The 115,343-nt window shown below is 43.9% G+C and carries 88 protein-coding genes, 1 rRNA gene and 2 pseudogenes (2 of these 91 only partly in view); 11 read left to right on the top strand and 80 right to left on the bottom strand.

Annotated elements, in window-relative coordinates; translation table 11 throughout:
• From MKY35_RS23240 to MKY35_RS23410, 35 genes and pseudogenes are all read right to left on the bottom strand, one after another.
• Nucleotides 1-56 (bottom strand): 16S ribosomal RNA (locus MKY35_RS23240); it reaches 1,500 nt to the left of the window's first position.
• Between the two features lie 378 nt (nt 57-434).
• Nucleotides 435-2,450 (bottom strand): NAD-dependent DNA ligase LigA, encoded by a 2,016-nt coding sequence (gene ligA / locus MKY35_RS23245; RefSeq protein ID WP_039271371.1) that lies wholly within the window; start codon nt 2,448-2,450, stop codon nt 435-437.
• 89 nt (nt 2,451-2,539) lie between these two features.
• Nucleotides 2,540-4,864 (bottom strand): DNA helicase PcrA, encoded by a 2,325-nt coding sequence (gene pcrA, locus MKY35_RS23250; protein WP_029514509.1) that lies wholly within the window; start codon nt 4,862-4,864, stop codon nt 2,540-2,542.
• Nucleotides 4,865-4,905: 41 nt separating this feature from the next.
• Nucleotides 4,906-5,616 (bottom strand): heptaprenylglyceryl phosphate synthase, encoded by a 711-nt coding sequence (locus MKY35_RS23255; protein WP_342444907.1) that lies wholly within the window; start codon nt 5,614-5,616, stop codon nt 4,906-4,908.
• A 126-nt stretch (nt 5,617-5,742) separates the two neighbouring features.
• Complete coding sequence (locus MKY35_RS23260; protein WP_340956987.1) at nt 5,743-6,615, bottom strand: phosphatidylinositol-specific phospholipase C/glycerophosphodiester phosphodiesterase family protein; 873 nt, start codon at nt 6,613-6,615, stop codon at nt 5,743-5,745.
• 106 nt (nt 6,616-6,721) lie between these two features.
• Nucleotides 6,722-8,122 carry an undecaprenyl-phosphate glucose phosphotransferase gene (locus MKY35_RS23265; RefSeq protein ID WP_342444908.1) on the bottom strand — a complete coding sequence of 467 codons (1,401 nt, stop codon included), beginning with the start codon at nt 8,120-8,122 and terminating at the stop codon, nt 6,722-6,724.
• On the bottom strand, nt 8,119-9,027 hold the full coding sequence (locus tag MKY35_RS23270; RefSeq protein ID WP_342444909.1) for a glycosyltransferase family 2 protein: 909 nt from the start codon (nt 9,025-9,027) through the stop codon (nt 8,119-8,121). The genes MKY35_RS23265 and MKY35_RS23270 overlap by 4 nt, the downstream gene beginning before the upstream one ends.
• Nucleotides 9,028-9,676: 649 nt before the next feature.
• The gene (locus MKY35_RS23275; RefSeq protein WP_342444910.1) at nt 9,677-10,588 is read right to left on the bottom strand and encodes a glycosyltransferase family 2 protein; all 912 of its coding nucleotides are present in this window, start codon (nt 10,586-10,588) and stop codon (nt 9,677-9,679) included.
• 191 nt (nt 10,589-10,779) lie between these two features.
• Nucleotides 10,780-11,652, bottom strand: coding sequence for a dTDP-4-dehydrorhamnose reductase (rfbD, locus tag MKY35_RS23280; protein WP_342444911.1), 873 nt, complete (start codon nt 11,650-11,652; stop codon nt 10,780-10,782).
• 1 nt (nt 11,653) lies between these two features.
• Complete coding sequence (rfbB, locus tag MKY35_RS23285; RefSeq protein ID WP_342444912.1) at nt 11,654-12,673, bottom strand: dTDP-glucose 4,6-dehydratase; 1,020 nt, start codon at nt 12,671-12,673, stop codon at nt 11,654-11,656.
• A gap of 100 nt (nt 12,674-12,773) precedes the next feature.
• The gene (gene rfbC, locus MKY35_RS23290) at nt 12,774-13,322 is read right to left on the bottom strand and encodes a dTDP-4-dehydrorhamnose 3,5-epimerase (protein WP_342444913.1); all 549 of its coding nucleotides are present in this window, start codon (nt 13,320-13,322) and stop codon (nt 12,774-12,776) included.
• A 17-nt stretch (nt 13,323-13,339) separates the two neighbouring features.
• Complete coding sequence (locus MKY35_RS23295; RefSeq protein WP_342444914.1) at nt 13,340-14,083, bottom strand: sugar phosphate nucleotidyltransferase; 744 nt, start codon at nt 14,081-14,083, stop codon at nt 13,340-13,342.
• A gap of 13 nt (nt 14,084-14,096) precedes the next feature.
• Complete coding sequence (locus MKY35_RS23300; RefSeq protein ID WP_342444915.1) at nt 14,097-14,501, bottom strand: GtrA family protein; 405 nt, start codon at nt 14,499-14,501, stop codon at nt 14,097-14,099.
• Entirely contained in the window at nt 14,452-15,387 is a 936-nt protein-coding gene (locus tag MKY35_RS23305; RefSeq protein ID WP_342444916.1) for a glycosyltransferase family 2 protein, read from the bottom strand. The genes MKY35_RS23300 and MKY35_RS23305 overlap by 50 nt, the downstream gene beginning before the upstream one ends.
• Complete coding sequence (locus MKY35_RS23310) at nt 15,368-16,465, bottom strand: DegT/DnrJ/EryC1/StrS family aminotransferase (RefSeq protein ID WP_342446695.1); 1,098 nt, start codon at nt 16,463-16,465, stop codon at nt 15,368-15,370. Before MKY35_RS23310 ends, MKY35_RS23305 begins: the two co-directional genes overlap by 20 nt.
• A gap of 5 nt (nt 16,466-16,470) precedes the next feature.
• A complete protein-coding gene (locus tag MKY35_RS23315) occupies nt 16,471-17,037 on the bottom strand; it encodes an acyltransferase (RefSeq protein WP_342444917.1) in 567 nt (188 codons plus the stop codon).
• Nucleotides 17,034-17,453, bottom strand: a complete 420-nt coding sequence (locus tag MKY35_RS23320) for an FdtA/QdtA family cupin domain-containing protein (RefSeq protein ID WP_342444918.1) — start codon at nt 17,451-17,453, stop codon at nt 17,034-17,036. Before MKY35_RS23320 ends, MKY35_RS23315 begins: the two co-directional genes overlap by 4 nt.
• 20 nt (nt 17,454-17,473) lie before the next feature.
• Nucleotides 17,474-18,295: a hypothetical protein gene (locus MKY35_RS23325; RefSeq protein ID WP_342444919.1), complete on the bottom strand. Its 822-nt coding sequence runs from the start codon at nt 18,293-18,295 to the stop codon at nt 17,474-17,476.
• A gap of 554 nt (nt 18,296-18,849) precedes the next feature.
• A pseudogene (locus MKY35_RS23330) lies at nt 18,850-20,208 on the bottom strand (transposase).
• Between the two features lie 415 nt (nt 20,209-20,623).
• Nucleotides 20,624-22,645, bottom strand: coding sequence for a glucosyltransferase domain-containing protein (locus tag MKY35_RS23335; protein ID WP_342444920.1), 2,022 nt, complete (start codon nt 22,643-22,645; stop codon nt 20,624-20,626).
• A 78-nt stretch (nt 22,646-22,723) separates the two neighbouring features.
• Nucleotides 22,724-23,073 (bottom strand): annotated as a pseudogene (locus MKY35_RS23340) (sugar nucleotide-binding protein); the annotation flags it as partial.
• A gap of 1 nt (nt 23,074) precedes the next feature.
• Nucleotides 23,075-24,094, bottom strand: coding sequence for a dTDP-glucose 4,6-dehydratase (gene rfbB / locus MKY35_RS23345; protein ID WP_342444921.1), 1,020 nt, complete (start codon nt 24,092-24,094; stop codon nt 23,075-23,077).
• Between the two features lie 237 nt (nt 24,095-24,331).
• On the bottom strand, nt 24,332-24,709 hold the full coding sequence (locus tag MKY35_RS23350; RefSeq protein WP_342444922.1) for a GtrA family protein: 378 nt from the start codon (nt 24,707-24,709) through the stop codon (nt 24,332-24,334).
• Nucleotides 24,693-25,679 (bottom strand): glycosyltransferase family 2 protein, encoded by a 987-nt coding sequence (locus tag MKY35_RS23355; protein WP_342444923.1) that lies wholly within the window; start codon nt 25,677-25,679, stop codon nt 24,693-24,695. Before MKY35_RS23355 ends, MKY35_RS23350 begins: the two co-directional genes overlap by 17 nt.
• 92 nt (nt 25,680-25,771) lie before the next feature.
• Nucleotides 25,772-26,317, bottom strand: a complete 546-nt coding sequence (gene rfbC / locus MKY35_RS23360) for a dTDP-4-dehydrorhamnose 3,5-epimerase (RefSeq protein ID WP_342444924.1) — start codon at nt 26,315-26,317, stop codon at nt 25,772-25,774.
• Nucleotides 26,318-26,326: 9 nt separating this feature from the next.
• On the bottom strand, nt 26,327-27,070 hold the full coding sequence (locus tag MKY35_RS23365; protein ID WP_342444925.1) for a sugar phosphate nucleotidyltransferase: 744 nt from the start codon (nt 27,068-27,070) through the stop codon (nt 26,327-26,329).
• Between the two features lie 35 nt (nt 27,071-27,105).
• The gene (locus MKY35_RS23370) at nt 27,106-28,029 is read right to left on the bottom strand and encodes an NAD-dependent epimerase/dehydratase family protein (RefSeq protein ID WP_342444926.1); all 924 of its coding nucleotides are present in this window, start codon (nt 28,027-28,029) and stop codon (nt 27,106-27,108) included.
• Complete coding sequence (locus MKY35_RS23375) at nt 28,026-31,259, bottom strand: glycosyltransferase (protein WP_342444927.1); 3,234 nt, start codon at nt 31,257-31,259, stop codon at nt 28,026-28,028. Before MKY35_RS23375 ends, MKY35_RS23370 begins: the two co-directional genes overlap by 4 nt.
• Before the next feature lie 36 nt (nt 31,260-31,295).
• Entirely contained in the window at nt 31,296-33,017 is a 1,722-nt protein-coding gene (locus MKY35_RS23380; RefSeq protein WP_342444928.1) for a glycosyltransferase, read from the bottom strand.
• A gap of 9 nt (nt 33,018-33,026) precedes the next feature.
• Complete coding sequence (locus MKY35_RS23385; RefSeq protein ID WP_342444929.1) at nt 33,027-33,668, bottom strand: hypothetical protein; 642 nt, start codon at nt 33,666-33,668, stop codon at nt 33,027-33,029.
• 37 nt (nt 33,669-33,705) lie between these two features.
• Nucleotides 33,706-34,920 (bottom strand): ABC transporter ATP-binding protein, encoded by a 1,215-nt coding sequence (locus MKY35_RS23390; protein ID WP_342444930.1) that lies wholly within the window; start codon nt 34,918-34,920, stop codon nt 33,706-33,708.
• Nucleotides 34,921-34,935: 15 nt separating this feature from the next.
• The gene (locus tag MKY35_RS23395) at nt 34,936-35,736 is read right to left on the bottom strand and encodes an ABC transporter permease (RefSeq protein ID WP_342444931.1); all 801 of its coding nucleotides are present in this window, start codon (nt 35,734-35,736) and stop codon (nt 34,936-34,938) included.
• A 27-nt stretch (nt 35,737-35,763) separates the two neighbouring features.
• Entirely contained in the window at nt 35,764-37,935 is a 2,172-nt protein-coding gene (locus tag MKY35_RS23400) for a DUF6056 family protein (RefSeq protein WP_342444932.1), read from the bottom strand.
• A 766-nt stretch (nt 37,936-38,701) separates the two neighbouring features.
• On the bottom strand, nt 38,702-39,211 hold the full coding sequence (locus tag MKY35_RS23405) for a glycosyltransferase family 2 protein (protein WP_342444933.1): 510 nt from the start codon (nt 39,209-39,211) through the stop codon (nt 38,702-38,704).
• A gap of 360 nt (nt 39,212-39,571) precedes the next feature.
• Nucleotides 39,572-39,706: a transposase gene (locus MKY35_RS23410; RefSeq protein ID WP_342446696.1), complete on the bottom strand. Its 135-nt coding sequence runs from the start codon at nt 39,704-39,706 to the stop codon at nt 39,572-39,574.
• Between the two features lie 404 nt (nt 39,707-40,110).
• Here MKY35_RS23410 and MKY35_RS23415 point away from each other — a divergent pair, with 404 nt between their 5' ends.
• A complete protein-coding gene (locus tag MKY35_RS23415) occupies nt 40,111-42,564 on the top strand; it encodes an O-antigen ligase family protein (protein ID WP_342444934.1) in 2,454 nt (817 codons plus the stop codon).
• Nucleotides 42,565-42,648: 84 nt separating this feature from the next.
• Here the strand turns inward: MKY35_RS23415 and galU are convergent, their stop codons facing one another.
• The 4 genes from galU to MKY35_RS23435 all read right to left on the bottom strand — a co-directional run bounded on the left by galU (nt 42,649) and on the right by MKY35_RS23435 (nt 50,209).
• Nucleotides 42,649-43,530: a UTP--glucose-1-phosphate uridylyltransferase GalU gene (gene galU, locus MKY35_RS23420; RefSeq protein ID WP_342444935.1), complete on the bottom strand. Its 882-nt coding sequence runs from the start codon at nt 43,528-43,530 to the stop codon at nt 42,649-42,651.
• Nucleotides 43,531-43,725: 195 nt separating this feature from the next.
• Complete coding sequence (locus MKY35_RS23425) at nt 43,726-46,236, bottom strand: U32 family peptidase (RefSeq protein WP_029514530.1); 2,511 nt, start codon at nt 46,234-46,236, stop codon at nt 43,726-43,728.
• A gap of 765 nt (nt 46,237-47,001) precedes the next feature.
• Nucleotides 47,002-48,915, bottom strand: a complete 1,914-nt coding sequence (locus tag MKY35_RS23430) for a stalk domain-containing protein (protein WP_342444936.1) — start codon at nt 48,913-48,915, stop codon at nt 47,002-47,004.
• 49 nt (nt 48,916-48,964) lie between these two features.
• Nucleotides 48,965-50,209, bottom strand: coding sequence for a trypsin-like peptidase domain-containing protein (locus MKY35_RS23435; RefSeq protein WP_342444937.1), 1,245 nt, complete (start codon nt 50,207-50,209; stop codon nt 48,965-48,967).
• A gap of 359 nt (nt 50,210-50,568) precedes the next feature.
• On the opposite strand from MKY35_RS23435, the gene MKY35_RS23440 reads away from it, so the two are divergent.
• Nucleotides 50,569-52,194, top strand: a complete 1,626-nt coding sequence (locus MKY35_RS23440; protein ID WP_342425313.1) for a nitrite/sulfite reductase — start codon at nt 50,569-50,571, stop codon at nt 52,192-52,194.
• Between the two features lie 113 nt (nt 52,195-52,307).
• On the opposite strand, the gene MKY35_RS23445 is transcribed toward MKY35_RS23440, so the two are convergent.
• From MKY35_RS23445 to uvrB, 3 genes are all read right to left on the bottom strand, one after another.
• Entirely contained in the window at nt 52,308-53,519 is a 1,212-nt protein-coding gene (locus tag MKY35_RS23445) for a hypothetical protein (protein WP_342444938.1), read from the bottom strand.
• Between the two features lie 405 nt (nt 53,520-53,924).
• On the bottom strand, nt 53,925-56,786 hold the full coding sequence (gene uvrA, locus MKY35_RS23450) for an excinuclease ABC subunit UvrA (RefSeq protein WP_342444939.1): 2,862 nt from the start codon (nt 56,784-56,786) through the stop codon (nt 53,925-53,927).
• 172 nt (nt 56,787-56,958) lie between these two features.
• A complete protein-coding gene (uvrB, locus tag MKY35_RS23455; protein ID WP_029514536.1) occupies nt 56,959-58,950 on the bottom strand; it encodes an excinuclease ABC subunit UvrB in 1,992 nt (663 codons plus the stop codon).
• Nucleotides 58,951-59,158: 208 nt separating this feature from the next.
• Here uvrB and MKY35_RS23460 point away from each other — a divergent pair, with 208 nt between their 5' ends.
• A complete protein-coding gene (locus tag MKY35_RS23460; RefSeq protein ID WP_029514537.1) occupies nt 59,159-59,986 on the top strand; it encodes a flagellar motor protein in 828 nt (275 codons plus the stop codon).
• Nucleotides 59,970-60,785, top strand: coding sequence for a flagellar motor protein MotB (locus MKY35_RS23465; protein WP_342444940.1), 816 nt, complete (start codon nt 59,970-59,972; stop codon nt 60,783-60,785). The genes MKY35_RS23460 and MKY35_RS23465 overlap by 17 nt, the downstream gene beginning before the upstream one ends.
• A gap of 235 nt (nt 60,786-61,020) precedes the next feature.
• On the opposite strand, the gene MKY35_RS23470 is transcribed toward MKY35_RS23465, so the two are convergent.
• The gene (locus MKY35_RS23470; protein WP_023990607.1) at nt 61,021-61,248 is read right to left on the bottom strand and encodes an aspartyl-phosphate phosphatase Spo0E family protein; all 228 of its coding nucleotides are present in this window, start codon (nt 61,246-61,248) and stop codon (nt 61,021-61,023) included.
• A 258-nt stretch (nt 61,249-61,506) separates the two neighbouring features.
• Nucleotides 61,507-62,928: a DNA-binding protein gene (locus MKY35_RS23475; RefSeq protein ID WP_342444941.1), complete on the bottom strand. Its 1,422-nt coding sequence runs from the start codon at nt 62,926-62,928 to the stop codon at nt 61,507-61,509.
• Nucleotides 62,929-63,183: 255 nt separating this feature from the next.
• On the opposite strand from MKY35_RS23475, the gene MKY35_RS23480 reads away from it, so the two are divergent.
• The gene (locus tag MKY35_RS23480) at nt 63,184-63,561 is read left to right on the top strand and encodes a helix-turn-helix transcriptional regulator (RefSeq protein ID WP_342446697.1); all 378 of its coding nucleotides are present in this window, start codon (nt 63,184-63,186) and stop codon (nt 63,559-63,561) included.
• Between the two features lie 88 nt (nt 63,562-63,649).
• Here MKY35_RS23480 and MKY35_RS23485 read toward each other — a convergent pair whose 3' ends face one another.
• From MKY35_RS23485 to ftsE, 9 genes are all read right to left on the bottom strand, one after another.
• Nucleotides 63,650-65,047: a DNA-binding protein gene (locus tag MKY35_RS23485; RefSeq protein ID WP_342444942.1), complete on the bottom strand. Its 1,398-nt coding sequence runs from the start codon at nt 65,045-65,047 to the stop codon at nt 63,650-63,652.
• A 188-nt stretch (nt 65,048-65,235) separates the two neighbouring features.
• A complete protein-coding gene (locus tag MKY35_RS23490) occupies nt 65,236-69,291 on the bottom strand; it encodes a glycosyl hydrolase (protein WP_342444943.1) in 4,056 nt (1,351 codons plus the stop codon).
• Nucleotides 69,292-69,588: 297 nt separating this feature from the next.
• Nucleotides 69,589-69,972: a hypothetical protein gene (locus MKY35_RS23495; protein ID WP_029514546.1), complete on the bottom strand. Its 384-nt coding sequence runs from the start codon at nt 69,970-69,972 to the stop codon at nt 69,589-69,591.
• 273 nt (nt 69,973-70,245) lie between these two features.
• The gene (locus MKY35_RS23500) at nt 70,246-70,803 is read right to left on the bottom strand and encodes an rRNA adenine N-6-methyltransferase family protein (protein WP_029514547.1); all 558 of its coding nucleotides are present in this window, start codon (nt 70,801-70,803) and stop codon (nt 70,246-70,248) included.
• Between the two features lie 177 nt (nt 70,804-70,980).
• Complete coding sequence (locus MKY35_RS23505) at nt 70,981-72,297, bottom strand: PDZ domain-containing protein (protein WP_342444944.1); 1,317 nt, start codon at nt 72,295-72,297, stop codon at nt 70,981-70,983.
• Nucleotides 72,298-72,462: 165 nt separating this feature from the next.
• Nucleotides 72,463-73,929: a S41 family peptidase gene (locus MKY35_RS23510; protein ID WP_342444945.1), complete on the bottom strand. Its 1,467-nt coding sequence runs from the start codon at nt 73,927-73,929 to the stop codon at nt 72,463-72,465.
• Between the two features lie 206 nt (nt 73,930-74,135).
• Nucleotides 74,136-75,419, bottom strand: coding sequence for a peptidoglycan DD-metalloendopeptidase family protein (locus tag MKY35_RS23515; RefSeq protein ID WP_342444946.1), 1,284 nt, complete (start codon nt 75,417-75,419; stop codon nt 74,136-74,138).
• A gap of 83 nt (nt 75,420-75,502) precedes the next feature.
• On the bottom strand, nt 75,503-76,420 hold the full coding sequence (ftsX, locus tag MKY35_RS23520; RefSeq protein WP_013312238.1) for a permease-like cell division protein FtsX: 918 nt from the start codon (nt 76,418-76,420) through the stop codon (nt 75,503-75,505).
• Nucleotides 76,410-77,096, bottom strand: coding sequence for a cell division ATP-binding protein FtsE (gene ftsE, locus MKY35_RS23525; RefSeq protein WP_023990620.1), 687 nt, complete (start codon nt 77,094-77,096; stop codon nt 76,410-76,412). The genes ftsX and ftsE overlap by 11 nt, the downstream gene beginning before the upstream one ends.
• A 223-nt stretch (nt 77,097-77,319) precedes the next feature.
• Here ftsE and MKY35_RS23530 point away from each other — a divergent pair, with 223 nt between their 5' ends.
• Nucleotides 77,320-78,738 (top strand): VanW family protein, encoded by a 1,419-nt coding sequence (locus tag MKY35_RS23530; protein WP_342444947.1) that lies wholly within the window; start codon nt 77,320-77,322, stop codon nt 78,736-78,738.
• Nucleotides 78,739-78,809: 71 nt separating this feature from the next.
• On the opposite strand, the gene MKY35_RS23535 is transcribed toward MKY35_RS23530, so the two are convergent.
• The gene (locus MKY35_RS23535) at nt 78,810-79,970 is read right to left on the bottom strand and encodes an S-layer homology domain-containing protein (RefSeq protein ID WP_342444948.1); all 1,161 of its coding nucleotides are present in this window, start codon (nt 79,968-79,970) and stop codon (nt 78,810-78,812) included.
• A 265-nt stretch (nt 79,971-80,235) separates the two neighbouring features.
• Between MKY35_RS23535 and MKY35_RS23540 the strand changes: the two genes are divergently transcribed.
• Nucleotides 80,236-81,024, top strand: coding sequence for an alpha/beta hydrolase family protein (locus MKY35_RS23540; protein ID WP_342444949.1), 789 nt, complete (start codon nt 80,236-80,238; stop codon nt 81,022-81,024).
• Between the two features lie 77 nt (nt 81,025-81,101).
• Here the strand turns inward: MKY35_RS23540 and MKY35_RS23545 are convergent, their stop codons facing one another.
• The 13 genes from MKY35_RS23545 to argC form a co-directional block, all read right to left on the bottom strand.
• Nucleotides 81,102-82,736 carry a glycosyltransferase family 39 protein gene (locus MKY35_RS23545; protein ID WP_342444950.1) on the bottom strand — a complete coding sequence of 545 codons (1,635 nt, stop codon included), beginning with the start codon at nt 82,734-82,736 and terminating at the stop codon, nt 81,102-81,104.
• Nucleotides 82,737-82,839: 103 nt separating this feature from the next.
• Entirely contained in the window at nt 82,840-84,441 is a 1,602-nt protein-coding gene (locus MKY35_RS23550; RefSeq protein ID WP_342444951.1) for a glycosyltransferase family 39 protein, read from the bottom strand.
• Entirely contained in the window at nt 84,438-84,857 is a 420-nt protein-coding gene (locus MKY35_RS23555; protein WP_342444952.1) for a GtrA family protein, read from the bottom strand. The genes MKY35_RS23550 and MKY35_RS23555 overlap by 4 nt, the downstream gene beginning before the upstream one ends.
• Nucleotides 84,820-85,827 (bottom strand): glycosyltransferase family 2 protein, encoded by a 1,008-nt coding sequence (locus tag MKY35_RS23560; protein WP_029514557.1) that lies wholly within the window; start codon nt 85,825-85,827, stop codon nt 84,820-84,822. The genes MKY35_RS23555 and MKY35_RS23560 overlap by 38 nt, the downstream gene beginning before the upstream one ends.
• Before the next feature lie 23 nt (nt 85,828-85,850).
• The gene (locus MKY35_RS23565) at nt 85,851-88,310 is read right to left on the bottom strand and encodes a glycosyltransferase family 2 protein (protein WP_318627920.1); all 2,460 of its coding nucleotides are present in this window, start codon (nt 88,308-88,310) and stop codon (nt 85,851-85,853) included.
• Entirely contained in the window at nt 88,303-88,554 is a 252-nt protein-coding gene (locus MKY35_RS23570) for a hypothetical protein (RefSeq protein ID WP_342444953.1), read from the bottom strand. The genes MKY35_RS23565 and MKY35_RS23570 overlap by 8 nt, the downstream gene beginning before the upstream one ends.
• A 447-nt stretch (nt 88,555-89,001) precedes the next feature.
• The gene (argH, locus tag MKY35_RS23575) at nt 89,002-90,414 is read right to left on the bottom strand and encodes an argininosuccinate lyase (protein WP_342444954.1); all 1,413 of its coding nucleotides are present in this window, start codon (nt 90,412-90,414) and stop codon (nt 89,002-89,004) included.
• Nucleotides 90,415-90,500: 86 nt separating this feature from the next.
• Nucleotides 90,501-91,736, bottom strand: coding sequence for an argininosuccinate synthase (locus MKY35_RS23580; RefSeq protein ID WP_039271450.1), 1,236 nt, complete (start codon nt 91,734-91,736; stop codon nt 90,501-90,503).
• 60 nt (nt 91,737-91,796) lie between these two features.
• A complete protein-coding gene (argF, locus tag MKY35_RS23585; protein WP_342444955.1) occupies nt 91,797-92,753 on the bottom strand; it encodes an ornithine carbamoyltransferase in 957 nt (318 codons plus the stop codon).
• A gap of 48 nt (nt 92,754-92,801) precedes the next feature.
• Nucleotides 92,802-94,064, bottom strand: a complete 1,263-nt coding sequence (locus MKY35_RS23590; protein WP_342444956.1) for an acetylornithine transaminase — start codon at nt 94,062-94,064, stop codon at nt 92,802-92,804.
• A 55-nt stretch (nt 94,065-94,119) separates the two neighbouring features.
• Nucleotides 94,120-94,959 carry an acetylglutamate kinase gene (gene argB / locus MKY35_RS23595; protein WP_342444957.1) on the bottom strand — a complete coding sequence of 280 codons (840 nt, stop codon included), beginning with the start codon at nt 94,957-94,959 and terminating at the stop codon, nt 94,120-94,122.
• Between the two features lie 119 nt (nt 94,960-95,078).
• A complete protein-coding gene (gene argJ, locus MKY35_RS23600; protein WP_342444958.1) occupies nt 95,079-96,305 on the bottom strand; it encodes a bifunctional glutamate N-acetyltransferase/amino-acid acetyltransferase ArgJ in 1,227 nt (408 codons plus the stop codon).
• Nucleotides 96,306-96,410: 105 nt separating this feature from the next.
• Nucleotides 96,411-97,460 (bottom strand): N-acetyl-gamma-glutamyl-phosphate reductase, encoded by a 1,050-nt coding sequence (gene argC, locus MKY35_RS23605; protein WP_342444959.1) that lies wholly within the window; start codon nt 97,458-97,460, stop codon nt 96,411-96,413.
• A 417-nt stretch (nt 97,461-97,877) separates the two neighbouring features.
• Here argC and MKY35_RS23610 point away from each other — a divergent pair, with 417 nt between their 5' ends.
• Nucleotides 97,878-98,792 carry an SMP-30/gluconolactonase/LRE family protein gene (locus MKY35_RS23610; protein ID WP_342444960.1) on the top strand — a complete coding sequence of 305 codons (915 nt, stop codon included), beginning with the start codon at nt 97,878-97,880 and terminating at the stop codon, nt 98,790-98,792.
• Nucleotides 98,793-98,891: 99 nt separating this feature from the next.
• Here the strand turns inward: MKY35_RS23610 and MKY35_RS23615 are convergent, their stop codons facing one another.
• The 5 genes from MKY35_RS23615 to raiA form a co-directional block, all read right to left on the bottom strand.
• A complete protein-coding gene (locus tag MKY35_RS23615) occupies nt 98,892-99,791 on the bottom strand; it encodes a YitT family protein (protein ID WP_069010671.1) in 900 nt (299 codons plus the stop codon).
• 97 nt (nt 99,792-99,888) lie between these two features.
• Nucleotides 99,889-101,002 (bottom strand): peptide chain release factor 2 gene (prfB, locus tag MKY35_RS23620; RefSeq protein ID WP_342444961.1). Its coding sequence is split into 2 segments (ribosomal slippage): nt 99,889-100,929 and nt 100,931-101,002, totalling 1,113 coding nucleotides; the frame shifts between segments, so codons are not numbered across the junction.
• Between the two features lie 151 nt (nt 101,003-101,153).
• Nucleotides 101,154-101,288 (bottom strand): hypothetical protein, encoded by a 135-nt coding sequence (locus MKY35_RS23625; RefSeq protein WP_258012365.1) that lies wholly within the window; start codon nt 101,286-101,288, stop codon nt 101,154-101,156.
• A gap of 229 nt (nt 101,289-101,517) precedes the next feature.
• Nucleotides 101,518-103,968, bottom strand: coding sequence for a preprotein translocase subunit SecA (gene secA, locus MKY35_RS23630; RefSeq protein ID WP_039271459.1), 2,451 nt, complete (start codon nt 103,966-103,968; stop codon nt 101,518-101,520).
• Between the two features lie 413 nt (nt 103,969-104,381).
• On the bottom strand, nt 104,382-104,936 hold the full coding sequence (gene raiA / locus MKY35_RS23635; RefSeq protein ID WP_029514571.1) for a ribosome-associated translation inhibitor RaiA: 555 nt from the start codon (nt 104,934-104,936) through the stop codon (nt 104,382-104,384).
• A gap of 432 nt (nt 104,937-105,368) precedes the next feature.
• On the opposite strand from raiA, the gene MKY35_RS23640 reads away from it, so the two are divergent.
• Genes MKY35_RS23640 through MKY35_RS23650 form a run of 3 tightly spaced genes read left to right on the top strand, consistent with a single transcriptional unit; the run spans nt 105,369 to nt 109,530 of the window.
• Nucleotides 105,369-108,116, top strand: a complete 2,748-nt coding sequence (locus tag MKY35_RS23640) for a hypothetical protein (protein ID WP_342444962.1) — start codon at nt 105,369-105,371, stop codon at nt 108,114-108,116.
• On the top strand, nt 108,091-108,510 hold the full coding sequence (locus MKY35_RS23645; protein WP_342444963.1) for a DUF11 domain-containing protein: 420 nt from the start codon (nt 108,091-108,093) through the stop codon (nt 108,508-108,510). The genes MKY35_RS23640 and MKY35_RS23645 overlap by 26 nt, the downstream gene beginning before the upstream one ends.
• A 45-nt stretch (nt 108,511-108,555) precedes the next feature.
• A complete protein-coding gene (locus MKY35_RS23650) occupies nt 108,556-109,530 on the top strand; it encodes a DUF11 domain-containing protein (protein ID WP_342444964.1) in 975 nt (324 codons plus the stop codon).
• 160 nt (nt 109,531-109,690) lie between these two features.
• Here MKY35_RS23650 and MKY35_RS23655 read toward each other — a convergent pair whose 3' ends face one another.
• The 8 genes from MKY35_RS23655 to rfbC (MKY35_RS23690) form a co-directional block, all read right to left on the bottom strand.
• Nucleotides 109,691-109,888, bottom strand: a complete 198-nt coding sequence (locus MKY35_RS23655; protein WP_013373372.1) for a cold shock domain-containing protein — start codon at nt 109,886-109,888, stop codon at nt 109,691-109,693.
• Nucleotides 109,889-110,139: 251 nt separating this feature from the next.
• Complete coding sequence (locus tag MKY35_RS23660; protein WP_342444965.1) at nt 110,140-110,475, bottom strand: hypothetical protein; 336 nt, start codon at nt 110,473-110,475, stop codon at nt 110,140-110,142.
• On the bottom strand, nt 110,468-110,872 hold the full coding sequence (gene fliS / locus MKY35_RS23665; protein WP_342446698.1) for a flagellar export chaperone FliS: 405 nt from the start codon (nt 110,870-110,872) through the stop codon (nt 110,468-110,470). The genes MKY35_RS23660 and fliS overlap by 8 nt, the downstream gene beginning before the upstream one ends.
• Before the next feature lie 19 nt (nt 110,873-110,891).
• Entirely contained in the window at nt 110,892-112,352 is a 1,461-nt protein-coding gene (gene fliD / locus MKY35_RS23670) for a flagellar filament capping protein FliD (RefSeq protein WP_342444966.1), read from the bottom strand.
• Between the two features lie 15 nt (nt 112,353-112,367).
• On the bottom strand, nt 112,368-112,757 hold the full coding sequence (locus MKY35_RS23675) for a flagellar protein FlaG (RefSeq protein WP_340957059.1): 390 nt from the start codon (nt 112,755-112,757) through the stop codon (nt 112,368-112,370).
• 168 nt (nt 112,758-112,925) lie between these two features.
• Complete coding sequence (locus MKY35_RS23680) at nt 112,926-114,164, bottom strand: class I SAM-dependent methyltransferase (RefSeq protein WP_340957061.1); 1,239 nt, start codon at nt 114,162-114,164, stop codon at nt 112,926-112,928.
• Nucleotides 114,118-115,038, bottom strand: coding sequence for an NAD(P)-dependent oxidoreductase (locus tag MKY35_RS23685; RefSeq protein ID WP_342444967.1), 921 nt, complete (start codon nt 115,036-115,038; stop codon nt 114,118-114,120). The genes MKY35_RS23680 and MKY35_RS23685 overlap by 47 nt, the downstream gene beginning before the upstream one ends.
• A protein-coding gene (gene rfbC / locus MKY35_RS23690) for a dTDP-4-dehydrorhamnose 3,5-epimerase (protein ID WP_190298101.1) crosses the window boundary here: on the bottom strand, nt 115,035-115,343 show its 3' portion. Its footprint extends 225 nt past the window's final position; the window shows 309 of its 534 coding nt (coding positions 226-534); its start codon lies beyond the right edge, outside the window; it ends in the stop codon at nt 115,035-115,037. The genes MKY35_RS23685 and rfbC (MKY35_RS23690) overlap by 4 nt, the downstream gene beginning before the upstream one ends.

Raw genomic sequence — 115,343 nt, forward strand, 5'->3', positions numbered from 1 at the left:
ATGTATTAGGCACGCCGCCAGCGTTCGTCCTGAGCCAGGATCAAACTCTCCATTAAAGACCAACCGAAGTTGGTTTATAGAAAGAGCGATAAGCTCATTTTTAATGCTAGCGATTCTTCTTTATAAAAGAAGAAATCTTTATTTCATCATCCATTTGTTCAGTTTTCAAAGAACTTGTCTGTTCTCGTTCGTTCAACGAGCCAGGAATTAGATCATATCATGTTAGTTACTTTCTTGTCAAATCTTTTTTTCGATTATCTTTTCAGCAACCTCGCTTCAAGAAATGATACTCTCAAAGCAACGTCTAATAATATATCATGCCTAAAGTTATTTAGCAAGCATTTATTTATATCTATTTTATTTCCTACTATACAACAGATAATAAGGCAGCCACCCCGCCCCAGAGCGGAATGACTGCACTCATTGCAAAACTATTATTCTTGTTCCAGCAGTCTGATAAATTCATCCTCATCTTCTATGGTGTCAATTCCGAGCTGTTGGGCCTTTGCCAGCTTACTCCCAGCCTTTTCACCAGCTATGACTAGATCCGTCTTTTTCGATACAGACCCCGCAACTTTGGCTCCCAGTGCCTCCAGCTTGGATGCAGCTTCGTCACGCGTAAGCTGATGCAAGGTACCTGTAAGCACGACCGTTTTGCCGCTGAAAAAGCTGTCTGTCTTCTTCTCCTGCGGAGCTTCAGGGGCCTGAGCTTTCACCCCTAGAGACAGCATCTTTTCAATTCCCGCCTGAGTAAATGGATCTGCAAAGAAAGCAACAATGCTTTCGGCTACAATCCCGCCCACATCCGGTAGTTCTATCAGTTCTTCCACCGTAGCGGACATCGTCTTGTGCAAATCACGGTAGTGTTCAGCCAACATGCGTGTTGTTGCTTTACCGGTATTCGGTATACCCAGAGCATAAAGGAAAGAAGCCAAATCTCTCTCTTTACTCTTTTCAAGTGCCGCCAAGAGGTTACTGGCCTTTTTCTCACCAAACCGCTCCAGCTTCACAAGATCATCATATTGGAGTGTATACAAATCCGCAGGCTCGCGCACTTCCAGTTCGTCATGCAGCTGTATGGCCGTTTTGTCACTGAATGTCTCAATATCCATAGCATCACGTGAAGCAAAATGGGAAATACGAGCTACAATTTGTGGTTTACACCCCAGCTTATTGTCGCAAAACAAATGGGCACCTCGCTGCTGTAACGGAAACCCGCAGGCTGGACAATGATCTGGTACGACAATTTCCTCCCCGTCGTTCTCAGACGTTACCTTTCCTAATATCTCCGGAATGACATCGTTTGAGCGACGGATAAACACACGTGCACCCAAAGCAAACTTCAGGTTTTTGCGCTCGATGTCACCAGCATTGTTCAGTGTACAATTTTGTACAGTGACTCCCGCCAGCTCTACCGGCTCTACCCTTGCGAGTGGGGTGATTTTACCGGTTCGTCCTACATTCCACTCAACCGAGTTAAGCACCGTTGTCGTTTCCTCGGCTTCGAACTTATATGCCACCGCCCAGCGCGGGAATTTATCGGTATACCCGAGAGCCTCACGTGTGCGCATATCTGTAATTTTCAATACTGCCCCATCAATGAGGTAATCCAATCCGGCACGAGATTTTTCAATCTCAATCAGTTGCTCCATTACATCTTCAAAATTATCAAAGTAAGTCAGGTAAGGGTTTACCTTAAAATGATTTTCACGCAGGAAAGTCATCATTTCCTGGTGGCTGTTAAACTGGATACGGTCTGCATATCCCACATTGTAGAAAAATGCATTCAAGCGCCGCTCTGCTGTCACTTTGGGATTCAAGTTGCGCAAAGCACCAGCTGCGGCGTTGCGTGCATTTTTAAGAGGGTCCACGGCAGTCTCATTATATTTGGACAATACAGAGAGATTCATGATCCCTTCTCCCTGTACTTCAATGGTTCCATTTCGAAAAGGAATTGTAAGTGGCACAGATTTAATGGTCTTCACCTGTGCCAGTATTCCCTCACCCACCACGCCATTACCGCGGGTAGAAGCCTGTACAAGCTGTCCATCTGTATACGTCAGGTTCAGCGTCAGTCCATCGAATTTAAGTTCTATCGCATAGCCTGGAGATGGCAAAGGTTTCTCCGGGTTCTTGGTATTGTAATCATTAACCAGTTTCACAACACGCGCGTTCCATGCACGCAGCTGTTCCATATTCTGAGCTTTATCAAGGCTCCATAATGGGGCAAGGTGGCGATGCGGTGTGAAACCTTTGAGTAACTCCCCACCCACACGCTGTGTCGGCGAATCCGGTAGCACAAGACCGCTCGTCTGTTCGAGCGCTACCAGCTCGTCATAAAGCACATCATATTCTTTGTCGCTGATCTTGGGTTCATCCAGTGTGTAGTAATGATAGTTATATGTGTTCAGTTCAGCAACAAGCTGCTCCATTCTGTGCATTGGGTTCATGCAGGCGTATCCCTCCGGGAACTTCATCAGGGCAGAGGCCTAAGCCAAACTGCCACTCATGAGGTTCGAGATTTAATGATGTTTGAGATTTATTCTACTTTTGTAATAGGTGCAAAGCCAGCCAGCAGTCGTTTAACCCCTACCGGAGCCGGGAAAGCAATTTGAAGTTCCATATCATTGCCAGTCCCTTTTACAGCTACAATGGTTCCAATTCCCCATTTGCCATGCTGCACCTTGTCTCCAGCAGCAAAAATGGAGGGGCCTCCTGCCGAAGCAGCCGGAGTCGGTTTCGCGGATGAAGATGTCGTTACGGTTACGCGGGGTGACGCGGAAGCGGACGAACCACTGCGGCTCATCGTATCAAACGAGCGTTCTCCACCAAAGTTGCTGCCACTACCTTTATTCAGTCCGCGCCCACCATAAGATCCGCCTACATTGCCTGAACGGCGGTAGCGGTCACGTTTGATGATCGTATCCTCTTTTAACTCGTCTGGAATCTCTTCGAGAAAGCGGGAAGGCGGGTTAGCCGTGGTGCGTCCAAACAAAGTGCGCATCTGTGCACATGTAAGGAACAGTTGCTCCTCTGCACGGGTTATGCCGACATACGCCAATCTGCGCTCTTCTTCCAGTTCTTCGTTATCCAGAAAGGCACGACTATGAGGGAACACTCCCTCCTCCATACCGACAATAAATACAATGGGAAACTCCAGACCTTTGGCGCTATGCATGGTCATCAATACAACCGCATCGCTTTGCTCTTCTTCGTCGTCATTCATGGAATCAATATCAGCAATCAGCGCAAGGTCGGTCAGGAAGGAGACGAGTGACTTGTCTTCCGCACCTTTTTCAAATTCCATGGTTACCGACAGGAACTCATCAATATTCTCCAAACGCGAGCGTGACTCGAGTGTATTCTCGTTCTGCAGTTCCAATCGATATTGGGTGGTTTCCAGCATTTTTTCTGTTAACTCGGTAACCGACAGGTAGTCTACCATACGACTTAAACCTTCGATCATATCGTAAAACTCTACCAACGCATTGCGCGTACGTCCTGCAAAGCCCAAATCATCTACCACTTGAAGGACACGGAAAATCGAAACTCCACGTTCCGCTGCAGCTGCCTGCAATTTGCCGACAGTTGTGTCTCCGATGCTTCGTTTTGGCACATTAATGATTCGGATCAAACTGATGTCGTCGTCAGGATTGGAGAGCAGGCGAAGATACGCCAGCAAATCCTTAATTTCCTTCCGATCATAGAACTTGATACCGCCCACGATCTGATAAGGAATATCTGATTTAATCAGAATTTCCTCGACAACCCGAGACTGAGCATTCGTACGGTACAAAATGGCATGATGGCTATAGGTTTTGCCCGCTTTAATATTCTTATGAATTTCTGAAGCGATAAAGTAGCCCTCATCATGTTCAGAATCAGCACGGTAAACCTTAATCTTGGCGCCGCCTTCTTTGTCAGTCCATAGTTTTTTCGGCTTGCGGCCTGTATTTTGACCAATGACTTCATTGGCAGCATTGAGAATATTCGAGGTGGACCGGTAGTTCTGCTCCAGCAAAATGGTACGCGCTTCCGGGTAGTCCTCTTCAAAATTCAAAATGTTGCTAATATCGGCACCTCGCCACCGATAGATGGATTGGTCACTGTCACCTACTACGCAAATCCGGTGATGCTTGTCGGCCAGCATTTTGCACAGCATGTACTGCGCACGGTTTGTATCCTGATATTCATCAACATGAATGTATTGAAATTTCTTCTGGTAGAAGTCCAGTACCTCAGGTACTTCTTTAAACAGCTGAATCGTTGCCATGATCAAATCATCAAAATCAAGAGAGTTGTTGTTTTTGAGCCGCTGTTGGTACTTGGTATATACCTTCGCCACAATCCCTTCAAAATAGTCGCCAATCTTGCGCTCATACATTTCGGGAGTGACCAGTTCATTTTTTGCCGTACTCATCATAGACTGAACCGCTTTGGGTTCAAATTTTTTGGTGTCTATATTCAGATCCTTCATGCAGCTCCGAATGACAGACAATTGATCCGTAGAATCCAAAATGCTGAAATTCGAGGTAAATCCAATCCGCTCGATATCCCGACGTAAAATACGCACACACATCGAGTGGAAGGTGGATACCCACACATCTCTTCCCTGTGGGCCAATCAGCTTGGATACGCGATCCTGCATCTCACGCGCGGCCTTGTTCGTAAAGGTAATCGCCAAAATGCCCCATGGAGCCGTCTTGCGGGTTGCGATGAGGTAGGCTATTCGGTGCGTGAGCACCCGTGTTTTACCACTGCCTGCGCCAGCCATAATCAGCAGCGGACCATCTACCGCCTCCACAGCCTGACGCTGAGGCGGATTAAGGCGAGCTACCGCCTCGTGTATATCTATTGATTGCATGCGTGCATGCTCCTTTCCCTGAGCTTCCATAAAATCACGTTCTATACTTCCAATTTCACAGCTACCGTCTCCAGCGCTTTCGCCAAGTCACGATAAATGATGTTTCCTACTACAATGGTGTCACAAACGGCAGCCGCTTGTAACGCGGTAGATTTATCCACGATTCCTCCCCCGTATAGGACACGAGAGTGCTCTGTACTGCGATGTATTTTTTGCACCAGCTCCATATCCCCAAAAGCACCGCTATATTCCACATATACAATCGGCAGATGCATGAGCTTGTCAGCAATCTGTGCATATGAGGTGGCAGATGAAGTATCCAGCGAAGTATCTGCTCCGGTAAGCTTAGCGACTGTAGAATCACCGTTCAAAACAATATATCCTTCCGTCACAAGCAAATCCCAAGGGATCATATAACCAAACTGTTCAATCGCACGTTGGTGCTGTCCTAGAATCCAATTACTGTCAGCGGTATTCAGTACCATAGGAATCATATATAGATCAAACCCTGGTACTACAGCTTCCAGATCGGACACCTCAAGCACACACGGCACCTCATAACGTCGAACCCTCGACAGCAAATCCACCGTATTTTCGTAGGTAATACCTGATGAACCTCCTACCATAATCGCATCCGTACCAGACATACACACGGCGTCAAGTGCCTCATCATCCAGTTCCTTTTCAGGATCAAGCTTAAACACATGCCTCCATGATTGAATTGAATCTGCCAACACACATTCCTCCAGCATCCATTGCTTTTGTCATGATCCAGTCGAACCGAATTCCAATATCCAAAAGCGTTCTATGCTAAGTCTATGACAGTGCTTAAAAGGTGTCAATGTTCGTATCAAATGGGAACACCCCGTTCAGACAGCTTAGGGGCGTAGCGCATACAACCAACTGCGTTTACTAAGTTCTTTTTCCGTTAAAATATCTGTATAGAAACCTTGCACACCCATCTGTTCATACTCAGCCGCATCCTTCAACTCATTAATGGTATTTACGTAGCATACCGCTCCGGCCTGACGCAAACTTTCCACTAGAGCACCACTCACCCGATTCTCTGGTAAAGTTACTGCCGTTATATCATTTTGTTGTACAAATCGAATGATTTGGTCATCTTTATCCTCTGTGGCGTAGAGCGTATAAATAACGGATGGATAGGGATAAATACTCCGCAACATTTGCAGCATTTCTTCATTATAAATTTGGGGAACAATACGAGACAAAAGCTCGGGGTTTTTCTCCTGTGCCTGACGGGTCAGTTGTGCAAACAACTGTTTGATCTGGGCAGGGTCCTGTTCTTTCGTATCGGTCACAATATAAGCATCCGGGTATGTTTCCAATAAATCCAATACATCCTTCCAATCTACTGGGGTATAAGAACCGTGTATGGGGGTGTTCTTGAATTGATGATAGCTCCAAGGTTTTCCTCCCTGTTCTGTAGCAACTGCGTGTTCCTGTTGCATTTGCTCTGTAAAAGATTCTGTCCATTCATGGCGCGCCACCAATTGTCCATCCGAAGTAAACATCAGGTCGACCTCGAATACGCGGCTGCCTTTTTTATAATTTTCCACAAACGCTTCACGCGCATTAGTATAGGCCAAACCATTAACGGCTCCCATGGCATGCGAAATTACGCGGTGCGTGGTAAAGTCAGTCTGTTCTTCTGTAGATTGCCCTTTGTAAGCCAGTAAAAATGTGCCGGTTAACATTAAAAGAATGACCGCAGCAATCAGTCGTTTCATAGGGTGTCACATCCTTTTCGTACAGGTCAATACCCCACATACGCATGCTCAAAACAACTGCCAGACGCAAAAGCACCCTCCGGCTAAACCGAAGGGTGCTTCTGTATTAATACGCGTTCTTGAAACCGTTGCGAATCGTGCGGAAAATAATTTTAATATCAAATAAGAGCGACCAGTTCTCAATATAGAAGATGTCATGCTTAATCCGTTCCTCAATAGATGTATCTCCACGCAACCCGTTGCTCTGTGCCCAGCCTGTGATTCCGGGACGAACATGATGCTTCACCATGTATTTTGGAATTTCCTCACGGAACTGATCCACATAATAGGGCCGCTCTGGGCGTGGACCAACGACACTCATATCACCCAGCAGAACGTTGAAAAACTGCGGCAGCTCGTCGAGACTCGTTTTACGAATAAAAGTACCAAAACGTGTGCGTCTTGGGTCATTAGCAGTCGTCCAGCCCGTATCTTCAGTTCCAGGTGGTAACACCTTCATCGAACGAAATTTGTACATTCGGAAGGTGCGACGATTCAAGCCTACCCGCTCCTGCTTAAAAATGATTGGCCCTCTGGATGTAATCATCACACCAATCGCTACTGCTAGCATGATCGGAGAGGTCAGGAGAATCGCGAATAAAGAGAATAAAATATCGAATAGGCGCTTAAACAATCGATTCCCCGCTACATCCAGTGGAATATCCCGCACATTGATCATCGGCATACCTGCAAAGTTATCAAAGTACGGGCGAGCCGGCAAATAATCGAAAAAGTCGGGGATTATAAGCGTGCGCACTCCAGCCTTTTCACACATGTTGATAATCTTGGGGTACTTATCATGAGCATCCAGCGGCAGCGCCAGAATGACCTCGTCAATCATCAGACGCGACAGCGTAGCCTCCAATTGATCTAAGCCTCCAAGAATCGGGCGGAAATGCGCCTCTTCCTCTTCACTCCAATGCCGCTTATCATCCAGAAAACCCACTACCTCGTATCCCAGATCAGGATATTGTCCAAGATTATGATAAAATCGTTGACCTAGAGTACCCGCCCCGAGAATAAGCATGAATTGCTTGTTGTACCCTTTTTGACGGAGAGCTTTAAGAATTTGCTTCAAAAAGAACCGGTAAAACAAAATAAGCAGCACGTTTCCAACCATATAGATTGCCAGATAGGACCGCGAAATGTCGATTTGTTTCACGAAGAACATCACACTCAACAGCACGAACAGGCCAACGATATGAATCTGGGTGACTCGGAATACGTCGTCTGCAAATCGTTTTTTGCGTTTGGGCGAATAGAGCGAGAATAACATCCCCAGCACTACGGCAATCAGGCCGTAGATTAAGCTCCAGCCTCCATATACTTGAATAGGAAGCGGTTCTGTATAGGTAATCCATTCACTTTCAAATTTGAAAAACCAAGCGATCAGAAAGGACAACTGAATGACCGCGAAATCCGCCACAATATATAATTGGGTTAAAAAACGCTGATTTCTGCGTATCATGCTTTCACCTCAGTATGAGATTGTTCCCCGCCGTCCGGCTTGACCGGTACGGACAACTTATTTTTTAGGAAAGCCATTCCAAATTTCACGGCAATCCCCGCATATACAGCCATATTGGTGATCCAACTGTATTGCTGTTTATAATGCTTACGATGAAATACCCACATAGCTCTATGAAACTCATAAATAATTTTCAAAGGACGACGGCGAGCGCTGCCCCCTTTGATATGAATAATATATGTGCGCGGGTAGTAGTAAATGCCCCACCCGGCTTGCTTAATCCGATAACACCAGTCAATGTCCTCACCATACATAAAAAAGGTTTCGTCCAAGCCGCCGACCTGGTCAATCGTCTCCCGGCGTACTAGCATAAAAGCACCTACCAGTACATCTACTGGATACTCATCATCCGGGCTTAGATGCCCAAGCTGATATTGATTGTACTTCGGGTTATCCGGGTAACGCTTCGACCAGCCGAAAGCGTAGTAAAAAGAAGCTGACGGCGTTGGAAATCCACGCTTGCATGCCTTATCCAGCGAACCATCCGGCAGGATGACCTTACAGCCCGATGCTCCCATTTCAGGATGCGTATCCATAAACGGAATCATCGTATCCAGTGTGTCCGGCTGCACCAGCGTATCGGAATTCAACAGCAATATATAACGTCCGCCGGCTACTTCCATCCCCTGATTGTTTGCCTTGGCAAAACCTGTATTATCCTCATTGGCTATCAACATAATCTCCGGGTATGCAGCACGAATAGCCTCAACAGATCCGTCACTGGAGTGATTATCAATAACAATCACTTCATATCGGTATTGCGTCTTGGACGCATACACCGACTGCAAACAATCCAGCGTCAATTGACACGTATTATAGTTGACGACCAGTATGCTTACATCCATATTTAAAACGCTCCTGACAAATTCAGTAATCTATTCTACTATCGCCTATTATAGCATACCGCGCAGACCACGGGGCGCAAAAAAGCACATAACTTGTAACCTTACATAGTTTAGAAGGATTATGCAAAATTCGATTCCTGTCACTCCAAAGCGCAAATATAGACAAACGAAATCATTTCGATCTATATATTGTTCATTGGAAGTCGTTTATTAGATTTTTGTAAAATCCTCGGTTGAGGTCTAAAATTCATCGTGGTAAGATATACATGGAAAAAGGGCTGGTGCCAGCCAGCCCCTGCGCAACCAACGCTCCAAGAGCGGACGGTTTTGGAACAATCAGGCCGAAAATAGACCCTTCCTTGCGGGGGCGGTCTATTTTCGTTTGTTAAACTCTAACAGTGTGACGATTAACGCCCCGAACGTCAGCATTAAACTGAGCGCCTCAAACACTGTCACAGGCTTCACCCCCCTTCTCGGGAGAGTTAGCCGACCGCCCTTGCCAGCTCTATCGGTTGCACGTTTCAATTATACTATATTTTTCCATAAAGGAACACGCATTCGATGGTATTTTATCTAGTATTCATTTGCACCTTTGACTATTTGACGCTTATATATGGAAAAAAGTTTCAATATTTTTCTTTCCATCCCCCTATAACTTCCTCATTATGAAAACCAACTTATAAATCCAGTTGTCCAACCGTGACTGCCTGTAAAATGGAGACTGCCAAATATATTTCATACGAGAAAATACGCCCTTTTGGTAGCTGTCCAAGAATTGATCCATATCTTTATACATTTGAGGAGATATGTCTTGTCCATAAAGCTGAATAAATTGCTGGGCTTGTTTGCTTAAAATATAGCGATTTTTTCCTTTTGCAAATCTACTTAGTCTTTTCCTCCACTTGCTAACCCAGCCATCGGTAGAACCTCCCAGCACATTGTTTTGATGCTGCCGATACCAAATGGACGGCTTGGGGTCAAAAACAACCTCACCAAAAGAGGAAGTGCATAAGTAAATCCACCAGTCATGCATAATAATATTATCCAAAGAATCTGGGATTCTCTTTTTCACGAGCTGAAGTGTTTCTTTATTGATCACCATGGTACAACCTACACATACATTCTCAATCAGAGCATTATAGAAGGATACAGGTCGGGGGATGTCAGCTGGCCATACTTTGAGTGGTTCCAATGTTTGAGAGACCATTCGTGTAGCAGAACAGTACATCAGTGGCCGGCTCCCATCCTGATTCCTGAGATGAGCCACAGCCTGAGCAAGTTTGTTCGGCATCCACACATCATCCTGATCACAAAAAGCGTAATAGTCGAATGTCTCAGACGATCTTTGAATCAGATCAAAAAAGCTTTTAATAACCCCTACATTGCTCTCAAGGCATAAAATAATCTGTTGAGGATAACGTTGCTTCAACGCTCTCAACTTGGCAACCGTATCATCTGTCGAGCCATCATCACGAATTAGAATCTGAATTTCTACGTCTTTTTGATTGATGAGACTTTCTATTTGCTCATCTAAATAAGCTGCTCCATTATATGTAGACAATAAAATTTGTATGTTAGGTCTGTTCAGAGTAATGACCTCCTTCTTTTAAAATGTGTAATAGAGGGACAATATGTTCCATCTGCTTATACATTATAATGCTCATTGTCCTTAATCAACATAGGCCTTAATATAATAAAATCTCCCAATCATGAACTGATGGGAGATTGTTGATATTTATTATAAGGTTTTATTTACTTGGGTTTACTAAGATACTCCCGCAAAAAATCACGCAATCCCTCACGCCAGTCGCGCAAATCATTCAATCCATTGGTTCGAATCGCTATATGCTCCATAACAGAGTTACGTGGCCGCGCTGCCGGTCTGGGGAATTGTTCTGTGCTGCACGGCTCCAATTTCGCTGTGATCTTGGCATCTAATATTTCCGCCGCATCCTGTAAAATAGCTTGCGTAAATTCATACCAGGTACAGGAGCCACTATTGGATGCATGGTATACGCCATACTTCTCCGTTTGAATCAATTCCGCCAAAAAACGTGCCAGATCCACCGTATAGGTAGGTGAACCCTTCTGATCATTCACCACCTGGAGGAGTGGCTTCTCCTGTCCAAGCTTCAGCATCGTTTTAACAAAATTGTTTCCGTGCAATCCATATACCCAAGATGTACGAACAATAAAATACCTAGAGGAAAGTGTTTGGGTCAATACCTCCCCCGCCCGTTTGGACTTTCCGTAGATACTCTGCGGATTGGTATTATCGTACTCATGATATGGCTGCTTTGCCGTTCCATCGAACACATAATCTGTGCTGATATAAACCAGCCTGGCTCCAACCTTTTCCGCAGCCAGCGCCATATTACGTGTACCTACCGCGTTGACTTGATAAGCCCCCTCTACATCGGTCTCCGCTTCATCCACAGCCGTATAAGCTGCACAGTGGATTACGGCATCAGGTTGATATTGCCCTACAATTTTCACAGCCTGCTGCAAATCCGTGATATCCAATTGTTCCCGATCGTAACCAAGGACATCATGTCCTTGCTCTTGAAAAACCTTTACTACGTCTTTACCAAGTTGCCCGGATGCTCCAGTGACCAATACTTTCATTCTACGCATCCCCCAAGCGGGAACCGTACTGCTTTGCATAGTATTGTTGATATTCGCCAGATTGGATGCGAGTCCACCATTCTTCGTTGTCCAAATACCAGCGAATCGTCTCTTTAATGCCGGTTTCAAAAGAATGCTTTGGCTTCCAGCCCAGCTCATTCATGGTCTTTGTAGGATCAATGCCATAGCGGCGGTCATGACCTGGACGATCCTGCACATACGAAATCAGAGATTCTGGCTTGCCCAGCTCCTCCAATACCGTTTTGACGATATGCACATTTGTCCGCTCGTTATTTCCCCCGATATTGTATACTTCACCCAGTTTACCCTGATGAATGACCAGATCAATGGCGCTGCAATGATCCTCTACATACAACCAGTCGCGAATGTTCAAGCCATCCCCGTATACAGGTAGCTGTTGGTCGCTCAATGCACGTGAGATCATTAGCGGGATTAGTTTTTCAGGAAACTGGTATGGACCGTAGTTGTTAGAACACCGCGTGATATTCACTGGTAAACCGAAGGTTTCATGATATGCACGAACTAGCAGATCGCCGCCTGCCTTGGATGCAGAATAAGGACTATTGGGTTGCAACGGAGTTTCCTCCGTAAACAATCCTGTTTCTCCCAAAGATCCATACACCTCATCTGTTGATACCTGTACAAACTTGGTCACGTTATATTTCTTGGCTGCATCCAGTAGCACTTGCGTACCCAATACGTTTGTTTTCACAAACACTTCCGGTTCCAGAATACTCCGATCCACATGTGACTCCGCTGCAAAATTAACCACCACATCAATTCCCTGCTGCATCAGCTGGTCAATCGCATGTGCGTCGGTAATATCTGCTTTGATGAAGCTATGCTTGGGGTTATTTTCAATGGATTTCAAATTTTCTAGGTTACCTGCATAGGTAAGAGCATCTATATTTACAATTTCATAATCTGGATGCTGTTTTAACATATACAATACAAAGTTACTGCCTATAAATCCGGCCCCGCCGGTGACAAGAAGTTTCATACAAGCCTCCTAAAATACATTCCGATATATACATAACATGCACTTAAACTAAGAAGGAACCGTCAGCAATGGATAATACTCTTACTTTGTCGTTCCGTATCTATTCGAAATTAATCTCCGCGTTTGCTAATACAGGGTGCTTCTGATCCTTTTCCGAAAGAATTGCATGGGAAGTGGGCCAATCAATCCCAAGTGCCGGATCATTCCAGAGTATACCACGATCATTCTCAGGTGAATAATACTCATCTACCTTATAAAACACCTGGGTATTAGACATAAGCGTACAGAATCCGTGAGCAAAACCTTTAGGGACCAGTAATTGACGTTTATTGTGTTCACTCAAAATCACCCCAACCCATTGACCGAATGTCGGGGAACTTTTACGAATATCCAGAATCACATCATAGATGGCTCCTGAGATCACACGAATGAGTTTTGTTTGTGCTTTTGGCTCTAGCTGATAATGCAAGCCACGAATAACTCCAGTCTCTACAGATAATGACTCATTATCCTGAATGAAAGCATGATTAATACCGTTTTCTTTCATAATCTGCTCATTGTAGCTCTCCATAAAATAACCACGATGATCACCATGGACCATGGGTTCAATAACCTTCGCACCTTCTAGTTTCAAAGGGATTACCTTCATAAGTCCGTATCCTCCCTTTAAATCTTTAATTTTCCAAATTCTTCACCAAACACTATATCCTTGGCCAATTCATTAGCACGCGCAAGAGATGGGTGAGTCCCCGCATCCGTCCACCATCCTTGAAGAATATCATATGTCAATGTTCCATAAGTAATATATGCATTGTTAACGTCAGTTATCTCAAGTTCTCCACGAGCTGAAGGTTCAAGCGTTTTTACAATTTCAAAGACACTATGATCGAACATATAAATACCTGTTACAGCGTAATTACTTTTGGGATCTTTGGGTTTTTCTTCTATAGACATAATCCGTTCCCCTTGAAGTTCAGCCACTCCAAAACGGTGTGGGTCTTGTACCTGTTGAAGGAGAATTTTGGCCCCTGTAATTTGATTGCGGAAATTGTTCACAAATGGGGCAATGTCGTCTTCAAATACATTATCGCCTAAAATAACAACCATTTGATCATTACCTACAAATTGTTCAGCCAAATCAAGAGCTTGTGCGATCCCACCTGCCTCATCCTGAACTTTATAAGTGAATGTTACGCCCATTTCACGCCCACTGCCAAGGAGGTTTACAACATCTCCCATATGTTCCTTACCTGTTACGATAAGAATATCATGGATGTCAGCTTTCTTGAGCTTGGATACAGAATGGAAAATCATTGGATACTTACCAACCGGTAATAAATGCTTATTGGTTACTTTGGTTAAGGGGTATAGACGTGAGCCAGTACCTCCCGCAAGAATTATCCCTTTCATAATAAAACCTCCATTAATTGGCTCTAATAATTAATCTCGATAAAACAAAAGTAATTGGAATGGTAACAATCGTAACTATTAACGGAACAAAAATTTCTGGAATGTGAAAAATTCTAACCAAGGCAAATAGCATTAACAAGTTAATCAAATACTGTACAATATATACAATTGGATATTTGATAAAGCTCCTTAAAGAAATCTTTTGCTTAAAAACAAACAAAGCATTTAACAAAAAAGATATAACAATTCCGCACACATATGAAATGCTATAAGAAATCTTATAATCTACGAAATCAATAAGAGCTAAATAAATACCATAGGTTGCCAGTGTATTTAATCCCCCGCTAATTAGAAATTTAAGAAACTCTTTATTCGTAAGTTTCATCCACAATAAATGCAGGGCGCTCTCTACTCTCATCAAGAATCCTCCATAGGTACTCTCCAATTATGCCGAGCATAATCATAATGATACCTAATAAAAATGTAATCAGTGTAATAATTGTAGTCCAACCTTGAAGTTCGATCAATCCTACAAGCGCGTTGATAATTATAAAAACACCATATAAAAAACTTAAAACAGCCGTAACAAAACCTATTGCTGACATAAAACGAATAGGTGCATATGAGAAGCTAACAAATGAATCAACAAATAATTTAACCTTTTTAGATAACGTCCATTTAGACGTTCCCAATTTTCTTTCCCGCCTCACATAAGAAACCATTTCCCTCTCATGACCAAGCCAGTAGATCAGACTCATAACATTAGTGTTTTTTTCTCTTATGTGTAAAACTTCACGCACCACTTGTTTATCGATCAGTAAAAAATCAAAGCCACCTTTAGGATAGTCTTTTAAAGCCAATTTTTCCAACAGGTAATAGTACGTATTGGAGAAGAACTTTTGCGATAAAGATTCCTCCCTATCTTCCCTAGTTGCCAAAACTACTTTTTTACCTAATTTCCAATGCTTAATCATTTCTTTGAACAACTCTGGCGGATCCTGCAAGTCTGCTGCAATAACACCTACGCAGTCCCCCGTAGCATAGTTCAAACCAGCTTGTATGGCAGACATGGAGCCGAAATTCCTGCTCAGTTTAATAACTTTTATTCTGGGATCTTGCTTCCTAGCCTCCAACAACAACTTTAAAGAATCATCTTTGGAACCATCATCAACAAAAACAAATTCTAAATCGCATCCTACCAAATGTTCTTGTAGTCCAATAAGTCTATGAATTGTATGAGGTATATTTAACTCATTAAAGTACACAGGAACTACAATAGAAAATTTAATTTGGTTGGTAGTCATTAATAGCCTCCACAACACACTTAGCATCATCCATAGTCATAACCGGACTTAACGGAATACTTATAATTTCAGAGTGTATTTGCTCTGAGATAGGAAAACTTAAATTTGACCATTCACTATAAGCTTGTTGTCGATGCGGAGGAATGGGGTAATGAATCATGGTTTGAATTTCTTTACCGCGTAGAAATTCAGCAAAGCTTTCTCTATTCTTAACTCTAACAACAAAAACATGCCAAACATGAGACAACTCTTTCTCTTCGATTTGAGGCAGAGTAATATATGGATTATCAATATTACTCAAATAGTACAATGCTGTCTCTCTTCTCAACTGATTGTCACGATCTAGGTACTTCAATTTTTCTCGAAGTATAGGAGCCTGAAATTCATCCAAGCGACTATTATAACCTTTTACGATATTTTCATATTTTTTCTCAGAGCCATAATTACGAAGTGCATATAATTTTTTATAAACTGCTTTATCATTTGTTGTTATTGCTCCCGCATCGCCTAAAGCACCTAAATTTTTCCCTGGGTAAAAACTGAATGCAGCTGCATCACCTAAATTCCCAGCACGAATGCCGTCATAAATTGCACCGTGTGATTGAGCGCAATCTTCAATAATTCTTAAATTGTACTTTTCTGCTAAGGCACGAATAGGTTTCATATTACATATCTGCCCATACAAATGAACTACTAATATTGCTTTCGTTCTATTAGTAATTGATTCCTCGATTTTATCGGGGTCGATATTATATGTCTTAAGATTAGGTTCAACCAGAACTGGAATAGCCCCATTAGCAGAAATTGAAAGAATCGATGCAATGTAGGTATTTGAAGGTACAATAACTTCATCTTCTGGACCAATATCATAAGCACGCATAATTAATTCTAATGCATCAAGTCCATTAGCTACCCCAACGCAATATTCAGTCCCACAATAGTCCCCGAAATCACGTTCAAATGCTTTAACTTCTTCTCCAAGAATATACCATCCGGAATGCAGAACCTTCTTCATGCTTTCCAGAATAGCTTCCTCGTGTTGCAAATTTATTTTTTTCAGATCAAGGAAAGGTATCATGATATTCACTCACTTTGTATGTTTATTGAAATTTCTCCATTAAATAAGTGATACTGAGAATCACATTTAGAACAATAATAAACTTCATTCAAATTTTCTCCACAATTACAAATATACCCACGAAATTTTGCTGGGTTTCCATACCACAAGGTATTATTTGGGATATTGGAAGTTACGACCGAACCTGCCCCTACCATGGCATATTTTCCAATTTTATTACCAGCAATAATTGTAGCGTTGGCTCCGATAGAGCAGCCATCTTCCAGATATGTGTTTAGAAATTTATCTGGGTACTGCTTGGAGCGGGGCTTCATATCATTCGTAAATGTTACATTAGGGCCAACAAACACATTATCTTTTATTCGAACACCGTCCCATATGTACACCCCAGATTTAATTGTAACACTGTTACCTATAGTCACATCATTCTCAATAAATGTATGATCATTTATATTACAATTATTCCCTACTACAGCACCAGGTAAAACATGAGCAAAAGCCCAAATTCGTGTATTGTCACCTATTTTATCGGTCTCTACTATTGCCATTTCATGGACATAATAATTTTTCATGAACCATACACCTCTAAAAATATAGAATAGTCTCTAATATAGTCCGCTACATCATATAAATGGGATGCAAGCACCAAAAGTACACAGTCAGAAGAAAAATCATACATTTCATGCCAGTCATTAGGTTCTAATATTAGTAACTTAGCAGGATTATCTAATACTACATCTATTTTTCTTTTAGTATTATCAAGGTATACTTTACAACTGCCCGCTACAGCTACTAAAGCCTGTCGTGTTTTATAATGAGCATGAAAACCACGTCTAATATCTGGTCTTGTTCCATAAATATAAAAGACTCTTTTAATCTCAAAAGGCACATCCTTATGTTCTTCAATAACAGCAAGCATACCTCTTTCATCGCCTAATTCGCTAATTTCTATTAATTGACTTGTGTACTCATAAGATGAACTACTCATTTCCCCCTCCATTAACACATTTATAAACTTAACCAGTTAATCCTACCTGTTTGATAGTCCAGCAAGAATGACAACACAAAAAATACAAAAATGATTATTAAAAATGAAACACCGTACAAACCAATAATTATACTCCTCCTTTTTAATTCAATGCCCTTATTGTTAACTAACTTCACCATCTTATAAGCACCAGTACCACAAAAAGGGAGCAATATTAAAAACACTGGATATCCAAATCTTGATTCAACTACGGTTGTTCCAATAAAAAGTAGATACACAAGACAGGAAACAAGTAAAGAAACGGCAATAAACTTAGTTTTCTTTGTCTTTTTTCTGTATTTAAGAAAGCTAACTATGCCATATGCTGCTAGAATCCAAAAAATATAAAGAAATATAGAACCAAGAATCCTACTCATGGGGTAAAAATCCCTGATATAGGTATCTACATATCCCCAATCTAATACTCCAAATATATGTGAACTATATGCAACTAAAAATGCCGGAAAATTGTAAACCACTAAATCAAATATGTTCGCCTCAGAGCCTACTGAAAATGGCGTTTTAAAAATCAACTGAGGGTTTTCATTAGGAATAATTAAAGTCCCATATTTCAAGTATGTTGCTGCAAGTTTACTTTGAAATTCATAAAGATTCTGATGCACCAGAACAGTCCAATGGTTATATTGATTCACATTATTGTAAAGTTGCGGTATAAAAATTATACTGGATATAACGGCTGCTAGTATAAGCTTCGATAAATTTAAATCATTAAGCATTTTTTTTCTGTAAAGGAATAAAATAAAAATAATTGGAATTAGAATTGCCGAGGCTGGTCTAACCATGACCGCCGCATAACTTAACAAAAAAACTATAAAATAAGAACTAATTTTCCGGTAATCATTAAAAATCATATGTAGTACCGAGAGAACAATAAAACATGATGCGAGTGAATCCGTTAAAAATAACGTTGTCGACTGAATTAAATAAGGATTGAGAAATCCAAAAGTCAGTATAACATAATAGATCAAATTATTTTTAGTTGTTCTATAGAAATAAGAGCTCACAGTAAAAATGGTGTAAATATATAGCAAAAATTGAAGTATACTGATTGTTATCTTTGCATTATCAATGTTCCCATTCGTGAATATTCTAGCAAAAGTTATGAATAGAGGATATAAATAAGTCCTTAAAGGTTCATCTATACTAAAGAGTCCTTTATCTAAAATCATTTGACTAATAGTAATGTATCCCGTTTCATCATAATAATTAACATTATAATTTTGAAGTAAGTAATAAATGAAAATCGATGTAGATATTAATATTAGAACAACTAACGGTACAATCTTATGTTTATTCAAAGAGAACAAAAATTCCAACTCCTATAATACTTAATAACTCAACTTTCGCAGCATGAAATCGGCAAACAAGCCTTGATATAACTGGGTAAAGCGGAGATCCATTGCTGGAGTTGACACTGAATCAGAGCCGACAGCTTTTAGCCTGCTTTCTTAGCGATTTCGTTGACCAGGTCGAGCAGTTTTTGTAAGGCGATCATCCAGTCTAACGCACCTACTTCGTCGCATAGCAAATAAAACAAGCCGCCCAATGAACGGGCGTCCGTACTTTTCCGATGTTGCCAGACCAGTAAAATATATCGTGAGAACACAATCGTCGTGTGACTGATTAGTAAGTCATAGGAACGACCCTGGAATTCTTTCTGTAAGCGAAGCAGTGATTGGGTGCACTTGAAGAAGACCTCGATATCCCAGCGGATCCCGTAAATCCGAATGATGTCTTCTACGGTAAGCGAAAGATCCGTTGTCAGAATCGCGAGCCATTCTTTCTTTTGGCTGCGATGGCGGACGAACACCACATGAACCGGAATGCCACAAGCCAGTTCGGTGCGAATCAACCGGAGAACTTGGCGCTTGTTGCTCTCCACAGGAGGCGCAACGCTATACAATGCTTTGAGCGACAGGCTCCGGCCCTGAATCCGGAAACGTTTCTTGTCGTTCTTGAGCATGCCGATCACATCGAGTCCGCGGGCGACGACTTCGCCAATGAGCGGAGCGTGCGTGAACCAGCTGTCCATCAAGACATAGGAAGCGGTCACTCAAGCTTCGAGGACTCGATCCAGCATGGATGCGGTGACCTGTGGAGCTGGCAGAAGCGCTTTCTGACGGCGTTTATAGCCGAAGATACGTTTGTCGATGTTCTCGTGGATGCCGTTAATGGAAGACTCGTTTGAGCTTAGCAGCGCAAAATTCAGCGGCAGAAAGGTATGCCCATCCGACCAGCCCATCGTCAGCATACGAAATCCTTTAAAATAAGTACCGGTGGTATGATCTCGAAATCGGGCGAGCAACTCCACCGATTTGCTGCGGTTGCGTTCGAACATGGAGTCATCGACGATGAAAACCGAATCCCGATCAGCCGACGTCAGGGCGCTGACCTTCTACACGGTGGCGACGCTGAACATCGTCAGAAAGCGACGCCACGCAAAACCAGCATGGTTGAGAAAACGATACACCGCATCCTTGCCGGGAAGCGATTCGTCCTGACGACTCTCCAGCAAACGAAACCAGTTCTTCTGATAAAACAGAAGGACGAAAACAAGCTGGAACAGCCGAGCACAGCTAAAGCCAAATCGTTTACGAAATCCCGCTTGGTGCAGATACTTCAAGACATTCAGTTCTTGAAATGCAGCCTTCAATTCTTTGGGTAGTTGATTTAGGTCGGGTTGATGATCTATCATGATAGAAGACACCTCTTTTGTCTGGTAGTGATTGCTCGTCACTCTCACTTTACCAAACCAAGCGGTGTTTTTCTATTTTGCAAGAAGGGTATTCGAATCCCTCAGAGCCCAGTTGCTACAAAGGTTCGAGTTGATTTTTGCTCTGCGAAAGTTGAGTTAATAATACCTAATCAATTCTTAAACTGTATTTTACTTTTTTAAGCTAATAATAAAACTCAAGTTTGTTCCTAACATTGGATCATTTTGTAGTGTGAAATAGAAATTAAGTATAATATTCGATATAAGAGATCTGTCGATAATAATTTCATTACCGACAGGCTCTCTCGTCCAAGGCAACATTAAAATGCACAAATAATATAATCCATATTTACCAGTTAATAAATAATTAAGGTATAATTCTCATCTCTATTAACAATCATTTTATAAAATCAATGCTTTTTAACACTACAGATGAATTAATAGGAGGATCAAATCTTATAGCTCCAACATTCTGCATTGCAATAGGTTTTTTACACAAAATAATATTCGATCCTTTTTTGAGCGAAATATAACTACTATACTTTTCTTCGCTATAATCTTCATTTTTCTGGGACAAAAAAACTTGCATTTCCCCAGTCGTATCAGACTCAATATTTATTCTGATATAATCAAATGAACTATAATCTATTTCTTTAGATAAAGGAAAAGATATATGTGGGTCAATATGCCCCGCTTTTAACATCGTTGTATCATTTTCATCTTTAGAAATCGATAAATCAAAATAACTTGGGATGTCCTTATCAGCATTAATTTTATAAATTGATTTTCCAGTAATCTCGACATCCTTTTCATTATTAGTTAAATCCAATTTCCACTTCTCTTTATCATCAGAAAATTTTACAATTATTAGGTTGTCAGACAATGCTACGGAACCTGTATAAGGCCAAACAGGCATATTGGTTGAAAGTTTAAGAGCTTTTTGTATTTGACTATTGTTGGGTCTAACAAAATCATACCCTAATGATTTCATAAAGGTCCATTTTCTCTTTTCCCTTCCCCCATCCCATTCAAAAAATGAGTACCCTAATACCTCTTGCTTTATGACATTTTGTCTCAATTGCTGAATATGACTTCCCACGAATACAACTGGCTGGGATGGTGCCTCTCCCAAATTCAAATTTAAAATTGCATGCCCAATTTCATTAGCCAACCTCACATCATCTTGATATCTATTATAATCACTGTAAAATAATTGTGATAGCGAAAGAGACTGGTTTATAGAGACCAACACAACTAATATCAAGAGAATATTCTTTAAAAATATTTTATTAATAATCAGGTATACTAACAGCCATACTGAAGAAATAAATAACCCGAGTACCAAATTCGATCTTATTGGGATTGGAGATCCTAGCATAATTGACATTAAAAATGGCATGCTGAACAAACATAATAATGTTAAAAACAAATATAATGCCATACAGTTAGCTTTTTTAAAAATGAAATTTACCAGAAACCATAGCGAAACGGATATACAAGCAATTAATGTAGGTAGTATAATCTGGCTACCATAAATGACCTTCCCCAAAGCAAGGTTTTTGAAATAAACCAAAAGAGTTGCTACTATGTAATTCGGATCCTGTTTTCCCCAAACAAAAAAATTATCGATATAGCCTGAGGATGGGACAAATAGCCCTACCAGTTTATCTATCAGATAATATAAAATATATCCCGTTACTAAAGTTAGGATATACTTAAGTAGTATCACAATAAACTCTCTAAAACTTAAGCTTGTATCTGATTTTTGAATAGATAAAATATATAAACATGTGATTACCAAGACACCACAAACAAAAACTGGCAAGAAGGACTGATATATAGAGATAGAGAACATAATTAATAATATTCCCAATAACAAGTATAATCTATTTTTTTTTAAAAGAACCCATTTTACGACTAATAATGTCGCTAAAGATATCGCTATCCACCCTATTCCTAGTTCGAAGCTCATCATAGAGAATCCTATATTCTCCGAGTACGCAGGAAATGTTAGAAAAAGTATTGCAAAAATAAAACCTGCTACATCAATTCGCTGATTTTGTGTTTTAAAAACAAAACCATTGAAGGTATATGCCCAAACTAAACTGCTGAGAGCAAGAGAAGTTACTGCAAGAAAAGTACTGGTTACTGAATTGACCTGCCAATATTGGAATAGTTCTTTGATCAAAACAATCCCAAAACGTCCTTGAGATCCCCAAGCCCCAACTATAGATTCAGGTTGTGAAAAGAGTGCAACTTCTTCATCTATAGAAAGTGTAAAATTCGTTAGGGGGAAGCCATATGCCAAAAAAATCGTCAAAGCAATTATAATACAAAACAACTTATTCTTCTTTATATATTCCTTGAATTCTTGGAACTCCTCACTTAGATCAGCAAGACCTTTTCTTAGTTCATACATTATATTGCTCCCATCATGGTATTATTCTACCGATCATTAATTCAAATATATAAAGTTACGCTTGTTCAAAGTTTATTACTTTTTTATGATATTGAAAAACAAATTAGCTTCTTCCCCATTTTCAAAGAACCTTTATTACACCAGCTTAGCTCCAACCTTTTCCGCAGCCAGTGCCATATTACGTGTGCCTGCTGCGTTGACTTGATAAGTCCCGTCTACATCAGTTTCCGCTGCATCCCCAGCCGTATACGCTACACAATGATTACGGCATCAGGTTGATATTGTCCTACAATCTTCATGGTCTGCTGCAAATCCGTGATATCCAATTGTTCCCGATCGTAACCTAGGACATCATGTCCTTGCTCTTGAAAAACCTTTACTACGTCTTTACCAAGTTGACCGGATGCTCCAGTAACCAATACCTTCATTCTACGCATCCCCCAAGCGGGAACCGTACTGCTTTGCATAGTATTGTTGATATTCGCCAGATTGAATGCGACTCCACCATTCTTCGTTGTCTAAATACCAGCGAATCGTTTCTTTAATGCCGGTTTCAAAAGAGTGCTTTGGCTTCCAGCCCAACTCATTCATCGTCTTCGTTGGATCAATACCATAACGGCGGTCATGACCTGGACGATCCTGCACATACGAAATCAGAGATTCTGGCTTGCCCAGCTCCTCCAATACCGTTTTGACGATATGCACATTTGTCCGCTCGTTATTTCCCCCGATATTGTATACTTCACCCAGTTTACCCTGATGAATGACCAGATCAATGGCGCTGCAATGATCCTCTACATACAACCAGTCGCGAATGTTCAAGCCATCCCCGTATACTGGTAGCTGTTGATCACTCAGTGCACGAGAGATCATTAGCGGGATCAATTTTTCAGGAAACTGGTATGGACCATAGTTGTTAGAACAACGCGTGATATTCACTGGTAAACCGAAGGTTTCATGATATGCACGAACTAGCAGATCGCCACCTGCCTTGGAAACAGAATAAGGACTATTAGGCTGCAACGGAGTTTCCTCCGTAAACAATCCTGTTTCCCCCAGAGAACCGTACACCTCATCTGTTGATACCTGTACAAACTTGGCCACGTTATATTTCTTGGCTGCATCCAGTAGCACTTGCGTACCTAATACGTTTGTTTTCACAAACACTTCCGGTTCCAAAATACTCCGATCCACATGTGACTCCGCTGCAAAATTCACCACCACATCAATCCCCTGCTGCATCAGCTGGTCAATCGCTTGTGCGTCGGTAATATCTGCTTTGATGAAGCTATGTTTGGGGTTATTTTCAATGGATTTCAAATTTTCCAGGTTACCTGCATAGGTAAGAGCATCTATATTTACAATTTCATAATCTGGATGGTGTTTTAACATATACAATACAAAGTTACTACCTATAAATCCGGCCCCGCCGGTGACAAGAAGTTTCATGAGCTACCTCCCACTTTAAAGTAATGTTACCCCTGTTTTTTCAATCTCATTCGCAAGATTTCAACCTCAACGAATTGAAGAAGAACCTGAAGATGGGGTCGTTAAAGTCCTAACAACCTCTACTTCATTATAAGCGCCTCTTTCATATTTGGAATCTGTTCATGGCTGAACGCTTACCAGTATAATGAATGGCGCTTTTTTGCTCGAAGCTCAAATCACTTCAATACAGGTATGGTTTCATTTAAAAATTAAGAACTTACTCAAAAAATAATTAAGCACAATGACCAGAATATTGACCCATATTTTAGCCACTCCATCATCAATATGAAATAAATAGACAAGCAGTATCATACCGCCCAAATCGATAGCGTACGATGCAATACGAGCCGTAAAAAAAAGCAAAAGCTCTCTAAAGACGTGATTGTTACTCTTAAAAACATATTTTTTGTTTGTAATGAAAGCAAACAACACGGAAACTATCCATGCTATGGATGTCGCTATTCGAAAATCTATAATAAATAAATGGGTTAATAAGAAGTATACAAAGATATTTACCAGCGTGGTCAGCACACCAAAAAAAATATAATTAACGGTTTCTTTAATGTTTCTCATCATTCACCTTAATACCAAAATAAGGTTCTCTGCCAGGAATCACTTTATGATTGTTGTATTCATTAACGAAATATAGAGGTCTCCTTTTGGTTTCATTAAATACGCGTCCCAAATATTCTCCTATTATTCCAAGAGATATAAGTTGAATGCCTCCGATAAACAAAATGACGGTCATTAAAGAAGGGTAACCCTCAATAGGATTACCAAAAATAAGTGTCTTCACAATAACCCACACCATATATACAAAAGCAAATATCGAAATTAAAGAGCCGATTGCGGCAGACATTCGCAACGGCGTGATCGTGAATGAAGTGATGCCTTCGATTGCCAAATCAAACAATTTAAAATAGTTCCATTTGGTTTCACCGGCAAATCTGGCGTCACGATCAAATCGTATCTCCTTTTTATTAAAACCAATCCAGCTGAACATACCTTTCGTATATCTTTGCGTTTCCCGCAACAGCTTTAAGGCTTCAATACAGCAACGATCCAGCAATCTAAAATCTCCCGTATCCTGCTGCAACGGAACTTTCGTTACTTTTTGTAAAATTTTATAAAAAACAGAGGAGGTGCGTTTTTTTAACCAGGTTTCACCTTCTCGGCTGTTTCTTCTGGCAAATACATCATCATATCCCTGTTCCCAAAATTCAATCATTTGAGGAATAAGTTCTGGTGGATCTTGAAGATCAGCATCAATAATGATGATTGCATCTCCTTTTGCGTAATCGAATCCAGCCATCATTGCAATTTCTTTACCAAAGTTTCTTGAGAGATCAATTAATGATACTCGTCGATCCTGTTTTCTTAACTCCTTAATAATGTTTACGGTGTTATCTCTACTACCATCATTAACAAAAAGAATTTCAAAATTATAATTCGAGAGATTGGCAATTACTGCAGTCAGCCTTTTATGCAATTGGTGAAGAACCTCTTCCTCATTGAAGGCTGGTACTAAAATTGTAATTAACTTCACTTGCATCAAACCCCTAATCAACCGTTTTCATACTTCTCTTGATTGCATAAAATAAAATACTGTAAAACAGTTGAAAATTAATTACCATCTGTTTATTCAAATATTGATGCGTCTTTAAGCAACGGATTATGAGTATCTTTTTCGGATAGAACTGGAGATTCAATAGGCCAGTCAATCCCTAAGTCCGGATCATTCCAAGCAATCCCGCGATCATGTTCAGGAGAATAGTATTCGTCCACCTTATAAAGGACCTGCGTATTGGGCACCAGCGTACAAAAGCCATGTGCGAATCCTTTTGGGGCCAACAGCTGGCGCTTATTGTATTCACTTAAAATAAATCCCTGCCACTGACCAAAGGTTGGGGAATTTTTACGAATATCAACAATAACATCGTAAATGGCCCCGGATATTACCCGAACCAATTTAGTCTGTGCCTTGGGGTTGAGTTGATAATGTAACCCCCTCAACACGCCGGGCTCAGCAGACAACGATTGGTTATCCTGAATGAAATGATGTGTAATACCAAGATCATGCATGATTTTTTCATTATAACTTTCCATGAAAAAACCTCGATGATCTCCGTGCACTACAGGATCGAGCAGCTTGGCTCCTTGTAAATGCAAAGATATAGCTTTCATATGATCCTCCTATAGCTTCAGCTTCCCAAATTCTTCACCGAATGCAATGTCTTTTGCCAGTTCATTTGCTTTGGCAAGAGAAGCATGCGTACCAGCGTCTGTCCACCAGCCTTGCAAAATATCAAAGGAAAGCTCGCCGCGTTGAATATAAGCATTATTAACGTCGGTAATCTCCAGTTCGCCACGTTTCGAAGGCTTCAACGTTTTTACGATATCAAATACATTACTGTCAAACATGTAAATACCGGTTACCGCATACTCGCTCTTCGGAATCTGAGGTTTCTCCTCGATGGAAACGATACGTGCCCCGTCCAGTTCGGCCACACCATAACGCTGCGGATCATGAACCTGTTGTAGCAATAACTTTGCACCCTTTTGCTGTACACAGAAATTTTCCACAAATGGTGTAATATCATCAGCAAAAACATTATCGCCCAAGATAACAACCATTTGGTCCTCGCCTACAAAATGCTCAGCCAGATCAAGCGCCTGCGCGATTCCGCCGGCTTCATCCTGCACCTTGTATGTAAAGCTGACACCCATTTCACGTCCACTACCCAGAAGGTTAACTACGTCGCCCATATGATCTTTACCCGTAACAATAAGAATATCGTTAATTCCGGCCTGTTTCAGCTTGTGAACAGAGTAAAAAATCATTGGATATTTACCCACAGGCAGCAGATGTTTATTTGTTACTTTGGTTAAGGGGTAGAGGCGAGAGCCCGTACCTCCTGCAAGAATTATACCTTTCATCAAAAATCCTCCCGATTTTCTGTTAGTTATATCATTTATTTAATAGAAATATTCTGATAGTAGTTGATTGTTTCTTTCAAGCCTTGATATAAAGTGAACTGACTTGTCCAGCCAAGAATGGATTGCGCCTGTTGATTGCTTAATGAGCTGTATTTAATATCGCCTATACGCTCCTGCATATATTTAGCAGAAGCATCGATCTCCAGTATGTTACACATCATTTCAAACAATTCTTTCACCGAAATTTCTGTTTGTGTGCTGATATTTGTAATGCAATTTTCCCCTTTGGTAAGAGCCGCAATATTGGCGCTCACGATATCTTTGACATAAATGAAATCACGAGTTTGAGCACCATCACCGTGAATTCGAACCTCCTTGCCAGCAAGAAGGTTATCCAGGAAAATTGAAATCACACCGCCTTCTCCTTTAGGATCCTGCCGTTCGCCGTAAGCATTGCTGTAACGCAAAATCGTATATTTAAGACCATGAAGATTGGAGTACAACTGAATATAATATTCAGGTGTTAACTTGGACAGGCCATAAGGTGACAGCGGAGAAAGCTTGGCAATCTCCTTTACAGGAAGTTCTTCTGGATAGCCATACACTGCTGCTGAAGAAGCATAGATAATTTTTTGTACTCCAGTCTTATAGCAACAATCCAAGATATTAATCGTCCCGCTAATATTGATTGATGCGTCCTGTGAAGGATCAGCAACCGAATGCGACACACTAATCTGGGCAGCATGATGTATTAGAATCTGCGGCTTGAATTTCTCAAACACTTCCAATAACTCTTCACTGCGAATATCCACATTATAAAAAATAGCCGCAGGATTAATATTTTCTTGCTTTCCAGTGGACAAATTATCAACAATGCATACTACATGTTGTTCAGCAATCAATCTGTCAACAATATGAGAAGCGATAAATCCAGCTCCTCCGGTCACTAATATTCTCATACCTCTACCTTTCCAGTACTATGATTTTTGTAATACAGTTCTTCCAATGTATCAATGCTCGGCTCCCATCTCCATTCTTCTGCTGTCTTTCTACCATTGGCAGTCAGACGCTGTCTAAGCTCAGTATCTTCGATAAGCTTTTTAACAGCTTGCTTTGCGCCTTCAACATCCCCGATCTCCACGACCAGTGCGTTATAATTATCGACAATATACTCATCATAACCGGTCACATCTGCAACTACGCAAGTTCCTCCACAAGCCATCATTTCCAGAGGTGGACCAAAAAATCCTTCGACCCTACTCAGTTTAACGAGGATATCACAGCTGGAATAGATTTGATTCATCTGGCCCATCGGCACCTTTTCAAAGAATACGTCGCATTTCCATTCTTTTTTCGGTTTCCCCGCTGAACTTACACACCACACTTCACAATCCAGATCATTAATAGCATTAAAGGCATCTTCCATCCCTTTAAATGGAATATCGATCGGTCCTTCAAGCAGTACCCTTACTTTATCGCCTTTTTTGGTAATTGGATCCGTTTGGAAAATAATATTCTCATCCAATCCATTAGGAACATAGGTAGCGTCGTGACCAAACTTTTCTTTCAACCATTTTTGAATCCATTTTGCTTCCGTCATATATTCATAATCGAATTTATATGAATCCCATGCCTTTTGACTTTCAAAAGACCCGGCAGGATAAAAGCGGCTCTCATCGGATTGAACAAAATATACTTTTCTCTTTGCAGGAATATCAGCAATGGTATAAGCAGTGCTCCAACCTGTTGCAACAAGAATATCCAAATTAGTCGGTGCTTCATCAATACCGATTATCTCAACTTTTTGGTTCGGAAACCAGTTGATCTCTCGATGAATATCCTCAGTAATAAGCAGCACATCATATCCACGATTTAACAAACGGTTTGCGTGCTGACACACTACTGCGATACCACCTGATATGCCGCATCCTGGAATAAGATAGGCAATCTTAGGCTTCATTACTACAATGTTTTTGTGCTCTTCCAGCATCAGATCAAACCAGTGATTATCGTCGTCTTTAAACGAAAGTTCCAGGTTATTGCCATGTAATCTAAGATTAGTTAACATCAAAGGAATTGATTTGAACTTATATCCTTTATACGCCATTCTGAGCCATAATTCGTGGTCCTCGCGATAGCGCATATTTGTTTTTAGTCCACCTACGGCTCTGACAGCATCCAACCGCAACATTACGGTACTTTGGCAAGGGACACACATTTTGAGCAATTCATCATATCCGCAATCTGGACTTAATACTTCCTGCCCATTCTTAATATCAATCATGCGTGATCCGTCCACAAGAGCACGCCAGCCTCCATAAACGACATCCGCTTTAAAGTCATTAATATAATTCAAAGAAATTTCCAGGCGATTCGATTCTGCAATATCATCGCTATCCTGAAAAGCCAGAAATTCTCCGCGCGCCTCACGAATGGCTTTGTTTCGTCCACGTACCGCGTTTCCGCTGTTGTTATAATATTTAAAAATGCGAACTTTCTCGTGATCTTTATACTCATCTACAATTTTCAGCGTTTCATCTGGAGAACCATCACAAACGATGATCAGTTCAAAGTTTTGATACGTTTGATTCAAAATCGAATCTATACTTTGTCGTAACACATCTGTTCGGTCATATACAGGAATGACTACACTGATGCGAGGAATATCTCCAACTTCTTGTTCCACATAATTATTTACGGGGATAGGAGCGGGAAGTAGCTGATTCCGATTGGTCAATTTTTTGATCGCCCATTTTGGATTAGCTATGCCTTTTTTGACCCAGCCTCTATATTTTTTGACTTTGGTAATCAATTTCCAGGAACGAGAACTATAAATGCTTACCAGTTCCTTATCTTTTTCCCTTGTGAGTTCAAGCAAGTATTTTGTATTGTTTTCTTTTTGATCCAGCTGATTAAGGAATCCTTCTCTTTCAAATTCCAGATCTTGAATTTGAATGTCTTTGCTGGTCGCCATCTGTGTCAAAGAAACAATTTCACGATTTAAATTCGCTTCAGATATTTCCAATTCAGATTTTAATTGGTCCTGCTGCTTCACTGCCTCGTCTCGTTCTTGCATAAGTTTTGCTTGCTCAGCTTGCATCTCTGTCAGGCTTTCACTCAATCTGACTTCATTGGCCTCATTGACTTTTTTAACTTCCAGCAAATACTTTAAGTTTTTCTCTTTTTGTACAATCTCTTTTCCAGCAAAAGAATATCCTTCTATGAGATACTCCATAATTTGCGGATCGATCGTAACGATACTATCTCTTTTTTGCTCGCCAAGCTTATACAGCTCAAAATACTGTTCCGCAATCGTTCTAATGTCATGGAATTGAACAGCAAGTTCTAGATTGGCTTCAATAATCTCAGGCGTGTAGAATTTTTGAATTAATTCAATAATTTGATCAGCAGTGTACTTTTCACTGTTTACTCTTCCAGAAAAATTCTTCTGACGGAAATCATAATAAGTATCCGGAGTTACAATACCGTCGCCTCCATTATAATCAAACACAAGAGGAAGTCTACCACAACTCATGGCTTCCAGTATGCCGCGTCCCAATGAAACAACCACATCGGAATTCAGAATTTCCTCTTCCACATCCCACACATTGTTGTGTGATTGACCAATAATGTTAAGCTTCATGCTTGCTTTGTTGGCTGCTTCTTCCAAAACCTCTTTAACATCAGGAGTATAGCGGTTAGACAACAACAAGATGGTTTCGGGTTTTTCGTAAACCGGGGTACTAGGACGGAACCGGGTTTGATCGATTCCATTACGGATAATGGATATTTGATCTTCTTGAATGTCCCAGTTTTGAATCAGATGTTGTTGTACCTCTTCACTAACAGCTACATACTTGACAATTGAGGGAATAAAGACCGGCTTCTCTTGCCATGGAATAATGCCATGCGAAGTGAATACCATAGGTACAGAGGGATATTTATAATAAACGGAGATGGCTTCTGCACGATGCTGGGCATGGATAATGTCAACATCATCAGGTAAAGAAGCAATTTCGTCTGTGACAAACACACCGATCTCGGTATATTTGTCTGCTACCTGACCAATTCGAGTGGAATAAAGAAAGATTTCATGGTTTTGTCGTAAAAATTCTTTGACAAGGCTGTAAGTGAAGGTTTCCGTCCCTCCACTGTATTGTAAATCATGAAGAGTAAATAAAATTCTCATTTGACCAGGCGCTCCTATCAAAATAAAAGATTATATTCAAAGTTCTACAGGTTTATATAAAAAATCAAGTGGATAATAATGGTCCCTATCTTGCAGATAATCTTTATATTTCTCTAGCATAACTTCCCATTCATTTTCAGGCCATGAATAGGAATGGGATTGTCGAGTATATAAAAGCTCATGATTCACCAGCTTTACGTGACCAGAATGAATATTGACACGCAGGCAATAATCCACAATGGTCAAATCGGTAGTATAGGCTTCATCAAAATCTCCATAATATTTGTAGGCATCTTTTTTCAACAGGAACAATTCAGGACTGATTGCCGTAATATTTTGCGCGATTTTGAGTCGACCGAAATAACCAAAAAAGCTAGAGTTAATATTATGATACAGATTTATGATCCCTTTTTGGTTAACTGCAAGTCCATAACTGCTGATTTTATTTTTCTTGTTCAAAATTTTAGGAGCTATAACAGCTGACTCGGTTGCGATGGCTTCCGAAATTAGAATCTTGTACCAATCATCAGCCAGTGAGCGAATATCCGCATTTAAAATGATAGCATGATCAGCATTGCTTGTTTTTAATAAACCATTTAATGCTTCAGCAACATTTTTATCACCACAGTCATACACTTTATAGTATGAGGACTGCTCGGCAATGCTGTCTGCATCTTTATGAAATGGAGTGAAATTCATCATCACTACATCAAACATTCGGTATTCGGAAGAGATATTCAGACTGGCATAGTACTCTTTTACAGACTGTGTATTTTCCCAATTGCCCAGACAAAACAAAGCCGCTGTCTGCATCTCATTTAAAACTGGAGTTATATTAAAAGCGCCATGAAATGCGCCTTCATTCACTATCAATGATTCGTTTCGGTTTGACACATAGTTCTGCAGAGCGTCTTTCCCGGCCTGCAGGGCGTAAGACTTGGCTGAATAGCTGGCAGCTGTGGAATTTTCGCTGATTCGCCAATGATACAAAACTTTTGGGATATGATGGATACACACTGCTCGTTCAGTCAATCTTAAAATAAAATCGTAATCCTGGCTTCCATCGAATTGACTATTAAATAGTCCCGTGCTTTGAAGTAATGAGGCTTTAAAAACCAAAAAATGACAAATATAATTATAGCTTAGCAATGTATCTGGAGACCAGTCCGGTTTTTTGTGGACACTGATATGTTGCAAGGTATTACCGACAATTTTGTCTTCATCGGAATAAATAACGTCTGCACCGTATCTGTTAATAGCATCTACACATTCATATAATGCGTCTGGCGTCAACAAGTCGTCATGATCAAGCAACCCTATATATTCTCCCGTTGCCATTGCCAGTGCGCGATTTGTATTTTCAGAGATTCCATAATTAGTTTCCGAGCAAGCATGGACTATTTTATCACTTTTGGACATAAAATGGTTTATTACTTTCTCGACATCGCCCTCTGTACTCCCGCCATTATATAGACACAACTCAAAATTGGAATAGGTCTGGTTCAGTACAGAGTCAACCATCTGCTCCAAAAACAGGGGGTTTGTATTGTAAACAGGGACGACTATACTGATTTTGGGTTGGATGTTGAATATTTTGTTTTTCTGCTCTTCAAGCTGCTGTTCAGTCAACGGCACAAAAGGAGGCTCTGAAAAAGATAGATGAAACCATTTTTCATGAGCCTTGTTGATAAAGCTTTTTATGCCTTTATCGCGAACCAGGTGAATTGCACGCATGATTACTCGGAACTTATTAATCATAATTGTCCCCTACTTATTTTTTATGAATCGTAATAATTCAAACAGAATAATATTCAGAAAACTAAAGAAAAGACCGTTAATTATAATATCCTTAATAGTAAATTGGTTCTGGTAAATAAGTTTACCTACCAGACTGCCTTCCTGGTGCTGTCCCGCAAATGACAGGTTTCCGTCCGCCAGGCTGGTGTTGTCCTTCCAAAAGGTTACTGCTTGGGAAGTTTCACTTGCATTGGAGCTTATCCTCAAAATATACATCTTGTCTTTTGAATTCTCAACAGGATCGAAGGACAACTCGCTATAGGCATTATCTTTGGCCTGAACGTTATTGAATTTTGCCTGTCTTATTAGTTGTTTTGTATCTGCTTCATATAGAGATAACAGCGTTTCACTGTCATTTTGTCTGTTAAATGTAGAAAAAAACAGTTCGACTTTAGCAAGACCATCCTGTTTGGCAGAAAAGGACTGTTCAATTACTTTGCCATGTGTAATCCCGCCAAAGTTTGCATTCAGATTTGTGCCCAAATTGATCGTCTTGAGCTTAAACACCTCCGGAGCAAATAGATTGCTATTTTTGATAGCAGATACTGAAGATACAAAAGCAAACGTGACAATTATTACAATAACAAAACGCAACATCTTTCTAATCATCATACACCACCCAAAATAACCAAATTATACCAATAAAATATCATTTCAGTATCTCCCATTCGTGCTTACATCTAAAATATCCTTCCCCTATAGGCATTCCGCGTAGATTTTTCTTGGATAATACTCTAAATTCGGATACATAGTCATTACGATCATAAGGATACATAACCATTTCATCAGAGATATGAACGGAAATGAAATATCGCCCATCTAAAAAGTCATTATTCTCCACTTTGATTTTAAATACAGAATATGGATGCTCTAATTTTATATCATCACGAACAGTATTAAACAGAGTGACAATGTCGCCTTTCTCATTATAAACAATCAATCCCACACCGTATTTCAAGCCGGATTCTCTGAAACCAAGTTCTATTGTGAATAAAATATCCTCTCCGGTAACCACTACGTTTTTATTAATTTGAAAGTTTTTCACAAAAATCTTATTTTTAGCTTTACGGGCAAGCACATCAGTAAGTTCTTCTGCATCAGTAGTCATTACAATTTCTTTTGCTTCTTTTTGTTCGATAAAATATTTGTATTTTTCGCAAATTTCATCTGCCGGTCCCTCTTCTCTCAGTATGCCTTTTTCAATCCAGACTGCATGACTGCAAAAGTTACGGATTGCGCTTAGGCTGTGACTCACAAACAGAATGGTAGCTCCGCTTTGTACCATTCCCTTCATTTTCTCATAACATTTCTCCTGAAAAAACATATCCCCAACAGCCAGCGCCTCGTCCACAATTAATATATCCGGCTCAACATTGATGGCTACCGCAAAAGCCAACCTGGCAAACATACCGCTTGAATAAGTTTTTACAGGCTGGTTAACAAAATCCCCAATATCAGCAAAATCGAGAATTTCCTGCAACTTCTCATCAATTTCATCCTTGCTCAAATTCATCATGGTTCCATTCAAATAAATATTTTCAATGCCAGTGAGCTCCTGGTTAAACCCTGCACCCAGTTCCAAAAGTGCGGATATTTTACCATGAACGGTTACTGTACCATTCGTTGGATTCAATAGACCAGTAATTATTTTCAGAATGGTGGATTTACCGGAACCATTTGTACCAAGTATCCCAACAATCTCCTTTTTTCTAACTTTAAATGAGACATTGTCAAGAGCAGCGTAATCGTTATGATATTTTTTTTTCATCGGATGCAATGCTTCTTTAAGCCGGTCAGCTGGCTTGGCATATAATTTGTATATTTTGCTAACATTTTTTACATCAATTACAACTTCAGCACTCATCTTAACACTCCATCCTTATAAAACGTCAGCAAAATGAGGTTTTAATTTTTTGTACAACAATACTCCAACCAGAAAAATAATAAAGGAAACACACCAGAAGTACAGCGTCATCTCGGGCTTTTGCCAGAACCAGACTTCAGTTACCAGCGAGTCCCTGTATCCTTCAATAATGTAATACAAAGGGTTCAGTTTCAATAAAGTCAAATATTTAGCAGGAAACAAAGAGGGTTGCCACAAAATAGGTGACAGCCATACTCCAAACTGCAATATGATAGCCACAATTTGATTCAAATCCCGAAAAAAAATAACGCAAGAAGCAGTAATGTAAGACAAACCCAGCAACAAAAAGCACAGTGCAAAAAGATAATAAAGAAGTTGCACAATATAAATTGTTGGCTCATAACCATATAAGAAATACACATACAATAAAAAAGCCATGAAAAATACGTGTACAAACAGGGCCGAAATAATTTTAATGCTTGGCAAAATGCTGACTTTAAACACAACTTTTTTTACCAGATAACTGTATTCAATTAAGCTGTTGGTCGAGTTGCCAAGGGTTTCGGAAAAAAAGAACCATGGAATAAGACCACACATCAACCATAAAATATACGGGATATTGTTGAGCGGAACTACACGGAATCCAATTTGGAAAATGAACCAGTATACAAGAATTGTTATCATAGGCTGGACAAAAGCCCACAAAATTCCTAATTGAGAACTGGCATATTTAACCCAAAAATCATTTTTAGCCAGTTTTAAAACAAGGGCTTTGGAATTATAAAATTCTTTAAAAAGAGTTAAAATCTTTATCACTTCTTTCGCATGATATCATCCAATTATCTATAGTTGGACATTATATAATGTAAGGACCTTGCCAATATTCCCCTTTTCATTATAAAGACCAATATCTTTTTTTTTGAAAGACTTTATTTTGGAAGTAGCTGTGTGAGTCCAAAATCCATCTTGTGTTGCAGCGCCCAATTCAAAGTCCCAGTTGGCGTAACCGAACTTAACACGCTCCGCAGGCAAATTTCTGATCTCTGAATCTGCAGGATACGCGTGTATAAACAGACGCATTCTATGCAGCATTTGATAGTCTGAAACTGTAAGGCGTGTTATTGCCTGTAGTTCCTCAGGACTAAATTGATTGAGTTTGAACTCATCCATCGTAATATTGTCACTCAATTTAAAAGGTTCTTTCAGTAAAGCCTTACCGCTTGTTTCGATATCATTACTTGGCTCAATTTTTCCTGCAAGCTCTTCTTTGTTTAAATTAAGCGCGTTTCCTTTTCGCCCGTCAGCGACTGAATAAAATCCCATTTCTACATTTTGATAATTCCCAAGATTCCCATCAATCTCACGAACGAAATATGTGGTCCCGTTAATGTTATTCACTACAGGTTCTGTATCCCAATTATCATATCCAAACTCTTGGCGATCTTCCTGCAGCAGCGAAATATCATTATTTAAAGGAAAAGCATTAATAAAAAATCTTAAATTGCTCATATCATTAACATTAGTATCGTTTCTAAAAATGAATAATAAGTATTCTTTATTATCCTCCTTAATCAGCTTGATGTCATTAATGGTTATGCTTTTGTAAAAATAAAAGTTTTTGTCGTCAAGAATGGACGGTAAGCTGTAAAGAGCATCCTTGTTTTCCAAAGCATCCAATACGGCCTGATCCTCGGCAATTACGCTGCTTAAACCGTAATACTTGTTGAAATAGTACGCAAATTGCATATCCTCAATATCTCTGACAAATACGTATCTATTGCCATCTGTAAATAGCGGTAGAATAATGTCATAATTGTTTTTGTTTTTGTTTTCGTTCACGGTCGCAATTCGAGCTGTATTCTCCCGATTTAATTGCACATAGCCTTTGAAAGCCGAAACCATGGATATTAGCATCACTACCGTAAAAACAACAACTATCGCCGCTTGTACTCTTGAGAATTTCAATTCAATATTCAGGTTTTCGATTAAAAACAAGCAAGCCACGATTAAAAAAACCGCTCCCCCATAAGAAGCTCTGATAGGGAAAATAGGAGAAACAATCATAATAAAAAAGCTCATAAAGCCAGCAAACATAAAAAGGATCGCAAAATAGACATTTTCCTTTTTCAATTTCCAAGCTTTGAAATAGATCAGTGCAAAAATGTTAATAACCAGCAGAATAGTCAGAACAAGCAGCAAATATTTTTGCTCGATCAATGCTCCTTCAAGATCATGCGCATAATCTTTCAATCTCTGCAGTAATGGTGCATGATAATTGATCGCTTCAGATCGTTTATTATTGCCCGGAGCAACAATCATAATTGCAAATCCAAGAAAGACGCCTATACCGCCTGTATAGAACCATTTGGGTAATTTTTTTGATTTGATCCATTTTAAATACACATATAAAATTGCCACCAGCATACATGCAATTGAACCAGTATTTTCATTAGTCATACCGGCCAAAAAACCAAGCAAGACCATACATACACCATTCAGACGATTATCTTTCAGCATTGGCTTTTCTACGGCAAGATAGCGGTAAGGGAATAAAAAAAGCATAATAAATACAGTAGTCCATAAGTAGTTGACAGAGCCAATTAACCAGATTGAAGTTTCCCCGAAGTTTGGCAGACCAAACCAGCACAAAATTACTACGGCAAGCAAAGATCCAACATCTTGTACACGGTTCATCATTCTTAAACGCACAAAATACAAAATCGTTCCAATCAGTAGCACCATCATGATAGCATTCATGATATTAAAGATCGGTTTTCCCAGTAGCAAAAAAAGCTGGCCGAAAAAGTGTGCAACTAACCGACCACCCCAGGTAAAATAATGTATATGCAAGGATTGGAAGATATCCATTAAACTTGTTACTTTGGTATCCGTTGCGAAAATAAAGCTATATGCAAAGTCATCCGCAAACAACGGTTCCATCATATTTAATGCATAAAAATAAGTGAGTAACAAGATCCCAACTATACCTGAGACCCAAACGTACTTTTTTGACATAATATTTATTTCACCCTTTAGATAAAAGTGTCTCACCTAGGAGGACAAACATGATGGCATGCTCCTTCTAGGTCATTAACATCTGTATTTCAAGCCTGTCGATTAACCGAAATATATAATTAAACGACATCTGCTCAAGGCAGATAGAATTATACATCTACATCAATGTCGACGACTAAAAATCGTTTCGTATGAGTGAAGCTCTTCTGAAGGAGCGTTCGCTTAGTGTACTTCAACTTCAACCAAAACTCGCCCTTGTCTTGAAAATGTCGCTCTTTGCCGATTCGACTCGCAATGCAATTTCGTATCATTCCTCAGTCAAGTTTCCCACCGTTTCACAAAAGAATCCTAATTGTTTTTGGTATCCTTCTATCCCCTCTCCTCTGTAGCAAAAGTATTTTCAGATCCCTTAGGGCTAAAAACAGATATAGTTTAAAAGACGATTTAGAACTCGTCTTGTACTATTAAATTATGGCTTATATGAAAAATAATTAGCATAATAATCGCAAGTTTCTTCCCAATGCTGAATTTACAGGGATTTCCCATAATGTTTTCAATAAAAAAAGGTAACTCTACTACTGTCCTCAGTATATGAAGGCTCTCTCGAATCCAACCCAATATATTTAATACTCGCATTTGGTCTCCCTAACATAACAATATCTCGTCTTCAGGCTCGAAATATTCTCTGAAGTTGAGGAGTTTGCTCATGGGTGCATAAGGCTGCTGATCCTCCTTGTTATATAGGCATCAGACAGTTGAATTTTACCTATATCAACGTTTTGAGAATCATTTGAGTTTTAAATTCTTTTATTCCTTCTATATATCGCTCATCAGCGTCGGCACAAAATATCCATTCAGGAGAATAACGTGAAGATAACTGAAGAAGATTATCACGGTGTTCTGTTTCACTTTTTAATCGTTCCTCAGGTGTTTTCTCCCAATTAAAGTTTCTAATTACTGCAATAACCTTCTTATGATTCTTTAAAATTTCAAAAATATTATCCCTACTTGCGTCATCATAGCATATAATTCCATCAGCAAATTCACTCAAATGATCTAATGCATCTTGGAGAATCAGAGATTCATTTCTTATCCGCAGCATTGCTAAAAGCTTGTAATTTTCAGTTTTTTTATAATCGAAATAATATATTCTTTTCTTTTTTAAAATTTTATAAAACCAATTTAATAATCTCATAAACATTTGCTCATCATCATTTCCACATACAACTGGAATATCGGCTTTATTCCTTTTTGTATCTATCTGTAAATTAGCCATACAATTTTTCCTAATTGTAATAAAAAAGGATACTCATCAGAAACAAATACGGTTACAAAGCATTTTCCTTTAACAAAATAAATCTTTGGGTATAGTAAGCAAGTTAGTACTATTTAAGCTGATCAATATAAATATCATTTCGTATCGTACTGTATTAGATAGAGTTACTATGCTTCCACTTGAGCTATGAATAATAACCCTAGCCCAAAAATAATTTTCGCCACAGAGATTAAAATCATAAATGGTTCCTAAGTAAGGTCCAATGTATTTGTACTTAAGTTATATTCCCCCCTGTTCAAAGCAGGTGGGTTTAGTGAACTTCCTAAAACTCATCTTCAATCTTGAAGATCCGCTCTTTTTCTAACAAAATTGATTTGCAATGTAGACCCGTATTATTTCTTCCGTCAAATTCCCCACCGTTACACAAAAGTATCCCCGTTGCCAGGAGGAATACGGGGTTACAAAATAGACTTGTACGCCATGACTGGGCTTCAGACTCTCATAACCGGCAAATTCTTTACCTCAGTCTGCCGTTACCATTTGGCCCAAAAAAAGAGTGCCGAGAAGAACCCTTTCGCTAAGCGGACAGCATAGCGCCAACGATAGATGGTTTTAAAGTACACTACACGGGTGTAGGCTTTCTAGCTCACTGTGTTAGACTATGCTAAGATATGTGTAGCTCATATTGGGTTCTCCTTTGTGAATGTGCGTGTAGGGACTTTCATTTTAAAAATATCCGGTCACGAGCCCATTTTCTATTTATTTACAGAAGGTGTCGCAATTCATTTCAAAATCCATCTTGCACTGATCTATGTTGATAAAAACTATTAACTGTACAGTTGTAATAATTGTTATGTTAAAATACTAGCATTACCTACAAGAAAAGGAGATTGTAAACCTTGTCGAATCCAGTATACGGGAAACAGGCCAAAACGTCGACCCGTGACGATAAAAGGCCGGCTATGTTTTGGGTGTTAATTGTTGGCATGATTCTGTTTTTAGCTTGGGCCCCCTTCCAGGCTGCACTTTTTAATGGGCAAATGCTCGATTTTGAGAAGCCTTTATATTGGGCTTTGATCATCAGCACGATTCTATTGATTTTAGGAATCGTAACCTATTATAAGAAATTCAAATTGGAAGATCAAAGAGACTGGTTGGCGGTGCTTGTTATCTTACTTCCGCTGACGTTCGTGCTTTCATTGATTTCTGCTGCTTCTCATTATCTCGCAATGAACATGGTGGTAGTGCAGTGCATCTATGCCTCGTTCTTCATCATTACATTGTACGCCTTGCGAGATCGGTTGAGCAACCAGATCATCCAAACCGCGATTATGACCGTAGCTTATATTATTATAGGCTTCGGCCTCATCAACTGGTTTGGACAGTGGGTATTGGCCGGACGACTCGTGGATTGGTTCTCATCAATGGTAAGCAGTAATCGCTACGTTGATGCCATAAAAATAGATACTAATGGTCCGCGTCTCACATCCGTCTTCCAGTACGCGAATACATATGCGGCATTCTTGATGGCATTTTTGTTCGCAGCCGTTTTTTGTCTGATGAGGTCAAAGACGTGGTATGGAAAAGCAACTCACGCCTTTATGCTGGTGCCTATTCTGGTATCGCTGTTCCTGACTCTATCGCGTGGTGGTCTTATTATGCTGCCTGTTGTATTTGTCCTGTTACTTCTGTTTTTCAAACCTGCACGGCAAATCTTGTGGATTTTGCATTGCGCCATTGCCGGAGTGGCTTCACTTGTTATTTTGAGCCCTATTACAAATTGGGGATTACAGCTTATTCAAACCTACAACGGTGCAGAAGCTGCCAAGGCCTGGGGACTGCTCATTGCGGCTTCTGCTGTGACTGCTCTTGTTTTATGGCTCGTACAAAGCTTCCTAAGCCCTCGTCTGGAAAAAGGACTGCAAGGTCTGGCTTCACGAAAACTCTCTAATCTGTGGCTGCCTGTTGGCTCTGTGGTCGTGATTGGTGTAATTGCGTTCCTGCTCATTGGTACAGGACTACGAAGTTTTCTACCAGCCAATGTGGAGACACGTCTGGAAAATATCAACTTCCAACAGCATAGTGTGCTGGAACGTATAACCTTTTATCGCGATGCTTCCAAGCTAATTGCTGATTATCCATTGATTGGCGCAGGTGGTGGCGGTTGGGCTACGCTGTATGGAAAATATCAAGACTATGGCTACACAAGCGCACAGGCACATAACTTTTTTATGCAGTATCTGGTAGAGGCCGGTATTCTTGGATTCATTATTTTTATGGCGTTTATCCTTTATATTTTCTATAAATACATTAAAGGTTACATCAAGAGCGATGAGGAAAATCGGGATAGCCACTTCCTTTACCTGATCTTGGCGATGTCCATTTTGCTCCATAGTCTATTGGACTTTAATATGAGTTATGTGTTCATGGGTATACTCGTGTTTATTGGACTCGGGGGTATGGCTGCAGCAATGGATGCACAACCTGTAAAACGCTTGGCGATGAAGCCAGAAGGTTTCCGTCCGATTTATAGTATCGTCATTGGTGTTCTCAGTATTGTGCTTCTGTTTGTAGGGCTGCGCTTTTTACAAGCCAGCAATGCTGCCTGGGAAGCAAAAGCGCTGGAAAGCAGCAATTCGTTCGAACAACGACAAGCTGCTTATAATAAGGACTTGAATCTGCGCCCAACTCATATTGATTCAATTGTTGGTTTGTCTAGTATGTATTATCAGGTCTATAAGCAAACCAAACGCGAAGAGTTCTATACAGGCGGTATGACCATTGTTGATCTGGGGCTGCAGGCAGAACCGTATAATAGAAATATGCTGTTTATCAAAATGCGCCTTGAGCAAGCCAAAGGAAACAATGATAAGGCATTTGCCATTTTAGAAAATAACCGTACTAACTTCAACTGGGATCTGGATTGGCACAATTTGTTGATTACTCAGGCATTTGAATTTGGTAATAAAGCTCGTTTGGCGAAGGATACAGTTCATGAGAAGAAATATTTTGCTGCCGGGATGAGTGCTTATCAGCGTATTCTGGATGGCATGGCTCATTTGAAGACTTTGCCTCCTACGCAGTTCACAGGCCGATCTTGGGAAATCACGCCATCGATTGCGTTGAATACAGGTAAGATTCAATTTGTATCTGGTAAGTCTGCAGAGGCTGCCAACATCCTGAAAAATGGCCTGAAGGATGATTTGAACGATGCTACGAATCGTGAGGTCGCCCGTTACTACATCGCTGCTTTGCAAAAGCAGGGCCAAGACGATAAAGCTTTGTATGAAAAGCTAATTATTATCGACCCGAAGGAGAAAGAGCAAATTGCTCAGTTAAAATCGGAGAAATAGTAAAAAAAAAGAGACTATCAGATGATGTTATATTCATCCGGTAGTCTCTTTTTTATTTTGATAAAGTGAGGTTAGGTGAGATGTCTATTTTTGCTGATCAATCTCTTTAATAACCTGTCTCATATAAGCCAGTACTTCATCCTTGATTTCGTTATGCTGTAGAGCATAATGGATCGTTGTTTCAATGAATCCCAGTTTCTCACCAACATCATGGCGATTCCCGTCAAATTCGTAGGCCAGGATCGGATTCTTTTCTCCCAGTTTGGACAATGCGTCCGTCAGTTGAATTTCCCCGCCTACTCCTGCGGATTGCTGACCCAGGATATCAAAAATGTCAGGCGTCAAGATATAACGTCCCATGATCGCCAAGTTGGAGTTGGTTTCTTCCTTCTTTGGCTTTTCCACTAATCGTTCCGCCTCAGAGATTTTGGAAGTAAGTGCATGACCTTCAACAATCCCGTAACGATGTACCTCGTTCCAATCCACTTGTTTTACACCTACAACAGAACGCTGATACTCATCGAACACGTCAATCATCTGTTTGAGGCACGGATTCTCAGACTCAACGATGTCATCCCCTAAAAGGACGGCAAAAGGTTCATCACCGATAAACTTACGTGCACACCATATGGCATGCCCCAACCCTTTAGGTTCCTTTTGACGAATATAGTGGATATCTGCCATCTCTGATGGTTTACGCACTTCATTGAGCAGGTTCCATTTTTCCTTCGCAGTCAAATTATGCTCCAGCTCAAAGGAGTAGTCAAAATGATCCTCAATCGCCCTTTTGCCTTTACCAGTAACGATAATGATATCCTCTATACCAGATGCAACAGCCTCTTCAATAATATATTGAATTGTTGGTTTGTCTACAATGGGAAGCATCTCTTTAGGCATCGCTTTCGTAGCAGGAAGGAACCGAGTTCCTAATCCCGCAGCAGGAATAATCGCTTTACGGATTTTCATAGGTTAAACTCCTTTGTCATCAATATAACGGTAAGATATATTGTCTATGATTATAACAGGAAGGTCAATTATTGTAATAGATTAAAGAAGAAGACATCTTCCCTCAAAGAGAACATGTCTTCCAATCACTAGCTTTCTATATAAATATATTATGCTGCCGGAATCTTTCTGGCTCCCGAACAAATATATAGTTATTTACTTCACCAGCTGCCCACGTGTAACACCCAACTGATTCGTTGCTTTCAGCGTCTTCCATACTTGTGTTCCGCTGATTTCTCCGCGCAGGGCACGGTTATAGAGATCAATAACCTCATGCACTTGCTCCGGTGTCTCCTCCAAAAATTCCACGCGGTAACGGGACACACCCAGTTCTAGGAAGTTGGACAGGTATTCCGCGCCGGATTGCTCAATCGCGTTGTATACCGTGTTGCGGCAGCCTTCGTCCACACGGACCGGATGAGACATACCAATTCGATCACGCAGGGATGCGCGATGGTCCTCACACGGACGTCCACAGTTCGTGTAGTCGGTGCCTTCACTCATAAAGGTACAATATACGCAATGTTCAGTATGGAACATTGGCATATGCTGCTGGATCACGATCTCCAGCTTATCGGTACGCGTGCGTCTGAGCATATCAACCATTTGCTGGATGTTCAGATCGTACGAAGGCGTGACCAGGTCGCAGCCGGAATCCAGGAACAGATCAGCCGCTTTGTGGTTGGCGATATTCAGCGAGAAGTCACCAATCAATTGCGGATGGTGTGCGTCCGGGTTCTCCAACCGATGTCGCAAGTAGAAATACAATGCCCCTGGATTGCGTACCAGCACAGCATCCGGCTTTAGGCGCAGGATGTTGTTGTGGTAGCCATTTTCACCCGGCATGTGAATACGCGGGGTCGCCAGCGCAATTCGGCGGCCTGCAGCGTGCACAGCCTCTACGGCTGCCGGGAATTGCTTGATGAACTCGAAGTCGGCGTAAATGAATTCCACGCCAGCCTCGAGCGCAGCCTCCACCTGAGGGAGGCTGCGGCACAACGCGGTCAGCTCTGCCTGACCGCGTGCCACAGACGATGCCGGAGTCGATGCATCGTCATACACCTCGACCGCCCTCTTCGTGTACACGGGCGGTTTGGGGCGCTCGCCCGCGAGCAGTTCCACCGCCTGACGGCGGATACCGTTCAGCTCGCGCATCGGCACGATGACGTCCCCATGCAGATGGACGTCCAGCTCTTCCAGCTGGAACACCGTTCCGCCCAGTCGGCCGAACTGCTCTTCGAGCAGTTCGTGCGTCATCGGACGCTTCTGGGCAATTTCAAGTTCCAGCTCGGAGTCCACGCGGACCGTTGTGCCTTTCTGCACGTCGGTCCACCATGTCGACAGCGGTTGTCCTGGGGAGCCGCTGACCCGCACATGTACTGGGAAGACCCGGTACGGCTTGTCCGTGTCGTACGACTGGCGCAGACGCTTGTCCAGCGCCGGGTCGTTGGTCTTCCAAATGCGATCGCCCACGTGTACACGGCGCAGATCGACATCGTTGCGTCCCGCTACAATGTCAATGATCCAGCCTTCTCCGGCTTCGCCTTCAATCTTCACGCCCTTGCGACGGATATCGTATACGCGTCCGCCTTCTTCTTTTTGCGTGGGATCTCCCGCATCGAACACAATACCATCGCCACGCTTGAGTGGTGCATCAATACGGCACACTACGCCATCACGAAGGATTTGTTCCACTCGGCCCAGATACACCCCCCGGCTTTTCGGGAACGTCCCGTCAACCAGCTTCTTGTTATTGGTTCCTTCGAGAAAACCGTGCGTAAAGCCGCGTGAAAAGCTCTGCTGCAGCTCGCGGATATCTTCTTTGCTGGTCTTGGACGTATCGCCATCAAAATACTTATCAATGGCCTTGCGGTACTTGCTGACCACATTTGCCACATATTCAGGTGTTTTCAGTCGACCTTCAATTTTAAAAGAAACAACACCCGCGTCGATCAGTTCAGGCATCAAGTCAATCGCTGCTAGATCCTTAGGTGACAGTAGATACGTCACATCCGCCATTGGTTTCTGCTCTCCATCCACCATCAGATCGTAAGGCAAACGACATGCCTGTGCACACTCACCACGGTTAGCAGAGCGGCCGCCCCACATTTCTGAAGTCAGGCATTGGCCAGAATAAGATACGCATAATGCGCCATGTACGAATACCTCCATTGGAAGTCTCGCCTGATCGCCTATTTTTTGAATCTGTTTCAAGTTGTTTTCGCGTCCAAGCACGACCCGTTCCATATTGTACGGCTTTGTAAACTCTACCGCTTCCGGCGAGGTAATCGTCATTTGGGTAGAACCATGAATCGGAAAATCCGGTGAAATGTCGCGGATCATTTTCACCAGGCCCATATCCTGGACAATTAAAGCATCGACTCCAGCATCAATACAGGCATCGACCAGCTCCTTAGCGTCCTCCAACTCGTTTTCAAATACCAATATATTGAATGTTAAAAAACCTTTAACCCCATAGCTATGCAAAAACGCCATAATTTCAGGCAGTTCCTCCATGCGGAAATTATTCGCCCGTGCCCGTGCGTTGAACTTTTCCACCCCAAAAAAGATCGCATCAGCCCCGTTTGCCACCGCCGCACGCATACAATCCCAGTCACCGGCTGGTGCCAGAAGCTCAACATCTTCTCTTCGTACTACTGATTTCATCTTTGTCCTCCCTATATGGAGAAATAACTGATTAACCTTGAGTTAAACGTTATTTTCCAGAGCAGCGATGCTGCTTATTTTATAGCCCTATGAATTATCATCCTATCCGATCATCCCCACTCTGAACCACTGGCTCGAGGGATAAATGGCATCCAACTCAAAAAATCCGCATCACGAACATTTGCGGCATAGTTATTCTTATCTTGTAACTAATCTAGTGTACCAGACTGCGCCCCAAGCTTCTACACTTTCCAAGCGATTCCTCATAAAAATCCTCTTACTAAAAAAAACACCCCCATTCCCGTCAAACGGTACTTTGGAGGTGAAGAATCATATAAAACAAGAGGAACAACGAAGTAATCAGTACTATCGAGCAGGAAGCCAAATAGTGATGAAGACTAGGCAATTTAGAGCGCTAGTAAGCTACACCAGCCTTTTTAGAATACGGTATCCTCGTTGACGCTAACAACGTACCAGACAATGAATCCGAGAAAAGGGGTTCGTATTCGCTGATCTAAGTACCGTAAATATCTGCCTTCGCTCTTCCCTGCTTACCTCACTCATCAAAAGATTGGTGGTCTTATGGCGGCGCCAGCGAAGCGGGCCATTTGAATCCGTAGAAGCGTCAGCGTTCGCCTTTGACCCGGGATTCTTACATATTAAATCCTTATACAATCCAAGAATCCCGGGTCAACAGCGATCGTAGGATCAAATGGCACGCGTAGCGCTCTCACCATAACTCGCTAATCTCTTACCTACACCCTCTTACTTCACAAAATTAAACGAATTTAACGTCGAGTCCAGTGCGTTAGACTGAATAGCCGTGTTGTTCGCATCATTCAATGTCGTTGTCACGGTATACGTTTTTCCGTCACGTTCTAAAACCAATTGGTGGCCTGTGTAGCCAATACCTTCCTCGATACGATGGAATGTAAAGGACACTGCCGGAACACCAGCAAATGTTACGTCCTTAACTTCCTCAACTTTGAGGTTTTTGTAGTTCTTTGCTTGCTTATCGTAGAAGTCCTTGAGCTGGGATACCGTTAGTTCAAATGATTGGTCGTTGTCGATTTTGATGGAAAAACGTCCTCCGGTAAACTGGTACTCTACATCGCCCAATTCAAATTGATCGCTAATCGCGGTCCAATATCGTGGGATATTCACTGTATATTCATAGGCTTTTGACGTCTTTTTGACCGTTTTCGTTTTGTCTGTCAAATAGTCGTCTTCTTCCAACTGTCCAAAGTTACTCGCTACGGTTTGAAAATCGATTTGAAGCGAGGAAATGAGCGCGTTGAACTGATCATTTCCTTTGCTTACTTTTTCAGGCACTGCGTATTCAGCCAAGTAGCGGTATCCATTTTGCTGAATCAGCACATTGTACTCTTTGACCCATCCATCGCCAAAATTATAGCGGTACTCCTGTACTAACCCTTGAACGCCTGCAACCTCCAGCGGATACGTCTTCTGTGCCTCATAAGCCGTGGACACAAATGAATCGCTCAGCCATTTTTGCAGTTGCTGGCCCCAGTTCTCCAACTTTCCATCCGCTGGAGCCGAGGTTATTTTCATGCGGAAGCTCGATCCATCATTACTTTCATATTGCATCCGTTGATCGTCCATTTTCCAGCCTGCGGGTATGCTGAGTGACACACCGTAGTCTGGATTCCCGGCCTCGCGTGTGCCTCCTACGACAGTGGACAAATCTTTAATACTTTTATCCTGCGCATTAAAAGAGGTCTTGAAGGAATTTAAAAGTCCTGCATACTGGGCCAGATCTTTATAATTCGTTGCTTTAGCATCGGAAAAATAAACTACATACAATCGTCCGTTGTCATAGTACTGACGATTTTCCCACAGCACGCCGTCCCCATCCTTCGTAATGACACGAGCATAAGGTACCTTCGCTTTCGGGAAGGATTTTCGATCGATCACAGTTTCTCCCGTTTCCTTGGCTGCCTGCACCAATTGTTGCAGCAGATCGTCCGCATTCAGTGGAACCGGCTGTGACGCTGTGTGCACTTCCATATAGTACGCACTGTTCTCGTCCATAAATGTGGAAATACTCTCATCTCCACCTCCCTGACCGATGACGAGCCCTGTTGGATAGTTCATAGACCAGTCATAGTAACTGTTCCCGATCTGTGTCTTACCCTCATCATTATCAATGTTCGGTGTCTCTTCAGCTACCGTGCCTGCCTCTTCTTGTGCTTCCATCCGAATAATGATTCCGGCACCATTCTTCTCCAACTTACCGCCAAGCCCTTCTGCTACTTGACGCAGAGGCACCATGAGAATACCTGATGACATTTCCGGTGGAGCTGGAAGTGTCACCTTGTGACCTCTCACCCACGCTGTACGGCTACCCACGGTTAGCGATACAACATGAGTTCCGCTGGTGATTTTAACCACATTATCTTCAGCCAATCGAATTTTGCTGTTAAACGCCTTTTTAAATACACCAGCTGGAACCATCAGTGCACCACTTCTGGAATAGGGCTTCGTAATATTGGCATTTTGGCCGTTTACGATGGCTGTATTGCTGCCGCTTTGCAGACGCAATTCCAACATGTTTTTATCTTGATCTGCTGCAACTGCTGGCAAAGCGGAAAGCAGAAGGGACAATGCGACAGCGCCGACCCCCAGCTTACGCATCATTTTTCTTTGAATATGCTTCACAGTAAATCTCCCTTTAGCTTTATTTTATAGATTCAAGAACCGTTATTGTTCACTTTCCAGTAGTTGCCCCTTGAGCTGGCTCCGATGTTTCCTTAGAAGGCGCTATACCACCATCTTCAGCGGCTTCCGAACCGTTCGAATCTTCACTATCTTCTCCAGACTGAATGGACTCATAGATTTCACCATTATCCTGTGTCAGTACCAGCTTGCGCTTCACAATATCACCGTCCGACTGCATAAGTACACTCACCGTTTGACCTGGTTGATAGTTTTTAAGCAGCTCATTGACATCAATAGCGGAAGCTACACGCTTACCGTTAATACTATACAGCTCATCGCCTTCCTTGATTTTGGCCTGAACGGCATTGGCTGAAGTAATTTTCGTAACTTTCAAAGGATCCTCGGTAGGTAATCCGACGATAGCTGACCAGCTCTCTTCCAGCCCTAGACCAAGACTAGCGCGCCGAACCTCTCCGTATTTGAAAAATTGGCCGATGACATATTTCACCGTATCCGACGGAATCGAAAAGCCCATATTTTCAATGCCGACCGCCGAGAATTTCATCGTATTGATCCCAATGACCTCACCCTTGAGATTGACCAGCGGACCGCCGCTGTTACCAGGATTGATCGCGGTATCACTTTGGATCAAACGATAAGCAGCGTTGACACCACGGTTCAGCCCGCTAACAACACCTGAGGTTGCCGAATTACGAAGTGAAAAGGATATAGGCGTACCAATAGCCACTACCTGCTCACCTACCTGTAGACTGTTCGTTGAAGCTGCCAGGGTAGCGGGTTTGAGGCCGCTTGCCTTGATTTTGACTAATGCCAAGTCACTGATCGGATCGCTGTAGCTGTCGGTGATTCCGTAAGATTTTCCGTCCGAGGTTACGACCACGGCATCACCTAATCCTTCGATAACATGCGCATTCGTCACAATCCATCCATCTGTACGAATGATGACACCCGTGCCGTGAGCCAGGTTGTATCGATCTCCTCCTGCTACGGTCTCTCCCGTGTCTGAACGGCCAATGATACCGACCACAGAAGGAGATACATTTTTAACCACCTGCGGCACACGACCGGCCGATAACGTATATGTACCATTTGCGCTGTTATATGCGCCGCTGGTTCCTAATGCCTTATTCATATCGCTTACGTTAACATAGACCCCACCATTAATGACTTTGGCCTTTAACGCAGTCCCACTGCTGGCTGCACCTGCCGTACCAGAAACACATAGAGCGCTGCCCAAAGCCAGAACAACTGCCCTTTTCCCCATCTTACGCATATACTCACCATTTCCTCTCTTACATGACCCTGTTCTATCAGTTAGTCCAAATCTACCATAGAGGGGACACGTATACAATCGCTTTAAGCCCTATCTTTTTCTAAAAGGCGTCGTTTGCTACTTCCCTGTCCTCTCATGCTATTTATATTATAAATTTTCCAAATCCTTATATCAAAAAAATAAGCAAAACCGATAAATAATCGTTATACCGTTTAGGTCATTCCTTCGTTTACGGGCATAACCAACTATGATACCATCACATTATATCTTAGTTTTATTGTCGGAAATAAAGAATAAAATCGTGAGTCCTCTATCCAAAATACTAAAGTTTAAATAAGCACATGAAGGAGGTTAAAAGGATGGCCTACGAACCAATCTGGAACGCTCATCCCGATAAGCTTAACAAGTTCGAGTTAGTCAAGCTGGAAAAGGACGGTCTCGACGTTATCCGTACCATTATCGAAAACTATGCCAATGAGGGCTATGACTCGATCTCTGCGGACGATATGGACCGTTTCAAATGGGCTGGGGTATATCAGCAAAAGCCCAAGGATGGTCATTTCATGATGCGAGTCCGCATCAACACAGGGATCATGACTTCAGCACAAGCACATGCACTGGCAGACATATCCGCGCTATACGGACGCGGTCTTGTGGACGTCACCACTCGCCAGGCGATTCAATTCCACTGGCTGACAGTCGAAAGCTTGCCCGATATTTTTGAAAGACTGGAAAAAGTCAACTTGTATTCCTTCGAAGCCTGTGGAGACTGCCCGCGTACCATTGTCGGTAATCCGCTGGCTGGTATTGATCCCAATGAATTGGTGGATACCCAAGAGATTGTAGATGAAGTAAACCGTTTTTTCTTATTAAATCGAGACTTCTCCAATCTGCCGCGTAAGTACAAAATGTCTATCTCCGGTAATACGTACAACAATGCACAGGCTGAAATTAACGACCTGTCCTTCACTCCGGCCACCAAGATCCTCGACGGAAAAGAAGTGATCGGCTTCCATGTGATGGTTGGTGGAGGTTTGTCCGCCAAGCCGCATATGGCACAGTCTCTGGATTTGTTTGTTCGTCCTGAGGAAGTACTGAAGGTTGCTATTGCTGTCACCACCATTTTCCGCGATTACGGCTATCGGGAAAAGCGGCACCATGCCCGCTTGAAATTCCTCGTTACCGATTGGGGCTCAGACAAATTTCTGGCTAAGCTCACCGAGTACATCGGTGAAATGCCCGGACGAGGTGAAGACAAAACGATTGGCTGGCAAGCCGCCTATTTTGACGGTGTGCACCCTCAAGCCCAAAAAGGCCTGAACTATGTCGGTCTGAACGTGCCTGTCGGTCGCCTTAGTGCTGACGAGTTGCATGAACTGGCCGAACTGGCTGACCGCTATGGCGATGGTCAGATTCGTACCACGATGTCGCAAAATATTTTGCTGAGCGGCGTGCCGGATGAGCAAGTGGATGAACTACTGGAAGCCCCCGTGCTGCAACGCCTGACACCACGACCCAAGCATTTTATGAGTCGTACGGTATCGTGCACAGGAAATGAGTTTTGCAATCTGGCGATTGTGGAAACGAAAAAACGGGCGGTTGACGTTGCCGAGTATTTGGATCAGCACGTACAATTGGATGAAAAAGTGCGCATTCATTTTATCGGTTGTCCAAATTCCTGCGGTCAAAAGCATATTGCGGACATCGGTCTGCAAGGCTCGCTCATAAAGACACCGGAAGGTTTGGTCGACGCGTTCGACATCGCTGTCGGCGGAGCGCTTGGAGCAGGAGCCCAGTTTAACAAGGCGCTCAAAGGTCGCGTACGTGGGGATCAGGTTGGACCTGTACTGGCGGAGCTCATTCTGTTCTACAAAGAAAACAGGAGCGCTGGCGAAAGCTTTTACGCATATGTACAGCGTGTAGGTATTCCGACTTTCCAGGAAAAGCTGTCTGCCATTTTACAGTCCAGCCACGTTGCATCTTAAATATAGGGTCTATTAACAGCCTGCTTGTATCCCATATACAAGCAGGCTGTTTCTTATCGCCATACAGCCCCGCAATATCGTCTCTCTCACTTTTCACAAAAAAAGACACCGGATTACTCCGGTATCAATATTTTCGCAAAATCAAGCACTGTCGGTTTATGAGCGCCTGTTGTAGATGTCACCACCGCGTAGCCTGAAGGTATCTTATATATCAATCCCGTATCATACCGGATGCCGAAGGAATTGTCCTCCTTATAATGAGTCCTCGTTTCCCACACCTTCGTACCGTTTTCTTTCAAGCCTGTAATGGTGATGCCATGCATCTTCGTAGTTTTCCCCAGTGGATCATATTGATCACTGAACTGGACATACAGCTGCTCCTCAGGCAGATACACCTGGTCAGCCCCGTAGTCCTCTGTATTGCTAAATAATTGCAGACTATTACTTAGCACCTGTGTACGCTTGCTGTTTCCTTTAAGCCCTGTTACAGCAATATAACCGCTCGGCAACTCACGTACTGCGGCAATTTCTTTACCTGATCCCAAGTCCAGATGGATGTCACGAATATCGCGACCATATACATCTGCTTGTACCCCCACGGGACCATCTGAGCTGTTCAAAAGCACATAATATCCATTGTGACTGCCGACCAGCCAACCCGAGGTCACTCCGGCCGTCGTTCGATTCCATTGTATATCGCCAGTTTCAGTGTATTTGAGTACAGTGAAGGACTGTTCCGCAAGGTTTAGATAGGAGACCAGGAAACCGTCATCCTCCAGTGGCTCCAAGCCAACCTGAGAATCCTGCCCATGAGATATCAAGCCATCTGTGGGTAATGTTTTGGACCACAAGGTGTTTCCATCCTCGCCCAATCGTGAAGCCTGCAACTCTCGTATTCCGTTCGGTTTTGTATATTCAATCAGAAACAGCAAGCCACCATCCGACGTCTCCCGCTGGACTCCCCTGCTGCTTGTTCCAGGCTGTACGTTCAGATCCTGCTGATGTTTCCATACAGCCTCCACAGAACTGTCCAGCTTGCCATATGTGACGTGTACTACACTTGCTTCTGTATCGTCCTCGACGTTCAGTGTTAAAAACCCACCATTTGCTGTGGGTTGAATGTAATTGTCAGCGTTTCCTAAATCCTTAATACTGCCAATGGCCGCACTTGTTTCGATTTCGGCTTGTTTGGGCACAAACGCCTCGGACACCTCGGAGGCATAGGACGGTGCAGCACTATATCCCATCAAGCATGCCGCCAAAGCAGCTCCTGCTGCCCATGTATACACACGTGTACGTAAAACTCTACTTTGCTTAACCTTCAAGCGTTCCAGCTCCCTTCATGACTTCCTCAGAGATGTTGTATGAACCTTAGATGTGATAAAACTAGAGACGGTTTCGCTTCAACTTGTAATGGTGTCACGTGGGCACGGAACTTTGTATGATGCTATGACGATTTATATATTTACCTCTTCAAGTCCGAGCCTAAACATCCAAAACTCCAAAATTTAGAGACTACTCAGAGACTTTCTGTCGATGAATATACGTATAGATTTATTATTCCAGCGCTTGGTAAACTACGTGTCACATGCTTTAACGCAGGAATTTGATAAAAGTTTTCCTTTTTTACAAAAAAAATAAAACCCTGCCAAGGCGAAGGCATAAATACAGTAGTTCGTATTCTGCCTTCCTGCCTGTGCAGGGCTTTTAAAGCGTACGTTAAACGGTATCTATAGATCGACTGTCTGAAGCGCTTGGCTACGCTCTGTATCCCGTTCAAGGATCGGCTTTAAGTATCGACCTGTATAGGATTCTTCGACTTTCACAAGTTGCTCCGGTGTCCCGGTAGCCAAGATCGTTCCACCGCCACTTCCGCCTTCCGGCCCCAAATCAATCAGATAATCGGCTGTTTTAATCACATCCAGATTATGCTCAATGACCAGCACCGTTTCTCCTGAATCAACCAAACGATGCAGCACCGTCAACAATCGATCAATATCGTGAACATGCAGACCCGTTGTCGGCTCGTCTAAAATATAAATGGTTTTGCCTGTGCTGCGACGATACAATTCGGAGGCCAACTTCACACGCTGTGCTTCACCGCCAGACAAGGTAGTCGCAGGCTGACCCAGCTTGATATACCCCAAACCTACATCCATCAGCGTCTGGATCTTGCGATGAATCTTCGGAATATTTTCAAAAAACTCCGTCGCATCCTCTACCGTCATCTCCAGCACATCGGCAATACTTTTTCCTTTGTATTTAACCTCCAGGGTCTCCCGGTTGTAACGCTTGCCTTTGCACACTTCACATGGAACATACACATCCGGCAGAAAATGCATCTCAATCTTGATGATGCCGTCGCCTCTACAAGCTTCACAACGACCTCCCTTAACGTTAAAGCTAAAGCGGCCTTTCTTGTAGCCTCGTACTTTGGCCTCGTTCGTCTGCGAGAATAAGTCACGGATATCATCAAATACACCAGTATACGTTGCAGGATTGGAACGCGGTGTACGGCCAATTGGCGATTGATCGATCTCAACAACCTTTTCGATATGTTCTAGCCCGCGAATTTCTTTATGCTGCCCTGGACGTACTCTCGCCCGGTTCAGATCACGCGCCAACGTTTTGTACAAAATCTCGTTAACCAGCGTCGATTTTCCAGAGCCGGATACACCAGTAACAGCTGAGAAAACACCCAACGGAATTTTGACATTCACATTTTTGAGATTGTTCTCCTTGGCTCCGCGAATCTCCAGCCACTTATCAGCAGGCTTGCGCCGCTCGGTATTGACCGGAATGAACTTGCGTCCGCTCAAATACTGCCCGGTTAAGGAATTCGGGTCTTCCATGACTTCCTGCGGGGTCCCCTGCGACATGATCATCCCACCGTGGATTCCAGCTCCCGGCCCGATATCAATGATATAGTCCGCCGCCATCATCGTATCTTCGTCATGCTCCACCACGATCAAGGTATTGCCAAGATTCCGCATATGCTCCAAAGCACTAATCAGACGATCATTATCCCGCTGATGCAGCCCGATACTAGGCTCGTCCAAAATATAAAGCACACCCATCAGACTGGATCCGATCTGTGTCGCCAACCGGATACGCTGTGCCTCACCGCCTGACAACGTGCCTGCCGCACGGCTTAAAGTCAGGTATTCCAGACCCACGTTAACGAGGAATCCCAGTCGGCTGTTAATTTCTTTTAAAATGAGATTGGCAATCGACTTCTCCTTCTCACTCAGCTCCAGTGTATGGAAAAAGTCCGAAGCTTCACCGATAGACAGGGCTGTTACATAAGCAATATTGCGCTCTTGAATGGTTACCGACAGGCTTTCTTTTTTCAGTCGATGTCCCTTACAGGTGTTACATGGCTTTGCACTCATAAAGCCTTCAATAAATTCACGTATGCCCTCAGAAGCCGTATCACGATACCGACGCTCCAGGTTGGGGATAATCCCCTCAAAGGTCACATAGGCTTCCTTACGTTGACCAAAATCATTTTCATAGCGGAAACGGATCTTCTGCTCACCCGTTCCATGTAAAATGAGGTTCATTTGTTCTGTCGTCAATTGACTAACAGGAATGTCCTGTGGAATACCGTAGTGCTCGCATACTGACTGTAAAAATTGAGGATAATAAGTGGAAGTTCCCCCACTCCAAGCCTGAAACGCCCCATCTTCCACACTTTTTTCAGGATCGGGAATGAGCAAATCAGGGTCAACCACCATTTTAACTCCTAACCCATCGCAATCCGGGCAAGCGCCGAACGGACTATTAAAGGAAAACATTCTTGGAGACAGTTCATCTATGCTGAATCCACAAATAGGACATGCAAAGTTGGAGCTGAACCGCAACTCCTCTTGCCCCATAATGTCTACAAGCAACTGCCCGCCTGAAAGATTCAATGCCGTCTCAATAGAGTCAGACAGACGCGCACGCACATCTTCCTTGACTACGATGCGGTCTACGACCACTTCAATCGAGTGCTTCTTATTCTTTTCCAACTCAATCTTCTCAGATAATTCACGCAGTTCGCCATTCACACGTACCCGCACAAAGCCCTGCTTGGCTATATCCGTGAACAGTGTTTTATGCTCACCTTTGCGGCCGGAAACCAATGGAGCTAGGATTTGCAGTCGTGTCTTCTCAGGATACTGCAAAATGCGGTCTACCATCTGTTCAACGGTCTGTGAAGTGATTTCAATGCCATGTTCAGGACAATGAGGATGACCCACCCGAGCAAACAACAACCGCAGGTAGTCATAGATTTCTGTCACCGTTCCGACGGTAGAACGCGGATTCCGACTTGTCGTTTTTTGGTCAATGGAAATGGCAGGAGACAGACCGTCAATCGAATCAACGTCCGGCTTCTCCATTTGCCCGAGGAATTGACGGGCATACGCAGATAAAGATTCCACATACCGCCGTTGCCCTTCCGCATAGATCGTATCGAAAGCCAGTGACGATTTACCAGAGCCGCTAAGCCCTGTCAGGACGACGAACTTGTCCCGTGGAATCGTCACGTCAATATTTTTGAGATTATGCGCGCGTGCGCCTTTGATGATGATGCTTTCATTCGCCAAATGTTTCATCTCCTTAGCCGTAGTTCACGTCATGCTATATCGCATTGGATTATCCCATGGAAGTGATATATCGCAAAGAGAACGACCACATAGGCCGCCCTCACTATTTTTAAAAGCAAAGCAATCAAACATTTTATTTTCATATGTTTTGCTTCTAGCTTATTCTCAATGTTTAATCAGCTCGCAACTCCAGCAAAGCATCACGCAGCTCGGCTGCCCGCTCGAACTGTAGGTTCTTGGCGGCGTCTTTCATCTCTGCTTCCAGACGCTGAATGAGTGATTGGCGCTCCTTCTTGGAAAGTTTACCCGTCTCATTAGGAAGGTAATCATTCTTCGATTCTGCCACCTTAGTTGCTTCAATAACATCACGAATCTTTTTACGTATGGTTTGCGGGGTAATCCCATGTTCTTCATTATACTGAATTTGAATCGCACGCCGACGTTCCGTTTCCTTTATCGCTTTATCCATAGAATCGGTAATCTTATCGCCGTACATAATAACACGACCGTCACTGTTCCGTGCTGCCCGTCCGATTGTCTGTATCAGAGAGCGCTCAGAACGCAGGAAGCCTTCTTTGTCTGCATCCAAAATCGTGACCAGAGATACTTCCGGCAAATCAAGACCCTCCCGCAACAGGTTAATCCCGATTAGCACGTCGAAGGTCCCTAGACGAAGATCCCGCAAAATAGCCATCCGCTCCAACGTCTTAATCTCGGAGTGCATATACCGGACCTTGATGCCTACTTCTTTTAAATAGTCAGTCAAATCTTCGGACATCTTCTTCGTAAGTGTGGTCACCAGCACCCGTTCTTCACGTTCTATGCGAAGCCGTATTTCATTAATAAGATCGTCAATCTGCCCCTTGCTCGGACGCACCTCAATAATCGGATCAAGAAGCCCGGTAGGACGAATAATCTGCTGCACCATCGTTTCGCACTTCTCCATCTCATAGGGTCCTGGAGTAGCTGATACATAGATAATCTGACTTACCTTGTCCTCAAACTCTTCAAACTTCAACGGGCGATTATCCAATGCAGACGGCAAACGAAAACCATGATCCACCAGTACATTCTTACGTGCTTGGTCACCGTTATACATGGCACGAATCTGCGGCAATGTAACATGGGACTCATCAATGACGATCAGCATATCATCCGGGAAATAATCCATTAGCGTATATGGTGTTGCTCCTCGCTCGCGGAATGTCAGTGGACCTGAATAATTCTCCACACCGGAACAAAAACCAACCTCTTTCATCATCTCGATATCATAGCGGGTACGTTGTTCCAAACGTTGCGCCTCTAACAGCTTCCCTTGCTCCTTCAACTCCGCTAACCGCTCTTCAAGCTCACGCTCAATGTTGACCAATGCTACCTTCATCGTATCCTCATGAGTAACAAAGTGAGATGCCGGGAAAATAGCAATATGATCACGTTCACCGATCAATTCACCCGTAAGCACATTAATCTCGGTAATTCGTTCAATTTCATCCCCGAATAGTTCTACACGTATAGCATGTTCCCCATGGGAAGCCGGGAATATCTCAACAACATCCCCCCGTACACGGAAAGTACCCCGCACGAAGTTGATATCGTTCCGCTGATATTGAATATCGACCAAGCGGGACAAAATCTGATTGCGGGGTTTCTCCATGCCAACTCTAAGCGAAAGTAGCAGGCTTGAATATTCTTTCGGGGAACCCAAACCATAAATGCAGGAGACACTCGCTACAATAATAACGTCACGACGCTCAAACAGAGAGCTTGTCGCTGAGTGGCGAAGTTTATCAATCTCCTCATTGATGCTGGAATCCTTCTCAATATACGTATCGGAAGACGGGATGTATGCTTCCGGTTGATAGTAATCATAGTAGCTGACAAAATAATCGACGGAGTTATTCGGAAAGAATTCTTTAAACTCACTCGCCAGTTGAGCAGCCAAAGTCTTATTATGTGCAATAACCAGCGTAGGCCGATTTAACTTGGCAATGGTTTGTGCGATGGTAAACGTCTTACCTGTTCCCGTAGCACCCAATAGCGTTTGATGCTTCTTTCCTTCTGCAATTCCCTCTACCAATTCAAAAATGGCCTGGGGCTGATCGCCTTGAGGTTGGAATTCCGACTGAATTTCAAAAGTCTTATCGCTAACAACGATATCACTCATTGCCCTGCATCACCCTTATCGTCTAAAATGGAAACATCATGATTTTACACCAGTCGAGCTTTAACGTCTTTACCTGTAACTCTATGTCGATATTTCCCGAGCAATGATACTTGGGAAATATGGTTGGATAAGAATGTTTGTTCCCGTATTATACCTCTTTCTTACCGCGGATGCAAACGATAAGTCTTGAATAGGAGTGAATTAAATTTTGGATATCACCATCGTATTGGGCATCATCGCAGGAATCATAGCATTAATCGGTGGCTTCTTATGGGAAGGCGGCGAATTTACCGGGCTGCTTCAAGGTACATCGGCTCTCATTGTATTTGGGGGAACTTTCGCCGCAGTTGTGATCAGCTACCCCGCTTCCAAGCTGAAGACGATCCCCACCGCTCTACGGATGGCATTTAGCCGTGAGGACAATCCTACGGAGCAATATATAGAAGATTTGGTTTCCATGGCTGCCACCTCACGCCGATCCGGTGTACTTGCGCTAGAGCGTATTTCATCAGAGCATCCGAATGCATTTTTGCGCGAAGGTCTTCAATTGGTCATCGACGGCACCGAGCAGGAACAGATCAAACAGATTTTAGAGCTTGAGTTAGATGCCATTGAACACAAACATGAAGGGTACGCCAAAATATTTGAATCCGCAGGCGGTTATGCCCCTACGATGGGGATTATCGGTACTGTTATGGGCCTGATCCATGTATTGGGCAGCCTGACCGAGCCTACTGCGCTTGGTCCGTCCATTGCTGTTGCTTTTATCGCAACCCTATACGGCGTTGCTAGCGCTAATCTGATCTTTCTGCCCATCGCATCCAAAATAAGAGCAGCCAGTGAGAGTGAAATTATCACGATGGATTTGCTGCTGCAAGGTATTCTGGCTATCCAAAACGGAGAGAATCCAAAGCTTGTACGCAAAAAGTTGGAGTTCTTTATCCGCTCAGAGCAAAATATAGATCGCAAACCGCCTCGTCGCTCACGCACTGAGGACGCATCTCCAAAGGAGGACTTCCATGAGAACGCGCGGTAAGCGCCGTGGGGGTCAAGGAGGCGGCGGAGACCATCGTGACCGCTGGATGATTACCTATGCCGATCTAATCACCCTGCTGCTCATATTTTTCGTTGTGATGTATGCCATGAGTAGTTTGGATGCTAAAAAATACGATGTCGTTGTTCAATCCCTCCAGGATACGTTCCACAAGGGAGATTCTATTTTGGAGCAAGGCTCGGGCATTACAGGTACTGCCGATCGTTATACCAGCAAGAATCCACCCACGACCAAGCAACCAGCAGCCGATAAAAAGGAAGCCGGATCGACAAAGCTTACCGAACGTGAACAAGCATTCCGCACGCAGGAAAAAGAGCTGCAAAATTTAATGGGTGTCATTCAAGAATATATTACGGACAACAAACTGGAAAATCAGATTTTTGTGTCAGATCAGCCGCGTGGTATTGTCATTACGCTGAATGACCGCTTTTTATTCGATCAAGGTAGAGCTGCACTCAAGCAAGGCTCTGCCAACACACTATCCAAGTTGGCCAGTCTATTTCGAGATTTGAAAACACCGATTAGCATTGAGGGCCATACGGACAACATTCCGTTTACGCGCTCCTCGAACTCATCGACGTATAAGGACAACTGGGAGCTTTCCGGCGCACGGGCACTGTCTGTACTCCGATTCTTTCTCGACAGAGAGCAACTTTCACCCTCAGGATTTCAGTATGCAGGTTATGCAGATACCCGACCGGTTGGTGACAATAGCACCGAAGCTGGACGACAAAAAAACCGCCGTGTCGAAATTACCGTACTACGCCAACTTCAACAGTAAAACCCAAAAACCTCCTGATTCACGTAATAACGTGAATCGGGAGGTTTTTTTGATACATATTCATCATTAATACATGGCTTCCGCCTGATGTAGACGCAGAACAATAAACCGTACGAACAACGTGGATAAGAGCAGCGTACGAGATGCAATAGAGATTATTTTGTTTATTCTATATCCCACTATGTATTAGAAGCCCTGGTGAAGTTAGATTCTATCTTGTCATGATACTTGAAGATTAGTAAGATAGGACAAGCTCGTGTTGCTTCTCTTGTATTTGTGAACTTTGGGGGATGCTCTGTTGTCTACGATAGCTATATTTCCAATCGCTGTATTTATTAAGGAGTCGATCTAACTCCATGGACTTGATTAACACACGCCGATCCTTCAATCCCACCTCATTCGCCAAATCATTTAATTCCTTCCGCTTTTCTTCGATGCATTCCTCCAATTGTTTCCATTTCACATCAATAAACCTCCTGTTCGGTGTGGTATTTACATTAGTTTACAAGCTGATACCTTCCCTACAGGTTAAAAATATAATAAAACCCAATTCATCCCTTTAACGGGATGAATCAAAAAAGCCAATCCAAAGGAATTGGCTTAGAAGCATAATTTCTAATTCTACTAATGTCCATTTCCATGCCCATAAGTGCTATAATTCCCATTTCCATGCCCGAATATATCCAAATTAGTATTGACTGTTTTTCCAAAACTAACAAAATTAATTAGACTTAGCGCCAACAAGGAGAACATCGTTAATTTTTTCATCATCTAATATCTCCTCCATTATAAATTCATAATTCTTTCTATGCTGAGATGTGGAGTCTTTTCTGAATTTTTCGAACAAAGCAACACATTCTACAAACTTTGTTTTATTATTAATATTTTTGTAAAATTTTAGACTTTCTAAAATAGAATCAAGACCTTGACCGATTTTTTCATTACCAAAATAGTAAATTGCCAGTTTATAATGTAAATCAGCATATCTGTCCACAGTTGGCGCTAGCTGATAATATCCACTATCCAAAAAGAAACTATCATTAAAATCTCTAATTTCCTCTGAGAAATCGGAAAGTATCGCATCAATACTAAATTTATATTTAATGGCAGACTCAACAATAGTAAGTAAACCAGGCAATACTTCAAGGGGATTTTTCTTAAGAAAATTAACATACGAAGGTAAACTCCCCTTTTTACCCATTAGAACCTTTAAGTTAAGTTTATTTGCTTCTGCCCATAATTTGAGAAGTTCAACTTCTTCTAACCCTAATTCATCTAGTCCTTCAAACCAGCCTAAATCAGCGTAACCTTCAATGTATTCCATTGCTTTTTCATACATTCCTTGTAGTTCCAAAGCATTGCCTTTAAGTAAATAACCTTGTCCATAGTAAACAACAAGCGGCCTTTCGGTCTCTAATTGCCTATACTTATTTATGTTTTTTCGCTTCTGAATTTCATTTTTATATATAGTTGTTGCTAAGTTTCGTAGCTCGTCAGCATACCTTTCCACCTCTTTCCATTGGCGAAGACTAAAGTAGATATTAGCCAACTTCAACAAAGCATCTAAATGATAATTTTCAGGAAGTCGGTTACGATAGGGGATGAATCTTAAAACCGCTTCCAAGTTCCTCTCTAAATCTTTACCTATCGAAGCTATAAACAATTTATAATGACTAATTGCCAACCTCTCTGAATGTTGATACTTCTCATTTTCAATGACACATTCATAGAAAGGAATTGCCTCTTGTAACTTCCCTTCTTCATAAAGCTCCTCTGCCAAAGCAAAGATTGTTGGAATGTGGTTAAGATCCTCCATTAAGCGTGAAAGCACTTTCTCAACACATCGCAGGTTTCCCACTTCGACACAACGAATCAGGAACGGCTTGACCCTTTTCCAATGTGGTCTTCCATCATAAAAACATTCATCCACATACAGATCATATAACCAGCCCTCTGGATAATTAAAGGCTTTGGTAATCAAGTCCATTTGTCTTACAGATATAGGTTTAGGTGGATTTCCGTTAAGCATCGCACTAAATATACCCCGATTAAGCCCCGTAGCTTGTCCAAAACTATTAAACGTGTAGCCACCAAGTTTTAATTCTTTCTCAATTTCCGAACGAATCGTGGTTGCATTTTCCAATAAAAACACCCCCGGCATATTCAGATGATTTTAAAAAATCACCCTCCTCGACAATCAATTACAATATACTAGAAATTATATGAATAAATTGGATGATGGTCAACCCCTTTTCTACACTGTTTTATTATATTATGGAATTTAGTGTTATTAAAATAGTTCTCACAAGAACTAAATGTCGAATAATTAAGGCAATTTAATTACCTCCACGCTTAATCTAGCTTTGTCTACACTCATACTATAGGAGTGTGGATGTCTATGGAAACAACGAAACTATTAGGAACAAAAATCCGTCAATTTCGAAAATTGCGGGGTATTACACAAGAACAGTTAGCAGAAGCATCCGATTCAACAGGTTCCTACATAGGGAAGTTGGAACGCGGTGAAGTCAATGTGCAGATCAAAACATTAGAAAAAATAGCAGAGGCGCTGAACACAAACGTATTTGCATTTTTTAACTTTAATCCATATGAAGAACTCAAAAGCCAGCCTTGGATTTGGGAATGCGTTCATATCCTTTCCCAGCAGAGTGAAGCGGAACAAAATAAAGCTTATCGCATTTTGAAGGAACTTTTCTCGTCAGAGAGTGAGTTTTTGGAGAGCAATTCCGGCACCCCTGATACAAATGAGGAATAGTAAATTTAAATCAATTAACATGCACGAAAAATTAAAAGAGCTGTGTGATCTTCTACTCTAGGTAGAGAAACATAGCCCTTTTTTTGCTCTAAGAGGTCATTTGCCTCATACTATTTCCCACTGCTTGTATCACTTTTTTATATTCCGTTCGTTGTTCTTCGGTCGAGTGATCCTTATATTTCTCAAACAATAGCGTGATGGACTTGATAAAGTAATTCTTATCGTTTAACTCTGAGGAGGCTTTTAAACTAATCAGCATACTGTCTATTGCCTCGGTATAGCTTCCTTTACTGAAATAGTATCGACTAAGCTCAAGAAAAAAACGAGAATATGTCAACAGATCATTATTTGTATGATAATACGAAATATTTGTACGTAGCTCCCTAAATTCTTTAATATTCTCAGCAAAAAGAACCAGAGTATCGTCTACTAAGTAACTGTAATGATTGGCCGATTCTATAATAGTCAATAGCCCAAGTAATATTTCCTGAGGATTATTTCTAATAAGTTCGACATAGGCAGGCAAACTAGCCGTATCCCCCATCAGAATTTCTAAATTCAAACGGTTTGCTATTCCCCATATTTCGAATTTCTGTGCCTCTATCATTCCAATCTCATCTAGACCTTCAAATCCAGTTAGATTTTCATAATAAGGTATGAACTTCATAGCTGCTTCATATAGTCCTTGTTTTTCTAAGGAATTTCCCTGCATTAAATAGGCTTGACCATAATAAACGATTAGATGTCTTTCTGTATTTAAACGTATAACTTCACGATTCCTCGCCCTCGCTTGAGCCTGATGCCAATAAATGCTTTTGACTAGTACCTCAAGTTCCTTCGCATAGTGTATAGCCGCCTCATAATCATAAAATTGGAAATATGCATTAGTCAATTTTAACAACGCATCTAGTTGGTAATTCTCGGGAAGATTCCTCCGAAACGGTGCAAACTTTATAGTTGCTTGCCGATTATTGTCCAAATCAGTATTCAGAGAATAACAAAACAAACGATACTGGCAAAGTGCCAGCCGTTCCGAGTGGTAATACCTCTCATTTTCAATTACACACTCATAAAAGGGGACAGACTCCCTTTCCTTGCCTGCTTCGTGTAGTTCTTCTGCAAACCTGAATATCGTCGGTACATAGGACAAGTCCTCGGTTAGTCTTGACAATACCTTTTTAATACAGTCTTCCCTACCTAAATCTACACAACGCAATAAAAAAGGCTTAATCCGTTTCCAATGCCCTTTTCCCTCGTAAAAGCATTCATCTATGTATAACTCATACAACCAGCCTTCGGGATACCCTAATGCCTTAGTGATCAAGTCCATCTGCCGAACCGAGATCGGCTTGGGTGGATTGCTGTTAAGCATGGTGCTAAATATACCACGGTTAATTCCAGATACTTTACTGAAGCTGCTAAATGTATATCCCCTTTGCTTTAGTTCTGTCTCTATCTTTGAGCGGATCGTAGGTGTATGTTTCATTCCAATCCCTCTCTTTCTACTTAAAAAATTATATTTTCCGTCTCTTATAGCATTATAAGGTAATTTTAATTCGTGATTTCTTAAACTTGAATATAATAATCAAACATATCTCTTGGAGGGTTTTTGTACAAAAAAATGAGCAGGTGGGATACTAAATCCCCTGCTCATTTCAACGATGGACGCCCGTCTTAATTAGCTGTCGGTTCGGTTCCCCAAACAAGTACGCCATTATGATACAACGTAGCTTTCGTATGATCGGCGAATGAAGTCTGCGTGCCTTTATACGAGTAATCGTCACTTTCGTTATAGTTCGACCAGTCTGTTTTATGAATACGGGTTTGAATTTCGCCCGTGCTTCCTCCAGGTGCTAACACGCCTGCATTCGGGTTAAAGCTGACTTCCAAATAATAATCAGCGCCCGTTACGGCCTTATCCATTTTGACCAGCTTACCATTCAGCTTCGAGCAGCTCAGCGTCGCATAGTCGCAGTTGAATGTCTGCGCGCGGTCGCCGTCGATCGTGTAGTAGTAGCGAATTTTCAACTCGTTGATCGGTACGGAGGCTGTACCTTTGTTTACAATTTGGAAATGCGGGTTCAAGTGATTGTCGTTCACATTTGTATCCGCTGTGCGATACTGGAGCACCAGTCCCGTTGTCGGCTGCTGAGTATCCGCTTTCGGTGCTGCGCTAACCGTGTTCGAAATCGTTTGACCTGCATCGTTCTTCGCTACGACTTGGTAATAGTACGTCGTGTCTGCTGTTACGGCTGTGTCGGTGTAGCTGCTTTCGTATACATCGCTCGCTACGGTGGCGAACGCGCCGTTTTCAGCCGTCGAACGCTTCACTTCATAGCTTGCGGCATTCGCCGATGCTGTCCAGCTCAACGCTACTTTCGCCGTTTCGCCCGCTGCCTTCAGTGTGAAGCTACCCGGTACAGGCGGTTGCTCGGTAATGCCATACGTTTTTAAGTTAGTCGGGAGCTTTTCAAGCGTAATGACGTTTGGATGGTTATACACTTTTTTCAGATGCTCAAGGCTGTTTTGTTTGCCGTCTCTCAGGAAATCCCCATACCATGTAGCGAACCAGCTCCAATGGGCTTGATATGCCTTCATCAGATCAGGGTCCGGGATAGGTCCGTTTTCGCTCATGGCAACTAACTTTTTGTCCTTGCCCAATGTAACAAGGTCTTCGTATTTTGCAATTTGCGGGCTGTAGTCGCCTGCTTGCGGATAAGAGTCAAAGCTCAAAATATCCACATACTCGTCTCCCGGATACCAATCCGGAGCAACAGAATTCCATACCCAGATCAGATTGTTCAATTTGTGCACATTCGTCAAACGATCGTGCATCAAAACATACAACTTTTTAACAGGCTCAGGACCTTTAGCGCCCCACCAGAACCATTTGCCTTCCGCTTCGTGCAAAGGACGGAACAGGACGGGAACTTTCGCATCCTGCAACTTCTTCAATTGCCCTGCAATCACATCGATGTCGCGAATAAGCAATGTATAATCTTCGGACTCTGGATGATTCATCGCATATTCGATATCGAATGTAGTTGAATCGGCATAAAAGCCTCTCCACCATTCTTTTCCCTGCGTATCGATCAGACCTTTCGGCGCGTTCCAATGCCATGCAAAGGTAACAATGCCCCCTTGCTTATCCCATGCAATCGCCTTTTCCGTCTCTGTGGAACTAAGACCGTGTTCCGTTCTGCTTGGCGAATAGTCGATCAGGTCAAGCGCTGCAATTGCCGGTTTTTTACCTACATTGGCTTGAAGCCAATCAATTTCGTTTATCTCCTCCTGACCAGAGAGCATATTCTTCCCGTATTGATCAACCAGGTAGTTCATCAATGCTCTTGCTTCTACCGTCGCATTCGGATTAATGAGCGTTTTGGTTACCGCATGCGGTGGACGGTCAGTAGCTGGCTCCAGCTTGACATAGTCGATATCATACCAGCCCCAGCCTGTTTCAAAACCGATCGTATTGGCCCCTGCATTCAACAGAACCTTACCACCGGACGTCTCTTTAAAATCAGCCGTTTTCCAAAGTACCAGCTCGCCAGACGCTTTGCCGTTTAAAGAGAAGTTCGTGCGTTTGTCATCATGAGGAGAACGGTAGCCGATTGTAAGATTGTACAAGCCTGCCGCCTCTGCCTGGATCATCATCGTCAGGGAATCCCCCGGATTGTGGAAATTAGTTACATAACCAGTACCTGAGAAGCCGGTTCCGCTGGATTCCACAATGGTTCCCTTCAGCGTGCCATCTTCGGCTTCATAGCGATCCGATTCATCTGCAGGCTTCCGCGGAACCGCTTTCAAAACATTGGATTCGCTCGTTCCCGCCTTTGTTTGTGCGGTTATTTTATAATAATAAGAAGTGCCGTTCGTTACGTTCGTATCCGTATAAGACGTTTCGACCAAGTTGGATGCTACAGCAGTAAAAGGACCTTTTTCATACGTAGCCCGCTGTACACTGTACCCTACAGCTCCGCTGGAAGCGTCCCAGGACAAATCGACTTTCCCATCGCCAGTCTCAGCTCTCAGCGCAAAGTTTTCGGGACCTTCCACAGGTGTATCATTGCCAACAGTCAGCACGATGTGATAAGCCGTCAAAGGCGGTATTGTATAGGTAAAGTGGTTGCCTGAAATTTGCGTGATTGGTGCGGATTCCTTAATTTGCGAGCTATTTTTGTCGAAGCCCCATACTTTACCGGAACCGTAAGCCGTCTCGCCGGAAAGATCAAATTGGGCGTCGAAAGCACTGTCCATGCTTTTATTCATGACAACGAGGTGCAGTTGTTTGTAGGATGCATCCGTTACGGAGGCATGCACCGAGCTATTAACAATATCCGATGTTTGCGCATGAACGCTGATATCACCGAAAGTAGAGCTTTTTCCATCATAATTACGGTAAAGCTTGTAAGCGGCACTAACGTAGTTGTTGGCACCCTCCTTTAACTTCCAGTAGTTTGCCATATAAACGTCGTTTTTGCCCAAGATGCCCAGCACATCGGTCATAGCGATACCGCCGGAAATATCATTTTCGCCGCCATAGCTATACTCGGTCAAAGCCAGCTTGGTTCCTGGGTAATACTTATCCACCGACTGCTTTAATCGAGGTAGTATAGGCAAGAATTCGCTGTTCCATTGAGCGATCCAGCTATCTTCCTTGTAGGTCGGATCCCATAAAGTACGAGGCGCCTGCATTCTGGCTTTCTTCGTCTCGTCATTGCCTACCTCATTCGTAATTCGTATGCCTCCCCCCATCGCTTCGGGATACCAGTGCACATCGAAAACATCCAGCAATCTCTTGCCTTCAGCTTGCGAACTGAGGCGCATTTGATCGAGGTAATAGTCCACGAACCAGCTGTAGTTGCCTTTTACAGAGTTCCAATCAGGTGCGGTTTGAAGATCTGTATAGGCGCCAAAACCGTAAAGAACGGGTCCGAAAATTTCCGCACCCGCGTCAACTGCTTTAACAGCTTTGGATAAACTTACCGACCGCTCTACCAACTCTTTGGCTCCAACCTTTTCACCATGAATGCGCGGATGCGTATGCGACCAGAGAGCGGGTTCATTGTCGAGTGCATATCCTTTCACGCCCGTCTTTGTTGAAGCAACGCCGTACTTTTTCACTAAAAAGTTGACGAATTCATCCGCATAAACCTGATTGTCATTCAGATCAGGCTGTAGTTGGAACGGCGCATTTTTAGCGTTTACGACCTGATTCCAACGAGCAGAAGGGGCCTTTTCACTTTCCTGCACACTTCCGTTTCCATCCTTGGCCACATAACCTGCCATCGGCAGCGTGACTAAAGAATATGCGCCCTGCTTCAGCGATTGATCGTGAAACGAGGTTGCCACCGCACCTGGCTTTTCACATTCGGCTTTTGTCAAACCGGCGTTGTCGCATAAATAGCTATCGCTGGACTGCATCCAGTCGCTTCCTGCATTGGACATATTGTTTTCCCAGTTATATCCGGTCATTCGATTGCCACCAAGTCGTCTGGCAGTCAGATTCTCATCGCCTGCCAATTCCTGATTCGTACCGTAAATATAAGGGCTAATCGGCTTACGATCCTTGGATGTATCGACTTTAATGGTAACGGTCTTTGCCGTTTGACCGTGAACTACAGCTGGAGTCGGTAGAGCCCCCCCTACTATAATCGTGCATGCCATGACGACAGGCAGCCATTTGGAACGTTTGGACCAAATACTACTACTATTTTTCTCCTTCATGCCGCTTTCCTCCTTTAAGTTTGAAAAGAGCGGCACCCATACGAGTGCCGCTCTATCAGGCTTTAAGGCTCCTGATCCCAAACGAGTTTATCGTTCTGGTACAGCGTCATATCCCTGCTTGAAATGTTCCAGCCGAAGACAACACCCTCTTTCTTTGAAACTGGATTTATAATATTACCTTAACACAAAGGTATATTGACATTTTTAACTATTGTTTTAATTAGCTAGTATTAATTTCTTAAATAACCATATTGCTTGAGTATCCCAATAGCTCTTGCTTATCCACACTCGTCTTTCCTACCGTACTTTATCCTTTTGAATAAGCTTATAATAGATGCGCGCAGGCTCTGATTCTCCAGTGGATAAAATGTATTCTGCCAAAGGTGCGCACAGCTTTTGGAGGTAAAAGGAGTATAGTAGCTCGGCCGTGTCAAAATGAATTTTCAACACCTGCTTCATCAAACCTTCGAATTTGGAGTAATCCAGTTCTTCCGGGGTAATATCAAACGGGTACTCAGGAAAGGTTTTTTTCTGAATTTCAACAAACTGCTCCCTAAGCTTCGGTTGATTGCCTGAACGAGCAGCCGAGAAATTCATCATAAAAAAAGATACAAAGTCCGTCTCACGATCACTTAACTTATAGTACTCACACCAACGCATGAATATCAGTGGTTTTACCATATATAAATCTCCTTTAACAAAAGTTCAGATTTATCATGAATCTTACAAAAATCTAGTGGGTTCCATCTTATGTAATATATAGGTTAAGCCCCATTTTAAAATATGATTCCTTAAATGAATTTTGCTTTTTAACATATCCCCTCCTTATATATCTATGAAAGTGCACAACAAAAAAAGACCGTTTCAGTATCTTAATGACGCTGACCAAGTCTTCTCATAATCATCCGTATCTTCGCATTCGTATTTATTCTAATCTTCTACATAGCTGCAAGGTTACAGGCTGCACGTGAACACATAAGCGGGCGGGACATTGCAGTTTACCTTTTTAATCTGAATGTCAGCAAAAAAGGTGCGGAAAAAATTGTGTTTGACCTTGCTGTACTGGAACGTAATAAATTTGCCTTCCTGGCCCAAAACCTCAGCCGTTTGTCCCAAAATAAGGCTAGATAACGCGCCTGGCAGGCTGGTGAAAGGGAGCCCTGATACGACATAATCCACTTTTGGAACCTCATACTGTCGTATATACTGCGCTACATGCTCAGCCGATCCATGAATGATGTGTACCTTCTCCAAGTGTCCGTACTTGCTTTGTAGTGTTTTGTAAAACGATTCATTAGCTTCAATCACTAAAAGTAGCGTTTCTGGACGCTTGTTCAAAATCAGCTCTTGCGTAAACACACCGGTCCCTGCACCATATTCAATAATGCACGATGCTTTGTCAAAGTAAATCGGTGTGGCAATTTGTTTGGCCAACTGTCTTGAGCTGGGTATAACAGCGCCTACGCTGCGTGGATGCCTGATGTACTCTCGAATAAAGTGAATCGCGTTCATCTTTTCCTCTCCCTGCTTGACACACATGATAGACATTCGGTTCATCAACGCTTCTTATTACATATTCATTGTATACCGATCAGAATATTGATTTCAAGCAGGCTACTGTCGGCATATAAAAAGAGCGTAGCCTTATTCGACTCTAATCAAATAATGACTACCCTCTTATTGTAACATCTATTTGTTCATGGTATCCAACTGTGTACCCTCTGCCTGCGATGCCTGTCCAGCTTTACGTCGTCGAGCGCCTATATGCATGGCAACAATCCGATAGATGGAGGCCGGCTGTAGGGATACGGACCAGCTCGCGTCTGCATCCGGTGCAAGCACGACCCCTAGCTGGTGATGATCGCCATCGTACATGCCTCGCTGCACAAACTTGCTCTCGCCTTGCAGATTGCGTACCTCCAGCTTGCAAAAAGCAGAGTTGATCCGCAAGGCCTGGTGTAACTCGGCACGGGTATTCACAATAACTCCATTCACGCGGTAAATGGCCTCGCCCGGCAATATGCCCATGGCTGTCGCCGGACTGTCTGGCAGCACAGCGAGCACCCGCATCCCTTGCTCTGGATGGACAAACATCGGACTAAGACGACTTTCCTCTATATTACCATACCATATCAGCGCCTCATGAGCCAGAAAAGAGAATAACGCTGCTAACAATATCAGCGGACTCCACCATGCCGCCAGCAAGCTCAACAGAAGTAAAGCCACACTGTACAGGAGCAAGCGGTTCGAAGTGAGTACCGCCTTCTGTCGTGGTAGCTGGCCTAGCGTCACGCTGCTGAAGCCCATCAGGACTGGTAAGGCTGCCAGCATATACCCGGTTCCGGCATCGCCGCCGAACAAAGGTGTCCAGGGAAGCGTGAATCCCCCCTGAGTCGGTACCAGCAATAACAACGGAATGGGCCAGAGGTCTTCCATACGATAACCGCCAACCAATCTTCCCCGTTTGCCCTCGACAAACAGCGGAGTGGCAGCTTCCACCCCTTGCCAGCGAACCAACAGCGCCTCAGCCACATGCAGCACGGCGACCAACACCAACAGTGCTGGAATATCCAATCCGCGGATAGCTGCTACTGATGTTCCGAGCGCTCCCCCAGGTTGCCAGCCACTGGCCACATTTAGGAAAAATTGAACCACACCTAGCAGACCTACCGAATAAGCGAGACACAGGTAACGGACGCGTACCAGCATGAGCAGTAATGTCGCTACCCACAGGCACACGATGGAAGCCGGGTTCAGATGCACGCTGACGAACATTCCCAGAGCGGATAGCGCCATTCCAGCAAGCAAACCACTCCATACGACACGCCAGGTCTCTGAGGCCCAGCTATGCATTTTAGTATGAAATAGCTTGCGCTCCAGCAGCATTTGCCGACGATAACCAAGTGCGACAATAAGTATTGAGATATAATAAAACGGCTGCATAAGCAGGTATAAGCAAGCATTCAAGACGCCCCATCCCCATTGTAATGCCCATTCCAAGTCCATTCACACTCCCTTATGCCCCTGGCCCGCTGTATAGCGGATCACGTACACTTCATATCCATTTATTCTATATGAAATTGCCAACGTAGGGAAGACAAACCGACAGACTGCAAATAAATCCCAATATAAAAGGAGGCTGTTTCCAGCCCCCTTGTTGTAGCCTCACTATTATTTCGCTACGCTTGTCTTCATTTCCTTCCGAATCTCTTCAATCCCCTGCTTGAGTTGATTATCATTTTTCGGATCACGAATTTTCTCAATCAGCTTGGCTTCCATCGCTGCTGCTGTCTTCGCATCAATGATGCCACTAGCCGTCAGCTTCGCTTGTTTTTGAAAAGCAATAACAGAGCTTTCAGTTACTTTGTCAAAATAGCCATCCTCGCGGCCTGGTTTGTAACCCAAACCTTGCAGAATGATTTGCGCATTTTTCACATCACTGCTATTCATATTGTATTTCAGGGACTTTTCTTTATTCAGCGGTGCTGCTGTGAAGTATTCAGGCTGTTCGACCGCAATATTCGGCTTAATCCCTTTTTTATGAATCCACGTTCCATTTGGCGTTAACCATTTGGCAATCGTGATTTTGAGCAGGCTACCGTCACCCATTTGCTTGTCATAGCTGGTTTGTACAGTACCTTTACCAAAGGAGTTTTCCCCGATCAACACAGCACCTGCTGATTGCTGGAGAGCACCTGCCAGAATTTCGGACGCACTTGCGCTACCTTTATTCATTAGCAAAGTCACAGGATAATTTTTGTGTGAACCTTTGGATTTCTCTTCTTCACGCTTCTGATTCTTGTCTTCCACTTGTACAATCGTTTTGCCGGAAGGTACAAATTGCTGTGCAATCTCAATGACAACGGAAAGCACGCCGCCCGGGTTATTACGCACGTCAATGACGAGCCCTTTTAGCCCTTGCTTCTCGAGCTTCGCCAACTCTTCCTTGAATCGTTCTGCTGTATTCAAGGAGAACTGGGTGATCGTGATGACGCCTACACCGTCGCTTTCCATATGAGCTGTTACAGTTTCCATATCAATATTGTCACGGGTAATCGTGTATTCGAGCGGATCAGGAGAGCCACTGCGCTGAATTTTGACTTTCGCCTGACTGCCTTTAGGTCCACGGATTTTGGAAACGGCCTTGTTCAGATCCAATCCGTCCAGTGTTTCACCATTAACAGACAAAATAATATCCTTAGAGCGTAGCCCTGCCTTTTCAGCCGGCGAGCCTTTAATTGGTGTGACTACAACTACTTTTCCGTTTTCAGCCGCTACTTCAGCTCCGATCCCGGTAAAAGAGCCTTCTATAGATTGCTCGAACTGTTGTGCAGTTTCTTTACCCATATAAGAGGAATACGGGTCGCCGAGCGACTCCATCATACCATTGATGGCGCCATCCACCAGCTTGGTACGATCCACATCCTGATAATATTGTCCCTGAATCAGGTCCATCGCCGTCTCGATTTTGCGGATATCACTTCTGGAGGTAGAACTGCTACCTGTCACACTCGCCAGCAGTCCTTCGCCCAGAGCGCTGTTCCCTACTGTAGTCGTTCCAGTATAGGCAAAAGTGAGCAGACTGCCACCAAGCAGCCCGATCACCATCAAGAGTATCGCTGTACTTTTTTTCAACATCTAATCGTCCACCGCCTTCTCATTATCTTGTATCCTATTGCCTTACAACGCATATCCATCCACGAAGTATACGTCTAGCTTGTACGGAATATGTTAATTGTATCCTACTCCGTGTCTCAATGCACATGTTCTTCATCGGATATTAACCATTACAGCAAAGCCCTATCTACAACCGTAATGGCTATAAATAGGGCTTACCTTATTTACTATAAATAGTTCATCGGATTTACAGGTTTGTTATTTTCGCGCACCTCAAAATGACAGTGAGGTCCTGTGGAATTGCCCGTCGAACCAACTTCTGCAATTTTTTGACCACGTTTCACAGTCTGCCCCGTATGAACCACCGTACCGCCATTGCGAATGTGTCCGTATAGGGTCCATAGTCCGTCTCCATGGTCAATTACAACTGTGTTTCCATAACCACTCCACCACTCGGCAACAATGACAACACCGTCTTCAGCTGCATGAATATCAGTTCCCTGCGGAGCCGCCATATCAATACCTGTGTGGCCTTTAAGTTTGCCAGTAATCGGATGTACCCGCATGCCAAAAGTAGATGAGAGTCTGTAATGAGATACAGGTAAAGCCAAGGTACCTGATCCCCCCGTATACGTACTGGCTGCCGCATGGCTGGAATTCGAGGCAGCGCCTGAGGAAGAAGATGCATATCGTTTGGCTTCAGCCGCACGTGCAGCCGCTCTGGCGCGTGCGGCTTTGGCAGCCTGCTCCGCTCTGAGCTTGTTCTTCTCCTGCACCAGACCCACACGTTTATTCGCGAGGGCTACCAGCATGTCATTTTGCTCTTCACTGATTTCATCTGACTCCGCAATATCATGATCGTAATTAGAAATCAGTCTTTGCTTCTCTTTCTCCTTCGAATCCAGTTCTGCTTTGGCGCCCTGCTTGAGCGCATACAGCTTCTTGGCATTTTTATATTCCGTATCCAGCTGCTTCTTCTTACTTACGACCAGAGCCTTGTCCTTTTTATGCTCGTCCAACAGGATTTGATCCTGCTCCACGATCGTTTTCAGGGAATCTACCCGGCTAAGAAAGTCACTAAAACTGGACGAAGACATAAGCACGTCCATATATGAGACGGTTCCATCCGTATACATCAAACGCACACGATTTTCCAGCATTTTTTCCCGTGACTGGATACGATCAATGGCCTCAGCTAAATCTTTTTTAGTCGCACGCAGATTATCTTCCGTTTGATCAATCTGAACCGCAACACGAGTCAGCTGATCACTGACACTGTTAATCTGAGCAAGCACAATTTTTAGGTTTTGCACGGTTTTATTTTTGTAATGTTGGGCATACTGTTTATCTTGAGCAGCCTTTTCCTGTTGTTGCTTGGCAGATTGGGCCTGCTTTTCCAATTTGTTCAGCTGCGAATTGATCTCACTCATGCTTTTGGCATATCCGTCAGAAGGCTGGATTAGCAATGCGGCTACCAAGGTAGCGGCCAACACAGATCCTGTTTTTTTCAACTTGCACTCCCCATCCTTTATCGCAAAATAACACCGGGCTTCCCCGTTCTATTAAATCGACCACGACGTCCATCCAGCGCTTCTTATACTTTTAAGAACTTGCGCATGGACAGGGTACTGCCAACAATTCCGACCAGCATCCCCAAAATAATCAGCAATGCACTCAACTGAATCCAAATGCCTTCAAGTGGCATAAGCTTCAACATATTCAGAGCTATATCACCCTGTACGGCTGTGAGCAAACGCTGATAGCCAGTAAATAAAATACCTACGGTAATCAAGGAACCAATGAGACCGATAAGCGCACCTTCGATAAAAAACGGCCAGCGTATAAAAAAGTTGGTCGCACCGACCAGCTTCATAATGCCAATCTCTCTGCGTCGTGCCAATATGGTCACGCGAATCGTATTCGAGATGAGGAACATGGACATGATCGCCAGTCCGGCGACGAATATAAAGCCTACATTACGAATGAGCTTCGTAATCGTAAAGAGCGTCTCTACGGTGCCTTTTCCATAACGAACCTTTAAAATCGGCTTCTCTGGATGCAACGTATTCAGCTTCTCAATCTTTTCGGCCACAAATGGAACCGTTGTTGGTTCAATAACTTCTACTACAATTTTGTCCGGTAACGGATTGCTGTCCTTATCAAAACCCTCCAGCAGCTCCTTGCCACTGTCTCCCAGATCTTTGCGCAGCTCCTCCAAACCCTGAGCTTTAGTCACAAAGGTTGTTTTGCTGATTTCTGGCATCGCCGCAATTTCCTTTTGCAGTGTTTCGCGCATGTTCTGCTCTACATTCAGCTCCAGAAATACGTTAACCTCCACCTGACTATCTGCCTGATCAGCCAGGGAATTGACGTTGAGCACCAGCATGATAAATACGCCCAATATGAGCAGTGACACAATAATCGAGGTGACGGATGCCACGGACATCCAGCCATTGCGGAATATGTTTTTGAAACCTTCCCGCACATGACGTAAGAAGGTATTAAAAGTCATATCCGTACTCCCCTCTTACCTGATCCCTTACGATGTTGCCATTTTCAATGGCAATTACACGTTTACGCATGGAGTTCACGATGTCCTTATTGTGGGTCGCCATTACAATAGTCGTGCCTCGAAAATTAATTTCGTCCAGCAACTGCATGATCTCCCACGATGTTTCGGGGTCCAGATTTCCCGTAGGTTCATCGGCAATGATCACGGAAGGATTGTTTACGATGGCCCGTGCAATCGCTACACGCTGTTGCTCCCCACCGGAAAGCTGGGCAGGCTCACGATTCATTTTTGTTTTCAAGCCAACCAGTTCAAGCACTTCGGGTACCCGTTTGCGAATCAGCTTCTTGGGAGCTTCAATAACTTCCATAGCAAAAGCCACATTCTCATAAGCCGTCAAACGCGGCAAAAGCCGGAAATCCTGAAAAATGACTCCGATGTTACGACGAACGTAGGGAATTTTACGCTGCTTGAGCTTCCCGATATTAAAACCATTGACTGAAATTTGCCCCTTGGTAGGTACTTCTTCTCTATAAATAAGCTTCATAAAAGTCGATTTCCCCGCTCCAGACGGACCGACTACGTATACAAATTCATTACGGTCAATTCTAACCGATACTCCTTGAAGTGCGTGGGTTCCGTTAGTATAGGTCTTCCACACATCCTGCATTTCAATCACTCGATCACTTCCCGCTGCTTAATCATATTACGCATAACCTAATATCCATTCGACATATTCCATGCATTTCCTTTAAAAACTTCTCTATTTCATCATACCGTTTATCATTGTAACAAATTTGTTACCTAAATAGTACCGAAAGTTTTCTGCTTTCGGCACATATATATGAATATCATGGCACACGAATCGCTATCAAGCTTATCAGACAGGAGACATCTGCACTATGAAAAAAATTCATTTATCTGTCATTTGGATATGGTCTGGTGTTCTGGCGCTGGCCATGTTGTGGGGAGGACTTCATCTGTACGCCGACAGACAAACACTGCCGGAGGGAGTGAGAGTCGGAGGAGTCAACGTAGGAAGCATGTATAAAACAACCGCTCTCCAGCTGGTGGATAAAAAACTGGCTGCATTAAAGCAGCGCCCACTGCTTCTGACGGACAGTGACAGCAGTGCACAGGATATAAAAATTACACTCGGGGAAGCAGGAATTCATTATAAAGCGGAGGCATTTCGGAATGCCGTGAAGGCACTCAGTTCGGAGCATCTATGGACTCGTGTGCAGACACGTTTTAGCTTCGAGAAGGAATGGTCTATCACATCTTTCCGACAGGAGGAGATATTAAGGGCCCAATTCGGAGCCGATTGGGAGGAGCAACGATATGGCATGCCTATCAATGCTGTGCGACAGATTGACGGGAATGATCAGGTTCGTTATATTCCGGGGCGCTCTGCCCGACGCCTAGATTGGCCCAGATTGGACGCCGCACTAGATAAGGCGCTGCCCAAGGATTTTACCGCTTCGGAAGAGCCCGTACGAGCGGAATTACCTTTCCGTCAGCTGGAACCGAAAATTTCGGTGGACAGTCTACGTAACGAAGGGATTGAGCGCAAAATTGTCCAGTTCTCCACCAGTCTCGGCAGTAGCTCGGAAGGACGCGTCTATAACGTTAATTCAGCGGCAAGCACCGTTGATGGTTTAATTCTCAAGCCGGGTGACATTTTTGACTACGGCCAATTGATTACCAAGGCTGAGCGCACTCATGGCTTTCGTGAAGCTCCAGTGATCGTGAACGGTCGGTTGGAGTCCGGCATAGGCGGCGGGATTTGTCAGGTATCCAGCACGGTGTATAATGCAGCACTGCGAGTCGGTTTGGACATTGTCGAGCGCCGCAACCATTCTTTGCCAGTCAGCTACCTGCCCAAAGGTCAGGATGCGACTTTTGCTACAGGATCCATTAATTTTCGTTTTAGAAACAATACAGGCAAGCATTTACTACTTCGTGCGGCTGTCCAAAACCGAACGCTTACTGTTAAATTTTTCGGTACATTTCCGTCCAATATTTCGTATGAACTGGAATCCCATACGGTTCGCGTACTTCCCATACCGGAGAAAAGACTCCGTAATGACTCACTTTCCCCCGGCTTCTATCAAGTACTTCGGCAGGGCAAAGAAGGGTATGTGGTAGAAACATTCCGGGTAAAAAAGGTAGACGGAAAAATCGTAGATCGCACCCGAATCAGCCGCGATACGTATCGAGCGCAGCAACGCATTATAGCTAGTTATGGCGGTGGCACATCGTCTGAGCCACAAACACGTGAACCCGAGAAGTCTATTGTCGAGGACGGTATAAGCGAATAAACGAAAAATCCCCCTTCCACTGTCGGCTGGACTTGTTCCAGACAGAGTGAAAGGGGGATTTTAGCTATAAATTACTCGCTGCGTTTACCCAAAACAGAAATTTCTACAGGCTCACTTTCATTGCCGTCTGCATCTTCAGCTTTGATAACCAGTCTAACTGTCGCTTTTTGAGTAAGCACACTGATACTAAATGTGCCGTTATCTTTGGCTACTGCACTGCCGATAGGCAGATCGTTGGAATAGGCAGTAACTGTGGAACCAGCTTTAGCTGTCCCTGTAATTGTACCTTCACCATCATGCACATCGTTGACTTTCAGTGTACTCGAAGCAGCATCCGCTTCAGCGGCTGTGTCTGTAGTGTTAGCTGTAGTCGTATCGGTATTTGTAGTTGTCTCTGTTGTTGTAGAGTTATCCGTAGTAGTCGTAGTCGTGTTGTCTGTGCTTGTACTTGTGCTGCTATCTTCTGTTTCGCTGCCAGAAGTAGTCGACGTGTTACCATAAGTGGAATCTGTCACGTTGCTGTATGTGGAATCCGTTACCGTTCCACCAGGAGTCGTCGTCAGATTATCAACAGGGCTCAGGTTGTAGCCGGAAGCAGCGTCCAGAATAGCAATTGCCTCTGCACGAGTCAGCGACTTCAGTGGCTGAAATTTACCATCCGGATAACCGTTGATGATTTTTTGCTCCGCAGCTGCCGCTACACTTTTCTTTGCCCAAGATCCAATTTTGTCGGAGTCAATAAATTTAGTAACATCTGCTGCGTTACCCGCAGTGAGTCCAATAGCTTTGCCTACGATAGCCGCAGCCTCTTGACGTGTTACCTTACCATTTGGTTTGAGCTTGTTACCTGCATAGCCGCTTATGTAACCTGCATTCACGGCACTTGTCAGCTCGTTGTATGCCCAGTGAGAAGCTGGTACATCTGTGAACGTTCTGCCTCCATTACCGTTTACTTTTACACTGCCCGCATACGTTACGTCTGTCACAGCTGGAGTATCCTGCGTGAACGTACCCAAGCTGCGGTTCAGAAGAACAATAAATTCTGCACGTGTGATTGCCGCATCCGGTTTTACCGCGCCGTCCAATTGTCCTGTGGCTGACCAGCGTTGCACCTGATCTCCTGCCCAATGTCCATTTGTAGTTTGAGGAGCAGCTGCCGCTGCGCTGAATGCGCTAAGAATAAGACCTGTACTCAATACACCTGTAACTGTATTTCTTAACTTTTTTCCCATGCTATAAATTCCTCCTCTGATTGGATTCATCATTCTTTTTTAAACACTTTACCAGAAATCAAACCCAAATAACCCCCAAATTAAAAAAATCGTCCCATATAACCATACCCCCTCCTAATGTAGGATAAATAAGAAACGGGACTTAATACCTAGTCACTCACTTGGATATGTATATTTAGACAGGCTAAGGTATACTGAATGAATACTCAGTCATATGCTGAACACCGCAATGAGGTCACAAACCCCTAGGAAAAGAGGTCTTCTTATGGCTCTTATTCAATGTCAGTTTTATTCGGAAGTTCTTGGTCTGAGCACATCCATGAATGTTATTCTTCCTCAGGCAACCCGTTCACAAATTGGACTAGAGGGCAAGCAAGGAACCGGGCCACATCCGACGCTGTATTTGCTGCATGGCCTATCGGACGATGATTCAACCTGGTTGCGTCGAACCTCCATTGAACGCTACGTGGCCTCATTGGGCCTGGCTGTCGTTATGCCCCAAGTACATCGGAGTTTCTATACGAATATGGAGCAAGGAGCGGCTTATTGGACCTTTATCAGTGAAGAATTGCCGGCTTTGGCACGTTCATTCTTTCCTCTATCCGACAAGCGTGAGGATAATTTTGTAGCCGGACTTTCTATGGGTGGATATGGTGCTTTCAAACTGGCACTCCAGCATTCAGAGCGGTTTGCAGCCGCTGCCAGTCTTTCGGGAGTCATGGATTTACACGCATTACGCACCGATCCTATGCAAAATGCGATGAGTCCAACGGAATGGCTTAACATTTTTGGGCCAGATGAAATACGCGGAACAGATCACGACTTGCTAGAGTTGCTACAACGTCATGCCACCGCGGGGATCTCACTCCCCCAACTCTATCAATGCTGCGGTACGGAGGATTTCTTATATAAGGGGAATCAGACTTTTCGTGAAACATGTAGTACCGTCGGGGTTCCGCTGACCTACGAAGAAGGTCCTGGAGCTCATGAATGGGGATACTGGGACGCGAAAATTCAGGATGTTCTGGCATGGCTACCGCTCAAAGAGCACTAAACAGGTTAAAAAATCCCCGCAGCTTCCCTCATCGCACCATGGCGAAGGGATAGGCTCGGGGATTTATTATATCCACATTAGGGATTTGTTGTGATCTCCGTTGATGGAGACCCTTTAGTTAGTGACTTGAGTAGCACCTTGTACAAGCGCCACTCACCGTTAAACTCACGTTCGAGCTGAACCCAAGGAGCGCCTTTTTCATACAAATTCGGATATACCATATTGATTTTACTCAGTGGCATGCCTGACATAATCTTAGGTAAAAGGATATAATCCACATGGTTGTCCTGCGGATAACTTAATGCCTTATTGAACGAATAATCACTGGTGATCAGGAAGCGTTTGGGATGTTGGCTGTAAACAATCATGGTGTAGGCTGAAGCCGAATCGGTCATAATGGTAGACTTCGGCAGATGCTCATCCAACCAAACGGCAATCCTACGATCTGACTCCTGTCTCACATAGTTCACATTACCTGTCCGTGTGAGAAAGCTGTTCTCATCCGGTGCAATATCCGGGCGAGTCAACGCATAGGAAAGTAATCCAGCGGTAAGCAGCAGACTGACGGATACCAGGCCAAAGGCTGCCCTCCGCCATCGTCCCTGAAGCTGGCTCAACTCATAAGGCAACCAGGCTACGGTAATTGGGAATACATACATAAAATAACGAAACCACCCGTACGAGGATTGTCTCATCATAAGTAAAAATTGCAAGCCCGGCACAGACAGGAACAATAACAAAATAATCAGGGTTCCCCATCGGAATAAGCGCCCACTCAACAGACGAATGAACAGAATAGCAAACAATGGTACAGAATACCAGATGGTTTTAGAAGCAATAAACTTCAAGGCTACCAGCGGATTGGAGAAAATTTCTACAAATTTATCATCATTCAGCAACTCTGCCGATTGAGCCGTGTTCGAATACTCTGAATTCAGGAAATAAAAAGCATTTCCCATAATGAGATAGTTAAAGAAAATCCACAACAACCCGGAAAAGACCACAGGCAGCAGAAGAAGCAGCCAGGTTGCCTCGACCTTGTGCAGTTTTTCTCGCAAGGCCAGCTCACGTCTGCCCATGTTTCGATGTAGAAACATGATCGCCAATACCACTCCACCCGCCATTGCCACGCCCAGAGGAACCGCTTCATAGCGAGTCCAGAACGCCATGGCAAGCGCTAATCCAGAAACAATCAGACTTGCCGTCATGCGGTCCTTGAGCCACAATGCAAACTCAATCACCGTCATCATAATGAAATATATGTATAGCGAATCACTCAGCCCATTGGCACCAAACAGTAAAATAAACGGATTCAGTGCATACAACAAAGCCAGCAGCAAGCTCATACTAGAGCTAAGCCCTGTTCTGACACCCGCCCGATATAGCAACATAGCGGTCAAAGCAGAAAAGGTAGCACTTAAAATAACAGCAGCCAATCCATAGGTGGCTAATGCCGGAAAGATTGGATACAGCAGTAGAATCACCATTTCCAGAAGACTGGGTAGTGGATTCCAGATAAATCCGATGGCGCCCAGATGCGGGTCGCGGCTGTACAGCACATAAAATGCGTTAGCTACGCGACTGAGCGCGTCTGTGTGCATATATCCCAGAACATAGCTGAAATAGATGCCCGCAGACAACTCCAATGCAAGTATAAATACAAACAGACCTATAGCCATCCATCTGCTTGCAGACCATTTGCGAAAGGACATTCCTCTCGTTCCCCCTCAAACTTCTTGCGGTGATACAGCTGTAGCCCACTCACACCCTACAGCTGTATTCTTCCCTCCGCTACGATGCACTAAAATATAATAATTATTTCGATTCTTCATGCTCTATTTTGTACAGTCGCCACTGCCCGTCAAAGTCATGTACCAACGAGGCCCACGGCGCTCCCTTTTCGAACAAATCAGGATAGCTCCGGTTTACCTGATCCAGCGGTACCCCATCCACCAAGCGCGTGACCAAGACATAATCCACCTTGGAAGCAGGCAGATCTATTAAAGATTCCCCAAAATCATAATCACTCGTAATCATAAATTTCTTCGGAATTTTGCTGCTCAAAATGATCGGATAGGCGGCATAAGAATCTGTCAAAATAAGAGATGAACCATAATACTCATCCAGCCACGGCGCTATTTTCCGCTCAATAATTTGACGTTCGTAGCTTTCATTACCACTATGCGTCAAATAGCTGTGTTCATCTGCTGCAATCGCGGGGTTCGTCAGTGCGTAGGATAACAAGCCTGCTGTTACCAACATTCCTGCTGTTACCAGAGAGATTCCGATCCCCCTCATTTTTCCCTTCAATAAACTTAGCTCATACGGCAACCAGGCAACCGTAATCGGGAATACATACATAAAATATCGGAACCAGCCAAACGAAGAATGCTTAAGCATCAGTAAAAGCTGAAGCCCGGGTACCGATAAAAAGATAGCCAGCAGCGTTAACGTGCTCCAACTCCACAGACGTTTGTCCAATAGGCGTATAAGCAAAATGGCAATTAACGGAGCCGCATACCATAAGGTTCGTTGCCCGACAAACTTTAGCATCAGCACAGGGTGAGCAAACATTTCTACAAAGCGCTGATCCTCCAGCAAAGCCGCTGATTGTGTGGAATTGGAATATTGCGAGCGTAAAAAGTAAAGCGGGTCGCCCATGATAATCCAGTTAAAAAAGAGCCACAACAAACCGGAAAAAACAAGTGGCAACAACAATAGAAGCCATGTCGCTTCCACCTTGTACAGGCGCTCTTTTAAAGACAATTCCATTCTAACCATCTCTCTGTTTGTACGCCACCGATGCAGAGAAAAAATCGTCAGTAATACGCCCAAAGCCAGCGCAACCCCCAGGGGAACTGCTTCGTAGCGAACCCAAAATGCCAATGCAAGCGCAAAACCGGATACGATCAAATTCGCCGCCTTGCGATCCTTCAACCACATACAAAATCGACTCACTGTCAACAGGATAAAAAAGATATATGGCGAGTCACTCAAGCCGTTGAAGCCAAACAGAAACATAAATGGATTCAGTGAAAATAATAGCGCAATCAGCAAGCTGGTTGCACCGTGAAGCCCCAACTGTTTGCCCGTCGCATACAATAATGCCGCGCTCGCCCCTGCAAACAGGCTGCTCACAATCACTGCCGCCAGCCCGTGGGAAGCGAGTACTGGAAATAAAGGATAAAACAACAGCACAATCAGTTCCATCAAACTGGGCAGGGGATTCCATACAAACCCGATAGCACCCAAGTGTGGATCACGACTGTATAGCACATAAAATGCGTTAGCCACTCGACTGAGCGCATCGGTATGCATATAACCAAGATACCATGCAAAATACACGCCCACGGCCAGTTCAAGAGCAGTAATACAAGCAAACAATGATAGAAATTTTCCGCGTTTTCTTAAAATCATGAAACCTCTTTCTGACGCTGTTGCGGAACGGAGAAGATCCAGTAGCGGTTCCAGAAATAATTATGAACAGGCACGATGATGGTAGTTAGTACTTCACCGATCAGATACGACCAACCGATCCAGTGAATGGTCACGTACATCAGGGCGGCATTTAAGAGTAAGCCACAGGTACAGACCAATAAATATTTAAGAAACTGGGTGCGACTTCCCTCACCGGTAGGCTCGAACGTCCAGTTTCGGTTCAGCACATAGGAAACGAGCAGCGTAACCACGAATCCTACTGTAGTAGCCATTACTGCAGGTACCGTAAACAGCTCCACCAGCAGCACAAGTACACCAACATGGATACCTGTACCTAGCAGTCCCACAATGCCGTATTTAATGATTGGATACTTTAGATATGAACGTCTGATCATGTTGATTAAACTCCCTGTCCACCCACAATCGGTCAGCATTCGCCCGTTTGTCTGCAATTAGATAACGGGGTCTGGCTTTAACTTCGTGATATATGGCGGCAATATATTCTCCTACTACTCCGATCGACAGCATGAGTACACTGCCGATAATCAAGAGCAGCAAAATGACAGTGGTAAAACCGGTCACAGCGTCACCCATTAATTTACGCATTAAGGTCTGAATCCCCAATACGACTGAAATCAGCATAAAAATGAGGCCCATCAGACTTACAACCCGCAATGGTACTGTCGAAAACGAAACGATCGCTTCTGCTGCCAGTCGAGTCAGCCCTAACGGACTCCAGCGGCTTGGACCCTCTTCGCGTGGAGCCACTCGGAATGAAATCTGGGTTTTACGGAAACCGAGCCAGGCCGTCATTCCGCGAAAAAACGGCATCCGCTCTGGCATCGCCATCCAGGCATCCACCACTCGTCGATCCAGTAGCTTATAATCGGAGGCATCCTTGAGATTAAAGCCCGTCAAGCGGTTCAAGGTCGCGTAGAACAAAGAAGCTCCAAGCTTTTTGCCCACCGACTCTTCTCCCCGGAATTCTTTCACACATTCGACCAAATCATAACCTTCATTTTGCCATAAACGCACCATTTCTCCAATCATCTCAGGAGGGTGCTGCAAATCACCGTCCATGACAATGATTGCATCGCCAGAGGCATTTTCCAGACCTGCGCACAACGCCAGTTCCTTACCGAAGTTCCGACTCAACCGGAGCGCGAGCAAAGAGGGCATTCGATGGGATAATTCAGACAATTTAAGCCACGTATCGTCCTTGGAACCATCATCTACAATGATGAGTTCATAGCGTGAGGTGACAACAGACAGTACCCCATCAATCACCTTAAGTGAACGCTCAAGATGCGAGCTTTCATTGTACATGGGAATGACGACGGATAAAAAAGGTGTTTTTGTCTCCATTCTTGCTCCTTCTTTCTTCATATTCAGGAGGACTGTGCCGGGGTATCATCCAAGTCGTGCATATCGGTCAGACCATGTGTCGTCTTTTCCCAATAGAACGGCTTGGTAATGAGCTGCCAAGCTGCTTTCACCGCAGCTATACTCATTAGTACCCAATATAACGGCGAGAGTAGCCCATATTTGACCATCGCGTATGAAAATGTTCGTTCACCGCGCTCTTCCAGTTCCCCGATGACCCAATACATTCCGGCCACGTTACTGAATACGAACAGAAAGTTACCGATATAAAATTCCGCACTGGCCAGGTAATACACATATCCCGGGAACAGCTTGGGAATAAAGGACAATTCCCAGCCAAACCATAAAATAAGCAAGCCCCAAAAAATCGGATTCAGCAACGGCAACATCGGAGTTGCCAAAATCATCACCTGAAAGCCGAAAAAACCTTTCCAGCCCACTTCGCGCACCAGCTTCACCGGATTGCGCATATGAACCAGCCACGTCTGCATATAGCCCTTGATCCAGCGTGACCGCTGACGAATCCAGTTGCCCACGCGGCTGTTAGCTTCCTCCCATGTGCGGGAATCGACAATAGCAGTTTTGTAGCCGCCTTTATACAGACGTATGCCCAGATCGGCATCCTCGGTTACATTATAGGGGTCCCACGCATTAATATCTTTCAATACAGATACCCGAAAATGATTGGATGTGCCACCTAAAGGAATTGGGGTATCTAACTGCATAATACCCGGCAGCAGTAGCTCGAACCACATACTGTATTCTTGAGTGAACCAGCGGGTCAGCAAATTTTGTGTACTATTAAAATAGTTGAGCTTCGCCTGAATACACGCATAATGCTCAGGGAGTGAATCGAACGCTGCAATGACCTTTTTAAGCTGATCAGCGTCGGGACGATCCTCAGCATCGTAAATCACGACAAACTCGCCACGTGCCCGAATAAGTCCATAATTACATGCCTTCGGCTTGGTTTTCGGCAAACCGTCTGGAACGACCAGTGTCGTGTAATAGGCCGGCAGCTTCATTTCCCGAAGTAGCTCGATCGTCTCAATGTCATCCTCTTCAATCAGCAGCCGCACGTCCAGCTTGGACTTGGGATAATCCAGCTGCTCCAAATTTCGCAACAACATCGGAAGCACGCCCGCTTCCTTATACATAGGTACAAGAATGGTATAGATCGGCAGTTTCTTTTCATCCATGGCGTCAACCTCTTCCTTCGTAAAACGAAGCTGCGCCCCACGCCGGGAACCAAGATAAATAATGCCAAATTTAAATAGCGTCATCGCAAAATAAAACAGCTGAATCATCATATTGATGATCAACACCGTTTTCCAACTGTTCCAGAAGAGACCGAGCAGTGTAATCATACCCATGGCTGCGAACACCCAAAGTTGCCCCTTTGTAAAAGTCGTCCGCGCCGAATTGTGCGGTTCTTTTTCCAACAGCCCGGTTGTGCTCTCCTGCATCATTTCTTCACCGTAGATTTTACCCCAGAGCTGCTCCATCTCTTCCTTCGTAGCAAGCACCTGCTCTACCGGCATACCCAGAATTTCCTCCAGCTTCAAGCGTCGCTCTTCTGGCAGCGGATCGCTGACCGCCACAATATATCGGTTCATATATTGATGGATAACGACCACGCCATAAGCCATTGCCACTTGCTCGGGTAGTTTGTACGCCGCATCCAGCGCGAGTTCCTCACCAATACGCCCGATTCGGTTCTGTGTAGCAATCGCGCGGTACAAATCCGCAGGTTCCAGCATTTGCAATGACAGCAAGATGTCGCCCAGCAGCCCGCCGCTCTTCGCCTGGAACTCCAGTGCGCGTTCCAGTTGTTCCGGTAATATATAGCCGGAACGAACCAGCATATCGCCTAGGCGCTCCTTGGACTCGTCGCCGCCAACCTGTTCCTGTAGCTGCTCGGCTGTAATGAAGCCCATTTCTACAAGAATATCGCCCAGCCTACCACCGTAGCGCTTCTGGTTGCGGATGGCATCTGTCAGCTGATCGCGGGTGATCATCCCGTTCTCCACCAGTTGATCCCCCAGACGGGCCTTGCCGTTTCGGCCGCTCCGCGTTCCTGTTGCGGCCTCTTCGCCTTCCGTACCAGGGATACTGGAAGCAGTGACCATAGCAGCTCCTGCTGCTGTCTGTTCCTGGCCAGATGCATATTGGACTTGAGCCTCCTGCGCCTGTCCATCCTGTATCCCTTCATCCAGCAATTGTTCCACAGCTGCTGCTGTATCATTGGCGTTCCGTATAGCCTGGATACGAAGTTCTGTATCCTGAAGTCGCCGTTCCAACTCTTCGATATGAAAATCAAGCTTGTACAGCACCGGAGCCTGCTCTGACCGCTGAGCCTCTAGCTGTTGTTGCAGTTGTTCGATTCGCTGACGCTCTTCTTTTATTCTTCTCTTGGTTTGGCGAATTGAAACTCCTCCAACCTGCCACCTAAGCTTGTCACCCATGAATTCCCGCCCTTTCAATCCAGCGCCGCTCTTCCGCAAGCGCATCTGCAAGCAGCTGCTTTAACTCCGCATCCCGATGCTTTTTCCGTTCCAGCGCCGCGTGAAAAAGTTCCCGCTCCTCGCGCAGTAACTCCTCCGCTTGTATCCGTTCCTCATGCAATGAAGATATCAGTTGATCGGCTTCAGAAGCGCGATAACCGATCCAAGCGCTCTTTAACTGACGCGCCGTCCTTTTAGTTCTCATAATACCTCCCTGAATCATCCCGACTCTGTCTTTTGCTACGTCACTACTTTAAAGCATATACATGCCGTTCTCACAAAACCAGGACATACCTCTGTTCTCATTCAAGCCCTTCATTTACACATTTATGAAATTTACTTGACCAAAAGAGCCCCTAGTAACTTGACATTTATTTATTGAATATAGTTCTTGTCCTATTGAATTGGTAATTCAATGAAAAACTTAGTGCTATTCTACCATAATCATCGTAGACGTAGTATACAAAAATGTAAATTCTAGAAACTTTCACACTAGCGTAGTAATAGGTATTTAGAACTATAAATTAATGCCCCAAAAAGCACAAAAGACACCGCGAACGGTGCCTTAGAATCTTTGATTGCTAATTCCTTAAAATTTAATTTTACACAGTATCCCGCTACTGTGCAAGAGAATAATATCTTTCTTTACTGATTAATTTTTCGGCTTGTGCCCTTCAAACCATGTTGATGTATTCGCCAGGAGCTGTTCACTGCGCCCAATGGCTGCCTGTACCTGACCGGTAGCGGTTCCACCATATACATTCCGTGCATTCACTACCGCTTCCGGTTGAAGTACCTCATAGATACGCTCATCAAACAGATCCGAAAACTGCTGAAATTCGTCCAGTGTCAGATCAAGCAAATACTTTCCATGCTGGATGCAATACAGTACGGTTTTGCCAATGACCTCATGCGCCTGACGGAACGGAAGCCCTTTGCCGACCAAGAAGTCCGCAATATCCGTTGCATTGGAGAAGTCCTGGTTGACCGCTTGACGCATGCGATCCTTGTTCACCTTCATCGTGGCGATCATCGGTGCGAACAGTTGCAAGGCTCCTTCCAGCGTGGCAACGGTATCGAACATCCCTTCCTTGTCTTCCTGCATGTCCTTGTTGTATGCCAGCGGCAAGGATTTCAATACAGTCAACAAGCCCACGAGGTTTCCATAGACACGTCCGGTTTTACCACGTACCAACTCCGGTACGTCCGGATTTTTCTTCTGCGGCATAATGCTGCTGCCTGTACAAAAAGCATCATCCAGCTCGACAAAACCAAACTCCGTGCTGCTCCATAGCACCAATTCTTCGCTCAGACGAGACAAATGCGTCATAATCAGCGAGGCGCCAGCCAGGAACTCTACGATAAAATCCCGATCGCTGACGGCATCGAGGCTATTTTCATATACGCCATCAAATCCCAGTTGCTCGGCTACAAAATGACGGTCGATCGGAAAAGTGGTCCCAGCCAAAGCACCCGCGCCGAGCGGCAACACGTTAATCCGCTTGTAGCTGTCTTTGAGTCGGTCAATATCACGCTCCAGCATAGACACATACGCCAGCAGATGATGTGCAAATAAAATAGGCTGCGCACGCTGCAAGTGTGTGTATCCAGGTACAATCGTGTCCAGATTATCCTTTGCTTGGCCGATTAATGCAGATTGTACATCATGCAGCATACCCACCAGCGATACCACACGTCCACGCAAATACAGGTGCATATCCGTTGCTACCTGATCGTTACGGCTACGCCCAGTGTGTAGTTTACCCCCCACTGGACCAATAGCCTCGATTAGATTTTTTTCGATATTCATGTGAATATCCTCATCCGAAACGGAATATTCAATTTCCCCACAGCGGATACGCTCCAGAACGGTGTGCAGTCCTTCCTTGATCGTGTCTGCATCCTCCTGAGGAATAATTCCACATTTCCCTAGCATGGCCACATGAGCCAAACTGCCTTGAATATCTTCTTCCGCCAACGCCTGATCAAACCCGATAGAAGCCGTATATTCCTCTACCAGCTTGTTCGTTTGCTTCGTAAACCGTCCGCCCCATAGCTTACTCATTGTATGATCCCCTCTCTGCAATACAAGCCGCCCTCGTCGTTTGGACAAGAACGGCCCGCATCCCGTACATTTTTTAGGTTACATCATTATTTATGATTTTGTGTTACACCCGCATTGACCTTCAAACGCAGAGCATTCAAGCGGATAAAGCCTGTTGCATCGCCTTGATCGTAGGCTTGTGTCGGATCGGCTTCCATGGTCGCAATGTCCGGGTTGTACAAGCTAACCGGACTTTTAACGCCTGCGCCGATAATGTTGCCTTTGTACAGCTTCACACGCACGGTACCACTGACATTTTTCTGACTCTCATGAACCAGAGCCTGCAAAGCGACACGTTCCGGTGCGAACCAGAAACCGTTGTAAACCAAGGTAGCATAACGGGTAATCAGACTATCACGCAGATTCATAACCTCGCGATCCATCGTGATGGATTCCATTTTGCGGTGAGCTGTGAACAGAATCGTACCGCCCGGCGTCTCATAGACTCCCCGGCTTTTCATACCAACAAAACGGTTTTCCACCATATCCACGCGTCCGATACCATGCTTGCCGCCGAGCTCATTCAGTTTTTCCATCACTTGCAGTGGATTTAGCCGTTCTCCATTCAAAGCGACGCAGTTGCCTGCTTCAAATTCCAACTCCAAATATTCGGCTTCATCAGGAGCGTCCTCAGGCGCGTTGCTGAGCAAGAACATTTCTTTATTTTCAGGAGCACTTGGATCAAACCAAGGGTCCTCCAGCACGCCGCTTTCATAGCTGATATGCAGCAGATTACGGTCCATGGAGTATGGCTTGGCTGCAGAAGCAGTTACCGGAATGTCGTGTTTTTCCGCATAGGCAATCATTTCTGCACGGCCCGGGAACTGATTGCGGAACTCTTCCAGCCGCCAAGGTGCAATCACCTTGATATCCGGCGTCAACGCCGCCGCGTTCAGCTCGAAGCGTACCTGATCGTTACCTTTGCCTGTTGCCCCGTGAGCAATGGCTGTTGCTCCCTCGGCAATCGCAATATCGACCATCCGCTTAGCGATCAATGGACGTGCAATACTCGTTCCGAGCAAATATTGCCCTTCATATAAAGCACCCGCCTGAAACATCGGATAGATAAAATCCTTGGCGAATTCATCACGCAGATCATCAATGTACACTTTGGAAGCCCCTGTAGCGAGTGCTTTTTCCTCCAAACCGTCCAGTTCTTCTTTTTGACCAATATCTGCGGTGAAAGCGATGATTTCAGCATCATAAGTTTCTTTGAGCCATTTCAGAATAACCGACGTATCCAGACCGCCGGAATATGCGAGTACGATTTTTTCTTTTGCCATTGTTAAAGTCCTCCCCGAATGCTTACCTTTATCTTCTTTACCTATCAATACCTATCAATCTTATGCCATTAAAGCAACTAACAGCGCTTTTTGCGCATGCAGACGATTCTCTGCTTCATCAAAGATGACCGAATTCGGACCATCGATTACGCCTGCGCTCACTTCTTCCCCACGATGCGCAGGGAGACAATGCAGGAATAAATAATCCGGCTTTGCAAGCTTGACCAGCTCTTCATTCACCTGAAAGTCGGCAAAAGCAAGCTCCCGCTCCTTCTGCTCTTCCTCAAACCCCATGCTCGCCCACACATCTGTGTAGATCGCATCCGCATCTTGTACCGCTTCCTGCGGATTTTGGGTTATAACGATTTCACTACCTGTCTGTTTGGCAATTTCACGGGAAGCTGCGACCACACTCGGGTCAGGCTCGTATCCAGCTGGACTTGCAATCGACACATGCACTCCAAGCTTCGCTCCCCCAATCAAGAGAGAATGAGCCATATTGTTACCGTCTCCGATATAAGCCAATTTGAGCCCTTTTAGCTTACCCTTTTGCTCATACAAGGTTTGATAATCAGCTAGCACTTGGCACGGATGCGCCAAATCACTCAATCCATTGATCACAGGAACGGACGCATAATGTGCCAACTCTACGACATTATCGTGTCCAAAGGTACGAATCATAATGCCATCCAGATACCGTGACATGACTTGGGCCATGTCGCTAATCGGTTCGCCGCGTCCCAGTTGAATGTCATTTTTGCTGAGGAAAAGGGCATGCCCGCCCAATTGATACATACCGACCTCGAAAGATACCCGTGTACGTGTAGAGGATTTCTCGAAAATCAGTCCGAGCGTTTTCCCTTTTAGCGGCTGATAGGTTTCCCTGTTTTTATGCTTACGCTTAATTTCAACAGCGAGATCAATTAAATACTGGATTTCTTCTGGCGAGTAATCGTCCAGCTCCAGGAAGTCCCGTCCTTTCAAATTCATCTGCTGCAGTGCGCCGCCCTGGCTCATGCTATCGTCTCCTTTTACACTCTAGTCTAGGATAATTTAACCTTTACACTAAGCCACATGCTCCCGAATCAATTCAGCAATCCATGTTACAGCCTGATCTATTTCGTTTTTCGTTACATACAAGTTAGGCAACAGACGAATCACGTTTGGTCCTGCTGTAATGAACAGAATGCCCTTCTTCTGTCCTGCCAAAACAAGCTCCGCTACCGGTTCTACACACTCAATGCCGACCATCAGACCTTTTCCACGAATATCCTTTACAAAAGAACTATCACCAAGCTGCTTTTGCAGACTATGGAAGAGGTAATCTCCCATCTCAGCTGCACGTTCTGGCAGCTTGTCATCAATAATCGTTTCAATAGTAGCTTGAACCGCTGCCATAGCAAGTGGCGTACCTCCAAAGGTAGAACCATGACTGCCCGCTGTGAACGCTTCACGCAAATATCCTTTACCTAGCATCGCACCCACAGAGAACCCACTGCCCAGTCCTTTCGCCAATGTAAAGATATCCGGCTCTATACCATAATGCTCAAAGGAAAACAGCTTGCCCGTCCGGCCCATACCTGTTTGCACCTCATCAATGATCAGCAGCAAACCATGCTCGCGGCACAGCTTTGTGATTACATCTACGAAAGCAGGGTCTACCGGATACATGCCGCCTTCGGCTTGCACCATTTCCAGCATAATTGCCGCTGTATTCTCATTGATGGCTGCTTCGAGCGCAGCCTGATCATGAAGCGGAACGCTTTTGAATCCGGCGGGAAGCGGTAAAAAGCCTTCTTTCACTTTGTCCTGACCCGTAGCGGTCAAGGTTGCCAGCGTCCGTCCGTGAAAGGATTGCGTGAACGTAATAATTTCGTAGCGACCGGTCTGCTTTACCTTCTGGTGGTAACGACGCGCCAGCTTAATTGCAGCTTCGTTCGCTTCGGCCCCGCTGTTGCAGAAGAACACAGCATCTGCGCTGCTATGGGCTGTCAGCAAGGCAGCTGCCCGTTCCTGCCCCGGTATATGAAACAGATTGGATACATGCCACAATTCATCGATCTGTTTTTTCAATCGTTCAGCTACTGCTTGAGGCGCATGGCCCAGATTAGTAACGGCGATGCCTGACATGAAATCCAGATAACGCTTGCCCTGATCGTCCCACAGCCAGCTTCCTTGCCCTTTCACCAGGGTGAGCGGGTATCTTGCGTAGTTTGGAAAAAGAGAGCTATTTGTCTGCGCTTTTGCCGACACCTTTTCCGTTTGCACTTCGCTTCCATCCGTACTTGGCATTTCCACGCTCACCAGCGTATTCGGTTCCTTACTCATTATGTTCACGCTCCTTTATCGTTTGGTTATATAGGTCGAGCTATATATATTACAATTACTGCATACGCACGATGCGTGTTCCAATCGATTCTCCGCCTAGCACACGACTTAGTACCTGCGGTTCGCTACCGTTCACAATGACGACTTCCTTCACTTTGCCGTGGATACAGGCAATAGCCGCTCTCACTTTCGGGATCATACCCCCATATATTTCACCTGTGCTGATCATATCCTCAATCTCCTGTACGGTGATAGAGTCCAGCACTTTCTTTTCTCCGCCATACTTCTTCAATATGCCTGGTACATCTGTAACGACGATCATCCGACTGACCCCCAGATGAGAGGCTACCGCACCCGCAGCTGTATCCGCATTAATGTTGTAACGCTGACCAGTACGATCAATCCCGATGGGGGCAATAACAGGCATATAGTCCATATCCAGGACACCTGTAATAATCGAGGCTTGAACAGATGTTACCTCTCCGACCCAACCGACCTCAGCAGCATTCGACACAGGCTTGGCTTCGATTAAATAACCATCACTGCCTGACAACCCCAACGCTCTGCCCCCATGCAGCCCTATTCTACGTACAATCTGCTTGTTAATGCTACCCGCCAGTACCATCTCCACGACATCCAGCACGGGTTCGGTCGTTTTGCGTAATCCATGAATGAACTCTGTTTCGATCCCCAGCTTCGCCAAGTTGTCGGAGATCGCAGGGCCACCGCCATGTACAATGACAGGTTGAAGACCTTCCGACTGCAAACGCGCCAAATCTTCAAAAAAGGAATCAGGTAACGCAGCCAGCGTACTTCCTCCACATTTCATCACAAAATTACGACGTGCCACTCCCGCATGATTCGCTTGATCCGCGTGTTCCACTGCCGATTGCATATCATCTCTCCTTTTCTTCTCTGCATATCCGTGCAATTTTCAAATGATGCTGGACTTATATCCGCTCTTTGCTTCTATTAAATACTATCCTTAATTTAATCCGTATTTTATTCTGGTATCTATGTCCGATAAGCTGCGTTAATCCGCACATAATCATAGGTTAGATCGCAGCCCCACGCTGTAGCGGTTCCGTCCCCGTGATGCAAGTCAACAATAATTTGCACCGTATCTCCCCGCAAATAGGCTAGCGCCTCTTCTTCATCAAAAGCGACCGGACTTGATTGGCTTAGCACAACAATATCACCCAAGCGAATATCTACCGTTTCTGGATTAACTGGCTCTCCAGCACGCCCTACGGCCGCAATAATCCGTCCCCAATTCGCATCTGCTCCGAAGACGGCTGACTTGACCAGACTGGACCCAACCACCGTCTTGGCTATCGCTTGAGCGGACGCATCGCTTACCGCTCCGCTTACAGACACCTCTACTAGCTTCGTAGCACCCTCTCCATCGCGAGCAATTGCCTTCGCCAGTTCTCGGCAGATATAGGTGAACGCCTCGGCAAAAGCGTCCCAATCGGGATGCCCTACGTGCAGTTCACGGTTGCCAGCCAGTCCGCTGGCCATGGCGATTAGCATATCGTTCGTGCTCGTATCCCCATCCACCGTAATCATATTAAAGCTAGCATCCGTTGCCTGCTTTAATAGTTGATGAAGCGCCGTCTGTTCGATTACTGCATCACAGGTCATAAAAGCGAGCATCGTTGCCATATTCGGATGTATCATGCCCGATCCCTTGGCCGCCCCGGCGATGTGTATGGTCACACCGTCCACTTCAATCGCCACACACGCTTCCTTTTTAACCAAATCCGTTGTCAGAATGGCTTGCGTAAATTGCTCTGCTCCATCGTTTGCCCCGTTCATACGGTCAGGTAAGGAGGATATACCGCCAAGCACACAATCCATTTTCAAATGCTCGCCGATCACGCCTGTCGAGGCGACGGCTACATTGCTCTCAGCAACACCCAGTTCATGAGCCGCAGCCGAACGCATAGCGTAGGCATCCTTCTCTCCTTGTTGTCCCGTGCAGGCATTGGCGTTTCCGCTGTTCACCACTACTGCCTGCAATCGACCATCTGCCAAGCTCTCGCGGGTCACCTTCAGCGGTGCAGCCTGAAACACATTGGTGGTGTACACCGCAGCAGCTGTCGCTTCTACCTCGCAACGAATCGCGCCCATATCGTTGCGGTTCGAATTTTTTAGCCCGCAGTGTAATCCTCCGGCTGTAAAACCACGCGGAGTTACGATGTTACCCCCGTTTACTACTGTAAACTCTACTTTGCCCATAATTATGTGCCCTCGTTCGCAACATATTCGATGAATGGCAGCTGTTTGTATTCCAAATGCTCGCTCGCTGCCGCTATCCGTATCCATGTTGCAGTTACTTGCTACTTACGGATATACCGGTATGAAGCCCAGCCCGAGGTTCTCCTCCCATCCCATCATCAAATTTAAATTCTGAATCGCCTGCCCTGCGGCACCCTTCACAACATTATCAATGACAGAAATAATCGTAAGGCGCCCGGTTCGGGTATCTGCTGCAAAACCGATGTCACAGTAATTCGAACCCATTACTTCCTTCGTTGCTGGCCATATACCTTCGCCACGTACACGGACAAAAGGATGGCCTTTATAATAATCCCGGTATAACCCGATAAGATCTTGATCTGTATGATCACCCTTCAGCGTGACATAAATCGTGCTCATAATTCCTCGGGTCATGGGAACAAGTTGTGTTGTAAACGTAATCGTAACGTCCTCGCCCACAATATCACCCAGCACCTGTTCGATCTCAGGGATGTGCTGGTGCTTATTCACCTTATAAGCCTTAAAATTCTCGTTCATTTCCGCATAGTGCGAAACGAGGCTTGTTCCCCTACCCGAGCCGGATACCCCGGATTTGGCATCCACAATCAGCGACCGATGGTCGATCCAATCCGCTTTCAGCGCAGGAATAATCCCCAGTAATGTTGCAGTCGGATAACAGCCCGGATTTGAAATAAAAGAAACGCCCGCCAGCTTTTCTGCATACACCTCACTGAGTCCGTATACCGCTTGCTTGAGATATTCGGGTGAAGCCGCAGGCTTTTTATACCAAGCTTCATACATTTCCCCGCTTCGGAGCCTAAAGTCCCCGGAAAGGTCAATGACCTTCAGTCCGGCATCAAGAAGCTGCGGCACTAACTTGGTACTAACGCCCGATGGCGTAGCAGTGAAAACCAGATCGGCCTTAGCAGCAATTTCGTGGACTTCGACACCGTCCAAATCCTGCACTACAATGTCCGTCAGATGTGGAAATCCGTCACTGATTGGGACACCCGCGCTGGACGAAGAAATAACAGATACAATCTCTACTTGCGGATGATGAACCAAAAAACGAATCAGCTCCACCCCGCCATACCCGGTGGAACCGACAATTGCCACTTTTAACTTGCTGCTCACAGACCTTCCTCCATTCCGTTCGTATGAAATATGTATTATTATACGACTCTATTTATATAAATACAACACCTCATGTCATGTTATTCCCCCTAATTTAAAATATGCGCTCCTGTCTATTCTTTTGACGGACAAGCTGTACGAGCTATAATAAAGGGAATAAAAAATGGACAGCGAACTTTTTGAATACAGCTTGCCATTTTGCATAAAGAATAAGGGGGATATTCCCTTTACATGATCTCACTTATTGGAGTTCATCTCGATTGGTCATTTGCTGCACTTTATGGACTTGTTGAACATGAAGGGAGTACATGTAGCACTACATACAAGAGGAAATCACATGGGCTGCATCTAGTGAATCTGCTCAGAGGAACCGCTGAAGCGGATAATTGGGGTCGAAAATAAACCTATACGTTAGGGGTGTTACAGATCGAAACATATACAGCGAATATCGTTATAGATGCAAAAGCAAAGTTAGGCGAGGGTCCCAGCTGGGATCAGCGGTTTCAACGTTTATTTTGGGTCGATATTAAAGGCCTTCAATTGCATATCTACGATCCTTCTACATGCACAGATCGTACAATAAATGTTGGTGAACATATTGGTGCAGTTGTACCTTATCTCAAAAATAAAGTGATCGTAGCGCTGATTAGCGGTCTATATTGTTTAGATATTGAGACAGGGGCCAAAGTATTAATTCATGATCCTGAGGAAGGTAGACTAGGTAATCGTTTTAATGATGGAAAATGCGATCCTGCCGGACGTTTTTTAGCAGGAACCATGAGTCTAAATGGCGAACATGCGCAAGGAGCATTGTATAGTCTGAACACTAAAGGCCATGTCTCCTTACTGATTGATAAAGCTTCCATATCTAATGGATTAGCCTGGAGCGCAGATCATCGTACAATGTATTACATTGATACTCCAACATTGGAGGTCGTCTCCTTCGATTACGATGTGGTGCAAGGAACTATTAGGAATAAGCAACTGGTGGCTAGATTGGATGAAAGTGAAGGGTATCCAGATGGCATGACAATCGATGCAGAGGGCATGTTGTGGGTCGCGAGATGGGGTGGTAAACGTGTCTCCCGTATCCATCCTGCTCATGGAGAAGTAATTGCTGAGGTATCACTTCCCGTCAATTGTGTGACTTCGTGCGCTTTTGGCGGTGAACAGCTGGATGAGTTATATATTACGACTGCTCAAGATGATGATAGTGCCGATCAACCATTAGCAGGCGGCCTATTTATGGTCAAAACAGGGGTAAAAGGAACGCCTACCTCGTATTTTAATCAAGGACAAACGGCAAATTGGCTTGAACGATTAGTAAAATGAATCTAGTAAAGCATGCTGAAGAGAGAAGAGCCTACTATATTAGTGGGCTCTCCTGCATGGATTCAGTTAAGAGCATGCCTCCAGAAGGCCCTCTTTGTTTCAGCTTTCCTTCTTAAACCCTTCACCCAATACCTCACGAGTATTACTTATTATCACAAAAGCTTCCGGGTCTACCAAGCGGACGAGCGTTTTAAGGCGAGTTACCTCGTTTTGTCCGACTACAACCATAAGCACAGGACGTTCTTCGTTCGTGTAACCGCCCCGTCCTGCCAGCTCTGTCAATCCTCGGTCCAAATCCTGCAAAATAGCCTGCGTGATCGTTTCTTTCTGATTGGATATGATGTAAGCCACTTTGGAGTAGCCCAATCCCATTTCCACGGCATCAATGACCTTGCCCGTTACAAACAAGCCGATCAACGCGTACAACGCCCGTTCTGGCGAGAGGGTAAAACCAGCCAGTGTAATCACCGTGCCATCCATCAACATGACACAGAGAGAAAGACTAAAACCCGTATATTTTTGAATAATCTGCGCCAAAATAGCCAGTCCACCCGTCGAGCCCCTGCCCCGAAACACGGTACCTAAACCCAATCCTACTCCGATTCCACCATATAGCGAAGCCAGCAACGGATTGGTTGTCGGAACTGCCCAATCCTTCGTAACATAAACGAATAGCGGCAGCATAATACTTCCCAGCAGAGAACGCAAACCGTATTTTTTCCCTAACAGCAGGACCCCTGCTATAAATAATGGAATATTCATTCCCCACTGCGTATAGGCTGGTTCCAGGCCAAACAGCTCCTCGCCCAAGATAGACAAGCCCGATACCCCCCCGGATGCAATCCGGTTTGGGAGCAAGAACATGTTAAAGGTCAGCGCTGTAATGAAAGAGCCGAGTATAATCAGCAAAATATCGGTCACGTTGCGTGCGGGTCCGCTGGCGGCAATCAGAGGCTTGCGTCGTCTTCGGCGAGCAGCGGGAGGATTCAATTGAGGCATCATTCGTGTTCTCCTTTAATTAAAAAATACCATTACACAAAAATTCCTACAGTCTGCAGGCACATGGTCTGCGGACTGTAGGAAAACGTACAGGCTATTATTCTGCGTCCAGCTTAATTTGGCTGCGCAGGTAACCATCGATGAAGGGATCGAGATCGCCATCCATGACAGCTCCTACGTTGCCAGTTTCCACGCTAGTACGGTGATCCTTAACCATGCTGTATGGATGGAACACGTAGGAGCGAATTTGACTGCCCCATGCAATATCGGACTGTTCTCCGCGGATTTCATCCAAATGCTGACGCTGCTCTTCGATCTTACGCTCGTAGAGCTTGGAACGGAGCATCGTCATGGCACGCTCTCGGTTCTTGATCTGGGAACGTTCATTTTGACAAGTCACGACAATACCGGAAGGTAAATGCGTAATCCGAACGGCTGAATCGGTCGTATTAATATGCTGACCGCCCGCACCACTGGCCCGGTACGTATCAATTTTAAGATCTTCCGTGCGGATCTCAACGTCCACATCATCCGCAATTTCAGGCACCACATCACAGGATACGAACGATGTATGCCGACGGCCGGAGGAATCAAATGGAGAGATACGAACAAGCCGATGCACGCCTTTCTCCGCTTTCAAATAACCATAGGCATTATAACCTTTGATCAATAGGGTTACGCTCTTAATCCCTGCTTCATCACCCGCTAGATAATCCAGGGTCTCTACCTTAAAGCCCCGTTTTTCAGCCCAGCGCGTATACATCCGTAGCAACATTTGTCCCCAGTCTTGGGACTCCGTTCCGCCTGCTCCCGGATGCAACTCCAGGATGGCATTAAGTTTGTCATACGGCTGATTCAAAAGCAATTGCAACTCAAACTCCTGAAGCTTGCTCAGCAGAGAACTGACACTGTTCTCGATTTCTCCAGCCAGTGTTTCATCGCCTTCCTCATCAGCCAGCTCAGCCATCATGCCAGCGTCTTCGTATTCCTGACGAAGCTGTTCATAGCTGTCTACTGAAGACTTAACAGCGTTCATTTCTGTAATTACACCTTGGGCTTTATCATTATCATCCCAAAAGTCAGGTGCAGCCATCTTTACTTCAAAGTTTGCGATCATTTCCTGTTTGAGATCTAAGTCAAAGAGACCCCCTAAGGTTTGTTAGTTTCTTGCCTATTTCTCGCAAATCATGCTTTACACTTGGATCAATCATGCTGTCATTCTCCTTTTAATATATGGTTAGGGGAAGTAAAAGCGTTGTGAGTTACGGCTGGTGGGTAGGCGCTGCGCGAATGATTTGATCTTACGATCGCTGTTGCAGCGAGATGCCCTTGATTGGATTAACACACTCAAAGGTGGGCATCTCACTGCAAAGGCGAACGCTGACGCTTCTCCAGATTCAAATCCTCCGCTTCGCTACCAACCGCCGTAAAGTCAAACGACTTATAGATAATCGGCTCAGGTATGTGAGCCGAGTCAAGAGCTGAATTAACTGACAAGCAAGCTAAGACCCGCTTGCTTGTCATAATTGTTTTCAAAAAATTTAAGAGCAATTAACCATCATCGATATCAAACCGATCCTCCAACAAAAACGCTATAAGCTGAAAACATCAGTGCATCCCCTGTATGGCACAAAATGGCCGACGGTCAGTGGTTGAACTGCCGCCTGCCATTATATGCACTGCAGGGAATAGTGTATCTCAAGATCTCTCCCTTAATTTCAATCCGTTATTTTCTACGCGGACGCGAAGGAGCGGATTTCTTTTTAGGAGCCGCAGGTTCACCACTCGTCGAGATTTTGTCTTCGTCGATGACAGCCTGACGCTCTTGATTGGATTCAATTTGTGCTTTCATGATGTATGTCGCTACTTCCTCTTGGATGCTAGCAATCATAGCATGGAACATTTCGAAGCCTTCAAATTGATACTCGCGCAGAGGATCGGTACCGCCGTAAGCACGCAAGTGAATACCTTGACGCAATTGATCCATAGCATCAATATGGTCCATCCATTTGCTATCGACCGCACGCAGTACGATAACTTTCTCGAACTCGCGTACCATATCTTCGCCAATCATTTCTTCACGGCTGTGGTATCTGTTGGTAACTTTTTCGAAGATCATATCCACGATCTCCTCTTTTTCCTTGCCCCACAGGTCGTCACGTGTAAGTGTATTTTCCTCAAGCAGGTTGTTATTCACATACTCTGCTACTTCTTCAAGTTCCCAGTTTTCAGGAATGTCATCACCGCAATGAGCTTCCACTACACGCTCAATGACAGGCTTGATCATGTCAAACACAATTTCCTTGATGTTCTCTGATTCCAGCACCTCACGGCGTTGTTTGTAAATAATAGCACGCTGCTGGTTCATTACATCATCATACTGGAGAACGACTTTACGCTGATCAAAGTTGTTGCCTTCGACGCGTTTTTGAGCTGATTCGATAGCACGTGTAATCATACGGCTCTCGATAGGTTGGTCTTCCTCGAAGCCCAAGCGCTCCATCATATTCAGTACATTGTCCGCACCAAAACGCTTCATTAACTCATCGCCCAGCGATAAGTAAAACTGTGTGGAGCCCGGATCACCCTGACGTCCTGCACGTCCGCGGAGCTGATTATCAATACGACGGGATTCATGACGTTCTGTACCGATGATGTGCAAACCACCGAGTTCTGATACGCCTTCACCCAGCACGATGTCAGTACCACGTCCGGCCATGTTGGTAGCGATGGTAACTGCGCCTGCTTCACCTGCACGGGAAATAATCTCAGCTTCCTCAGCATGATACTTGGCGTTAAGCACTTTGTGACGAACGCCTTTGCGTTTCAGCATTTCAGAAAGAAGCTCCGAGTTTTCAATAGAAACCGTACCTACTAATATCGGCTGGTTCTTTTTGTTACGCTCCAGGATTTCATCTACCACAGCATGGAATTTGCCTTTCACGCTCTTGTACACTATGTCAGGCATATCTACACGCTGGTTAGGCTTATTCGTCGGAATTTGGAGCACTTCCAGACCATATATTTTTTTGAATTCTTCTTCTTCTGTTTTAGCTGTACCCGTCATACCCGCCAATTTGCGGTACATACGGAAATAGTTTTGGAATGTAATTGTCGCCAATGTCATGCTTTCATTTTGTACAATGATGTTTTCCTTTGCTTCAATAGCTTGGTGCAAACCATCACTGTAACGACGTCCAGCCATCAAACGACCTGTAAACTCATCGACAATTAGGACTTCACCGTCAGCCACGACATAGTCCACATCCAAACGCATAATAGCATTAGCTTTCAATGCCTGTACAATGTGGTGATTGATTGTAACACTTTCCTGATCGTACAAGTTTTCAAGACCAAAGAAATTTTCAGCTTTGGATACGCCGTTTTCGGTCAAAGCAACCGACTTCACCTTAATATCCAGAGTGTAATCTTCTTCAACATTCAGGCTCTTCACAAAACGGTCAGCCGCAAAATACAGCTCGGTCGATTTCTGAGCTTGTCCTGAAATAATCAATGGTGTACGAGCTTCATCGACGAGAATGGAATCCACTTCATCAATGATACAGAAGTACAACGGACGTTGTACCATCTGCTCTTTGTAAAGCACCATGTTATCGCGCAGATAATCGAATCCGAACTCGTTGTTTGTACCGTATGTGATGTCACAAGCATATGCTGCCTGCTTGGCGGCATGATCCATGTTGGCCAAATTAAGCCCTACGGACATTCCTAGGAAGTTATAAATTTGTCCCATTTCTCCGCTGTCACGTTGCGCCAAATAGTCATTGACCGTAACCACGTGCACGCCTTTGCCCAACAGAGCATTCAAATAAACCGGCAGTGTTCCTACCAGTGTTTTACCTTCACCGGTTTTCATTTCGGCAATTTTACCTTCATGCAGCGCAATACCGCCGAGCATCTGTACGTCATAATGACGTTTACCCAGCACCCGTTTGGACGCTTCGCGAACAGTAGCAAAAGCTTCTGGCAAAATTTCTTCAGCCGTAGTCCCTTGTTCGACCCGAGCTTTAAATTCCACCGTCTTCGCTTGCAACTCCTCATCCGAGAGCTTTTCGAAATCCGGCTCTATCTTATTGATCAGTTCAACCGTCTTCATTAAACGCTTGACATCACGTTCATTGGTATCTCCGAAGATTTTCTTAACAATTCCTAGCATGGTTTACCCCTTTCGCGCAAAACAATTAATAGAATCAATTTCACAATAAGAAAGGGTCCATGATGAAATTGATTCCCGATATGTTTGACAGGCCCGGCTGTACCAGCCCATCGTGCGATGTTCTTTGCATAAATTGTAACAGTTTGTAGGACATGCCGCAACACAAGCAGCCTCCAGATTTGCATCCGGTTAAAGATACCAAAACAATTGACGCACGAAATACACAACTTGATTACACTTATCCAAGCTTAAATTTCCTTACTTTCACAAAAAAAACATATAAAAGAGCCTTATCCCGCCAGGTTCGCAAGGATAAGGCTCGTGTTGTTTTCATTTTCCTAATATCCATGAAGCATGCTTCAATCGAAATCGTTCTATTCATTTTAAAATGTGAAAAGTTCCTACTTCACAGGCTATTGCCGTTCGATCAGACCGTATTTACCATCATTGCGCTTGTAAACTACGTTAACTTCTTCGTTGTCAATATTGGAAAACACAAAGAAATTATGTCCAACCATGTTCATTTGAAGAATAGCTTCTTCCACATCCATAGGTTTCAATAAGAAACGCTTGGTGCGGACAACTTCCAGCTCATCCAGTTCTGCATCTTCAGCAACAGCCACGCCACCTGCCGGATCTTCCACAAAAAGGGTTTTCAAACTGCCTTCTTGACGGAATTTTCGGTTTAGCTTGGTTTTGTGCTTGCGAATTTGCCGTTCAAGCTTGTCTACCACGGCATCAATGGATGCATACATGTCATCGCTCTCGTCTTCGGCACGGAGTACAAGCCCCGGCAAAGGAATGGTTACTTCTACAGTGTGCAAATCTCTGGTTGTGCTTAACGTTACACTTCCATCAGACGTCGGGGGTGCATCGAAATACTTTTCAAGTCTGCTGAATTTCTTATCAACGTAGTCCTTCAAAGCGTCGGTAACCTCGATCTGTTGACCTCGTACTGTTAAGTTCATAGGGCACGCCTCCTTTGCCCCTTCAGTATAGCACATATGTTAACGCCAAGTAAAAAAAGAGGCCGAATTTCGAATCTATTTTACAAAATTCTTCTTTTTTCGCTAAAACGCTTCCCATAACGTCATTCTTTGAAAACAGGTATGTTTAAAATCGACTTGCATACATATGTGAATAATGAGTGCATATACGAATATTGCTCCGCTGACGTCATGACAAACAACTATTTTGGGCTTCATGCTAAGCGATTTTATCAAAAAAGGGGGTGTCCCTTTCCCGCTGAACAGGTACATGGACTTGTGCGGTATGCAAGGCCTGGTTACAACCCAGACAATTTATACGAAAGGATTATTACACCCAGCCTAGCTGGCTCTTCCTATACGGAGATCTCAAGATAACGGATTTGGAAGAGATGGAAAGTAGGAAGCTAATCCATGGCTTTTATTCAGCGTTACGTAACGAACCAGACGGGGGCTGTCACCTTTATAGGGAATACACTTGGGCTGGCACGCTCTAATTCGGTAGGAGTGCCGGGAACAGTGACCAGCATTGGCGCGTTCATCACAACCAATACAGCCTCTCGCTTCGGCACGTATCCATTCGGCACGACTTCTACCTTTACCAGTAACTCATCGACAGCATTTCTTGTGCTCCCTGCGGGCAGTACGGTGCTGTATGCTGAGCTTATTTGGGGAGGAAGTTATGCCAACGGCAGCACCAATGTATTGTCCAGCGCCAGTAACCCGGTCACATTTCAGACACCTGCTTTATCTACCACGGTCAGCCCTGAATCTGCAACATCAGTCAACGTCACCAGTCTCAGTACCTATGTGAGAACAGCGAATGTCACAAATCTGGTCATTCAAGGCGGTGCAGGGGCATACACGGTCGGAAATGTGACGGGCACCATCACGGTTCCGGATTCCACCAACACCAACCATGCTGGCTGGACGCTTGCCGTAGTGTACAATAACCCATCTCTGCCCTTCCGTAACCTGTCGCTGCGTGTAGGTGGTGAAGGGGTCAGTACCGCTACAGGCTCGGTCAATGTGGTGGTGAGTGGCTTTGCCACGCCCGTACAGGGGACTTTACGCGGCAGGGCGCTGATTAGCGCCCAAGAGGGTGACGTGGACATCACTGGTGACCGTGCGTTGTTTGGACCTACCACATCCAGTTTGACTGCGCTGTCTGGGCCTAATAATTTTTCGACTAATTTTTTCGCTTCGCAAATAAACGGAGATGACGGTACATTAGTCACGACCGGGACCTTCGGTACAACTAATGCTGTAAATGGGGCACCTGGGACGCAGGTAATCGGCGGACGGCAAGGCTGGGACATTACCAATGTCGATATTTCCTCCACGCTGCTCAACAGTCAAACCACAGGTGTTCTCCAGCTGACAACCAATGGCGACATTTACACTGTAAATGCCAATGCCATTCAAATTGATATCAATGCTCCGCTGGTGACCCTGACCAAAACTGCCAGCTCTACAGGCTTGGTTATTGGCGATACAGTTACCTATACGGTTAACATTTCGAATACGGGGCTCGTCAGTGCTTCCAACACAGTACTTACCGATACCATACCAGCCGGGGCTACCTTCGTACCTGGCAGTGTTGTTGTCGCGGGCACAGCCCAGCCAACGGCCAATCCCGCTACAGGTATCACAGTGGGCAGTGTAGCTCCTGCTTCCACGGTGACCATTACATTCCGTGCAACCGTCACTTCATTGCCAGCAAACACCCAGCTGGGTAATCAGGCATCCGCATCCTTTTCCTTCCAAACTGTACCTGGAGGGCCTGTCATTTCTGGCAACGTTCCGTCCAACACTGCCAGTACACCGATCTACCAGCCCGTCATTGGGATTGTTAAAAGTGCCAATACAACGGCTGCTACAGTCGGAGATACGATTACTTACACGTTTCAAATATCCAACACGGGTAACATTGCAGCCTCAACTACTGTAAGCGACAATATTCCGGACGGCTCTGTATTCCTTCCCAACACCGTCTCGATTAATGGCATTGCAGCTCCCGGTGCAAGCCCGGTTTCCGGCATCCCGACTCCAGCCATACCACCAGGACAATCGGCAACTGTCACTTTCCAAGTGCTGGTATCTTCCATCCCTGCAACCGTACTGCTGGTTGATCAGGCCGAGGTAGACTATCGCTTTAATGCACCAAATGGGCGAGAGGCAGGCGGTTTCCGTTTATCCAACATTGTTGAGGTTGCCGTGTCACCGCTAGACATCACATTAAGTAAAAGCGTAAGCTCACCTTTCGCCACTACTGGCGAAACCTTGACGTATGAACTCGTGATCTTCAACGAGGATACAAATACCGTGCAAGATGCCCGTTTGCTGGATACTTTGCCAGAAGACATCGAGTTTATTACAGGTTCAGTTCAGATTAATGGATCTACGGTAACAGAAAGCGATCCCGGCACCGGTATACCTTTGCCACCGTTAGAAGCGAATTCCAAGACTGTCATATCCTTTGATGTCCGTATCACAGCGACAGAACAGCCAGGACCACGTACGAATCAGGCACGCTTGTTACTCTCAAATGGTGAAGAAGCGAGTGCCGTTTTGTCCAATGCTGTCACCATTGCCTTACTTCAGCCTGTAGTGAAACTGACGAAAATAGCCAGCACGGAGAGCGTACAGCCAGGTCAAAGCATCACCTATTCCATCATTGCAGAAAATACTGGGAATATCGGTGCATTTGGCTTGTTAACGGACTCACTGCCATCGGAGCTTTCTTTTGTTTCTGGCTCTGTTTCGGTTAATGGAATCCCTCAATATGGCGTCAGTCCAGGGCAAGGCATTGCCCTAGGCACCATCGCACCAGGAGAAAAAACGACTACCGTCTTCTCCGCGCTTGTCGTTCGTGCCTCCGAGTCTGGCACACTGGTGAATCAAGCTTCGCTGGCTTACTCCTACCAGCTGCCGGACGGACGAAGCACGAATCTGGTAACTGCTTCACCTTCTGTCTCGGTTAAAGTAGCCCCTACTGCTAAAGGAGCCTTGTCAGCCGTGCTACGCACAACAGTGTCTACTATCGCATTAGGCGATGCTGTGCCTTATCAGTTGACTCTTGTTAATGATGGAGGCTCGGTCATTACCGATGTAGTGTTAGCCGATTACGTACCGAATGGAACCATCCATAAACCCGGATAGCTTGAGAATTAGCGGTTCTCCACCTGCTTCTAGCAAGCCGGGTGAACCATTATTTATCGGCAGCTTGCAGGCAGGACAGACAATTGATGTATCCTACAGCGTGAACGTTCAGTCTCTGCCTCTCGGAGGACGTCTAAACAATAGCGTGCGGCTTCAATATGCTGGCAGTGACGGTGCTAGCGAGGTTACCAGCAATACCGTGACTATAGCTGTTTTCGATCCACAGCTTGCCGCAAGTATCTCCACGGAAAATACGGAGGCCATCGCAGGAGAAAATCTTACCTATACGGTACTGCTCAACAACTTTGGAAACGTAACATCCGAAGTTACACTTCAAAATTTCATTCCTGCCGGGACTCTATTGATTCCTGACAGCATACAGTTGAACGGTTAATCACTGTCGGGAGCCGATCCTGCTGTCGGTGTTAGCCTTGGGGTAGTGGAACCTGGACAGTCATTGACACTGACTTATCAAGTGACCGTATTAGAGACGCCTCCATCCGGCTACATCGCAAATCAAGCTGCCTTGGCCTACTCGTTTACGTTACCTGGAGGAAGAGTCGTATCGGGGACATTGAATACCAATACCGTTACGATCCCAGTTGTATTCCCACTGCTCGAATTAGTTAAAAAGGTGAGTACCACGGATGCCTCTGTAGGCGACACACTCACCTTCACCATACAGATTACTAACAAAGGGGGAATCCCAGCGCAGTATCCGCTGTTCACGGACCCATTGCCGCATGGACTCATTTATGTACCCAACAGCCTGACTATTCAAGAAAAAGCACAGCCAGGCGCTAATCCTGCCGCAGGTATCACGCTCCCGGATATTGCAGCAGGGGAGACGCTTACCCTTACGTTACAGGCACAAATCCGTGAAGCACCTGCAGATGGAATATTCAGCAACCAGGCCACCATCGAATATACCTCACGTCGTAGTGGAGGAGAGACCATTCAGGAAACCTCCCAGACCAACACCGTCGGCGTGACCGTTATTGCAGCCATCCCTAAACTTACGCTTAGCTCCAGCGCTTTGCGTGTCGGACAAGAAGATACCCTGTCCTTTACGGTCCATGTGGAAAACATCGGAAATACCCCACTGGAAGAGCTCTTGCTCACTGCACCATTTGCAGCCGAAGATTTCATTTTGCTACGAACTGTCACCGTGAATTCTGTGCCACTTCCGCATCCTAACCTGCTCCAAGGTATTCCATTAGGTCGGCTTGATCCAAACCACAAAGCAGTCGTCGTATTCTCTTTCGACATCGAGTCCGCGCTCCGCGCGTATCTGATTGCCCAGGTCATCCTGCGCTATCAATTCCGTTATACAGACGGAAGCGTAGAGAAACAATCTGCCTCTTCCAATACCATTTTTGTGGAAATGGCTGACTTTGATGGTTCTCTAGAGTAAACGTTCTATTGTTTTGAGCTCCTTACCACTGGGTAAGGGGCTTTTCTATGTAATTAGAAAATACAAAAAAAGCCCTGGAATATATTCCAAGGCAGTTGCTAGCGTGTTATCCATTGCTAACCATCTTACCAATTATGTAGGTCGGCTATGCCGGGGATGATTATAATTTGGTTACGTTAGCGGCTTGTGGTCCACGTGCGCCTTCGACAATGTCGAACTCCACGTCTTGTCCTTCTTCAAGTGTTTTGAAGCCTTCTGTTTGAATTGCGGAAAAATGTACAAATACGTCGCCGCCGTCAGCCGTTTCAATGAAACCATAACCTTTTTCTGCGTTAAACCATTTTACTTTACCTTGCATGCACTAACATTCCCTTCGTCATCAAATGAAGTGAAGCTCTCGCCCACATTTTCGACTATACCACCCAAACTTATCCATTGTCAATTGGAATTGATAATGTTTTCATACATTTATTTGCCATCAATATCCTCCTGCTAATACAGTTGAATATCGTTACACTGAATTCTTAATGATTGTATAGAGGTTATAATATAGTAATAACCCGCTTCCCTGTATGCTGAAACAGGTTAAGCGGGTTAGGGAAAATATTTTTATTTTCGGCGATCCATCAAAATGGCATCAGAAGAATAGGCGGTTTCGTAGGCATTGCGCTGAACTTTGGCCATGTTACGCTGTTGAAGCCAGTCGGCTGCTTCTCCTTTTAAGAAATTCATTCTGCTTATGATGGCAGTATCATTACCTAAAAGATTCTTTATACGATCGGTCTGTCCTACGTCTGCAGCACTTAGCTTAAGAAGGTCCTCTAGTTCATTCACTAGCAACTGACGACTTTCAACAAATCTCACCATCTCTTCATAAGATGTTATATTCAGTCGATTCATTAAATCAGCAGTAAGGTTCTCCAATTGGCCGATAAGCTCATCCATGGTTGGATCCTATCGCTGTATCCGCAACGCTAGTCGTCAACTTACTTGCCTGTAACCAGGTTTCGCGTAATTCGGTGAGATATCCTAGAGCTTCATTGGCTGGATCTGCACTTTTTTTTATGTTGGCTTGAATTAAAAGATAATTCATGTATTCATAGAGAGCAAACAAGCTTTTAGAAATATCGTAGGAGTGATCCAACGTCGACATAAGCTCACTAATGATGGTCTGTGCTTTACCAAGGTTTAGGTTAACCTTTTGATAGTCCTTAGAGTCTAAAGCAACCAGCCCTGCCTTAACAAAACGAATGGCTCCATCATATAACATAACTACAAGTTGAGAAGGAGTAGAGGTTTGAACCGAAGACTGCCGATATTTTTCATAAGGAGATGTAATCAATCCGCTCATCCTTTACTATCTATTTTAACAAACCTGTCAGACTAGACGACTGGGATTGGTATTTATTCATTGCTTCTTCCATGGCTGAGAATTGTTTGTAATAGCGTGTTTCCATATCACTAAGCCGGCTTTTCATGTCAGAAATTCGTTTATTGTAATCCGCAAGCTGTTTGCCCATAATGCTTTCTGTTTTAAATATACTATTTACATCAGAACTATACTTGGATGTACCTGCCTTCTTAGCTAGTAAGTCCAATGTTCCGTTCATTTCGTCACTGATTTTACTGTATATCCCTGGAGTAGCGCCGTCTGCACTACCCTGAAAAATATTCATGACTTTTTGAGGGTCGCTCTGTAAAGCAACCTTGAGCTTCTCCTCATTGATATATATTTTTCCATTTTCATAGTATTGTCCAGTTGTAATGCCTATTGCGCTTAGATCACCGAGACTTCCTGTAATCACTGAACGCATCGAGGAGACTGCAGAGGATAGGATATTATCGTTTTTGAGAAGGCCACTTTTAGCCTTTTGTTCCCAAAGTGTAATATCATTCTCTTTCATGTCTTTCTTTTGTTCATCTGTAAGTGGCTGATAATCACGGTATTTTTCCTCTTTAACTTTCGAACCAAAGGTATTGAGTAAGTCATTGTAATTTTGAACGAAATTTTTGATCGTATCTAGCGCTTTAGCTGGATCTGTTTGAGTTTGAATTCTCGCAAGATCTGTAGATGTGTTCGTTGATAAAAGGGTGAGCGTGATACCATTGACAGTAAGAGAATTGTTATTAGTGGTAAATTCCTTAAAACTTGAACCACCGTCCGTACTAATTTTTACTGTTCCTGCTGTAGCGTTTTGTATTGTACCCATGCCCAATAATGTTTTCAAAGTACCTGAACCATCTGTAAGATTCGTTCCATAATCTTTTGATGTGATGGAAAATTTACCGGATACTTCATCAAAACTCGCATTAACCTTCATATCGGCATCCGTACTAATTGTATTAATAACATTAGCTATAGTTTTGTCGCTAGAAAAGGTTAAAGATTTCCCATTAATGGTGACTGTATAATCTGCAGCACCTGTACTGGTGGATAGATCTCCAATTTTTGTTGTTAGCGTAGCATCTGCACTAGAGCTAGTCGATAACTTACTTCCACTTGTCATATTCGACTTTTGCGCGAGACTTGTAACTTGTACAGCCATCGCCGCACCGCTCGCATTAGCACTTGCGTCTGCTTTGATTGCGGTCGTATTTCCCGATACAACCGCCTGTTGTGTATTCATCGCTGATGATAACTTAAACTCCGAAAGCTTAGTTCTGAAATCAACAATTTTGCTGTTTAACTCTCTATAACTGTCCCGTGTCCATTCCAAGATTTGTTTCTGTTGATTCAACTTGTTTAATGGGGCTTTTTTGGCAGTCATTAAATTTGTGACCATACTGTCAATATCCATCCCCGAAAATCCGTTAATACGCATTATATAATTACCTCCTTAAGCTTTTTCGTCTACTAGGATTCCTGCTATTTCCATCATTTTCGCAACAAGATCAAGTGTTTTTTCAGGAGGAATTTCACGTATCAATTCACCTGTATCCTTATTGAGAACTTTAACCAAAATCTGATGCGTCTTTTCGTGTACACTCATTTCCAAGGTTGTTGTAGGGCCCTGGAGAGCCTTAACGGCTCGATCTATCGCCTTAATAAGCTGTTCGTCCCCAAGCGAAATGCTAACTCCTTGCTGTTCAAGCCTACTTAAATCAATCCCGGTTTTTGCTGCCCGCAGAAGCATGCTGCTCTGAGTAACATCTGAATCACTTAGTTGACTTCTCGTACTCGACGTGGAACTTGCCGCATTGGTAGAAAGTGAAAACTGTAGATTCATCGTTCATCCCCCGATGGAATTATTTATTATATTTATCGGTTAGTGAGGTTGAAGATTGAATAGGATATCCATTCATACAGAGAAATCATTTTTATGAATTCACTTCCTGGATTCAGGATATATATGACAATCTCTTAGCAGTCCCCGCTCTTTAAAACTAAAAAAATGTCATACCTGCTGAGTATACCAATTCTCAATATCGACAAGTTTGATTTTAAGTTCTTTTTGTTTAACTACCTTTATAATCTCATCAAGATAATTCGAATTCGTTACTATAATTGTTGACAGTCCCTTATTGCTTAAGCTTTCTATCCCAACTATCTCATGCCCTGTTCCAGGCAAATAATTACCTACTTTATTTGGATTGACATCTATTACACAATCAATAAATTTTAACTCAGGATCAATTAAATTTAACAATGTTACGCCCTTAGCCCCCGCCCCCCAAACAGCAGTTTTTCCTAATTTAGAATATTCAGAAAACTGCTTCAGCGCTCTTCGTTTCCACTCGACTTCGTTTTGGGTAAAATCAATGCTGCTTGTGTCACTACATTCTGAGTAATTTGTATTTTGTGCGTTTCTCGCGCCTTCTACTGGCCTAGCTTCTACCCACATGTATTGACCATTAAAAATATGTTCTATACTTAATACATCAAATCCAGCCAATTCAAATACTTTAGAAATCGAATATTTATTAAAATAAGAACAATGCTCGTAAAAAAAATCAAACATTATCTTATTATTAAAAATCCAGTCAACACATGGCGTCTCAAAAAATACCCTAGCATTTGGAGAATGTACTAGTGTCTTTCTTAAAGACTTGAGCAATATTAAAGGATTAGGAATATGTTCAATAACATGCCGACACAGAATAGCATCTGCATTAATGTGAACACTCTCTTCATCGTATAGTCTCTTCTCGAATCTTAATCTGCCATTGAGGTCCACCTCAGGTCCAATGTAGCTTGGATCAAATCCATATCCATAATTATCGCCGGCCTCAACTAATTTTTTTAGAAAAAAACCTTTTCCGCAACCAATTTCTACTATATTCATGTTACATACGCCTTTTTTAGTAACAAGCGTATTCACTAGATCATTTAAATAATCATCAAAATAAGAAGAGTATGACTGTGTATTCTCATAAGCACTATTATAAATAACTTTGTTTGCATCAAAGATGCAATTATAAACAAAACCACAATCTATACACCTGACGATCTCTAAATCGCCTTTTGGAATCTGTTTCGCATCTTCCGAGGTATTAATCAACAAATTTTGATATACAGGGATGTTTTTACGAGTTAAAACTGCTGCTATATTTGTTGATTTACATATTGGACAGCTAATATTATCCACCTTACTTGCCCCCATTAAGATTAAATTGCCACCACTGGACAGTTTCATGTAATCCTTCTTCTAAAGTAAATAAAGGATTCCAATCCGTACTTCCTTTCAGCTTCGTTATATCCGCTAAAACAATTTTAGGTTCATCCACTGAAGTTGGGATAGCTCCTAGATGGACTAATTCCTTATGACCAATAATATCAGCAATTTTATAGATAATCTCCGATAGGCGTATTGGCGTGCCTGAACCAATGTTAACAGGGCCACTTACTTCACTGTCTAAGAGCTTCACCACCGCTCGTGCTACATCTTTAACATACAAATAATCACGAATTTGCTGTCCGTGAGAGCAATTTGCTTTCAATCCCCCTAACATAGCTGAGATTATAGAAGGAACTAATCGTAGCTTATGTTCACGAGGACCATACACATAAAAAATCCGGGCCCATGAACTTGAGATTTCGTAATGTTTTGAATATGACATCAACATATGATTTAATGAATTTTTAGTTGATCCATATACAGTATTATAATCTAAGGGGGTATCATACTCTTTGCATACTCCATAACTCAAGTCGTACTCCGCACAGGAGCCTACTCCTACAATTCTTTTTCCGCCAACAGAACGGAACATATCAAATAGAGACAGACTCGCCTTTACCCATTTAAGGTTTGCAGAAGAATTCCAGTATTGACCTGGTGTAGTATCCCATGCTAAATGCAGTAGGTGTGTAGGGAAATTGACTAAAGAGAATATTTCCTCAAGCTGGTCATTATCGAGTAAATTTGCTTCCAACCAAGTAATTTTCGATGTGTTAATTTTATTGTTAATATTTGAGGTAATTGCATATATATCCCATCCTCTAAGCTCCAGTTCATCTATAACATGACTCCCTATAAAACCATTAGCACCAGTTACAATTATCCGACTCATTTATTAATACTTCCATATCCTAAATCCTTTTTTGATATAATTCTCTCATCTATTTGAGGCCAGGTTATATCAAGCTCCGAATCATTCCACCTTACACCTCTTGCGTATTCTTCATTGTAAACTTGACCCATTTGGTAAAAAACCTCGGTATCATCAGACAAAGTTTGGAATCCATGCGCCAGACCTTTTGGAATGTAGAGCATCTTGTAATTCTTCTCGGATAGTTCTATGCCGAACCACTGTTTAAACGTGGGGGAATCTGATCTTAAATCAACGATGACATCATATATAGATCCCTTTGTGCA

The organism is Paenibacillus sp. FSL L8-0638, from assembly GCF_038593075.1.
In the GTDB taxonomy this organism is placed as follows: domain Bacteria; phylum Bacillota; class Bacilli; order Paenibacillales; family Paenibacillaceae; genus Paenibacillus; species Paenibacillus polymyxa_D.

What these genes read in the sequence shown, in the direction of transcription:
- MKY35_RS23270 (WP_342444909.1), bottom strand. Translation starts at nt 9,027, where the DNA reads ATGGATGTAAGCATACTGGTCGTCAACTATAATACGTGTCAATTGACG.
- MKY35_RS23490 (WP_342444943.1), bottom strand. Translation starts at nt 69,291, where the DNA reads ATGAAGGAGAAAAATAGTAGTAGTATTTGGTCCAAACGTTCCAAATGG.
- argB (WP_342444957.1), bottom strand. Translation starts at nt 94,959, where the DNA reads ATGCAATCGGCAGTGGAACACGCGGATCAAGCGAATCATGCGGGAGTG.
- raiA (WP_029514571.1), bottom strand. Translation starts at nt 104,936, where the DNA reads ATGAACTTAACAGTACGAGGTCAACAGATCGAGGTTACCGACGCTTTG.
- MKY35_RS23685 (WP_342444967.1), bottom strand. Translation starts at nt 115,038, where the DNA reads ATGAGTCGGATAATTGTAACTGGTGCTAATGGTTTTATAGGGAGTCAT.
- ligA (WP_039271371.1), bottom strand. Translation starts at nt 2,450, where the DNA reads ATGAACCCAATGCACAGAATGGAGCAGCTTGTTGCTGAACTGAACACA.
- uvrB (WP_029514536.1), bottom strand. Translation starts at nt 58,950, where the DNA reads ATGAGTGATATCGTTGTTAGCGATAAGACTTTTGAAATTCAGTCGGAA.
- MKY35_RS23500 (WP_029514547.1), bottom strand. Translation starts at nt 70,803, where the DNA reads ATGAACGCGATTCACTTTATTCGAGAGTACATCAGGCATCCACGCAGC.
- MKY35_RS23645 (WP_342444963.1), top strand. Translation starts at nt 108,091, where the DNA reads ATGGAACCATCCATAAACCCGGATAGCTTGAGAATTAGCGGTTCTCCA.
- MKY35_RS23350 (WP_342444922.1), bottom strand. Translation starts at nt 24,709, where the DNA reads ATGATGAGAAACATTAAAGAAACCGTTAATTATATTTTTTTTGGTGTG.
- MKY35_RS23295 (WP_342444914.1), bottom strand. Translation starts at nt 14,083, where the DNA reads ATGAAAGGGATAATTCTTGCGGGAGGTACTGGCTCACGTCTATACCCC.
- MKY35_RS23315 (WP_342444917.1), bottom strand. Translation starts at nt 17,037, where the DNA reads ATGAAAAATTATTATGTCCATGAAATGGCAATAGTAGAGACCGATAAA.
- MKY35_RS23535 (WP_342444948.1), bottom strand. Translation starts at nt 79,970, where the DNA reads ATGGGAAAAAAGTTAAGAAATACAGTTACAGGTGTATTGAGTACAGGT.
- MKY35_RS23495 (WP_029514546.1), bottom strand. Translation starts at nt 69,972, where the DNA reads ATGGTAAAACCACTGATATTCATGCGTTGGTGTGAGTACTATAAGTTA.
- MKY35_RS23425 (WP_029514530.1), bottom strand. Translation starts at nt 46,236, where the DNA reads ATGAAATCAGTAGTACGAAGAGAAGATGTTGAGCTTCTGGCACCAGCC.
- MKY35_RS23320 (WP_342444918.1), bottom strand. Translation starts at nt 17,453, where the DNA reads ATGAGTAGTTCATCTTATGAGTACACAAGTCAATTAATAGAAATTAGC.
- MKY35_RS23300 (WP_342444915.1), bottom strand. Translation starts at nt 14,501, where the DNA reads ATGAGAGTAGAGAGCGCCCTGCATTTATTGTGGATGAAACTTACGAAT.
- MKY35_RS23380 (WP_342444928.1), bottom strand. Translation starts at nt 33,017, where the DNA reads ATGATTAATAAGTTCCGAGTAATCATGCGTGCAATTCACCTGGTTCGC.
- secA (WP_039271459.1), bottom strand. Translation starts at nt 103,968, where the DNA reads ATGCTAGGAATTGTTAAGAAAATCTTCGGAGATACCAATGAACGTGAT.
- galU (WP_342444935.1), bottom strand. Translation starts at nt 43,530, where the DNA reads ATGAAAATCCGTAAAGCGATTATTCCTGCTGCGGGATTAGGAACTCGG.
- ftsX (WP_013312238.1), bottom strand. Translation starts at nt 76,420, where the DNA reads ATGACTTTTAATACCTTCTTACGTCATGTGCGGGAAGGTTTCAAAAAC.
- MKY35_RS23260 (WP_340956987.1), bottom strand. Translation starts at nt 6,615, where the DNA reads ATGAAACGACTGATTGCTGCGGTCATTCTTTTAATGTTAACCGGCACA.
- MKY35_RS23480 (WP_342446697.1), top strand. Translation starts at nt 63,184, where the DNA reads ATGGAAACAACGAAACTATTAGGAACAAAAATCCGTCAATTTCGAAAA.
- rfbD (WP_342444911.1), bottom strand. Translation starts at nt 11,652, where the DNA reads ATGAAAGTATTGGTCACTGGAGCATCCGGGCAACTTGGTAAAGACGTA.
- rfbB (WP_342444912.1), bottom strand. Translation starts at nt 12,673, where the DNA reads ATGAAACTTCTTGTCACCGGCGGGGCCGGATTTATAGGCAGTAACTTT.
- MKY35_RS23545 (WP_342444950.1), bottom strand. Translation starts at nt 82,736, where the DNA reads ATGTCCTTTCGCAAATGGTCTGCAAGCAGATGGATGGCTATAGGTCTG.
- MKY35_RS23565 (WP_318627920.1), bottom strand. Translation starts at nt 88,310, where the DNA reads ATGGGTGACAAGCTTAGGTGGCAGGTTGGAGGAGTTTCAATTCGCCAA.
- MKY35_RS23390 (WP_342444930.1), bottom strand. Translation starts at nt 34,920, where the DNA reads ATGAGTGCTGAAGTTGTAATTGATGTAAAAAATGTTAGCAAAATATAC.
- MKY35_RS23505 (WP_342444944.1), bottom strand. Translation starts at nt 72,297, where the DNA reads ATGGACTTGGAATGGGCATTACAATGGGGATGGGGCGTCTTGAATGCT.
- fliD (WP_342444966.1), bottom strand. Translation starts at nt 112,352, where the DNA reads ATGCGTATTAACGGATTTTCGGGGATGGATATTGACAGTATGGTCACA.
- MKY35_RS23510 (WP_342444945.1), bottom strand. Translation starts at nt 73,929, where the DNA reads ATGTTGAAAAAAAGTACAGCGATACTCTTGATGGTGATCGGGCTGCTT.
- MKY35_RS23675 (WP_340957059.1), bottom strand. Translation starts at nt 112,757, where the DNA reads ATGAATCTACAGTTTTCACTTTCTACCAATGCGGCAAGTTCCACGTCG.
- MKY35_RS23465 (WP_342444940.1), top strand. Translation starts at nt 59,970, where the DNA reads ATGAGAACGCGCGGTAAGCGCCGTGGGGGTCAAGGAGGCGGCGGAGAC.
- pcrA (WP_029514509.1), bottom strand. Translation starts at nt 4,864, where the DNA reads ATGCAATCAATAGATATACACGAGGCGGTAGCTCGCCTTAATCCGCCT.
- rfbC (WP_342444924.1), bottom strand. Translation starts at nt 26,317, where the DNA reads ATGAAAGCTATATCTTTGCATTTACAAGGAGCCAAGCTGCTCGATCCT.
- MKY35_RS23375 (WP_342444927.1), bottom strand. Translation starts at nt 31,259, where the DNA reads ATGAGAATTTTATTTACTCTTCATGATTTACAATACAGTGGAGGGACG.
- MKY35_RS23405 (WP_342444933.1), bottom strand. Translation starts at nt 39,211, where the DNA reads ATGGCTAATTTACAGATAGATACAAAAAGGAATAAAGCCGATATTCCA.
- MKY35_RS23580 (WP_039271450.1), bottom strand. Translation starts at nt 91,736, where the DNA reads ATGGCAAAAGAAAAAATCGTACTCGCATATTCCGGCGGTCTGGATACG.
- rfbC (WP_342444913.1), bottom strand. Translation starts at nt 13,322, where the DNA reads ATGAAGGTAATCCCTTTGAAACTAGAAGGTGCGAAGGTTATTGAACCC.
- MKY35_RS23365 (WP_342444925.1), bottom strand. Translation starts at nt 27,070, where the DNA reads ATGAAAGGTATAATTCTTGCAGGAGGTACGGGCTCTCGCCTCTACCCC.
- MKY35_RS23255 (WP_342444907.1), bottom strand. Translation starts at nt 5,616, where the DNA reads ATGCTGGAGGAATGTGTGTTGGCAGATTCAATTCAATCATGGAGGCAT.
- MKY35_RS23550 (WP_342444951.1), bottom strand. Translation starts at nt 84,441, where the DNA reads ATGATTTTAAGAAAACGCGGAAAATTTCTATCATTGTTTGCTTGTATT.
- MKY35_RS23615 (WP_069010671.1), bottom strand. Translation starts at nt 99,791, where the DNA reads ATGCCTCAATTGAATCCTCCCGCTGCTCGCCGAAGACGACGCAAGCCT.
- MKY35_RS23655 (WP_013373372.1), bottom strand. Translation starts at nt 109,888, where the DNA reads ATGCAAGGTAAAGTAAAATGGTTTAACGCAGAAAAAGGTTATGGTTTC.
- MKY35_RS23555 (WP_342444952.1), bottom strand. Translation starts at nt 84,857, where the DNA reads ATGATCAGACGTTCATATCTAAAGTATCCAATCATTAAATACGGCATT.
- MKY35_RS23680 (WP_340957061.1), bottom strand. Translation starts at nt 114,164, where the DNA reads ATGAAACTGTCCAGTGGTGGCAATTTAATCTTAATGGGGGCAAGTAAG.
- MKY35_RS23325 (WP_342444919.1), bottom strand. Translation starts at nt 18,295, where the DNA reads ATGGTTAGACCAGCCTCGGCAATTCTAATTCCAATTATTTTTATTTTA.
- MKY35_RS23660 (WP_342444965.1), bottom strand. Translation starts at nt 110,475, where the DNA reads ATGGATGAGCTTATCGGCCAATTGGAGAACCTTACTGCTGATTTAATG.
- MKY35_RS23400 (WP_342444932.1), bottom strand. Translation starts at nt 37,935, where the DNA reads ATGTCAAAAAAGTACGTTTGGGTCTCAGGTATAGTTGGGATCTTGTTA.
- MKY35_RS23540 (WP_342444949.1), top strand. Translation starts at nt 80,236, where the DNA reads ATGGCTCTTATTCAATGTCAGTTTTATTCGGAAGTTCTTGGTCTGAGC.
- MKY35_RS23530 (WP_342444947.1), top strand. Translation starts at nt 77,320, where the DNA reads ATGAAAAAAATTCATTTATCTGTCATTTGGATATGGTCTGGTGTTCTG.
- MKY35_RS23265 (WP_342444908.1), bottom strand. Translation starts at nt 8,122, where the DNA reads ATGATACGCAGAAATCAGCGTTTTTTAACCCAATTATATATTGTGGCG.
- MKY35_RS23485 (WP_342444942.1), bottom strand. Translation starts at nt 65,047, where the DNA reads ATGAAACATACACCTACGATCCGCTCAAAGATAGAGACAGAACTAAAG.
- argJ (WP_342444958.1), bottom strand. Translation starts at nt 96,305, where the DNA reads ATGGGCAAAGTAGAGTTTACAGTAGTAAACGGGGGTAACATCGTAACT.
- rfbB (WP_342444921.1), bottom strand. Translation starts at nt 24,094, where the DNA reads ATGAAACTTCTTGTCACCGGCGGGGCCGGATTTATAGGTAGTAACTTT.
- MKY35_RS23590 (WP_342444956.1), bottom strand. Translation starts at nt 94,064, where the DNA reads ATGAGTAAGGAACCGAATACGCTGGTGAGCGTGGAAATGCCAAGTACG.
- MKY35_RS23385 (WP_342444929.1), bottom strand. Translation starts at nt 33,668, where the DNA reads ATGATGATTAGAAAGATGTTGCGTTTTGTTATTGTAATAATTGTCACG.
- MKY35_RS23435 (WP_342444937.1), bottom strand. Translation starts at nt 50,209, where the DNA reads ATGCGTAAGATGGGGAAAAGGGCAGTTGTTCTGGCTTTGGGCAGCGCT.
- MKY35_RS23440 (WP_342425313.1), top strand. Translation starts at nt 50,569, where the DNA reads ATGGCCTACGAACCAATCTGGAACGCTCATCCCGATAAGCTTAACAAG.
- argF (WP_342444955.1), bottom strand. Translation starts at nt 92,753, where the DNA reads ATGAGCCAGGGCGGCGCACTGCAGCAGATGAATTTGAAAGGACGGGAC.
- MKY35_RS23335 (WP_342444920.1), bottom strand. Translation starts at nt 22,645, where the DNA reads ATGTATGAACTAAGAAAAGGTCTTGCTGATCTAAGTGAGGAGTTCCAA.
- argH (WP_342444954.1), bottom strand. Translation starts at nt 90,414, where the DNA reads ATGAGTAAGCTATGGGGCGGACGGTTTACGAAGCAAACGAACAAGCTG.
- MKY35_RS23570 (WP_342444953.1), bottom strand. Translation starts at nt 88,554, where the DNA reads ATGAGAACTAAAAGGACGGCGCGTCAGTTAAAGAGCGCTTGGATCGGT.
- MKY35_RS23640 (WP_342444962.1), top strand. Translation starts at nt 105,369, where the DNA reads ATGGCTTTTATTCAGCGTTACGTAACGAACCAGACGGGGGCTGTCACC.
- MKY35_RS23560 (WP_029514557.1), bottom strand. Translation starts at nt 85,827, where the DNA reads ATGGAGACAAAAACACCTTTTTTATCCGTCGTCATTCCCATGTACAAT.
- MKY35_RS23305 (WP_342444916.1), bottom strand. Translation starts at nt 15,387, where the DNA reads ATGACTACCAACCAAATTAAATTTTCTATTGTAGTTCCTGTGTACTTT.
- MKY35_RS23310 (WP_342446695.1), bottom strand. Translation starts at nt 16,465, where the DNA reads ATGATACCTTTCCTTGATCTGAAAAAAATAAATTTGCAACACGAGGAA.
- MKY35_RS23370 (WP_342444926.1), bottom strand. Translation starts at nt 28,029, where the DNA reads ATGAGAATATTAGTGACCGGAGGAGCTGGATTTATCGCTTCTCATATT.